At 72.1% G+C, this 100,068-nt stretch carries 91 protein-coding genes and 1 riboswitch; of the genes, 44 read left to right on the top strand and 47 right to left on the bottom strand.

Going from position 1 to position 100,068, the window contains the following annotated elements; translation table 11 throughout:
• Positions 1–375: 375 nt before the first annotated feature.
• Positions 376–876: a metallophosphoesterase family protein gene (locus L2C96_RS10355; RefSeq protein ID WP_027936404.1), complete on the bottom strand. Its 501-nt coding sequence runs from the start codon at positions 874–876 to the stop codon at positions 376–378.
• Between the two features lie 96 nt (positions 877–972).
• Between L2C96_RS10355 and L2C96_RS10360 the strand changes: the two genes are divergently transcribed.
• The gene (locus L2C96_RS10360; protein ID WP_237335996.1) at positions 973–2,757 is read left to right on the top strand and encodes a VanW family protein; all 1,785 of its coding nucleotides are present in this window, start codon (positions 973–975) and stop codon (positions 2,755–2,757) included.
• Positions 2,758–2,811: 54 nt separating this feature from the next.
• Here L2C96_RS10360 and L2C96_RS10365 read toward each other — a convergent pair whose 3' ends face one another.
• On the bottom strand, positions 2,812–3,534 hold the full coding sequence (locus L2C96_RS10365; protein WP_237335997.1) for a TetR/AcrR family transcriptional regulator: 723 nt from the start codon (positions 3,532–3,534) through the stop codon (positions 2,812–2,814).
• 129 nt (positions 3,535–3,663) lie between these two features.
• Here L2C96_RS10365 and L2C96_RS10370 point away from each other — a divergent pair, with 129 nt between their 5' ends.
• Positions 3,664–3,852, top strand: coding sequence for a DUF5302 domain-containing protein (locus L2C96_RS10370; RefSeq protein ID WP_020421728.1), 189 nt, complete (start codon positions 3,664–3,666; stop codon positions 3,850–3,852).
• A 44-nt stretch (positions 3,853–3,896) separates the two neighbouring features.
• Here L2C96_RS10370 and L2C96_RS10375 read toward each other — a convergent pair whose 3' ends face one another.
• The gene (locus L2C96_RS10375) at positions 3,897–4,862 is read right to left on the bottom strand and encodes an MBL fold metallo-hydrolase (RefSeq protein ID WP_237335998.1); all 966 of its coding nucleotides are present in this window, start codon (positions 4,860–4,862) and stop codon (positions 3,897–3,899) included.
• Positions 4,863–4,945: 83 nt separating this feature from the next.
• Between L2C96_RS10375 and L2C96_RS10380 the strand changes: the two genes are divergently transcribed.
• The gene (locus L2C96_RS10380) at positions 4,946–5,902 is read left to right on the top strand and encodes a LysR family transcriptional regulator (protein ID WP_237335999.1); all 957 of its coding nucleotides are present in this window, start codon (positions 4,946–4,948) and stop codon (positions 5,900–5,902) included.
• Here L2C96_RS10380 and L2C96_RS10385 read toward each other — a convergent pair.
• The gene (locus L2C96_RS10385; RefSeq protein WP_237336000.1) at positions 5,854–6,762 is read right to left on the bottom strand and encodes a serine hydrolase; all 909 of its coding nucleotides are present in this window, start codon (positions 6,760–6,762) and stop codon (positions 5,854–5,856) included. The genes L2C96_RS10380 and L2C96_RS10385 overlap by 49 nt on opposite strands.
• Positions 6,759–7,832: a Glu/Leu/Phe/Val family dehydrogenase gene (locus tag L2C96_RS10390; protein WP_027936407.1), complete on the bottom strand. Its 1,074-nt coding sequence runs from the start codon at positions 7,830–7,832 to the stop codon at positions 6,759–6,761. Before L2C96_RS10390 ends, L2C96_RS10385 begins: the two co-directional genes overlap by 4 nt.
• A 154-nt stretch (positions 7,833–7,986) precedes the next feature.
• Between L2C96_RS10390 and L2C96_RS10395 the strand changes: the two genes are divergently transcribed.
• The gene (locus L2C96_RS10395) at positions 7,987–8,769 is read left to right on the top strand and encodes an alpha/beta fold hydrolase (protein WP_237336001.1); all 783 of its coding nucleotides are present in this window, start codon (positions 7,987–7,989) and stop codon (positions 8,767–8,769) included.
• A gap of 133 nt (positions 8,770–8,902) precedes the next feature.
• Here L2C96_RS10395 and L2C96_RS10400 read toward each other — a convergent pair whose 3' ends face one another.
• Positions 8,903–9,652 (bottom strand): tryptophan 2,3-dioxygenase, encoded by a 750-nt coding sequence (locus L2C96_RS10400; RefSeq protein ID WP_237336002.1) that lies wholly within the window; start codon positions 9,650–9,652, stop codon positions 8,903–8,905.
• Positions 9,649–11,001, bottom strand: a complete 1,353-nt coding sequence (locus L2C96_RS10405) for a TrpB-like pyridoxal phosphate-dependent enzyme (protein WP_020421735.1) — start codon at positions 10,999–11,001, stop codon at positions 9,649–9,651. Before L2C96_RS10405 ends, L2C96_RS10400 begins: the two co-directional genes overlap by 4 nt.
• A gap of 53 nt (positions 11,002–11,054) precedes the next feature.
• Between L2C96_RS10405 and mtnA the strand changes: the two genes are divergently transcribed.
• The 4 genes from mtnA (at position 11,055) to L2C96_RS10425 (ending at position 15,584) form a co-directional block, all read left to right on the top strand.
• On the top strand, positions 11,055–12,038 hold the full coding sequence (gene mtnA / locus L2C96_RS10410; protein ID WP_237336003.1) for an S-methyl-5-thioribose-1-phosphate isomerase: 984 nt from the start codon (positions 11,055–11,057) through the stop codon (positions 12,036–12,038).
• Positions 12,039–12,133: 95 nt separating this feature from the next.
• The gene (locus tag L2C96_RS10415; RefSeq protein ID WP_237336004.1) at positions 12,134–14,050 is read left to right on the top strand and encodes a S53 family peptidase; all 1,917 of its coding nucleotides are present in this window, start codon (positions 12,134–12,136) and stop codon (positions 14,048–14,050) included.
• Between the two features lie 55 nt (positions 14,051–14,105).
• Positions 14,106–14,606 carry a hypothetical protein gene (locus tag L2C96_RS10420; RefSeq protein ID WP_237336005.1) on the top strand — a complete coding sequence of 167 codons (501 nt, stop codon included), beginning with the start codon at positions 14,106–14,108 and terminating at the stop codon, positions 14,604–14,606.
• A 48-nt stretch (positions 14,607–14,654) separates the two neighbouring features.
• Positions 14,655–15,584, top strand: a complete 930-nt coding sequence (locus tag L2C96_RS10425; protein WP_237336006.1) for an aminoglycoside phosphotransferase family protein — start codon at positions 14,655–14,657, stop codon at positions 15,582–15,584.
• On the opposite strand, the gene L2C96_RS45310 is transcribed toward L2C96_RS10425, so the two are convergent.
• Positions 15,544–16,212 (bottom strand): alpha/beta fold hydrolase, encoded by a 669-nt coding sequence (locus L2C96_RS45310; protein WP_372491195.1) that lies wholly within the window; start codon positions 16,210–16,212, stop codon positions 15,544–15,546. The two genes, L2C96_RS10425 and L2C96_RS45310, sit on opposite strands and share 41 nt — an antisense overlap.
• A 59-nt stretch (positions 16,213–16,271) precedes the next feature.
• On the opposite strand from L2C96_RS45310, the gene L2C96_RS10430 reads away from it, so the two are divergent.
• Positions 16,272–16,544 carry a helix-turn-helix domain-containing protein gene (locus L2C96_RS10430; RefSeq protein WP_237336007.1) on the top strand — a complete coding sequence of 91 codons (273 nt, stop codon included), beginning with the start codon at positions 16,272–16,274 and terminating at the stop codon, positions 16,542–16,544.
• Here the strand turns inward: L2C96_RS10430 and L2C96_RS10435 are convergent, their stop codons facing one another.
• Positions 16,545–17,165, bottom strand: a complete 621-nt coding sequence (locus L2C96_RS10435; RefSeq protein ID WP_020421741.1) for a response regulator — start codon at positions 17,163–17,165, stop codon at positions 16,545–16,547.
• Positions 17,162–18,349, bottom strand: coding sequence for a GAF domain-containing sensor histidine kinase (locus tag L2C96_RS10440; protein ID WP_272882324.1), 1,188 nt, complete (start codon positions 18,347–18,349; stop codon positions 17,162–17,164). The genes L2C96_RS10435 and L2C96_RS10440 overlap by 4 nt, the downstream gene beginning before the upstream one ends.
• 158 nt (positions 18,350–18,507) lie before the next feature.
• Here L2C96_RS10440 and L2C96_RS10445 point away from each other — a divergent pair, with 158 nt between their 5' ends.
• The 5 genes from L2C96_RS10445 to L2C96_RS10465 are packed head-to-tail and all read left to right on the top strand — an operon-like array spanning position 18,508 to position 23,336.
• Positions 18,508–19,296 carry an ABC transporter ATP-binding protein gene (locus L2C96_RS10445; protein WP_237336008.1) on the top strand — a complete coding sequence of 263 codons (789 nt, stop codon included), beginning with the start codon at positions 18,508–18,510 and terminating at the stop codon, positions 19,294–19,296.
• On the top strand, positions 19,293–20,063 hold the full coding sequence (locus tag L2C96_RS10450) for an ABC transporter ATP-binding protein (protein WP_020421744.1): 771 nt from the start codon (positions 19,293–19,295) through the stop codon (positions 20,061–20,063). The genes L2C96_RS10445 and L2C96_RS10450 overlap by 4 nt, the downstream gene beginning before the upstream one ends.
• On the top strand, positions 20,064–20,942 hold the full coding sequence (locus L2C96_RS10455) for a branched-chain amino acid ABC transporter permease (RefSeq protein ID WP_020421745.1): 879 nt from the start codon (positions 20,064–20,066) through the stop codon (positions 20,940–20,942).
• Positions 20,943–20,949: 7 nt separating this feature from the next.
• Entirely contained in the window at positions 20,950–22,089 is a 1,140-nt protein-coding gene (locus tag L2C96_RS10460; protein WP_020421746.1) for a branched-chain amino acid ABC transporter permease, read from the top strand.
• The gene (locus L2C96_RS10465) at positions 22,086–23,336 is read left to right on the top strand and encodes an ABC transporter substrate-binding protein (RefSeq protein WP_020421747.1); all 1,251 of its coding nucleotides are present in this window, start codon (positions 22,086–22,088) and stop codon (positions 23,334–23,336) included. Before L2C96_RS10460 ends, L2C96_RS10465 begins: the two co-directional genes overlap by 4 nt.
• A gap of 39 nt (positions 23,337–23,375) precedes the next feature.
• On the opposite strand, the gene L2C96_RS10470 is transcribed toward L2C96_RS10465, so the two are convergent.
• Complete coding sequence (locus L2C96_RS10470; RefSeq protein WP_237336009.1) at positions 23,376–24,695, bottom strand: FtsX-like permease family protein; 1,320 nt, start codon at positions 24,693–24,695, stop codon at positions 23,376–23,378.
• Position 24,696: 1 nt separating this feature from the next.
• Entirely contained in the window at positions 24,697–25,455 is a 759-nt protein-coding gene (locus L2C96_RS10475) for an ABC transporter ATP-binding protein (RefSeq protein ID WP_237336010.1), read from the bottom strand.
• Positions 25,456–25,522: 67 nt separating this feature from the next.
• Here L2C96_RS10475 and L2C96_RS10480 point away from each other — a divergent pair, with 67 nt between their 5' ends.
• The 3 genes from L2C96_RS10480 to L2C96_RS10490 all read left to right on the top strand — a co-directional run bounded on the left by L2C96_RS10480 (position 25,523) and on the right by L2C96_RS10490 (position 27,696).
• A complete protein-coding gene (locus L2C96_RS10480) occupies positions 25,523–26,065 on the top strand; it encodes a TetR/AcrR family transcriptional regulator (protein ID WP_237336011.1) in 543 nt (180 codons plus the stop codon).
• A 63-nt stretch (positions 26,066–26,128) separates the two neighbouring features.
• Positions 26,129–26,926, top strand: a complete 798-nt coding sequence (locus L2C96_RS10485; RefSeq protein WP_027936411.1) for a 2-keto-4-pentenoate hydratase — start codon at positions 26,129–26,131, stop codon at positions 26,924–26,926.
• Entirely contained in the window at positions 26,923–27,696 is a 774-nt protein-coding gene (locus L2C96_RS10490; RefSeq protein ID WP_237336012.1) for a 2-keto-4-pentenoate hydratase, read from the top strand. The genes L2C96_RS10485 and L2C96_RS10490 overlap by 4 nt, the downstream gene beginning before the upstream one ends.
• A 173-nt stretch (positions 27,697–27,869) precedes the next feature.
• On the opposite strand, the gene L2C96_RS10495 is transcribed toward L2C96_RS10490, so the two are convergent.
• The 3 genes from L2C96_RS10495 to L2C96_RS10505 all read right to left on the bottom strand — a co-directional run bounded on the left by L2C96_RS10495 (position 27,870) and on the right by L2C96_RS10505 (position 31,361).
• Positions 27,870–29,876 (bottom strand): phage holin family protein, encoded by a 2,007-nt coding sequence (locus L2C96_RS10495; RefSeq protein WP_237336013.1) that lies wholly within the window; start codon positions 29,874–29,876, stop codon positions 27,870–27,872.
• Positions 29,873–30,457 (bottom strand): DedA family protein, encoded by a 585-nt coding sequence (locus L2C96_RS10500; protein ID WP_020421754.1) that lies wholly within the window; start codon positions 30,455–30,457, stop codon positions 29,873–29,875. The genes L2C96_RS10495 and L2C96_RS10500 overlap by 4 nt, the downstream gene beginning before the upstream one ends.
• A 118-nt stretch (positions 30,458–30,575) precedes the next feature.
• Positions 30,576–31,361 (bottom strand): MBL fold metallo-hydrolase, encoded by a 786-nt coding sequence (locus L2C96_RS10505; protein ID WP_237336014.1) that lies wholly within the window; start codon positions 31,359–31,361, stop codon positions 30,576–30,578.
• A gap of 487 nt (positions 31,362–31,848) precedes the next feature.
• Between L2C96_RS10505 and gltB the strand changes: the two genes are divergently transcribed.
• A complete protein-coding gene (gene gltB, locus L2C96_RS10510; protein ID WP_237336015.1) occupies positions 31,849–36,378 on the top strand; it encodes a glutamate synthase large subunit in 4,530 nt (1,509 codons plus the stop codon).
• Positions 36,371–37,822, top strand: a complete 1,452-nt coding sequence (locus L2C96_RS10515; RefSeq protein ID WP_237336016.1) for a glutamate synthase subunit beta — start codon at positions 36,371–36,373, stop codon at positions 37,820–37,822. Before gltB ends, L2C96_RS10515 begins: the two co-directional genes overlap by 8 nt.
• A gap of 65 nt (positions 37,823–37,887) precedes the next feature.
• On the opposite strand, the gene L2C96_RS10520 is transcribed toward L2C96_RS10515, so the two are convergent.
• The 4 genes from L2C96_RS10520 to L2C96_RS10535 form a co-directional block, all read right to left on the bottom strand.
• Positions 37,888–38,340 carry a YybH family protein gene (locus tag L2C96_RS10520; protein ID WP_237336017.1) on the bottom strand — a complete coding sequence of 151 codons (453 nt, stop codon included), beginning with the start codon at positions 38,338–38,340 and terminating at the stop codon, positions 37,888–37,890.
• Positions 38,341–38,351: 11 nt separating this feature from the next.
• Positions 38,352–38,936: an NADPH-dependent FMN reductase gene (locus tag L2C96_RS10525; RefSeq protein WP_020421759.1), complete on the bottom strand. Its 585-nt coding sequence runs from the start codon at positions 38,934–38,936 to the stop codon at positions 38,352–38,354.
• Positions 38,937–39,085: 149 nt separating this feature from the next.
• Positions 39,086–39,589, bottom strand: coding sequence for an allene oxide cyclase barrel-like domain-containing protein (locus tag L2C96_RS10530; protein WP_237336018.1), 504 nt, complete (start codon positions 39,587–39,589; stop codon positions 39,086–39,088).
• Positions 39,590–39,670: 81 nt separating this feature from the next.
• The gene (locus L2C96_RS10535) at positions 39,671–40,579 is read right to left on the bottom strand and encodes a LysR family transcriptional regulator (RefSeq protein ID WP_237336019.1); all 909 of its coding nucleotides are present in this window, start codon (positions 40,577–40,579) and stop codon (positions 39,671–39,673) included.
• A gap of 234 nt (positions 40,580–40,813) precedes the next feature.
• Between L2C96_RS10535 and L2C96_RS10540 the strand changes: the two genes are divergently transcribed.
• Both L2C96_RS10540 and L2C96_RS10545 read left to right on the top strand, forming a co-directional pair.
• Entirely contained in the window at positions 40,814–42,208 is a 1,395-nt protein-coding gene (locus tag L2C96_RS10540; RefSeq protein ID WP_237336020.1) for a Dyp-type peroxidase, read from the top strand.
• A 90-nt stretch (positions 42,209–42,298) separates the two neighbouring features.
• Entirely contained in the window at positions 42,299–43,084 is a 786-nt protein-coding gene (locus tag L2C96_RS10545; RefSeq protein WP_020421763.1) for a DeoR/GlpR family DNA-binding transcription regulator, read from the top strand.
• A gap of 411 nt (positions 43,085–43,495) precedes the next feature.
• Here the strand turns inward: L2C96_RS10545 and L2C96_RS10550 are convergent, their stop codons facing one another.
• Together L2C96_RS10550 and L2C96_RS10555 are read right to left on the bottom strand one after the other, a co-directional pair.
• Positions 43,496–44,968, bottom strand: coding sequence for a cobyric acid synthase (locus L2C96_RS10550; protein WP_237336021.1), 1,473 nt, complete (start codon positions 44,966–44,968; stop codon positions 43,496–43,498).
• Positions 44,965–45,894 (bottom strand): cobalamin biosynthesis protein, encoded by a 930-nt coding sequence (locus tag L2C96_RS10555; RefSeq protein ID WP_237336022.1) that lies wholly within the window; start codon positions 45,892–45,894, stop codon positions 44,965–44,967. The genes L2C96_RS10550 and L2C96_RS10555 overlap by 4 nt, the downstream gene beginning before the upstream one ends.
• Before the next feature lie 36 nt (positions 45,895–45,930).
• Between L2C96_RS10555 and cobU the strand changes: the two genes are divergently transcribed.
• From cobU to L2C96_RS10570, 3 genes are all read left to right on the top strand, one after another.
• Positions 45,931–46,551 carry a bifunctional adenosylcobinamide kinase/adenosylcobinamide-phosphate guanylyltransferase gene (gene cobU, locus L2C96_RS10560; protein ID WP_017984381.1) on the top strand — a complete coding sequence of 207 codons (621 nt, stop codon included), beginning with the start codon at positions 45,931–45,933 and terminating at the stop codon, positions 46,549–46,551.
• Complete coding sequence (gene cobT, locus L2C96_RS10565; RefSeq protein ID WP_020423527.1) at positions 46,548–47,573, top strand: nicotinate-nucleotide--dimethylbenzimidazole phosphoribosyltransferase; 1,026 nt, start codon at positions 46,548–46,550, stop codon at positions 47,571–47,573. The genes cobU and cobT overlap by 4 nt, the downstream gene beginning before the upstream one ends.
• 209 nt (positions 47,574–47,782) lie before the next feature.
• A complete protein-coding gene (locus L2C96_RS10570) occupies positions 47,783–48,535 on the top strand; it encodes an adenosylcobinamide-GDP ribazoletransferase (protein WP_237336023.1) in 753 nt (250 codons plus the stop codon).
• 12 nt (positions 48,536–48,547) lie between these two features.
• On the opposite strand, the gene L2C96_RS10575 is transcribed toward L2C96_RS10570, so the two are convergent.
• From L2C96_RS10575 to L2C96_RS10610, 8 genes are all read right to left on the bottom strand, one after another.
• Positions 48,548–49,549, bottom strand: coding sequence for a hypothetical protein (locus L2C96_RS10575; protein ID WP_237336024.1), 1,002 nt, complete (start codon positions 49,547–49,549; stop codon positions 48,548–48,550).
• Positions 49,546–50,970 carry a hypothetical protein gene (locus L2C96_RS10580; RefSeq protein ID WP_237336025.1) on the bottom strand — a complete coding sequence of 475 codons (1,425 nt, stop codon included), beginning with the start codon at positions 50,968–50,970 and terminating at the stop codon, positions 49,546–49,548. Before L2C96_RS10580 ends, L2C96_RS10575 begins: the two co-directional genes overlap by 4 nt.
• A gap of 482 nt (positions 50,971–51,452) precedes the next feature.
• Positions 51,453–52,286, bottom strand: coding sequence for a hypothetical protein (locus tag L2C96_RS10585; RefSeq protein ID WP_237336026.1), 834 nt, complete (start codon positions 52,284–52,286; stop codon positions 51,453–51,455).
• Between the two features lie 108 nt (positions 52,287–52,394).
• Positions 52,395–53,063: a Crp/Fnr family transcriptional regulator gene (locus L2C96_RS10590; protein WP_027936439.1), complete on the bottom strand. Its 669-nt coding sequence runs from the start codon at positions 53,061–53,063 to the stop codon at positions 52,395–52,397.
• 48 nt (positions 53,064–53,111) lie between these two features.
• Positions 53,112–54,131, bottom strand: a complete 1,020-nt coding sequence (gene cobC, locus L2C96_RS10595; RefSeq protein WP_237336027.1) for an Rv2231c family histidinol phosphate aminotransferase CobC — start codon at positions 54,129–54,131, stop codon at positions 53,112–53,114.
• The gene (locus tag L2C96_RS10600; protein ID WP_237336028.1) at positions 54,124–55,458 is read right to left on the bottom strand and encodes a cobyrinic acid a,c-diamide synthase CobB; all 1,335 of its coding nucleotides are present in this window, start codon (positions 55,456–55,458) and stop codon (positions 54,124–54,126) included. Before L2C96_RS10600 ends, cobC begins: the two co-directional genes overlap by 8 nt.
• Positions 55,452–56,066, bottom strand: a complete 615-nt coding sequence (gene cobO, locus L2C96_RS10605) for a cob(I)yrinic acid a,c-diamide adenosyltransferase (protein WP_020421889.1) — start codon at positions 56,064–56,066, stop codon at positions 55,452–55,454. Before cobO ends, L2C96_RS10600 begins: the two co-directional genes overlap by 7 nt.
• Positions 56,066–58,009, bottom strand: coding sequence for a putative cobaltochelatase (locus tag L2C96_RS10610; RefSeq protein ID WP_237336029.1), 1,944 nt, complete (start codon positions 58,007–58,009; stop codon positions 56,066–56,068). The genes cobO and L2C96_RS10610 overlap by 1 nt, the downstream gene beginning before the upstream one ends.
• Before the next feature lie 81 nt (positions 58,010–58,090).
• Positions 58,091–58,151, bottom strand: a riboswitch (cobalamin riboswitch).
• Between the two features lie 57 nt (positions 58,152–58,208).
• On the opposite strand from L2C96_RS10610, the gene cbiE reads away from it, so the two are divergent.
• The gene (cbiE, locus tag L2C96_RS10615) at positions 58,209–59,369 is read left to right on the top strand and encodes a precorrin-6y C5,15-methyltransferase (decarboxylating) subunit CbiE (protein WP_237336056.1); all 1,161 of its coding nucleotides are present in this window, start codon (positions 58,209–58,211) and stop codon (positions 59,367–59,369) included.
• On the top strand, positions 59,366–60,145 hold the full coding sequence (gene cobM, locus L2C96_RS10620; protein WP_237336057.1) for a precorrin-4 C(11)-methyltransferase: 780 nt from the start codon (positions 59,366–59,368) through the stop codon (positions 60,143–60,145). The genes cbiE and cobM overlap by 4 nt, the downstream gene beginning before the upstream one ends.
• Positions 60,146–60,295: 150 nt before the next feature.
• On the opposite strand, the gene L2C96_RS10625 is transcribed toward cobM, so the two are convergent.
• Positions 60,296–61,363, bottom strand: coding sequence for a cobalt-precorrin-5B (C(1))-methyltransferase (locus L2C96_RS10625; protein WP_237336030.1), 1,068 nt, complete (start codon positions 61,361–61,363; stop codon positions 60,296–60,298).
• A gap of 11 nt (positions 61,364–61,374) precedes the next feature.
• On the opposite strand from L2C96_RS10625, the gene L2C96_RS10630 reads away from it, so the two are divergent.
• Genes L2C96_RS10630 through L2C96_RS10640 form a run of 3 tightly spaced genes read left to right on the top strand, consistent with a single transcriptional unit; the run spans position 61,375 to position 66,006 of the window.
• A complete protein-coding gene (locus tag L2C96_RS10630) occupies positions 61,375–62,124 on the top strand; it encodes a cobalt-precorrin-6A reductase (protein WP_372491196.1) in 750 nt (249 codons plus the stop codon).
• Positions 62,121–62,783, top strand: coding sequence for a 5,6-dimethylbenzimidazole synthase (gene bluB, locus L2C96_RS10635; protein ID WP_237336031.1), 663 nt, complete (start codon positions 62,121–62,123; stop codon positions 62,781–62,783). Before L2C96_RS10630 ends, bluB begins: the two co-directional genes overlap by 4 nt.
• A 52-nt stretch (positions 62,784–62,835) precedes the next feature.
• On the top strand, positions 62,836–66,006 hold the full coding sequence (locus L2C96_RS10640) for an arabinosyltransferase domain-containing protein (RefSeq protein WP_237336032.1): 3,171 nt from the start codon (positions 62,836–62,838) through the stop codon (positions 66,004–66,006).
• A 278-nt stretch (positions 66,007–66,284) separates the two neighbouring features.
• Here L2C96_RS10640 and L2C96_RS10645 read toward each other — a convergent pair whose 3' ends face one another.
• The 3 genes from L2C96_RS10645 to L2C96_RS10655 are packed head-to-tail and all read right to left on the bottom strand — an operon-like array spanning position 66,285 to position 69,438.
• Complete coding sequence (locus L2C96_RS10645; RefSeq protein ID WP_237336033.1) at positions 66,285–67,775, bottom strand: precorrin-2 C(20)-methyltransferase; 1,491 nt, start codon at positions 67,773–67,775, stop codon at positions 66,285–66,287.
• Positions 67,772–68,395: a precorrin-8X methylmutase gene (locus L2C96_RS10650; protein ID WP_020421898.1), complete on the bottom strand. Its 624-nt coding sequence runs from the start codon at positions 68,393–68,395 to the stop codon at positions 67,772–67,774. Before L2C96_RS10650 ends, L2C96_RS10645 begins: the two co-directional genes overlap by 4 nt.
• Positions 68,392–69,438 (bottom strand): ferredoxin-like domain-containing protein, encoded by a 1,047-nt coding sequence (locus L2C96_RS10655; protein ID WP_237336034.1) that lies wholly within the window; start codon positions 69,436–69,438, stop codon positions 68,392–68,394. Before L2C96_RS10655 ends, L2C96_RS10650 begins: the two co-directional genes overlap by 4 nt.
• Positions 69,439–69,550: 112 nt before the next feature.
• On the opposite strand from L2C96_RS10655, the gene L2C96_RS10660 reads away from it, so the two are divergent.
• From L2C96_RS10660 to L2C96_RS10680, 5 genes are read left to right on the top strand one after another with little or no spacing between them, the layout of a single operon-like run.
• Positions 69,551–70,456, top strand: a complete 906-nt coding sequence (locus tag L2C96_RS10660; protein ID WP_237336059.1) for an ABC transporter ATP-binding protein — start codon at positions 69,551–69,553, stop codon at positions 70,454–70,456.
• Positions 70,453–71,298, top strand: a complete 846-nt coding sequence (locus L2C96_RS10665; RefSeq protein ID WP_237336035.1) for an ABC transporter permease — start codon at positions 70,453–70,455, stop codon at positions 71,296–71,298. The genes L2C96_RS10660 and L2C96_RS10665 overlap by 4 nt, the downstream gene beginning before the upstream one ends.
• Positions 71,295–71,534: a helix-turn-helix transcriptional regulator gene (locus tag L2C96_RS10670; protein WP_020421902.1), complete on the top strand. Its 240-nt coding sequence runs from the start codon at positions 71,295–71,297 to the stop codon at positions 71,532–71,534. Before L2C96_RS10665 ends, L2C96_RS10670 begins: the two co-directional genes overlap by 4 nt.
• 51 nt (positions 71,535–71,585) lie before the next feature.
• Entirely contained in the window at positions 71,586–75,167 is a 3,582-nt protein-coding gene (locus tag L2C96_RS10675; RefSeq protein WP_237336036.1) for a cobaltochelatase subunit CobN, read from the top strand.
• On the top strand, positions 75,164–75,949 hold the full coding sequence (locus tag L2C96_RS10680; RefSeq protein ID WP_020421904.1) for a LamB/YcsF family protein: 786 nt from the start codon (positions 75,164–75,166) through the stop codon (positions 75,947–75,949). The genes L2C96_RS10675 and L2C96_RS10680 overlap by 4 nt, the downstream gene beginning before the upstream one ends.
• Here L2C96_RS10680 and L2C96_RS10685 read toward each other — a convergent pair.
• A complete protein-coding gene (locus tag L2C96_RS10685) occupies positions 75,915–77,150 on the bottom strand; it encodes a cytochrome P450 (protein WP_237336037.1) in 1,236 nt (411 codons plus the stop codon). The genes L2C96_RS10680 and L2C96_RS10685 overlap by 35 nt on opposite strands.
• Positions 77,150–77,896: an alpha/beta fold hydrolase gene (locus tag L2C96_RS10690; protein WP_237336038.1), complete on the bottom strand. Its 747-nt coding sequence runs from the start codon at positions 77,894–77,896 to the stop codon at positions 77,150–77,152. The genes L2C96_RS10685 and L2C96_RS10690 overlap by 1 nt, the downstream gene beginning before the upstream one ends.
• An 86-nt stretch (positions 77,897–77,982) precedes the next feature.
• On the opposite strand from L2C96_RS10690, the gene L2C96_RS10695 reads away from it, so the two are divergent.
• Positions 77,983–78,393 carry a hydrolase gene (locus L2C96_RS10695; RefSeq protein WP_237336039.1) on the top strand — a complete coding sequence of 137 codons (411 nt, stop codon included), beginning with the start codon at positions 77,983–77,985 and terminating at the stop codon, positions 78,391–78,393.
• Between the two features lie 129 nt (positions 78,394–78,522).
• Here the strand turns inward: L2C96_RS10695 and L2C96_RS10700 are convergent, their stop codons facing one another.
• The 4 genes from L2C96_RS10700 to L2C96_RS10715 are packed head-to-tail and all read right to left on the bottom strand — an operon-like array spanning position 78,523 to position 80,980.
• Entirely contained in the window at positions 78,523–78,747 is a 225-nt protein-coding gene (locus L2C96_RS10700) for a hypothetical protein (RefSeq protein ID WP_237336040.1), read from the bottom strand.
• Positions 78,747–78,971: a non-oxidative hydroxyarylic acid decarboxylases subunit D gene (locus tag L2C96_RS10705; RefSeq protein WP_237336041.1), complete on the bottom strand. Its 225-nt coding sequence runs from the start codon at positions 78,969–78,971 to the stop codon at positions 78,747–78,749. The genes L2C96_RS10700 and L2C96_RS10705 overlap by 1 nt, the downstream gene beginning before the upstream one ends.
• Before the next feature lie 10 nt (positions 78,972–78,981).
• A complete protein-coding gene (locus tag L2C96_RS10710) occupies positions 78,982–80,403 on the bottom strand; it encodes a non-oxidative hydroxyarylic acid decarboxylases subunit C (protein WP_020421910.1) in 1,422 nt (473 codons plus the stop codon).
• Between the two features lie 10 nt (positions 80,404–80,413).
• The gene (locus tag L2C96_RS10715; RefSeq protein ID WP_020421911.1) at positions 80,414–80,980 is read right to left on the bottom strand and encodes a non-oxidative hydroxyarylic acid decarboxylases subunit B; all 567 of its coding nucleotides are present in this window, start codon (positions 80,978–80,980) and stop codon (positions 80,414–80,416) included.
• Between the two features lie 56 nt (positions 80,981–81,036).
• On the opposite strand from L2C96_RS10715, the gene L2C96_RS10720 reads away from it, so the two are divergent.
• Complete coding sequence (locus tag L2C96_RS10720; protein WP_237336042.1) at positions 81,037–81,450, top strand: MarR family winged helix-turn-helix transcriptional regulator; 414 nt, start codon at positions 81,037–81,039, stop codon at positions 81,448–81,450.
• 18 nt (positions 81,451–81,468) lie between these two features.
• On the opposite strand, the gene L2C96_RS10725 is transcribed toward L2C96_RS10720, so the two are convergent.
• Positions 81,469–82,422 carry a hypothetical protein gene (locus L2C96_RS10725; RefSeq protein ID WP_237336043.1) on the bottom strand — a complete coding sequence of 318 codons (954 nt, stop codon included), beginning with the start codon at positions 82,420–82,422 and terminating at the stop codon, positions 81,469–81,471.
• 45 nt (positions 82,423–82,467) lie between these two features.
• Entirely contained in the window at positions 82,468–82,716 is a 249-nt protein-coding gene (locus tag L2C96_RS10730; protein WP_020421914.1) for a hypothetical protein, read from the bottom strand.
• A gap of 156 nt (positions 82,717–82,872) precedes the next feature.
• On the opposite strand from L2C96_RS10730, the gene L2C96_RS10735 reads away from it, so the two are divergent.
• From L2C96_RS10735 to L2C96_RS10750, 4 genes are all read left to right on the top strand, one after another.
• Positions 82,873–85,224 carry a Tex family protein gene (locus tag L2C96_RS10735; RefSeq protein ID WP_020421915.1) on the top strand — a complete coding sequence of 784 codons (2,352 nt, stop codon included), beginning with the start codon at positions 82,873–82,875 and terminating at the stop codon, positions 85,222–85,224.
• A gap of 28 nt (positions 85,225–85,252) precedes the next feature.
• Positions 85,253–85,696: a DUF6401 family natural product biosynthesis protein gene (locus L2C96_RS10740; protein ID WP_237336044.1), complete on the top strand. Its 444-nt coding sequence runs from the start codon at positions 85,253–85,255 to the stop codon at positions 85,694–85,696.
• A gap of 86 nt (positions 85,697–85,782) precedes the next feature.
• On the top strand, positions 85,783–88,617 hold the full coding sequence (locus L2C96_RS10745) for an AfsR/SARP family transcriptional regulator (protein ID WP_237336045.1): 2,835 nt from the start codon (positions 85,783–85,785) through the stop codon (positions 88,615–88,617).
• A complete protein-coding gene (locus tag L2C96_RS10750; RefSeq protein ID WP_039791895.1) occupies positions 88,614–89,228 on the top strand; it encodes an SDR family oxidoreductase in 615 nt (204 codons plus the stop codon). The genes L2C96_RS10745 and L2C96_RS10750 overlap by 4 nt, the downstream gene beginning before the upstream one ends.
• Here the strand turns inward: L2C96_RS10750 and L2C96_RS10755 are convergent.
• A complete protein-coding gene (locus tag L2C96_RS10755) occupies positions 89,222–89,683 on the bottom strand; it encodes an Lrp/AsnC family transcriptional regulator (protein WP_020421918.1) in 462 nt (153 codons plus the stop codon). The two genes, L2C96_RS10750 and L2C96_RS10755, sit on opposite strands and share 7 nt — an antisense overlap.
• A gap of 79 nt (positions 89,684–89,762) precedes the next feature.
• On the opposite strand from L2C96_RS10755, the gene L2C96_RS10760 reads away from it, so the two are divergent.
• On the top strand, positions 89,763–90,770 hold the full coding sequence (locus L2C96_RS10760; protein ID WP_237336046.1) for a Glu/Leu/Phe/Val dehydrogenase dimerization domain-containing protein: 1,008 nt from the start codon (positions 89,763–89,765) through the stop codon (positions 90,768–90,770).
• Between the two features lie 439 nt (positions 90,771–91,209).
• On the opposite strand, the gene L2C96_RS10765 is transcribed toward L2C96_RS10760, so the two are convergent.
• Complete coding sequence (locus L2C96_RS10765; RefSeq protein ID WP_237336047.1) at positions 91,210–91,590, bottom strand: winged helix-turn-helix transcriptional regulator; 381 nt, start codon at positions 91,588–91,590, stop codon at positions 91,210–91,212.
• Between the two features lie 56 nt (positions 91,591–91,646).
• Here L2C96_RS10765 and L2C96_RS10770 point away from each other — a divergent pair, with 56 nt between their 5' ends.
• Both L2C96_RS10770 and L2C96_RS10775 read left to right on the top strand, forming a co-directional pair.
• On the top strand, positions 91,647–92,267 hold the full coding sequence (locus tag L2C96_RS10770) for an NAD(P)-dependent oxidoreductase (protein WP_237336048.1): 621 nt from the start codon (positions 91,647–91,649) through the stop codon (positions 92,265–92,267).
• A gap of 294 nt (positions 92,268–92,561) precedes the next feature.
• Positions 92,562–93,128, top strand: coding sequence for an NADPH-dependent FMN reductase (locus L2C96_RS10775; protein WP_237336049.1), 567 nt, complete (start codon positions 92,562–92,564; stop codon positions 93,126–93,128).
• A 491-nt stretch (positions 93,129–93,619) separates the two neighbouring features.
• On the opposite strand, the gene L2C96_RS10780 is transcribed toward L2C96_RS10775, so the two are convergent.
• The 3 genes from L2C96_RS10780 to L2C96_RS10790 all read right to left on the bottom strand — a co-directional run bounded on the left by L2C96_RS10780 (position 93,620) and on the right by L2C96_RS10790 (position 96,786).
• A complete protein-coding gene (locus L2C96_RS10780) occupies positions 93,620–94,882 on the bottom strand; it encodes an aminotransferase family protein (protein WP_237336050.1) in 1,263 nt (420 codons plus the stop codon).
• Between the two features lie 5 nt (positions 94,883–94,887).
• Positions 94,888–96,252, bottom strand: a complete 1,365-nt coding sequence (locus tag L2C96_RS10785; RefSeq protein ID WP_237336051.1) for an FAD-binding oxidoreductase — start codon at positions 96,250–96,252, stop codon at positions 94,888–94,890.
• Between the two features lie 96 nt (positions 96,253–96,348).
• On the bottom strand, positions 96,349–96,786 hold the full coding sequence (locus L2C96_RS10790; RefSeq protein WP_020421925.1) for an Hsp20/alpha crystallin family protein: 438 nt from the start codon (positions 96,784–96,786) through the stop codon (positions 96,349–96,351).
• 110 nt (positions 96,787–96,896) lie between these two features.
• Between L2C96_RS10790 and L2C96_RS10795 the strand changes: the two genes are divergently transcribed.
• Positions 96,897–97,505 (top strand): hypothetical protein, encoded by a 609-nt coding sequence (locus L2C96_RS10795; RefSeq protein ID WP_020421926.1) that lies wholly within the window; start codon positions 96,897–96,899, stop codon positions 97,503–97,505.
• Between the two features lie 930 nt (positions 97,506–98,435).
• Here L2C96_RS10795 and L2C96_RS10800 read toward each other — a convergent pair.
• On the bottom strand, positions 98,436–100,068 hold a 1,633-nt coding region (locus tag L2C96_RS10800; RefSeq protein ID WP_237336052.1), incomplete at its 5' end, for a polarized growth protein Scy-related protein.

Genomic DNA, 100,068 nt, shown 5'->3' on the forward strand with positions numbered 1-100,068 from the left:
GGGCCCAGCACCGCGGCTGCCAGCTGCGGCGGTCCGGCCCGCGGCACCCCCGCGAAGCGGGTGCAAGCCCCGCGGGGCCGCCAGGGCCGGCGGGGTTACCGCATGCGGCGGCCCAGCCGACGACATCACCCCCGCGAAGCGGGAGTCAGCAGCACCGGGGGCGGCAACGGCACGGGGGTCGCCGGGGCACCAGCAGCGCCGAGACCGCGGGGGCACCGCACCAACGGCGCCCCGCGGAGCAGGAGCGAGCACTGCCAGCGCCAGCACCACCAGCAGCGCCGGGGCACCAGCAGCGCCGGGGACCAGCAGCGCCGGAGCGCCAGCGGCGCCGGGACCAGCGGGACCACGGCGGCACGGCCCCGCGCGAGACCGGAATCAGCGGGGCGGCAGCGCGTGCAGCTTCACCTGCTCCAACCGCCCCGCGCGCACTCGCGCCGTCAGGTACGTGTGCTCCGGCTGGCGGCGCCGGTCCGTCGGCGAACCGGGGTTGAGCAGGCGCAATCCATTGGGCGCCACCGTGTCCCACGGGATGTGGCTGTGCCCGAACACCAGGACGTCGGCATCCGGGTAGTCCCGCGCGCACCGCGCCTCCCGGCCCTTCGCCGGGCCCGTTTCGTGCACCACCGCCAACCGCAGGCCGTCCAGCGACGCCCTGGCCACCTCGGGCAGCCGTGCGCGCAGCTCCGGGCCGTCGTTGTTGCCGTACACGCCGATCAGCCGCTTGCTGCGCTTCTCCAGCTCGTCCAGCAGCGCGACCTCCACCCAGTCGCCCGCGTGCACCACCACGTCGGCGCGCCCGACCTCTTGCCACAGCTGTTCCGGCAGATCACGCGCCCGCTTCGGCACGTGGGTGTCGGACATGACGAGGAGCTGCATGGTCACCGGTGTATCACGCTGGGCCACCCGGAGCAGGGCGCGAATCCCCTCGCCCGTAACCTTCATCCGGGTTGTCCGGATCAGGAGGGGTGAGCCTTGACGCAGGAACCCGCGTGGCCCACGTCCGACGACGAGCGGACCGAGGTCATGACCCCGGTCACCGACGTGCTGCCGAAGGTGACGCAGGAGCCGCCGCGGAAGAAGAAGTCCGCCAAGCGCGCCGCGATCATCGCCGGGTCGGTGCTCGGCGTGCTCGCCGCGCTCTACGCCGTCGACCTGCTGGTGAGCCAGGGCAACGTGCCCCGCGGGGTCACCGTCGCCGGGGTCGAGGTCGGCGGTCTCAAGCGCACCGCGGCCGAGGACAAGCTGCGGGACGAGATCGAACCGCGGCTGACGCAGACGATCCCGGTGCGCGCCGGTGACGCCACCGCCGCGATCGACCCGTCCACGGCCGGCCTCACGCTCGACTGGCCGTCCACTTTGGACCAGGCAGGCGACCAGCCGCTCAACCCGTTCACCCGCATCGCGTCGTTCTTCAGCGACCGCGAGGTCGGCGTGGTCACCCACGCGGACCAGAACAAGCTCGCCGCGGCCATCGAGGAGCTGCGCGGCCGCACGGACCGCCTCCCCGTCGAGGGCACGATCCGGTTCGAGGAGGCCCAGCCGGTCGCGGTGCCGCCGCAGCCCGGCCAGCAGCTCGACGCCGAGGGCGCCAAGAACGAGGTGCTGCGCCACTGGGCGACCGGGCAGACGCTGAACCTCCCGGTGACGACCACGCCGGTCCAGGTCTCGGCCGAGGCCGTGCAGGCCACGCTGGACGGGTTCGCCAAGCCCGCCGTGTCCACGCCGCTGGTCATCCGAGGCGAGGGCGCCACCGCGACGCTCTCCCCCGAGGCCGTGGCCGCAGCGCTGTCGTTCGAGCCGGGCGAAGGCGGCACGCTGGTGCCGAAGGTCGACCACAACAAGATCGTCGAGGCGGCCGGCCCGCAGCTCAAGTCCTCCGAGAAGGAGGGCAAGGACGCCCAGATCGTGTTCGAGGGCGGCCGACCCACGGTGCAGCCGTCGGTGGATGGCAAGGGCGTCGACTGGAACCCGACCCTGCAGCCGCTGTTCGACCTGCTCAAGGCGCCGGGCGCGCACGAACTGGTCGCGAAGTACCACACCACCCCGGCGAAGGTGACCACCGAGCAGGCCAACCAGCTCGGCATCACCGAGGTCATCGGCGAGTTCACCACGGGCGGGTTCGCCGCCGACTCCGGCGTGAACATCAGGACCGTCGCGCAGAAGGTGAACGGCGCGATCGTGAAGCCGGGCGAGACGTTCAGCCTCAACGGGTTCACCGGTCCGCGCGGCAAGGCACAGGGCTACGTCGAGGCCGGAGTGATCGAGAACGGCGCCCCGGCCCGCGAGGTCGGCGGCGGCATCTCGCAGTTCGCCACCACGCTGTACAACGCGGCCTACTTCGCCGGGCTGAAGGACGCCGGGCACAAGGAGCACAGCTACTACATCAGCCGCTACCCCGCCGCGCGGGAGGCGACGGTGTTCCAGAGCGCCAGCGGCAGCAGCGTGATCGACCTGAAGTTCACCAACGACTCCGACACCGGCGTGGCGATCCAGACGATCTGGACGCCGTCGTCCATCACGGTGAAGCTGTGGGGCACCAAGCGGTACACCGTCGAGTCGATCCCGGGGCCGCGGTCGAACTTCGTCCCGCCGCAGGAGAAGCCGGGCCCGGCGGAGAACTGCCACCCCTCCAACGGGGCGCAGGGCTTCACCACCAGCGACACCCGGGTGCTGCGGGACGCGAAGACCGGCCGCGAGGTCAAGCGCGAGACCCGCACCGTGCACTACAACCCGCAGCCGAAGATCGTCTGCCCCTGACGGGGACGTGAAAACGGGGCCGCACCGATCCGGTGCGGCCCCGTTTCGCGTCGGTCAGGAGCCGCGCTTGATCTCATCGAGCCGCACCTGGACGCCGTCCAGCACGCGGTCCACGGCGTAGTCGAACAGCTCGCCGAAGTAGTCGCGGTTCTTCGCCGGGTCGGCGAGGCGCTCGTGGACCGATTCGCTGAGCGTGGCCAGACCGGCCAGGTCCGGGTCCGCAGTCGGCTCGCCCCACCCGCTGGAGATCTGGGCCTTCACCTCGCCGGCCTTGCGCTGGTCGTCCTCCAGCGAGATGAACAGGCAGGCCTGGCTGACCAGCAGGCGGCACACCATGGCGGCCTCGTCCTGCTCGAACCCGGCGCCCAGCAGTGTCCTCATCGCACGGTCCACAGTGGGCCCGCCCGCCTCGACCGAGGGGCCGTTGAGCGCGACCCGCCGGGCCACGCCGGGGTAGCGCATGAACACCAGCCGCAGGTTGGTGAGGAACTGGCGCCACCAGGCGCGCCACTCCATCTCGGCAGGCGGCAGCTCGTACATGGCTATGACGCGGTCGACGACCGCCGTCACGACCGTGTCCCGGTCGCCCACGTGGTGGTAGATCACCGCCGGGTAGGCGTCGACCGCGCCGGCGAGCTGGCGCAGCGTCGACGACTCCACCCCGTGCCTGGCCGTCAGCTCGAGCGCCGCGTCGATGATGCGATCCGGGGTGACCGCGGGCAGCCCCGCCGCGTCACGGGAGCGCGGACGGCCGGGCACGGGAGCAGACTTCGCCATGGCGTAACAGTAGCTCCCTCGTGTTGGCGCGCCAGTCAACACCGCCGTGAATCGTGACGAAAACGGCTCGCCAAGGTGGACCGGGCCTGGGAGGCTGGACGAGCAAGCGCGTGACACCCAGGAGGTCGTATGTCCGAGAACAGTTCACCGAATGATTCGGAAGACGACGTCAAGCGCAGGTTCCGCGAAGCCCTCGAACGCAAGCAGGCGAACGCCCAGTCGTCCGGCAAGCACGACAGCGGGGGCGGCAAGGGCGGCCACGTCCACGGACACGGCCCAGCGGCCAGCAAGCGCACCTTCCGCCGCAAGAGCGGCTGACCGGACGGCGTGGGTGCCCTGACCGGCACCCACGCCGACCCGGGTCAGAGCGCGAAGGTCCGCAGGTGGTCGACCACGACGAACCGCGAGGCCGGGGACGCCACCGCCACCGCCGACCGCAGCGCGTCCAGGCCGCCCCAGTCGCGGGCCGGTTCGGTCAGCGGGTGGTCGAAGTCGTCCCAGTGCGTGGGGATCACATAGGGCGGTTGCCCGAGCACACGCAGCAGGCGGCCCACGTAGTCGGCGATCTTGCCGCCACCGGCGGGAAGCAGCACCACATCCGGACGCAGACCGTCCAGTTCCGACTCGACGTAGTTCGATCCGCCGAAGTCGATCACGCTGCCGCCGCGGGCGGAGGTCACGTGGTACGCGAGCGTTCCGCCCTCCACAAGATCCTGAATATATTTCGGTTTTGGCAGGTGGCCGAGCCCGAGACCCGGCCGCGTTCCCGGGAACGGCACCGCCGCCCGCGCGCCGGACGCCGAGTGCAGTGAGCGCAGGATCCGGATCGTGTAGCCGTCGAAGGTGAGGAACTCGCCGCCGCTCGCGACCGCCAGCTGGTCCTCCGGAGCGCCGAGCGCGGCCATCAGGTTCAGGTGCGTTTCCGTCCCGTACACGGTCGCCCCGGTTTTCCGCGCCAGGTAAGGGACATCGGTCAGGTGGTCGTAGTGGCCGTGGGTCACCAGGATGTGGTCGGCCCGCAACTCGCCGCTGTCCACGTAGTGGTCGATGAGGCCGGTGTCCACGGACAGCCGGGTCTTCGGGTCCGCCCCCTCCGGCGAGTAGGTGCCGGTGCGGAAGCGGGTCAGCCACGGGTCGATCAGGACGGTCTTCGTGGTCGTGCCGTCGGCGCTGGGCATCCGGATCTCCCAGCTGTTGTTCCCCCACCAGCGCAGCGTGAGTCCCCCGCCGGTCGCGGCACGGGCGGCCGCGGGCGCCACTCCGGCGAGTACGGCGGCGGCCCCCAGGCCCGCTCCGAACACCCCGCGCCTGCTCAGTCGATCAGTCATGGCGCCAGCCCAGCACGGAAGTGGTACGGCTGTCCAAGACCAGTCCTGGCCTGCCCTGATACGCCGGCGGATATCGTCGCAGGGTGGACCCACTGCGCGCGTTGCGCTACTTCGTCGTGGTTGCCGAAGAACTCCACTTCGGACGTGCCGCGGACCGGCTGGGCATCGCCCAGCCGCCGCTGAGCCAGCGCATCCGCAGGCTCGAGGACGACCTCGGCGCGCGGCTGTTCGAACGCGACAGCCGCCGCGTCGAGCTGACCGAGGCCGGGCAGATCCTGCTCGCCGAATCGCGTGACCTGCTGGCCCGGTGGGAGCGGATGCGCACGCTGGTCGGGAAGGCGCACCGCGGCGAGATCGACGCGCTGCGGGTCGGCGTGCCGCCGGAGCTGGCGGGGCGCGTGCTGGCCGACCTGCTCACCGAGTTCGGGCGCGCGTGCCCGGACGTGCGGCTGGACCTGCAGGAGCTGACGACGACCGAGCAGGTGCGGCTGCTGGCCGACCGCGAGCTGGACGCCGGGTTGCTCCAGCACCCGGTGGACGTCTCGGGGCTGGAACTGGGTCCGGCGGTGCAGACGCCGCTGGGGGTCGTCCTGCCGCGGGATTCGCCGCTGGCGGCCCGGTCGGAGCTGGCGCTGGGCGACCTGGCCGGGTACGGGCTGGTGCTGTTCCCGCGGGCCGCCGCGCCCGGCCTGTACGACGCGACGCTGCGGACGTGCTGGGAGCAGGGGTTCCGCCCGTCGCACGTGCGGCACGCGCGGAACCCGGAGTTCCTGCTGGGGCTCGTGTTGTCCGGGCAGGGCGTGGCGTTCGACCAGGGTCTGGTGGCGCGCAAGGAGCCGCGCGTGGTGTGGCGGCCGCTGGCGGCGGGGTCGCTGTCGTGGCGGATGTCGGTCGCCTGGCCGGCGGTGAACCCGCACCCGGAGGCCGCGCGGCTGGCGGACGTCGTGGCGGACGTGCTGGCGCGGGACGGGGTGACCACGCTCGCGCCGGTTCAGGACCCGGTGCTGCGGCCGTGGAGCGTGGTGTTCGGGCGCTCGTGAACGATCTCCTCGATCGCCGCCTTCGCGGCCTCGCCGATGGCGTGGTCGACGTCCGGCAGGCGCGATTCGAGCGTCGGGGCCTTCGTGAACACCGCGACGGCGTAGCGCTCGCCCCCGGGATATTCGGCGACGCCGATCTCGTTGCGCACCGCGAGCAGGGAACCGGTCTTCCCCCACACCCGGACCTGGGGCGGGAAGGCGGCCGTGAGGCGGTGCCAGTTGACCTGCTGGCCCATCAGCTGCCGGACCCAACCGCACGCCTCGGGCGGTCCCGCGGTGTCGCCGGCGATCGCGGCGAGCAGGGTGGTCATGTCGCGCGGGGTGCTCGCCGAGGTCCGGAGCGGGTCGAGTGCGCGGGTGGCGAAGACCTCCTCGGCGGACAGAGCAGGGAAGCGGCGGGCGAAATCGGCGGCGTCGCGGGCGCCGATGTCCTCGGCCATGGTGGCGACGACGTCGCGCGGCGAACCGATGACGCGGGTGTCCGCCAGCCCCAGCTCGCGCAGCAGCGAGCGCACGTTGTCCAGGCCGACGCGGTCGAAGAGCAGGTCGGCCGCGGTGTTGTCGCTGACCGAGAGGGCGAAGAAGGCCGCGTCCCGCAGGCTCATCTCGACGTCGTCGGCGCAGCCCGCGGTGCCGGTGCCGCCGAGCCGGTCGGCCGCGGTGACCCGCAGGCGATCGGCCGGGTCGAGCTGCCCCGCGGCGACCTGGCGGGCCAGTTCGAGGACGAGCGGAACCTTGACGACGGAGGCGAGCACGACCGGCTCGTCCGGGTGGTGACCGGTTTCGCCGCCGCAGTCGAGGCAGCGGGCGTGCAGCCAACCCCGCACGCCCGCCGCTTCGAAGATCTTCCCTGGTGTCACACGGTAAGGATGGACCGCAGCCTGCCGACCTCCGACATGCGGCGCTCCGCCAGCCGGTCGGCGGCCGTCGCCGGGGGCACGCCCTCGGCCTTGGCCAGCTCGAACACCGCCTTCGTCGTCTCGAAGATGCCCGCCGCCTTGCGCTTGGCCCGCTCGAAGTCGAAGCCGTGCAGCTCGTCGCTCACCTGGATCACGCCGCCCGCGTTGACCAGGTAGTCCGGCGCGTACAGCACGCCCCGGTCCTCCAGCGACTTCTCGATGCCGGGGTGGGCGAGCTGGTTGTTCGCGGCGCCGCACACGATCTCGGCGCCCAGCTCGGGCACCGTGGTGTCGTTGAGCGCGCCACCGAGCGCGCACGGCGCGAAGACGTCGAGCGGCATCCGCAGCAGCGTGGCGTTGTCCTCGACGACCTCGACCGCCGGGTGGGCGGCCTTCACGCGCTCGACGGCCGCCTGCGACACGTCGGTGACCGACACCCGGGCGCCGGCCTCGACGAGGTGCCCGACGAGGATGTGCCCCACCTTGCCGACGCCGGAGACGCCGACGTGCCGGCCGGCCAGGTCCGCGCTGCCCCACCGGAACTCGGCGGCGGCGCGCATGCCCTGGAACACGCCGAACGCGGTCAGCACCGAGGAGTCGCCCGCGCCGCCGTCGTCGCGGGAGCGGCCGGTGACGAAGCGGGTCTCGCGGGCGATGACGTCCATGTCGGCGACGTAGGTGCCCACGTCGCAGGCGGTGTAGTACCGCCCGCCGAGCGACTGGACGAACCGGCCGTAGGCGCGCAGCAGCGCCTCGGTCTTGGTGGTCGCCGGGTCGCCGATGATGACGGCCTTGCCACCGCCGAGGTCGAGCCCGGCGAGGGCGTTCTTGTAGGCCATGCCCTTGGACAGCGCGAGGACGTCGTCGAGCGCGTCGCTTTCGCGGCTGTAGGGGTAGAAGCGCGTGCCGCCGAGGGCGGGGCCGAGCGCGGTCGAGTAGATCGCGATGATCGCCTTCAGGCCGGTCGCCTGGTCCTGGCAGAACACGACCTGTTCGTGACCGCTTTCGCGGCCGAACACTCCATCCGTCACGGTGGTGACTCCTCATCTGCGACCCGTCCGGCGACGTTCGTGGCGCCGCGGAGGGGTACCGGTTGTGGGTGGAGCTCCCGGGAAGGTCGTTCCCGTCGGCTCGTGAGGAGAAACTTAGCGTTCTTCGGGCGAAAAGCCATGGGAAGATCGGGCGATGCACGTGCGCACCGGTGGTTCCGACGGACCGACCCTGCTCGCCCTGCACGGCCTCGGCGCGACGGGGGCGGTGTGGAACGGGCTGGTCGAGCGGTGGCCGGGCCGCTGGATCGTGCCCGACCTGCCCGGCCACGGCCGGTCGGAACCGCTCCCCCGGTATTCGTTCGGGGCGCTGGCCGCCGCGGTCGCCGAGGTCGTGCCTGCCGGGACGACGGTGGCGGTGCTGGGGCACTCCCTCGGCGGGGTGGTGGCCCTCACCCTGGCGAGCGGTTGGTTCGGGGTGCGGGTGAGCGGGGCTTGCGGACTCGGCATGAAGGTGCGCTGGAGCGACGAGGAGCTGGCGCGGGCCGCCGACCAGGCCGGGCGGCCGGCGAAGGTGTTCGGCTCCCGCGACGAGGCCGTGGCGCGGTGGCTGAAGGTCTCCGGCCTGCACGGCCTGGTGCCCGCGGACTCGCCGATCGTGGACAGCGGGCTGGTGGAGGGCTCGGCGGTGGCTGAACACGCGCCGGGCGGGGGCGCGCCGACCGCTGGCCGCGAGCGCACCGAGGGTTGGCGGCTGGCGCTGGACCAGGCGGCGTTCGGGGTGGGCGCCCCGGACCTGGACGGCCTGCTGGCGGCGGCACGAGCGCCGGTGATCCTGGCGGCCGGCGAGCACGACCCGATGTGCCCGGCCGAGCACCTGCCGGACGGCGCGGTGATCCTGCCGGGGCTGGGGCACAACGCGCACGTCGAGGACCCCGCCGCGCTGGACCCGCTGCTGGCCCGCCTGCGCGACGCCTGACCGCCCGGGACTGGCCAACTCGCCACGTTGAACAGCCAACCCGCCGCGCCCGGCGAGTCCCGGTGCCGCGCCCGGTGAGTTCCCCAGCCCGGCGAGTTCCCCGGTGCCGCGCCGGGCTGGTCGTTCGCGGCCGCTACAGGTCGGCGCGCACCGCCCACAGGTCCGGGAACAGCGGCTTGAACAGCGTCCCCCGCAGGTACTTCGCGCCGGACGAACCGCCCGTGCCCGCCTTGTCGCCGATCGTGCGTTCGACCATCTTCACGTGCCGGTACCGCCACTCCTGCACGCCCTCGTCCAGGTCGACCAGGTGCTCGGCCACCGTGGCCGGCCCGCCGTCGTCCGTGTAGACCCCCAGCAGCAGCTTCCGGCGGTCGCCGCTGACGTCGTAGCCGTGCACCGACAGGTAGGTCAGGAACGAGTCGAACAGCGACGGGCGCGCCATCGCCGCCGCGATCCGCTTCCGCGCCGGGCTGTCCTCGGGGTAGTGCGCGACCATCCCCGGGTCGCGACGGCCCAGCACCGCCTCCAGCTCCCGGAACTGCGCCGACTGGAACCCGCTCGCCGCGTCCAGCCGGGTGCGGAAACTGGTGAACTGGCTCGGCGTCATCGTCTCCAGCACGTCGATCTGCGCGACCACGACCTTCAGGATGGTCAGCACCCGCCGCAGGGTGCGGATCGCGTGCGCGGTGTCGCCGGCTTCGAGCCTGGCCTGCAGGTGCGCCAGCTCGTGCAGCATCTGCTTGAACCACAGCTCGTACACCTGGTGGATCACGATGAACAGCAGCTCGTCGTGTTCCTCCGACCGCGGGTGCTGCGCGGCCAGCAGGTCGTCCAGCGCCAGGTACGACGTGTAGGTCAGGGACGCGTGCTCGCCCGAGGTCACGGCAGCCCCGCCAGCGAGTCGGCGAGCGCGGACTCGGGCAGCTCGTTGTCGGTCATCCGCCCGGACAGGTACGCGGCGTAGGCGGGCAGGTCGAGGTGCGCGTGCCCGCACAACGCGGTCAGGATCGCCTTCTCCTCCCCGGTTTCTTTGCAGCGCAACGCTTCTTGGATGCAGGCCGCCAGCGCGTGCGTCGGCTCGGGCGCCGGGATGATGCCCTCGGCGCGGGCGAACCGCACCCCGGCCGCGAAGCACTCCTGCTGCCCCACCGCGAGCGCCTCGACCAGGCCCAGCTCGTAGATGTGCGACAGCAGCGGCGCCATCCCGTGGTAGCGCAGGCCGCCGGCGTGGATCGGGTCCGGGATGAAGTCGTGCCCCAGGGTGTGCATCTTCAGCAGCGGCGTCAGCCCGGCCGTGTCGCCGAAGTCGTAGGCGTACCGGCCGCGCGTCAGCGACGGGCACGCGGCGGGCTCGACCGCGCGGATCACCGGGTCGATCCGCCCGGCCAGCTTCTCCCGCAGGAACGGGAACACCAGCCCGCCGAAGTTGGACCCGCCGCCGGTGCAGCCGACGATCACGTCCGGCGTGTCGCCGGCCTGCGCGAACTGCAGCAGAGCCTCCTCGCCGATCACCGTCTGGTGCAGCAGGACGTGGTTGAGCACGCTGCCCAGCGCGTACCGGGTGTCCGGGTCGGCGGCCGCCTGCTCGACGGCCTCGCTGATCGCGATGCCCAGGCTGCCGGTCGAGTCCGGGTCCGCGTCCAGCACGGCGCGCCCGGCCGCGGTCTCCTTCGACGGGCTCGGGTGCACCGTCGCGCCGAAGGTCTCCATCATGATCTTGCGGTAGGGCTTCTGGTCGTAGGAGGCCCGCACCTGCCAGACCTCGCACTCCAGCCCGAACGTCGCCGACGCGAACGCGAGCGCGCTGCCCCACTGCCCGGCGCCGGTCTCGGTGGTCAGCCGCCGGATACCTTCCGCCGCGTTGTAGAACGCCTGCGGCACGGCGGTGTTCGGCTTGTGCGAGCCGACCGGGCTGACGCCCTCGTACTTGTAGTAGATCCGGGCCGGCGTGCCGAGCGCCTTCTCCAGGCGCCGCGCCCGGTACAGCGGCGATGGCCGCCACAGCCGGTAGACGTCCAGCACCTCGCCGGGGATGTCGACAAAGCGATCTTGAGTGACTTCCTGGCCGATGATCGCCTGCGGGAACAGCGGCGCGAGGTCGTCCGGCCCGACCGGCTCGCGCGTGCCGGGGTGCAGCGGCGGGGGCGGCGGCTCCGGCAGGTCGGGGATCACGTTGTACCAGGTCGTGGGCAGGTCCGACTCGTCGAGCAGGTACTTCGTGCGACCGGTCATCGGATGCACCTCCCTCGTGGCGGCTCCCCCAGCTTGGCTCGCGATGGCGTTCAATGGAAGACGTGCGCAGGACCATCGACTGGGTGAACGGTGCCGTCGAGATCATCGACCAGGTAGCCCTGCCGGGCGAGTACCGGACGCTGCGGCTGACCACCGTGGACGAACTGATCGACGCGATCCGCAGGCTCGCCGTGCGCGGCGCGCCCGCTCTCGGCGGCGCCGGGGCGCTGGGCACGGCGCTGGCGGCCTTCGCCTCCGACGACCCGGCGGCGGTGCGCGCGGACGCCGAGCGGCTGGCCGCCGCCCGGCCCACCGCGGTCAACCTGAGCTGGGGCGTGTCCCGCGCGCTGGCCCGGCTCGGCGACGGTCCCGACGCCGTCCTCGCCGAGGCGCTCGCCCTGCTCGACGAGGACGAGCGGCTCAACCACGAGGCCTCCGCCCGCGCCACCGAGCTCATCCTGGAGAAGTGCCCGCGCCGCCCGCTGCGCCTGCTCACGCACTGCAACGCCGGGCGGCTGGCGACGGTCGGGTGGGGCACCGCGCTCGGTGTGGTGTGGCACCTGCAGGCGGCCGGGCGTCTGGAGTACGTGCTCGCCGACGAAACCCGCCCGCTGCTGCAGGGCGCGCGGCTGACGGCGTGGGAGCTCACCGAGGCCGGCGTGCCGCACCGGGTCCTGCCGGATTCCGCGGCGGCCGCGGCGATGGCGCGCGGGATGGTCGACTGCGTCGTAGTGGGCGCGGACCGGATCGCGGCCAACGGCGATGTGGCGAACAAGATCGGCACCTACGGCCTGGCGATCGCCGCCGCGCGGCACGGGCTGCCCTTCGTCGTCGTGGCGCCATCGTCCACAGTGGATCCGGAATTGGAATCGGGCGAATCCATCGTCATCGAAGAACGGGCGCCGGAGGAGATCACCACCATTTCCGGCATTCCGGTCGCACCGCCCGGGACGAATGTGTTCAACCCGGCGTTCGACGTGACTCCGGCGGAGCTGATCACCGCTGTGGTCACCGAAAAGGGGCCGATGGCGCCCTGAATTCCGTTTGCCGGGTTCCCGACTTTCTTCGGTAACCTGGTAACGAATTCGCTGACGCGCTGGCTTTTCCCGGACGCGGTTCTAATGTCTGCGCAATGCGAAGAGCATTGACTGTTGTCGCGTCGCTGGCGCTGGCGGGTGGTGTGCTCGTGCCGGGCACCGCCGCCGCGCAGGGACGCGCGGTGATCCCGCTGTCCCACCCGCTGTGGGCGACCCCGCAGGCCAAGGTCGCCGAGTCCGCCCCGTCCGCGAAGCTCAGCTTCCGGGTGTACCTGACCACGCGCGACCAGGCCGGCGCGGACGCCACCGCCCGCGCCGTGTCCGACCCGTCCAGCCCGTCGTTCCGCCGGTACCTGACGCCGGACCAGGTGCGCGACCGGTTCGCCGCGACCGACGAGACGCTCGGCGCGGTGCGGAACTGGTTGTCCGGCAGCGGGTTCAGCATCGGCGAGGTCCCCGCCAACCGCGCCTACGTCGAGGCGACCGGGACCACCGGCCAGGTCGAGCAGGCGTTCGGCGTGGACCTGGCGCGCTACCGCGTCGACGGGCAGGTGCTACGGGCCGCGGACCGGGAACTGTCGGTGCCCGCCGCGTTGTCCGGGGACGTGCTCGGCGTGATCGGCGTCGACCAGGCCGGCGCGCTGATGAAGCCGGACACGACGGACGGATCGCCCGCGGACGTGCCGCCGTCCGACGGTTTCCGCAACGCGCAGCCGTGCAGCGCCTACTACGGCGAGAAGACCGACACCACGGACCCGGCCTACAACGGGCAGCAGCGGCCGTACGCGCCGTGCGGCTACACGCCCGCGCAGCTGCGGTCGGCCTACGGGCTGGACGGGGTGCGGGCGGACGGCAGCGGCACCACGGTGGCCATTGTGGACGCTTTCGCCTCGCCGACGCTGTACGCCGACGCCGCCGAGTACGCCAGGCGCAACGACCCGGCACACCCGCTGCGGCGGTCGCAGTTCGCGGAGAAGGTGTTCCCCGCCAACGTCGACCAGGAGCCGCCGGACCAGTGCGACGCGGCCGGCTGGTACGGCGAGCAGACCCTGGACGTCGAGGCCGTGCACGCGATGGCGCCCGGCGCGAAGATCCTGTACGTCGGCGGGTCCGACTGCCAGGACTCCTCGCTCGACGAGGCCCTGAACTGGATCGTCGCCGGGCACGAGGCCGACATCATCTCCAACTCCTACGGCGACGCGGGCGAGGACATCCCGGCCGCCGAGGTGCGGGTGTGGACGCAGATCGCGCAGCAGGCGGCGATGGAGGGCATCGGCGTTTACTTCTCCTCCGGCGACAACGGTGACGAGGCAGCCAGGCTGGGCAGCCCGTCGGCGGACTTCCCGGCGTCGGACGCCTGGGTGACCGCGGTCGGCGGGACGAGCCTCGCGGTCGGCAAGGACGGCCGGACGTTGTTCGAAACCGGTTGGGAGACCGGCAAGAGCACGCTGACCGGCGGGACGTACGGCCCCGCCGCGTACACGTCCGGTTCGGGCGGCGGCACCAGCGTGCTGTTCGACGAGCCGTTCTACCAGCGGGGTGTCGTGCCGGACGCGCTCGCGGCGCAGAACCAGCGCGGCAAGGCGAAGGGCCGCGTGGTGCCCGACATCTCCGCGCTGGGCGACCCGAACACCGGTTTCCTGGTCGGGCAGACGCAGACCTTCCCCGACGGCGTGTACTACGACCAGTACCGGATCGGCGGCACCAGCCTGTCGTCGCCGCTGGTGGCCGGGATCATGGCGGTGTCGGACAGCCTGACCGGGTTCCACCACGGGTTCGTCAACCCGGTGATCTACCGGGCCGGTGGCACCCCGGCGATCAAGGACGTGCGCCACGTGGACGGGGCGGTGATGCGGGTCGACTACGCGAACTCGGTGGACGCGAGCGGCGGCCTGATCACGTCGGCGCGTGAGCTGGACTGGCCGGGCCTGACGATCCACACGACACCCGGGTACGACAACGTGACCGGGCTGGGCGTGCCGAACGGCTTGGCGTTCCTGCTCCTGCCCTAGCGGGTGACCGTGGCGGCCACCGAAAACCGGTGGCCGCCACGGTTATCTTCGGTGCGTGGCACACGAGATGGTTACGGTCTGCCTGCCCTCGGACGCCCACCGGGACCTGCGAGCCGCGCTCGACGAGGCGATGTCGCCGTTCGCGGACGGCGAGTGGGACCACTGGTGGCTCGGCCGGTCCGGTGACGTGTTCGACGTGCTCCCAGGTCACGGGAACGATCCGCGCCTGGTCCGGGCGGCGGTGGACGCGCGCGGCGAGCCCCGCGAGTGGACTCCCGGCACGTGCGACGGTGGTCCCCGCGGGTTGCTCGACTTCGCGGGCATGCGCACGCGCGCCGCGCGGAGGGCGTTGGAGCCCGACCCGTGGATTCCGTTCGCCAGGCGGGTTCCGGACCGGGCGGTCGCCACCGAGAACCTGCTGTCCCTGAACGGCTCGTGGATCTGCCACGACGACCAGGTGCCTGTGGCCGGCACCGGGTACTTCGAGTACGCCAACTCCTACCTCGACGACCTCGCCCCGGAGGCGATGGTCGTCCGGCTGCGGATCCACTGCTGACCGTGGCGACCACCGAAAACCGGTGGCCGCCGCGGTTATCTTCGCTGCGTGGGACTACCGACGGCGGAGACCGAAGAGCAGTTCGAGGCACTGAACCCCCAGGACCTCGCCACCGGCGTCGAGGCGCTGGCCCGGCGGCTCGGGATCCGCGGCGAGGTGAGCCGGTTCGCGACCGGGTCGCTGCCGGTCTACGCGTGTGGCGACGGGCTGGTCCTCAAGCTCTACCCGCCCGCCTACCCGGCCGACTTCGCCACCGAGAGCCGGGTGCTGCGGGTCGTCGACGGTCGCTTGCCGGTCGCGACGCCGCGCGTGCTGGACACCGGCGAGCTGGACGGCTGGCGGTACCTGCTGATGACCCGCCTGCCCGGCGTGCCGCTCGGCGAGGTGCCGGTCGCCGAGCAGATCCGGCTGGCGCCCGCGCTCGGCGCGGCGCTGGCGGCGCTGCACGCACTGGACGTCCCGGACCTGGGGCCGTCCAGCTGGGCCGGGTTCGTCACCGAGCAGGCGGCGTCGGCGGTGACGCGGCAGCCGGCGCTCGACCAGGTGTGGGCCCGGCAGATACCGTCCTTCCTGGACTCCGCCGACCTGGGATCGCCGTCGCCGGTGCTGCTGCACACCGAGGTGATGGCCGAGCACGTGCTGGCCGTCCCCGACGGCGGCGGGTGGCGGCTGTCCGGGTTGTTCGACTTCGAGCCCGCCATGCGCGGCGCCCCCGAGTACGAGTTCGCGGCGATCGGGATCTTCGTGACCCGCGGCTCGCCCGAGTACCTGCGCGCCCTCCTGGACGGGTACGGCCTCGTCCCGGACGACGACTTTCCCGCGCGCTGCCTCGCCTACCTGCTGCTGCACCGCTACTCGAACCTCGCGTCCTACTTCAAGCACATGCCGGCACCGGCGGAACCGACGCTGGAGGCGCTGGCTCACGCCTGGTGGCCGGTCAGCGGTGCGCTTTCAAAAACCGCTGCAACAGCGCGCTGAACAAGGCGGCGTGCGTGACCGGCGGGGTGTGCGCCACGCCGTCCAGGACCTCGACCGGCTCGGCGGCCGGCAGCACGGCGGCGAGAGCCACCCCGGCCTCCGGCGGGATCGCCAGTCCGCGCTGTCGTGCACCACCAGCGCCGGCGCGGTGATCTCGCCGAGCCGGCGCGCCACGCTGTCCGCGCCCATCAGCACACCCACCGCACGGCTCAACCGCTCGCCCGGTTGCCGTCCCAACCGCGGCAGCCAGTGTGCTTCCACTGCGCGCGAACCCAGGAACAGTTCCAGCACCGCCGAACCGGCGGCAAAACCGTCCCGGATCTGCGCCATCTGCGCCAGCGCCGGGGAACGCGTCCGCGGCGGTGTCGACCAGGGTCAAGCTCGCCACCCGCTCCCCGGCGAGCAACGCGGCCCGTAGCGCGGTGAAGCCGCCCTGGGAGTGCCCGACCAGGTGCGCGGCGGGCACGTCCAAGCGCGTCGAGGACGCCCAGCGCGTCGCGTGCGGCGTCCCGAGCGGCGGAACCGTCGAGCTGCGGCGGTTCCCGGAGACCGGCGTGCTGCGCGGGCCGGTGCGCCGCCAGCCGGTCCGCCCGGACTTCCACGTCACCGGGCTGGTCACCCGCGGCACCGGGCGGCACGCCGTGGACTTCCGCGCGGAGGCGCTCAGCGAGGGCAGCGTCGGCGGCCGTGGAGGCGGACCACGCCCGGCGGCACCACGTGCGCGACTACGAGCAGGCGGTCCACGCCAGCGCGCGCACCATCGACCGGGTGGTCCGGCGGGCCAGGGGCATGAGCGCCAAGCGGTTCCTCGACGAGCGGATCGTCCTCGAAGCTCGGCGGCGGCTGGCCACGACCGACACCACGGTCGCCGCGCTGGCCGCCCAGCTCGGCTTCACCGAGGCGACGAACTTCGTCAAGTTCTACCGCCGGCTGACCGGCACCACCCCGCGCGCCCCCTGATCACAGCAGCCCGGCCTCGGACGCCTTCCCGATCGCCTCCACACGGTTGCGCGCCCCCAGCTTGTGCAGCGCGGACTGCAGGTACGTCTTCACCGTGTTCCGCGTCAGCCCGGTCGTCTCCGCGATCTCCGGGTTCGTCTGCCCCTGCGCGGCCAGCCGCAGCACCTCGTACTCGCGGCGGGTCAGGCCGCTGCGCGCCAGCGCGTCCGAGCGTGACGAGTGGTCCGGCATGATCCGCGGGTCGACCACGCGCTCCCCGCGCAGCACCCGCCGCAGCGCGGACACCAGGTCGGTGCCCGCCACGTCCTTGAGCAGGCACCCGTTGGCGCCCGCGTCCAGCGCGGCCAGCAGCCCCTGGTGGTCGCCGTGCGCGGTGAACACCACGATGCGCCCGGCGGGGTGCACCTGGCGCAGCCCGGCGATCACCTCCGGCGCGAGCATGTCCGGCAGCCGCAGGTCGAGCAGGATCAGGTCGGGCCGCAACTCGCCGACCCGCAGCAGCGCGACCCGCCCGGACTCCGCGCTGCCGATCAGCTTCAGCGACGGCTCGGCCCGCAGCAGCAGGGTGACCCCGTCGCGGACCACGGGGTGGTCGTCGACCACCAGCACCGTCGCCGTCATGGCACTTCGGGCACCCAGGCCCGCAGGGTGCAGCCGCCGTCCTCGTCGCGGACGAGGCTCACCCGCCCGCCCAGCCGCGCGGCCCGCTCCGCCAGCGAGCGCAGGCCCATCCCGGTGCCGGGCGAGTCCTCGGCGTCCTCGCCGGTGCCGTCGTCGGCGACCACAACCTGCACGCCGCCCCCGCTCGGCCCGAGGCTCACCACGACCGAGCAGGCCCGCGCGTGCTTCTCGACGTTGAGCAGCCCCTCCCGCACCGCGCACACCAGCAGCGCGGTGCGCTCGGCGTCCAGCGGCCGCACCGGGGCGAGCTGCACGAACCGGGCCGGCAGCCCGCAGCGCGCCTCGAACGAGCGGCAGTGCTCGGCCAGCTCGACCGGCAGCGCCCGTTCCGGTGTGGACTCCGACAGCGACAGCAACGACTCGCGCAGCGCCCGGGAGGCCGCCGACACGTCACCTTCCAGGCGGCACAACCGGCCCTCCAGCACCGGATCGCCCGCCACGTCCTGGTGCAGGTTCCGCACCTGCACGCCGATCGAGAACAGCAGCGCCCCGACCGAATCGTGCAGCGCGCTCTGCATCCGGCGCCGCTCGGCGGAGATCGCGTCGGCGCGGTCGGACTCGGCGACGCCGGCCAGTTTGAGCGCGAACGCCGCCTGGTCGGCGATGCCCTCCAGCCGCCGCACCGCGTCGTCGCCGAAGTCGGCGGGCTCCCGCATCGCGGCGTAGGCGATGGCCAGCGTCTCCGGTTTGCCGCGCACCCGGCTGATGATCGGGACGGTCAGCAACGCGGCGAGCCCCTCGCCCGCGACCTGGGCGTCGAACTGGTGCGTGATCGTCGGCGCCCGCAGGTAGTCCGACACCTTCACCGGCTTGCCGGACGCCAGCACCCGGCCGCCGACGCCCTGGCCGGTGGGCACCACGAGGTTCTGGATCGCGTCGGTCCGGTTGCCGGCCATCCACCGGATGACGGCGGTGCCGGGCCGCTCCAGCTCACCCACGAACGCGGCGTGCACGCCCAGTGACTCCCGGATGAGGTGCGCGGTGCCCTGCAGGGCTATCACCCGGTCGAGGGTCCCGAGCAGGCCCTCGCGCTCGCGCAGCAGCTCGTCGAGCACGTTGCTGTGCTCGACGGCACGGTCCGCGGCGACGCGCTGCTCTGCGGTCACGCGCCCACAATCGCACATCCGCTCCAATCCGGACATCCCCTCTTGGAGAGGGCACGGTTGGGCAAAAGTCCGGCATACCTCTCCAAGTGGGGGTGTCGGACCGGCGAGGGCCGATCAAGGATTGCCGCCACCGAGAGTGACGCCCGTCACGCGATCGGAGGAGGTGTGCGCCCCCGGTGTTGAACGTCCGAGACCTGCACGTCCGCTACGGCCGCTCGGTCGCCGCGCTGCACGGCGTCGACCTGGCGGTCCCCGACGACGGGGTCCTCGCCGTCCTGGGCAGCAACGGCGCGGGCAAGTCCACCCTGCTCCGGACGATCTCCGGCACGCTCAAGCTGCACCGCGGCGTCGTCACACGCGGTGAGGTCCGGCTGGGCGAAACGCGGATCGACCGGCTCGACCCGGCGGCCATCGTCCGGCTCGGCGTGGTCGGCGTGCCGGAGGGCCGCCAGATCTTCACCCGCATGTCCGTCGACGAGAACCTGCGCGCCGGCGGCATCGCCGTGTCGCCGGAGCAGCGGGTCAAGGCCCGCAAACGCGTGCACGAGCTGTTCCCGGTGCTGGGCGAGCGCGCCCGGCAGCGCGCCGGGCTGCTCTCCGGCGGCGAGCAGCAGATGCTCGCGATCGGACGGGCGCTGATGTCCACCCCGCAGGTGCTGCTGCTCGACGAACCGTCGCTCGGCCTCGCGCCGAAGGTGGTCGAGCAGATCAGCGGCATCATCCGCGAGATCCACGCCCAGGGCACCTCGGTGGTGCTGGTCGAGCAGAACGCGGTGATGGCGCTGAACGTCGCCGACCACGCCGTCGTGCTGGAGGTCGGCACCGTCGCGCTCGCCGGGCGCTCCGACGAGCTGTCCCGCAGCGAGGACGTCCAGCGCCTGTACCTGGGCGGGCACGCGGAAACCCAAGTCGCCGAGGCCGACGCCGGGCCGCGCAAGCACTTCCTGTCGAGGTGGGCCGGATGATCCCGGAACTGCGCGTCGAGCACCTCACGCTCCGCTTCGGCGGGCTGACCGCGCTGGACGACGTCTCCTTCACCGTGGTGCCCGGCTCGCTGCACGCCCTCATCGGGCCCAACGGCGCCGGGAAGTCCAGCTGCTTCAACGTGATCAGCGGGCTGTACCGCGCCACCGAGGGCCGCGTGCTGCTCGGCGACACGGAGCTCACCGGCATGCGGCCGCACAAGATGGCGAAGCTCGGCATCGGCCGGGCCTTCCAGAACGCGGCGCTCTCGCCCGGATCGACCGTGCTGGACAACGTGATGCTCGGCAGGCACGCCCTCACCCGCGGCGGGTTCCTGGAGTGCGCCCTGCGCGCGCCGTGGACGGTGCGCGCCGAGCGCAAGCACACCGAACGGGCCAAGGAGATCTGCGACTTCCTCGGCATCGGCAGGCTGCTGCACACGCCGGTGGCCGCGCTGCCCTACGGGCAGGTCAAGCGCGTGGACATCGCCCGCGCGCTGGCCGTGGAACCGGTGCTGCTCCTGCTGGACGAGCCGGCCGCGGGCATGAACGCGGCGGAGACCGCCGACCTGGCGGCCACGATCCACGACGTGCGTGACGAGCTGGGCATCTCGATCCTGCTGGTGGAGCACGACATGGGCCTGGTGATGGGCATCGCGGACCGGGTCACGGTGCTCGACTTCGGCCGCCGCATCGCCGACGGCCCGCCGAACCAAGTGCAGAACGATCCGGAGGTCATCCGGGCATACCTGGGAACGGAGGCCGCGTAGATGGACACGTTCCTGCAACTGGCGGTGAACGGCCTCGGCAAGGGCGCGGTCTACGCGCTCCTCGCGCTGGGGTTCGTGATCATCTTCAAGTCCACCGAGGTGATCAACTTCGCGCACGGCTCGCTGGTGCTGTTCGGCGGCTACCTGGTCGTCGCCACGCGCGAATCGCTGGGCTGGGTGGGCGCGTCGCTGGTCGGCATCGTCAGCGCCGGGCTGCTGGCACTGGTGGTGGAGCGGCTGCTGCTGTCCCGCACGAAGCTGGCCGATCCGAACAGCCTCGCGCTGCTCACGATCGGGATCGACGTGATCGTGACCGAGGAGATCGTGCGGCGCCTCGGGGTCGGCGTGCCGTTCCTCGGCGAGGCGTGGGACGCCAAGCCGATCCAGGTCGCCGGCATCACGCTGTTCCGCACGCACCTGGTCGCGATGCTCGTGGCCGCGGTGCTGATCACCGCGTTCTACCTGGCGTTCAAGTTCTCCAACTGGGGTGTCGCGATGCGCGCCCAGGCGGAGAACCGCGAGGCGGCCGCGTTGATGGGCATCCGCAGCCGCCAGGTGACCGCCACCGCGTGGCTGGTGGCCGGCCTGCTCGCCGGGGTCGCGGTGCTGTTCCTGGCCACCCAGGACTTCTCCGGCGCTGGCCTGTCCCGCGGTACGCACTCGATCGCGCTCGCCGCGTTCCCCGCCGCCATCCTCGGCGGGCTCGACTCGACCGCGGGCGCGATCGTCGGCGGGCTGGTCGTGGGGCTCGTCGAGGCCCTGTCCGCGGAGTACATCTCGTTCGACTTCTCCAAGAGCGCGGTGTTCCTGGTGATGCTGCTGGTGCTGGTGCTCCGGCCGTCCGGGCTGTTCGGAACGAGGGAGATAACCCGTGTCTGAGCTGGCGATGCGGGCCACGGTCGCGGACGCGCCCGCGAAGGCCCCGGCGAAGTCGGTGCGCTGGCTGCGGCTGCTCGCCTGGCTGGTGCTGCTGGCCGTGCTGCTGGTACTGCCGCTGTACCTCGGCGCGGAGTGGCTCAAGGCCGGCCAGTGGATGATGACCGGCGCGGTCGGCGCGATCGGGCTGACCATGCTGGTCGGGCAGGCCGGTCAGCTGTCGCTGGCGCACGCGTTCTTCCTGCTCGCCGGCGGCACCACGTACACGGTGCTGGCGAGCGGCACCGAGGACGGCCGGGTGATCGGCTTCGGCGTGGACCCGCTGCTGTCACTGCTGGCCGCGGTCGCGTTCACCGCCGTGCTGGGCCTGGCGTTCGCGCCGGTGTCCGGGCGGCTGCGCGGCATCTACCTCGGGGTGGCGTCGCTGTCGCTGGTGTTCATCGGGCTCTACTTCGGACAGTCGGCGGAGCGGCTGACCGGCGGCACGTCCACCGGCCGCACCCCGGCGCCGTTCGAGCTGTTCGGGTTCACCTTCGACAGTTCGGGCGGACTGGTGATCCTCGGTGTGCCGTTCCGGCAGGCCGAGAAGATGTGGTACCTGTACCTGGCCCTGACGGTGATCGCGTTCGTGCTGGCGCGCGGCGCGGTCAACAGCCGGGTCGGGCGGTCCTGGCGCGCGGTGCGCGACCACGAGGCCTCCGCGGCCGCGATGGGGGTCAGCGTCGCCCGGGCGAAGGCCGGCGCGTTCGCGGTGTCCTCCGCCTACGCCGGGCTGGCTGGCGTGATGACCGTGCTGTGGTTCGACATCCTCAAGCCGGACGAGAACGAGTTCGGCACGTACGGCATCAACGTCTCCATCGCCTACCTGGCGATGGTCATCATCGGCGGCCTCGGGTCGATCGGGGGCGCGCTGGTCGGCGCGCTCATCGTGTTCGGCCTGCCGCAGGTGCTCTCGCTCTACTCGACACAGCTGGGGATCTTCACCGGGAGCGGCGAGGGCGCGTTCACCCCGATCCTCGTCAGCACCTTCGTCTACGGCGCCGCGATCATCCTCGTCGTGCTCTTCGAGCCGGGCGGGCTCGCGGCGATCGGGCGCCGGATCACCGGCGGCCTGCACAGGGAACGGAAGAAGGAAGGAACGTCCCGATGAAGCGACGGCTTTCCCTGGTCCTCGCGGCGATGCTGGCCATCGCCGCGTGCGGCACCAAGGCGGGCGATCAGGGATCGTCCGGCTCGGACGCCTCCGGCGTCAAGACCGATCTCGGCGTCACCGCCAACGAGATCACCCTCGGCGTCATGACCGACATGACGGGCCCGTTCAAGAACCTCTCGATCGGCATCACGCACGGCAACCAGTTGTGGGTCAACGACTTCAACGCGGCAGGCGGCGTGTGCGGGCGGCAGGTCAAGCTGGAGATCGTCGACCACGCCTACAAGGCCGACACCGCGAAGACCCTATACCCGCAGCTGGAGCCGAAGGTGCTCGGGTTCGTCCAGATCGTCGGGTCGCCGATCATGGCGGCGCTGAAGCAGAACATCAAGTCCGACAAGACGACCGCGACCCCGGCGTCCTGGTCGTCGGAGCTGCTGGACAACCCGTACGTGATGATCGTCGGCACCACCTACGACGTCGAGATGATCGACGGCATGTCCTACCTGCAGGAACAGGGCATGATCAAAGACGGCGACACGGTCGGGCACATCTACATCGACGGCGAGTACGGCGCGAACGGCCTGCGCGGCGCCCGCTACTACGCGCAGAAGCACGGCATGAACCTGCGCGAAGTCAAGATCACCTCGTCGGACAACGACCTGACCAACATCGTCACGGGTCTGCGTGGCGAGGGCGTGAAGGCGATCATGCTGACCACCACGCCGGCGCAGACCGGTTCGGTGGCGGCGGCGAACAAGGCGCTCGGGCTGAACGTGCCGCTGCTGGGCAACAACCCGACGTTCGACCCGGTGCTGCTGAGCAGCCCGGCCGCGAACGCGCTGGACCGGCTCTACGTCGTGGCCAGCAGCGTGCCGGTGGCCGCGGACGTGCCGAAGGCGAAGGACGTGCTGGCGAAGTACAAGGCCGCGAAGTTCCCGGAGGCGCCGAACGCCGGTGTCCCCTACGGCTACGCGGTGGCCGAGGTGTGGGGCGCGGTGCTGAGGAAGGCCTGCGACAACAAGGACCTGACCCGCGACGGCATCCTCACCGCGCTGCAGCAGACGACCTCCGCCGACACCGGTGACCTGGTCGCGGCACTGGACTTCTCGAAGCCCGGCGCGCCGCCGACCCGCGAGGTCTACGTTGCGCAGCCCGACGCGGGCGTCGAAGGCGGCATCAAGTACGTGAAGCCGCTGTTCGAGGCCGCGGACGCCAAGGACTACGTGGCACCGCACCAGAAGTGAGCGCGCCTGGTGGCCCGTCCCCGTTGGCGGGCCACCAGGTCAGTGCACGGCGGCCATGCGGACCACGCGATTGCCCGCGACCGTGGTGACGCCGAGCGCGATCACCGCGCCGAGCACGATGCTCAGCAGGTACGGCCCGGCGGCGAACGCCGCCGCCGGGCTGCCCGTCTTGACGACGGCGAACGGGATGACGCACACCAGCGCGCCGACGCCGGCCGCGATCACGCTGACGAGCGTCGCGGCGACGATCTCCCGCAGCAGCATCCCGCGGGTCTGCCCGGAGGTCGACCCGATCAGCGACATGGTCGTGAACTCCTCCTGCCGCCTGCCCAGCGCCGCCACCAGGTTGTTGGTCAGCGCGATCGCCATGAACACCGCGATCAGGACCACCACCAGGTAGTTGATCGACGCCAGGACCTGCGCGGTGCTGCCCTCGGCCGAGTGCCGGTTCTCGATGCCCTGCATGCTGAGCGTCCCGGCGGACACGCCGACGAGCAGTGTCAGGAAGGTGACCGCGGGCCGCACCCGTTCCGGCGCCGCGGACAGGTTGACGGCCGCCAGGTGCCCCGCCGCGCCGCGCGGTGACAGGACCTTCAGGACCCGGTTCACCAGAACGACCAGCTCCGGCGCGAGCACCGCGAGCCCGATCGCGACGAGCACGGTGGCGGGCCCGGTCATCGCGGTGGTCGCGATGTCGTCCGCGTCCATGGCGAGGACGGCCGAGGACGACCCGATCCCCGCGACCAGCATCACGGCCGCGAGGATGCGGCGCGGCGACCGGCGGGACCGCTTGCTCAGCACCGGCGCGGGCCCCTCGATCGGACTCCGCCCGGCGATCCTGCGGCTGCCGATCCACGCGGCCACGATGCTCGCGAGCAGCACGACGACGACCCCGGCGACCGGCAGCGCCAGACCCGGCGCGTAGGCCGTGGAACCGGCGACCAACCCCGACGACCGGACCGCGGCCAGCACGATCCAGCCGAGCAGGTAACCCAGCAGCAGACCGGGCAGCGCGGCGACCGCCGAGACGGCGAGCGTCTCCGCCGAGACCATCACCTGGATCTGCCGCGGCGTCGCCCCGATCAGGCGCAGCCCGCCGATCTCCGCGGCGCGGCCGCCGAGCGTCACGCCGATCGTCGACACCATCGCGAAGACGACGATCGCCACCACCCAGCCGCCCATGATCATCGGGAACTGGGTCAGGAACGACCGGTCCGCCCCGGCCGTGCCGTCCGCGAGCCCGGTGGCGAGCAGCGTGGTCATCGTCGACACCAGCGCCATCCCGATCAACGCGATCAGGCCGGTGGCGATCGCCGCACCGCGGTGGTGGCGGAACAGCCGCAGGGCGAGGCTCACCACGTCAGTTCACCCCCATCGCGGCGGCCCGCTCGGCCGACTCGATCAGGGTCGCCATGCGGTTGGCGACCGCGGCCGCCGCGGGGCGGGCCATCTGGTCGACGATCAGGCCGTCGGCCAGGAACAGCACCCGGTCCGAAAAGGACGCCGCGACCGGGTCGTGCGTCACCATGATGATCGTCTGGCCCTGGTCGGCGAGCGCGCGCAGCAGGCTCAGGACCTCGCGGGCGCTGCGGATGTCCAGCGCGCCGGTCGGCTCGTCGGCGAAGACGACCTCCGGGTCGGTGATCAACGCGCGCGCCACCGCGACGCGCTGCTTCTGGCCGCCGGAGAGCTGGTCCGGCCGGTGGGTGCCGCGGTTGCCCAGCCCGACGCGCTCGAGCAGGGCGTCGGTCCGGCGCGGGTCGGGCTTGCGCCCGTCCAGCCGCAGCGGCAGTTCGACGTTCTCCTTCGCGGTCAACGCCGGCAGCAGGTTGAACGCCTGGAACACGAAGCCGACGCGCCTGCGGCGCAACTCGGCCAGCTTGGTCTCGTCGAGCCCGGCGAGGCTAACGCCGTCGAGCTCGGCCGTGCCCGCGGTCGGCGTCCGCAGCCCGGCCGCGCAGTGCAGCAACGTGGTCTTGCCCGAGCCCGACGGGCCCATGATCGCCGTGAACGAGCCCCTCGGCACGTCCAGGTCGATGCCACGCAGAGCGTCGACCGGCCCCGCTTCCCCCTCGAATCTGCAGCGCAAGCCCCGGATGCGCACAGCAGGAGTCCCCATGTCAGATCCCTTCTCCAACCCTTGAACGAACGTTTTAAACGAACGTTTATATGATACGGTAGCACACATGGGACACCGGGAGAACTTGCTGATCGCGGCGCGGGAATGCCTCCTCCGGGCCGGCTACGCGCGCACCACCGCGCGTGACCTGGCCGCCGCTTCCGGCGCGAACCTGGCGTCGATCAACTACCACTTCGGGTCGAAGGAGGGCCTGCTCACGCGGGCGCTGAACGACCTGAACGCCGAGTGGGGCGAGCTGCTGTTCCAGGCGCTCGGCGAGGGCGACACGAACGAGGCGCGCTGGGGCCGGATCATCGAGTCGATCCAGGCGAACCGGCAGCTGTGGTTCGTGAACTTCGAGGGTGTCGCCTACCTGCAGCACGACGAGAAGATCCGCGACATGAACGCGCGTGGCCAGCAGGCCGCCCGCGCGGCGCTGGCGCAGGCGTTCGCCGGGCTGGGGCCGGACGCGGACCCGGACCGGGTGCGGATCGTCGGCTCGCACTACTACTCGCTGCTGGTCGGGGTCGCGCTGCAGTGGCTCACCGATCCGGACAACGCCCCGAACGCGGCCGAGATCGTCGCGGCGGACCAGAGCGCGCGGGTCTGACGCGTGCCGCCCAGCGGGACGCGGTGGTTGCGATCCGCGGGGGTGGCCACGAGAGTTCAGGCCATGGATGCGACAGCGGTGCGGGAGGCGGCCGACCTCCTGCTGCAGGCCTATGCGGCGGGCAAGCCCATCGCGCCCCTGATCGAGACCTACCCGGGCGCGACCGTCGAGGACGCCTACCGGATCCAGCTCGACCAGGTGCGTGTGTGGACCGAGGGCGGCGACGAGATCAAGGGCCACAAGGTGGGCCTGGCCTCGGCCGCGATGCAGCGTCAGATGGGCGTCGACCAGCCCGACTACGGGCACCTCACCGGCACCATGTTCCACCTGGAGCACCAGCCGATCCCGGTCGGCAGCTTCCTGCAGCCGCGCATCGAGCCGGAGATCGCGTTCGTGCTCGGGCGGAAGCTCTCCGGGCCCGGGGTGACGGTGGCCGACGCGGTGCGCGCCGTCGACTTCGTGGTGCCCGCGCTGGAGATCGTGGACTCGCGCATCGAGGACTGGCGCATCTCGATCGTCGACACCATCGCCGACAACGCCTCTTCCGGCGGGGTGGTGCTGGGCAGCAGGCCGACCGCACTGTCCTCGGTGGACCTGCGCCTGGCCGGCTGCACCCTGCACTCGGGCGGTGAGCTGGTGGCGACCGGGGCGGGCGGCGCGGTGCTCGGATCGCCGCTGAACGCGCTGGTGTGGCTGGCGAACACCGTCGGCCCGCTGGGGATCGACCTGGAGCCGGGGCACGTGGTGCTGCCCGGGTCGATGACGAAGGCGATCCCGCTGCGCCCCGGCGACACCGTGGTGTCGACGGTGGCGGGGCTGGGCAGCGTGACGGCTGTGTTCGGGTCGAAGGAGGACGCGTGACCGGGTGGAGCATCGCCGAGGCGGCGCGGGTGCTGCTGGCGGCGGAGGACGCGGGAACGGCGCGCGGCCCGATCACCGAGGAGTGGCCCGGCCTGGACGTGCGCACGGCGTATGCGGTGCAGGACGAGGCGTTGCGGTTGCGGCTCGCGCGCGGCGAAAAGCTGATCGGGCTGAAGCTGGGCCTGACGTCGAAGGCGAAGCAGGAGCGCATGGGCGTGGACCGCCCGGTGATGGCCTGGCTGACCGACGCCATGGTGCTGCCCGCCGCGGACCCGCTGCCGAAGCTGATCCACCCGCGGGCCGAGCCGGAGATCGTGTTCGTGCTGGGCGCGCGCCTGGCGGGCCCCGGCGTCACGGCGGCCACCGCGATGGCGGCGGTGGACCGGGTGTACGGCGGGATCGAGGTGATCGACTCGCGGTACGCCGACTTCCGGTTCGCCGCGCCAGACACCATCGCCGACAACGCCTCGTCGAGCGTCTTCCGGGTCGGCTCGGTGGGGGTCGCGCCCGCCGGGCTGGACCTGACGCTGGAGGCGTGCCTGCTGGAGGCCGACGGAGCGATCGTGGACAGCGCGACCGGCGCCGCGGTGCTCGGTCACCCCGGCGAGGCGCTCGCGCTGGCAGCCAACGCACTGGCGGAACGGGGCCTGGCGTTGGAGGAGGGGTGGATCGTGCTGACCGGCGGCCTGACCGACGCTGTGCCGATCTCATCGGGCGCCCGCATCGCCGCACACTTCACAAGCCTGGGCTCAATCACCCTGGCCGGCTGACCAACCACAAAACCGCCGCCCGGCAACGAAAGCCCCTCACCCTCCGAACCACTCCCCTCCCGCAACCCGATCCCCAGCCAAATCGGTTGCCGAGCCACCGGGTCAAGGCACGCTTTCCCGGCTTGACGCGGTGTCTCGGCGACCGAACACTGAAAGATCGGGTTCGGAAGGGGCTACTCGGGCTCGGGATGCCCCAGCTTCGTCAGCCACACCCGGAACAACCGGTGCAGCGACTCGGCCCCCACCAGCTCGCCCGGCGGCTCGAACTCCTTGGGGTGGATGAGGAACCCGCGCTCCTGCTCCCCACCGAGCCCGCCGTGTGAGCCGACGTGGATCTCGAACGGTGAGGCCTCCCCGGTCTCCGGGTCCCACCGGCTGTTGATCATGATGTCGGCGCAGTGCGGGAAGGTGTCCACGCGCCGGATCAGGTCCGGGGCGTGTTCCCCGTACAGCGCCAGCGGGTCCTCCCCGAGCACCTCGCCGGACGCCAGCCGGTGGACCCCGTCGCGGCCGAGCACGACCGGGCCGTGGACGTCGCTGCGCACCAGCATGAACCCGATCCCCGGGTGGTCGACCAGCGCGGGCAGCAGCTCCGGGTACTCGCGCTCGATCGTCTCCAGCGAGACCCTGCCTTCGTGCTCGGTGAACGACACCATCCCGACGTGCCCGGACACCACGACGACCACGCCGGGCGCCACGCGCGTCACCTCGTGCCGCTCGTCCTCCCGTGGCCGGTGCTCGATGCGCCGCGCCCCGGTCACCCGCTCCCGCAGGCGCGTGGCGACCGGGCCCCCGGAAACCGCTTCCGGGGCCGGCCCGCCGCACAGCCGCCCGACGAGCTCCTCCAGCGACTCGCCGAACCGGTGCGCGAACGCCCACCCCTGCGTCTGCCCGTGGTCGGACAGCACCACCAGGTGGTACGGCCGCGGTCCGAGCCGGGACGCGCGGTGCAGCCGCCCGATCTGCTGGTCGATCGCCCGCAGCACGGCGAGCGTGTCGAACCGTTCGATGCCGGAGTGGTGGGCGACCTCGTCGTAGCCGAGGAAGTCCGCGTAGACCACCGGGCGGCCGTTGAGCATGTCCTCCAGCACCGCGGACACCACGACGTCCCGGGAGATGACCGTGGTGCCGGTCCGGGCGATCGGGTAGATCCCGCCGCGCGGCACCCGCGGCACGACGCCCGCCCGCCGCTGCCGCGCCGACGCCGAGACCTCGCGGACGATGTCGACCAGTGCGGAACCCAACGTGCGCAACGCGTTCACCGGGTTGGCGAAGTAGGCGTAGTAACCCGCGCCGACCCGGTCCGCGCGACGTCGGCGCAGGCCTCTGGGCAGCAGCACGGACACGGCGCTCATGGTGAGGCTGACGTGCGGCGCGTCGCCGGTGAAGAGGTTGCCGTGGCTGGCGCCGTCGACGGCGAGCAGGCCGCGGCCGTTCGAGTGCCGCCGCTCGATCTCGGCCGCGTCGCGCGGGTGGGCGCACGCCATCACGTGGTCGCGGTCCTTTTCGTACCACCGGAACCCGAGGATGTCGTGGTTGGAGCCGTGCAGGATGCCGCACACGCTCGCGCCGGTCTGCGAGCTCCAGTCGGTCTGCCAGCGCACCAGCGCATGGCTGTCCTCGGCGAGCCAGCGAGCCAGGGTCGGCATGTCGCCGTCCCGCACCGCGCGGCGCACGACGTCGTACCCGAGGCCGTCGACCTGCAGGAAGATCAGCCCGGGCGGGAGGTCCGGTCCGGGGTCCGGGCAGCGGCGCGACCGGCGGCGGGCGCGGCGGAAGAACACCTCGTCCTCGTCGATGGCCAGCACGCTCGACACCACGCCGCTGACCGCGGACACCCCGACCACGACGAGGAACCCGGTGCGCAGCCCGTTGACCTCGACCCCCGGCACGACCGCGAACGCCGCCACCGCGCCCGCGCCGAGCACGAGGAAGCTGCCGATGCCGAGCGTGAACAGCGCCAGCGGCAACGCGACCCGCAGCACCTGCGGCCACACCACGGCGGTCAGCAGGCTCAGCAGCAGGCCGCACACCAGCGGCTGCCACCAGTTCGGCATCGCGAAGCCGTCGAGCAGGTCGTCCATGCCGACGAGCGCGAGCGACGTGGTCAGCCACACCAGGGCGAACCGCGCGAGCGACCGTCCACGCCGGAACAGCCGGCCCCTCTCCGCCGTTGTCATCCCCGGTTCCCCACCCTTTCCCTGCGGCGCTTCGCCACCAGGTTGATCACCCCGGTCACCAGCAGTACCAGCACGGCGGCCAGCAACGTCGCGACGAGCGGCGAGTCGAACAGGCCGCCGCTGAGCACGCCGAGCAACGCGTACGCGACCGCCCACAGCACGCACGCCACGGCCGTGGCGGGCAACAGCCTCCGCCACGGGTAGGCGATCGCGCCCGCGGCGAGCAGCACGGGGATGCGCCCGGCAGGCAGCAACCGCCCGACGACCACGAGCTGCCACCCCTGCCGCGCGAACCGCCGGCGCGCCGCGACGAGGCGTTCCGGCTTCTGCCCGCGCGCCAGCCAGCGGACCGCCGCGTCGCTGCCCAGCCGCGCGACCGCGAAGGTCACGACGTCACCCACCATCGCCCCCGCGGCGGCCAGCAGCAGCACCAAGGGCAACGACAGGTGCCCGGTGGTCATGGCGATCGCGGCCGCCGCACCGACGACGGCCCCGGTCGGGACGATCGGCACGATCGAGCCGACGAGGACGCCCAGGAAGAGGGTCGGATAGCCGACGCTGGAGAGGTCGGTCCAGTTCACCCAGCCACCCCATCACGCGCCCGCCCCGGCCCGGTGACCGCCGCGCCGACGATCGCCGATCTCACACCGACGAGCACGGGACTGGCGAAGCCCGCGGTCGTGGGCTCTCCGGGTGGCCTCATCGGGGCGACCTGTGCAGCCGCACCGGCTCGCCGGGCTCCGTGAGGGCCACCGTGGTCGGCAGGCCGCGATCCGCCACCTCCGCCCCGAACGTCCGTGGCGGTGAGACCAGCAACCGCCGCATGCGGCGGGTTCGCGCCAGGCCGGGGACGGCCAGGGTGCCCCAGTGCACGGGCACCGCCACGCGCGGCCGCACCAGTGAGACCGCCTCCGCGGCCCGCGCCGGGTCCAGGTGCCCCGGCCCCAGATTCGGCCCCCACCCCCACACCGGCAGCAGCGCCACGTCCACCGGGCCCAGCTCGGCCATCCCCGGGTACAGGTCCGTGTCCCCGGCGACGTACACCCGCGCCCCCGGCCCCTCCACGACGTGACCGCTCGCGGGCGCCTGCGGGCCGTGCGTGAAGCGCGGCCCCCAGCGGTGCCCGGAGTGGTCCGCAGGCACCGCGGTCACCCGGAGGTCGCCGAGCTCCAGCCGCTCCCCGATGTCCAGTTCCGCCACCGCCGGAAACCCCCGCCGCCGCAACCACCCGCCGGCCCCGCGCGGCACCACGATCCGCACGTCCTGCCCCAGCAGCCGCAGCGACGGCACGTGCAGGTGGTCGCCGTGCAGGTGGGAAATCAGCACGAGGTCGACGTCGGCGTAGGCAGCGGGATCCAGCGGTGGCGCGACCCGCACCAGCCCGCCCACCGTGCGCGTCAGCACCGGATCGGTCAGCACGACCCGGCCGGCGATCTCCAGCCGGACCGTCGAGTGCCCGAGGAAACGCATCGCCAGGCCGTCCACACCCCGAGTATCCCGGCCGGAAGGCGCTCCGCGTCCGTAACACCTTGATTACTTAATCGGACACCCACTCGAACCGGTGAATCGATCACGGCACCGCACCAGCACACCTTTGCGCAGGTCAACGCTGGTGCAACGGTACTTCCACACCGGAGGCTGTCGCGTCAACGTCCGTATGGCATATGCCACGAGGTCCGCTCGACGTATGTCGATAACGGCGAGTTCACACTACTGTCATAAGACCCGGCGAACCCGGGGGTAACTGGCGCGCCGCGGGAACCCGCCCACCACGACCCGGGGATCTCGCTGATGCGCGCCAGCGGCCCGAAGACGTGCCGACCGGCGGCCACCCAACGACGTGTGGCCGGTGTGCCGAGTCCTGCCCTCGTTCAGGCGACTCGGACTTCTGCTCTCGACTGACCATCGCGCAGGAGGGCTGTTGCGTTAACAACAGCCCGTGCCGCGCCCACGTGTGAGGAGACGGCCAGCCGTGACCCGCCACAGTGTTCGCAAGCCGGAAGGCTTGTACGACGCGCAATACGAGCACGATGCCTGCGGTGTCGCGTTCGTCGCCGATATGTCCGGCCGACGCAGCCACGACATCGTGACCAAGGCCCTGACGGCCCTGCGCAACCTCGAACACCGTGGCGCCAGAGGAGCGGAACCGGAGACCGGCGACGGCGCGGGCATCCTGATCCAGGTCCCGGACGCGTTCTTCCGCGAGGTCGTCGACTTCGAGCTGCCCGAGGCGGGTCACTACGCCGTGGGCACCGCGTTCCTGCCGGTCGACGAGACCGCCCGCGGCCGCGCCATGAGCGCGATCGAGGGCCTCGTCGCCGAGGAGGGCCTGCGTGTCCTGGGCTGGCGCGAGGTCCCGGTGGACACCGAGCACGTCGGGCCGACGGCGGCCTCGACCATGCCGCACTTCGCGCAGCTGTTCCTGGCCTCGCGCGAAGGGCTGCGCACCGGGCTGGACCTGGAACGCGCGGCGTTCTGCGTGCGCAAGCGCGCCGAGCACCTGCTGGCCGACGAGGACGTGTACTTCCCGAGCCTGTCCGCCCGCACCATCGTCTACAAGGGAATGCTCACCGAGCCGCAGGTGCCGCGGTTCTTCCCGGACCTGACCGACGAGCGCGTGACGAGCGCGATCGGGCTGGTGCACTCCCGCTTCTCGACCAACACGTTCCCGTCGTGGCCGCTGGCCCACCCGTACCGGTACGTGGCGCACAACGGCGAGATCAACACGCTGCGCGGCAACCGGAACTGGATGGACGCGCGCGAGTCGATGCTGTCCACCGACCTGATCCCGGGTGACCTCAAGCGGATCTACCCGATCATCACCCGCGGCGCGAGCGACTCGGCGAGCTTCGACGAGGTCCTGGAGCTGCTGCACCTGGGCGGCCGCAGCCTGCCGCACGCCGTCCTGATGATGATCCCGGAGGCGTGGGAGAACCACGAGGAAATGGACCCCGCGCGGCGGGCGTTCTACGAGTTCCACTCCACGCTCATGGAGCCGTGGGACGGCCCGGCGCTGGTGTCGTTCACCGACGGCACCCAGATCGGCGCGGTGCTGGACCGCAACGGCCTGCGCCCGGCGCGGTACTGGGTCACCGAGGACGGCCTGGTCGTGCTCGCCAGCGAGGTCGGCGTGCTGGAGCTGGACCAGTCGACGATCGTGAAGAAGGGCCGGCTGGAGCCGGGCCGCATGTTCCTCGTCGACACGGCCGAGGGCCGCATAATCGACGACGAGGAGATCAAGGGGCAGCTGGCCGCCGAGCACCCCTACGGCGACTGGGTCGACCAGGGCCTGGTGCGCCTGGAAGAACTGCCCGAGCGCGAGCGCGAGGTGCCCACGCACGCCTCGCTGGTGCGCCGCCAGCAGGCCTTCGGCTACACCGAAGAAGAGCTCGACACCCTGCTGTCGCCGATGGCGCGCAGTGGCGCGGAGCCGATCGGCTCGATGGGCAACGACTCGCCGCTCGCGCCGCTGTCGTCCGGCCCGCGGCCGATCTTCGACTACTTCATCCAGCTGTTCGCCCAGGTCACCAACCCGCCGCTGGACGCCATCCGCGAGGAGCTGGTGACGTCGCTTGGCACCCAGCTCGGCGCGCAGCCGAACCTGCTGGAGGCCACCGGCGAGTCGTGCCGCCGCGTCGTCCTGCCGTTCCCGGTGCTGGACAACGACGAGCTGGCCAAGCTGGTGCACATCAACGACGACGGTGACCTGCCGGAGTTCACCGCGGTCACCATCCACGGCCTCTACGACGTGCACGGCGGCGGCGACGCGCTGCTGGCGCGCCTGGAGGAGATCCGGACCGAGGTGTCCAACGCGATCTCCGAGGGCGCGCGGCTGATCGTGCTGTCCGACCGCGGGGTCGACGCCGACCACGCGGCCATCCCGTCGCTGCTGCTCACCGGCGCAGTGCACCACCACCTGGTGCGGCAGAAGACCCGCACGCAGGTCGGCATCATCGCCGAGACCGCCGACGCCCGCGAGGTGCACCACATCGCGCTGCTGCTGGGTTACGGCGCCGCCGCGGTCAACCCCTACCTGGCGATGGCCACGGTCGAGGAGCTGGCCCGCGACGGCAAGATCCCGGGCGTCACCGCGCAGCAGGCGACCCGCAACCTGATCAAGGCGCTGGGCAAGGGCGTCCGCAAGACCATGTCGAAGATGGGAGTGTCCACTGTGGCCTCCTACACCGGCGCGCAGATCTTCGAGGCGCTCGGCCTGTCGCAGGAGGTCATCGACACCTGCTTCACCGGCACCACCTCGCGGCTGGGCGGCGTCGGCTTCGACGTGCTGCACGAGGAGGTCCGGCAGCGTCACGCCCGCGCGTTCCCGCGCGACGGGTTCCGACCGAACCACCGCGAGCTGGAGATCGGCTCGGACTACCAGTGGCGGCGCGAGGGCGAGCCGCACCTGTTCAACCCGCACACGGTCTTCAAGCTGCAGCACTCCACGCGCACCGGCCGCTACGAGGTGTTCAAGGAGTACACGAACGCCGTCGACGAGCAGTCGAAGAAGCTGTTCACCCTGCGCGGCCTGTTCGAGCTGAAGGAGGGCGTGCGCCCGCCGGTGCCGATCGAGGAGGTCGAGCCGGTCTCCGAGATCGTCAAGCGGTTCGCCACCGGCGCCATCTCCTACGGCTCGATCTCGCAGGAGATGCACGAGACGCTGGCGATCGCGATGAACCGGCTGGGCGGCAAGTCCAACACCGGTGAGGGCGGCGAGGACCCGGAGCGGCTGTACGACCCGGAGCGGCGCAGCGCCGTGAAGCAGGTCGCGAGCGGCCGGTTCGGCGTCACCAGCGAGTACCTGGTCAACGCCGACGACATCCAGATCAAGATGGCGCAGGGCGCGAAGCCCGGCGAGGGCGGTCAGCTGCCCGGCGCGAAGGTGTACCCGTGGATCGCGAAGACGCGGCACTCCACGCCGGGTGTGGGCCTGATTTCCCCGCCGCCGCACCACGACATCTACTCGATCGAGGACCTGGCGCAGCTGATCCACGACCTGAAGAACGCCAACCCGGCCGCCCGCATCCACGTGAAGCTGGTGTCCGAGGTCGGCGTCGGCACGGTCGCGGCCGGTGTGTCGAAGGCGCACGCGGACGTCGTGCTGATCTCCGGTCACGACGGCGGCACCGGCGCCTCGCCGCTGTCCTCCATCAAGCACGCGGGCGGCCCGTGGGAGCTGGGCCTGGCCGAGACGCAGCAGACCTTGCTGGCGAACCGGCTGCGCGACCGGATCGTGGTGCAGACCGACGGCCAGCTCAAGACCGGCCGCGATGTCGTGATCGCCGCGCTGCTCGGCGCCGAGGAGTTCGGCTTCGCGACCGCGCCGCTGGTGGTGTCCGGCTGCATCATGATGCGCGTCTGCCACCTGGACACCTGCCCGGTCGGCGTGGCGACGCAGAACCCGAAGCTGCGCGAGAAGTTCAGCGGCAAGGCCGAGTACGTGGTGAACTTCTTCGAGTTCATCGCGCAGGAGGTGCGCGAGTACCTGGCGCGGCTGGGCTTCCGCTCGATCGAGGAGGCCGTCGGGCACGCCGAGGTGCTCGACACCCGTCCCGCGGTCGACCACTGGAAGGCGCGCGGGCTGGACCTGTCGCCGATCTTCCACGTGCCCGAGCTGGAGCCGCGTGCCGCGCGGCACCAGGTGGTCAAGCAGGACCACGGCCTGGAGAAGGCGCTGGACAACACGCTGATCCAGCTCGCCGAGGGCGCGCTGAACTCCGGGGACAAGGTGCGGCTGGAACTGCCGGTGCGCAACGTGAACCGGACCGTCGGCACCATGCTCGGGTCGGAGCTGACCAAGCGCTGGGGCGGCGAGGGCCTGCCGGACGACACGATCGACGTGACCTTCACCGGCACCGCCGGGCAGTCGTTCGGCGCGTTCATCCCGAAGGGCATCACGCTGCGGCTGTTCGGCGACGGCAACGACTACGTGGGCAAGGGCCTCTCCGGTGGCCGCATCATCGTGCGGCCGCCCAAGGAGGCGAAGTTCGACACGTCGGCGAACATCATCGCGGGCAACGTGATCGGCTACGGCGCGACCGGTGGGCAGATCTTCCTGCGCGGCAAGGTCGGCGAGCGGTTCTGCGTGCGCAACTCGGGCGCGCTGGCCGTCGTGGAGGGCGTCGGCGACCACGGTTGCGAGTACATGACCGGCGGTCGCGTGGTCGTGCTCGGGCCGACCGGGCGCAACTTCGCCGCCGGCATGTCCGGCGGGATCGCCTACGTGCTGGACCTGTCGCCGCTGCGGGTGAACCCGGAGATGGTCGACGTGGACCCGCTGGACGACGAGGACGTCGAGTTCCTGCGGGACGCGGTCGAGGCGCACTTCGTGGAGACCGAGTCGCCGGTGGCGCGGGAACTGCTGGCCGACTGGGAGACCACGATCGCCCGGTTCGCCAAGGTCATGCCCAAGGACTACAAGCGGGTCCTGGCCGCGCAGGCGGAAGCCGAGCGCGACGGCCGGGACGTGAACGAAGCCATCATGGAGGCCGCACATGGCTGACCCCAAGGGTTTTCTGACGACGCCGCGCGAGACGCCGAAGACCCGGCCGGTGCCGCTGCGGCTGCTCGACTGGCGCGAGGTGTACGAGGACTTCGCGTCGAACAAGCTGGAGAAGCAGGCCGGCCGCTGCATGGACTGCGGCATCCCGTTCTGCCACCAGGGCTGCCCGCTGGGCAACCTGATCCCGGAGTGGAACACGCTGGTCTGGAGCGACGACTGGCGCGACGCGATCGAGCGGCTGCACGCCACGAACAACTTCCCGGAGTTCACCGGGACGCTGTGCCCCGCGCCGTGCGAGACCGCGTGCGTGCTGGGGATCAACGACGACCCGGTGACGATCAAGCGGGTCGAGATCTCCATCGTGGACCGCGCGTGGGAGGAGGGCTGGATCACGCCGCAGCCCCCGAAGACGCGCACCGGCAAGAAGGTCGCGGTGGTCGGGTCCGGTCCGTCCGGTCTGGCGGCGGCGCAGCAGCTGACCCGCGCCGGGCACGACGTGGTCGTGTTCGAGCGGGCCGACGCGATCGGCGGGCTGCTGCGGTACGGCATCCCCGAGTTCAAGATGGAGAAGCGCCGGCTGGACCGGCGGCTGGACCAGATGCGGGCCGAGGGCACCGAGTTCCGGACCGGTGTGAACGTCGGGGTCGACATCACGGCGGAGGAGCTGCGGTCGTCCTACGACGCGGTGGTGCTGGCCGGTGGCGCGACCGCGTGGCGCGACCTGCCGGTCAAGGGCCGCGAGATCCCGGGCATCCACCAGGCGATGGAGTTCCTGCCGCTGGCGAACCGGGTGGCGTCGGGTGAGCTGGAGTCGTCGCCGATTTCGGCCGAGGGCAAGCACGTCGTGGTGATCGGCGGCGGTGACACCGGCGCGGACTGCGTCGGCACGTCGCACCGGCAGGGCGCGCTTTCGGTGACGCAGCTGGAGATCATGCCGCGACCGCCGGAGACTCGCTCGGAGGCGCACCCGTGGCCGATGTACCCGATGATCTTCCGGGTGTCCTCGGCGCACGAGGAGGGCGGCGAGCGGCTGTACTCGGTGAGCACGCAGGAGTTCCTCGCCGACGAGGACGGGAACCTGCGGGCGCTGCGGCTGGTCGAGGTCCGCAACGAGGGCGGGAAGTTCGTCGAGGTCGAGGGCACCGAGCGGGAGCTGCCCGCGCAGCTGGTGCTGCTGGCGATGGGCTTCGTCGGCCCGCAGCGCGAAGGCCTGATCGAGCAGCTCGGCGTGGAGCTGGACGCGCGCGGCAACGTCGCGCGGGACGCGGATTTCCGCACCAGCGTGGAGAACGTGTTCGTGGCCGGTGACATGGGCCGCGGGCAGTCGCTGATCGTGTGGGCGATCGCCGAGGGCCGCTCCGCCGCGGCCGGCGTGGACGCCTACCTGACCGGCCGGAACGTCCTGCCGGCGCCGATCGCGCCGACGGACCGGCCGATCGCCTAGTGCCCCGGGGCGGGCCGCCGCGGCAACGAAGCCGCGACGGCCCGCCCCGAGCCCAACGCGCACCTTCAGGGTTCGAGGTCGACCACGCCCTTGCCGCTGGAGATCTCCAGCGGCACAGAGACCTGGTCGTGGGCGATCAACCAGGCGCCGTCGACCTTTCGCATGCCGTAGGTGACCCGGACCCACATCCCGTTCGCCGTCACCCCGCTCGGCAGCGTGCCGTGCAGGCGAGCGAAGGCATACCCGTACGCCACCTCGGCGCCCACGGTGAAGGTCAGGTCGCGAATCTCGTAGGTCAGGGTCTCGAAGAACCGGAACACCCGCGCCCAGTTCTCGAGTTTCGCCGCGATTCCGATGTGCTGGAGCGGCGGCTCGATGTCGAAGGACACGACGTCTTCGGTGTACAGGTGCCGCAGGGCCTCGATGTCCTTGGCCCGCAACGCTTCGGCCACCTTGCCGATCTGCTCGCGGATCTCGGCTTCATCGCGCTGGGCTCGGAACCCGTTGGCCGTAGTCATGATTCGTCCCCTCAAGACTGGGCGGAAACGGTTTCGGCGGTGGCCCGCAGGGGCGCCATGGCGGTGCTCCAGGCGATGAGCTGATCCAGGGTCTTGCCCAGGGTGGCGACGTGGTGGTCGCGTGGCGTGAAGGTGGTGTGGTTCTCGAAATCGGTGAGCACCGAGATCGCGACCTGGTAGCCGACGTCGGCCATGCCGAGCGTGCTGCAGACCGTCCGCAGCTGCACCACCGCGCGGGCGCCGCCGTTGGCGCCGTAGGAGACGAAGCCGACCGCCTTGTCGGTCCATTCGGCGAAAGCGTGGTCGAGTGCGTTCTTCAGCACTCCGGGCATCCCGCCGTTGTACTCCGGGGTCACCACCACGAAGCCGTCGAACGGAGCGATCCGCTCGGCCCAAGCGCGGGTGTGGGCGTGGACCGACGGGCCGAACATCGGCGGCATCGGCTCGTCCAGGTGCGGCAGCGGGTGGTCGCGCAGATCGATCAGTTCGAATTCGGCGTCGTCGCGCTGTGAGGCCGTGTCCAGGACCCACTGGGCGATCTGCGCGCCGTTGCGGTTGGGGCGGGTGCTGCCGAGGATGATGCCGATTCTGGTCATTTTCCGAAAACTCCTGTCGTGCATCGCGAGTGTGCTGATCTTCCGACGACGTGGCCGGCCGGAACGTCAGGCGGCCCGGTCAGGCGAGGTCGTCCGGGGAGCCAGGCGCGCAGGTTCACCGGGGACCGAGATGAACCCGATCCCTGTGGTCATCGCGTTGCGGAATGGATGATTTCGGCTCGCATCCGCTCGTCCGGCGTCGCGATGTCCCACACCCGGACGGTGCCCTGCGCATCGCGGTAGGCGCCGGTGCCGCCGGTGATGGCCATGTCGAGCGGGCTCTCGCCGGTGACCCAGAGCGATTGCGCGGTCAGCGATCCCTGCTCGAGCCTCGCCGTGAGCACGCACTGCGTGGTGATCTTGGCGCCGTCGAGGTGGACGATCTGGCACGAACCCCCGCCTTGCCCCACCCTGCGGCCGTCCTCGAGCAGCCAGCCGGAATACACGTAGAGATCACCCACACTGGCGCCGGCCGGCGGCAGGTCGGGGGCCGCGTACTGGTCGTTCTCGACCGCGAGTTCCAGGATCTCGGTAGGCGCCGGCCGACTCGCCGTGCTGGTCTCCGCCCCGTAGGCGCTGAGCGCGCCGCCGGCCAGCAGCGCCCCCGCGACCACTACGACGAAGCTCTTCCGCAACGCTTTCCTCGGGTACATGGTTTCTTCCTCGTCTCCGGATTTCGACCGAACAGCGAGAAAGTTATGACGCCGAGGACATCTTGACTAAGACCAATATCGCTATGGCGTTATAGCCGCCGGGGTATGCGGCCCGCCGGACATCCAGTCCCAGCCGATGATCGTGTCGCGCAACCCGCGGGCGGCGGGCGAGAGGTGGTTGCCGGCGCCCCAGTAGAGGGTGAGCGTGCGGCGGCAGTCCGGGGCGTCGACGGCGATCCAGGCGGCCGAGTCGCTGGGGAACGAGCGTTTGGCGAGGTCGGGGACGAGGCCGACGCCGAGGCCCGCCTTGATGAGTTCCGCGATGGCGCCCAGCTCGTCGCCCTCGCAGACGATCTTCGGGGTGAGGTCGCGGGCCGCGAAGAGCCGATCGAGCAGCCGGCGATGCCAGTGCCCCTTGCCAGCGGCGATGAAGGGTTCGCCGGCGAGTTCTTCGATGGTCACCGAGGTCCGGCCCGCCAGCGGGTGATCGAGCGGAGTGGCCAGCCAGATGGCCTCGTCCAGCAGCGGGACGGCTTCCAGCCCTTCGGTGGCGATCGGCTGGGAGGCGGCGCAGAGGTCGACGTCGTGAGCCAGGAGGCGGCGGGCCATCTCCGCGGCGGGCGTCTGGCGGAGTTCGACTTCCACGCCGGGATGAGCCCGCTTGAAGGCCGTGAGCGGCCCGATGAAGGTGAGGAAGGTTTCCGAGGCCAGTCGCGCGGTGCCGAAGCTCCCGCTGGTGGCCTCGGCGACGGCCCGGCGCCCTGCTTCGAGCTCGCCGAGCGCGCGTTCGACGTAGTCGCGAAAGAGCCTTCCGGTGTCGTTCAGCCGAAGCCGCCCGGCCCGATCGAACAGGGGCGTGCGCAGCTCGCTCTCCAGGCGGGCGATGGTGCGGCTCAGTGACGGCTGGGCGACGCGCAGCTCGTCGGCCGCGTGGCTGAGGTGTTCCAGTCGCGCCACCACGAGGAATTGCCTGAGCGAGTTCAGGTCCATCGCACGCCGTACCTTCCCGAGCATGACCGCATGTCAATACTGATCTCAGGCACGATAGCCCTCCGGCTATAGCGCCACCGGTCCGTTCGCCCCCTGAGCCGATCGGGTGAAAACCCGGCCATTTCGTACTTGGCAGCCACTCAGCGCGACTTAGGGGCAGGTGACGGCGCCGCACACGACAGGGGCCTCGCGGCGCCGCCACCGTCACTGGGGTAAAGCCATGAGGGGGCGCACATGCCTGTCGACCTGTCCACCACACTGTCCTGGAAGTCCGCCACCGGCGAAGCGGCCACCATGCTCGACGAGCTGCAGCCGAACATCCTGAAGGCGCACGTCCGGGACCGCCTCACCGTGCTGTTCCTCGGCTTCGGCGACGACGCCGAGGCCCGCACCTTCCTGAACGGCCTGTCCGGGCTGATGAAGTCCGCGCGGACCCACCTGCGGGAGGTCGAGGCGCACAAGCTCACGAAGGCGGGCGGCACGCCCTACCTGGGCGTCGGCCTGACCGCGCACGGCTACGCGACGCTCGGCGTCACCGCGCCTGCCGACCCGTCGTTCACCGCGGGCGCGAAGGCGGCGGTCGAGAAGCTCGCCGACCCGGCCGTCACCGAGTGGGAGGGCCACTACCAGCAGACGATCGACGCCGTGCTCCTCCTCGGCGACGCGACCGCCGGTCCGGTCCGCACCCTGCGCCGCCAGGTCGAGGCGCTGCGCCCGGCGTCGGTCACGGTGGTGGGCGAGGAGTCCGGGCTCGGGCTCGCCAACGCCAACGGCGACGGGATCGAGCACTTCGGTTACGTCGACGGGCGCAGCCAGCCGCTGTTCCTCACCGAGGACGTCGACGCCGAGCGGGACACCACCGACGGCGTCAACGACTGGGACCCGTCGGCACCGCTGGAGCAGGTCCTCGTGCCCGACCCGGCCGCGCCGGACCCGACCGTCCACTTCGGAAGCTACTTCGTGTTCCGCAAGCTGGAGCAGAACGTCCGGCTGTTCAAGGAGGCCGAGCGCGACCTCGCGCACGACCTCGGGCTGCGCGGCGAGGACCGGGAGCGGGCAGGCGCGATGCTGGTCGGCCGGTTCGAGGACGGCACGCCGCTGACCGTGCAGAGCGCGCCCGGCTCGCACCACCCGGTCGGCAACGACTTCAGCTACGACAGCGACAAGCTGGGCCAGAAGTGCCCGTTCCACGCGCACATCCGCAAGACCAACCCGCGGGGTTCCGGCGGGGCGGAGGCGCCGGAGGAGGAGCGCAAGCACCTGATGGCCCGGCGCGGCCAGACCTACGGCCGCCGCCACGACGACCCGAACGCGGACCTGCCGCCGCGCCTGCGCCCGGCGAAGGACGTCGGCCTGCTGTTCATGGCCTTCAACTCGAACCTGGGCAACCAGTTCGAGTTCACGCAGCAGATCTGGGCGAACAACCCCGCGTTCCCGTTCCCGCCGGACGGTTCACAGCCGGGTCTCGACCCGGTCATCGGGCAGGGCGCGCGGGCACCGCAGAAATACGCGCCGGAATGGGGCCACAACAACGTGGCCGAGGCGACCGATCCCATTCCGCAGGCGGTCACAATGAAGGGCGGCGAGTATTTCTTCATGCCGTCACTTGCCTTCCTGCGGAGTCTGTGAGTGAAATTCCGACAGTTCGCCGGATTTCCTCCGGCGGGCTGTTGCCGTGATCGGGTTTCCAAGGCGCGCGCGAGGCGGTATTACTGATGCGTGGACAGGCATGAGCGGCTGAACACGCTGCTCGAAATGATCGGCGAGCAGGGCCGGGTCGAGGTGGACCAGGCGGCGGCGAAACTGAACGTCTCCCCTGCCACGATCCGGCGCGACCTCGATCATTTGGCAGGCCGCCAATTGCTCACCAGAGCCCGGGGCGGCGCCGTGGCCGGCAACGTCGCCTACAACCTCCCCGGCCGCAACCACGCCGACCGGCACGCGGTGGAAAAGCGCCGCATCGCCGAGGCCGCGGCCCGGCTGGTGAATCGCGGAATGGTGATCGGGTTCAACGGGGGCACCACCACGACCGAGGTCAGCAGGGCGATCGCCAGCCGTCCGGATTTCAACGACCGCGGCAGTTCCCCGGCGCTGACCGTGGTGACGAACGCGGTGAACATCGCGCACGAGCTGACCGTGCGGCAGAGCATCCGGCTGGTCAGCACCGGCGGGGTGGCGCGGCCGCAGTCGTTCGAGCTGACCGGGCACCTGGCGGGGATGGTGCTGGAGGAGGTCAGCCTCGACCTGGCGTTCATCGGCGTGGACGCCGTCGACCCGCTGCGGGGAGCCTACGCGCACCACGAATCCGAGGCGGCGATCAACAAGCTGCTGGCGCACCGCGCGAAGAAGGTCGTGGTGGTGACCGACAGCTCGAAACTGGGAGCCTACGCATTCGCCCGCATCTGCCCGACGCTCGACATCGACCTGCTGATCACCGATTCAGCCGCCGAGCCGAGCCTGGTGTCGGCCTTCGAACTCGAAGGCGTGCGGGTGACGCTCGTCTGAGCTGAAACCGGCCCGCGCTCAGCCCACAACGGCACCACCCGGCAGGCCGTGTCACGGTCAGCCGCAGCCAGCGCTCGACCACATCCGCCCAGCCCAACCGCGGCGCCAGCCCCGCAGGCGAGCGCCACGCTCACCCCACTCCGGGCAACCCCTCCGGCGCACCACGCTCACCCCGCGCCGGGCAGCCCGCCCGGCAGACCGCGCCCCGGTCAACCGCAGCCGCTCAACCACATCCCCGGCCCAACCCAGCGCCAGCACCCGCAGGCGAACCCCACACTCAGCCCACACCAGGCAACCCCTCCGGCGCACTCGCTCACCCCGCGCCGGGCAGCCCGCGCCCCGGTCAACCACAGCCGCCCAACCACATCTCCGGCCTAACCCAGCGCCAGCCCCCAAAGGCGAGCCCCACACTCAGCCCACACCAGGCAACCCCTCCGGCGCACCACGCTCAATCAGCCGCAGCAGGGCGTCCGTGTCCAGGCGCTCCTCGACGGCGTCCGCGAGCCGGTCCAGCATCGACTCGCGCAGGGTGGCGAAACCGGGTGCCCCCGGCGCCGGTGACCAAGCCACCCCGGCCTGCGCCGCCACCTCGCCCAGCCACGCCCGGCGGAAGCCGTCGTTGTCCAGGGTGCCGTGCCACGTCGTGCCCCACACCGCACCGCGCCGCCAGCCGTCCAGGAACGGTTCGGCCTCCCCGGTCGGCGTCGCGCTGCCGTGGTGGATCTCGTAGGCCTCGACCTCGTGCCCGCGCCACCGCGCGACCGGCCTGCCGAGCACCTTCTCCACACTGAACGACACCCGCGTCGGCAGCAGACCGAGCCCAGGCACCGTCCCGGCACCGGACTCGACATCGTCCACAATGGTCTCCGCCAGCATCTGGTAGCCACCGCAGATGCCGAGCACCGGCCGTCCGGCGGCGGCCCGCGCGGCCAGGGCCGGCTCCAGCCCGCGCTCCCGCAACCACCGCAGATCCCCCACCGTCGCGCGGGTTCCGGGCAGCACCACCAGGTCCGCGGCCCGCACGGTGTCCGGGTCCGCGGTCAGCGTGACCGTCACGCCCGGCTCCGCCGCGAGCGCGTCCACATCGGTCGCGTTCGACGCGCGCGGGAACCGCACCACCGCCACCCGCAGGCCACCGGTGACCTGCTGCTCGTGCCGCCAGCCCGCGACGGCGAGCGCGTCCTCCGAGTCGATCCACACCCGGTCCAGCCAGGGCAGCACCCCCAGCACCGGCCGGTGCGTCAGCTCCGCGATGCGGTCCAGGCCCGGTCGCAGCAACGACTCGTCGCCGCGGAACTTGTTCACCACCCAGCCGGCGAGCAGCGCCTGGTCCGCGGGCTCCAGCAACGCGACCGTCCCGTACATCGCGGCCAGCACGCCACCGCGGTCGATGTCGCCGACCACCACGACCGGCAGCCCGAACCGCCGCGCCAGCCCCATGTTCACGTAGTCGCCCTGCCGCAGGTTGATCTCGGCGGGGCTGCCCGCGCCCTCGCACACCACGACGTCGAACCGCGTGCGCAGCTCGTCGAAGGCGTCGAAGGCGATGCGTGCCAGCTCGCGGCGGCCGGTGGCGAACTCGCCTGCTTCCAGCGTCCCGAACGGCTTGCCGAGCGCGATGACGTGGCTGCGCCGGTCGCTGCCCGGTTTCAGCAGCACCGGGTTCATCGCGGCCTCCGGCTCCACCCCGGCCGCGACCGCCTGCAACCACTGCGCCCGCCCGATCTCCGCGCCGTCGGCGCAGACCATCGAGTTGTTCGACATGTTCTGCGCCTTGAACGGCGCCACCCGCAGCCCGCGGCGCGCGAGCCACCGGCAGATGCCCGCGGTGACCAGGCTCTTCCCGGCGTCCGAAGTGGTCCCGGCGACCAGCAGACCCCTCATCGCGCCACCGCCGCGGCCAGCGCGAGCGCCGCCAGCCCGACCGCGCGGGACAACCGGACGGCGCGGCGCAGGTCGGCAACGTCCGGCGCCGGGCCGTCGCCGAGCGCGCCCCGGTCCTCGACCCGGCCGGCGTAGGTGTTGACCCCGCCCAGCCGCACGCCGAGCGCGCCCGCGAAGGCCGCCTCGATCTGCCCGGCGTTCGGGCTCGGGTGCTGTGCGGCATCGCGCCGCCACACCGCCACCGACCGGCCGGGGCGGCCGCCCACCACACGCGCACAGGCGGCGGTGGCGAGCGCGCCGAGGCGGGCGGGCAGCAGGTTGGCGAGGTCGTCACCGCGCGCGGCTGCCCAGCCGAACCGCTCGAAACGGGGCGTGCGGTGCCCGACCATCGCGTCGAGGGTGTTGAGCGCCCGGTAGCCGAGCAGCCCGGGCACCCCGGCCACCGCGCCCCACACCAGCGGTGCGACGACGGCGTCGCTGGTGTTCTCGGCGATCGACTCGGTCGCGGCCCTGGCCAGGCCCTTTTCGTCCAGTTCGGAGGCGTCGCGGCCGCACAGGTGCCCCAGCCGCTGCCGCGCCGCGGGCACGTCGCCCGACTCGAGCCGGACGGCCATCGCCTCCCCCTCCGCCGCCAGGCCCCGGCCGCCGAGGACGGTCCACGTGGCGAGCGCCGTCACCGCGACGCGGGCGAACGGCCGCCGGGCGGCGGCCTGGGCGAGCGCGCCGAGCCCCGCCGCGGCACCGACGCAGGTCATGGCGTATGCGGCGCCGCGCGCCCGCGAGTCGGCCCAGACGCGCCGCTCCAGCGCCTTCGCGGCGCGCCCGAACAGGGCGACCGGATGCCCGCGGCGCGGATCACCGAAGGCCGCGTCCAGCGCGTAACCGGCCACGAGGCCGACCGCGGTCAACGATCTTGCATACACCACACACGGGACGGTAGCCCGTGCACGACAATGCCGGGTATGACCAAGCTGACCCAGCGGCTGGCCGCCTCATTGGAGGCCGCCGCCCGGCTGCTCCGCCGGTACGGGGACGACGAGGCGAAGGTGCTGGTCCTGGGCGGGGTCCGCTCGGGCAAGTCGCGCCACGCCGAGCGTCTGATGGCCCGCCATCCCGAAGTCGTCTACGTCGCGCCCGGCCCGGTGCCCACCGGCGACGACCCCGAATGGGCGGCGCGGATCGCGCTGCACCAGGCCCGCAGACCGGCGAACTGGCGCACGGTCGAAACCGGCGACCTCGCCACGACGGTGCGGAAGGCGTCGCGGCCGCTGCTGATCGACTGCCTCGGCACCTGGGTCACGCGGGTGCTCGGCGACGTCGGCGCGTGGGACGCGAAGAACGGCTGGGAACTGCGGCTGGACGAGCGGATGGAGGAGTTCCTCGAGGCGTGGCGGATCGCGCACGTGCCGATCGTGGCGGTGACCAACGAGGTCGGCATGGGTGTGGTGCCCGCGACAGCCTCCGGGCGCCTGTTCCGTGATGTGCTGGGTGCGCTCAACGACCGCGTCGCGGCCCAGGCGGACAGCGTCCAGCTGGTGGTGGCGGGGCGCGTCCTGCACCTCGACGAAAGGGCTCGGCTGTGACCCGCTTCGACATCCCCGCGCCGGACGCCGCTGCGCACGCCGCCGCGCTGGAACGACTGGACGCGCTGGTCAAACCCGTCGGCGCGCTGGGGCGGCTGGAGGAGCTGGCCGCGTGGCTGTGCGCCGCGTCCGGGCAGGTCCCGCCGCCGCCGATCGAGCGGCCGCGGGTGGTCGTGTTCGCCGGGGACCACGGGGTGAGCCGGCTGTCGGCGTACCCGCGTGAGGTGACCGCGGCGATGGTGCGGGTGTTCCTGGCTGGCAAGAGCGGGGTGAACGTGCTGGCCCGCGAGGTCGGCGCGGGGGTCCGGGTGCTGGACATCGCGGTCGACGACGACCTGTCCGACGTGCCGGCCGAGGTGCGGGCGTGGAAGGTCCGGCGCGGGTCGGGGTCGATCGAGGCCGAGGACGCGCTGGAGCCGGGCGAGGCCGCGCGGGCGTTCGAGGCCGGCCGCCGGGTCGCCGACGCCGAGGTGGACGACGGCGCGGACCTGCTCATCCCCGGTGACATGGGAATCGGCAACACCGCGGTGGCGGCGGCACTGGTCGCCGCGGCGCTCGGGGTGCCTGCCGAAGAGGTCGTCGGCACCGGGACCGGTGTGGACGAGGCCGGGCGCGCGCGGAAGGTCGCGGTGGTGCGGGCCGCGGTGGAGCGGGCCGGGGAGCGGGTGTCGGACCCGTTCGAGCTGCTCACGGCGCTGGGCAGCGCGTGCGCCGCCGCGACGGCCGGTTTCCTGGTGCAGGGCGCGGTCCGCGGGGTGCCGGTGGTGCTGGACGGGGTGTTCTCCGCCGCCGCGGCCGTGGTGGCCGCGGAGATCGCGCCCGAGGCGGTGCGGTGGTGGCTGGCCGGGCACCGGTCGACGGAGCCGTCGCAGGCGGTCGCGTTGAAGGCGCTCGGGCTGACGCCGATCGTCGACCTGGGCCTGCGGCTGGGCGAGGGCAGCGGAGCGGTCCAGGCGATCCCGACGCTGCGCGCGGCGCGGGCGATCATCGCGGACATGGGTCTGCTGGCCGACCTTGGCTGAGGGGTTCGATCCGGGCCGCGGAGGTGGAGCCGCGGTGGGGTTTCCCGCACCGCGCACCATCGACCGGCGGACAGCCGCCCCCACACGAGGGGCACCACCATGCTGACCGACGCACTGCGCATGGCACTCGGCACCCTCACCGCCCTCCCGGTCCCCGCACCGCGCACCATCGACCGGCGGGCAGCCGCCCCCACACGAGGGGCACCACCATGCTGACCGACGCACTGCGCATGGCACTCGGCACCCTCACCGCCCTCCCGGTCCCCGCACCGCGCACCATCGACCGGCGCGTGGCGGGCGGCGCGATGCTCCTGGCACCGGTGGCGGCCGTGCCGCTCGCCGTGCTGGCCGGGCTCGTCGTCCTCGCGGGGGGTGCGCTCGGGCTGCCCGCGATCGCCGTGGCGGGGCTCGCGGTCGGTGCGGTCGGCCTCGCCAGCCGGGGGCTGCACCTCGACGGCCTCGCCGACACCGCGGACGGCCTCGGCGCGTCCTTCGACCGCGAGCGCGCCCTGGAAATCATGCGCCGCGGCGATTCCGGACCCACCGGGGTCGCCACACTGGTCCTCGTGCTCATCGTCCAGTGTGGAGCACTCAGCGGCGCGATCTCCGCCGGGCACGGAGTCACGGCCGCCGCCGCCGGCACCCTCGTGAGCCGGTGGGTGCTCGCCCTGTGCTGCACCCGCGGCATCCCCTCGGCCCGACCCGCGGGACTCGGCGCCACCGTCGCGGGCAGCATCCATCCGGTGTGGACGGTCGCTACCCTGTGCGCCGCCGCCGGTCTCGCCACCCTCGCTCCCGGAATGGACTGGTGGCGCGGCCCGCTAGCGGTCACCGTCGCCTTCGCCGCGGCCGGGGCCGTGTTGTGGCGCTGCACCGCCCGGCTGGGCGGCATCACCGGCGACGTGCTCGGCGCGTGCGTGGAGATCGCGGCCGCCGCGGCCTGGCTAGCGCTCGCGCCGTAGCGCGGAACATGATCACCACAACGAGGTGACATTGTCTTGGCCGTCGTCATCGTCGTTCTGCCGCAACGCATCGCCAAGGTCCGTCCTCCCCGACGTGACGAGCAGACGCGCCAGCCGATCCTTGAGCAACTCACGCTGCGGCTCGTCGTCGGCCGAGGGATACACCGCCTGGACGAACCGGTCGGCGAGCTCGACCGGCGAGCTGGGACGATCCGCCGGTTCGGCGGCGAAGTGCCGCTGCGCGGCTTCCGAAACCGCCGGTTCCGCGTCCGCCGCGTAGGACGCGAAGAACGGAGACACCGTGGATTCGTGAGCTGCGGAGGACAACAGCGCGAACGTCCCCCGAAGTCGTACAGCCTCCTCGACGCGGTCCTTGTGCTGCGCCAGCCACCAGATCAGGGCGTTGCTGGGGGTCGCGAGAGCGTCGTCGCGCAAGTAGGCCCGCAACGCCTTTTCCAGCGCGAGCTCGTCCTCCCACTGCCGGACCTTCTTCCTCAGTTCGACGCGGCGGTCCACGAGCTGGCGATCCGCGTCGGACAACACCAGCGTCACTTGCGCTGCCCACGCCCAGCGTGACCCCGAGTCGCCCGCTGCCTGCGCCAGTGCGGCGGCGAGGTCCTGTTGCGCTTGGGCCAGATCCTCCGGTTGATAGCGCCCGGCCAGTTCGCTCGCACGGTCACGCACGTTCTGGACCGCCCAGCTCGCGACGTCCGGTCCGCCCGTGCCGGGGACGAACTGGTAGTGCACCTGAGCTGAGAAGAAGAAGTAGTAGTCCCGGTCGGCTGATCGGAGTCGTTCTCCGCTCACCGGGCACTCGCCGTTGATCGGCTGCGGCGGCACGGGCGGCGCGAACTGCGGCTGCGGTCGCGGTCGAGTCGCGGCGATCGCAGCCCCGATGATGACGAAAAGCACCACGACCACAACGAGCGCGACCCACCCGCCGAGCAGTGCGGACACGATCAGGGCCGCCGCGATCCCGAGTCCGATCGCCACCACTGTCCGGTTGTTCATCACTTCGCCTCCGAAATCGGCTCGTCGTCCCACAAATCAGTCACACCCTGTTGTTCGTCGAGGCCACGTCGAAGCCTGGTGAGCACCGGCATCCCACCTTCGTGACGGGAAGCCCACTCCCGGACGACGACGAACAGCCGGCTCGCTCGCACCGGGTCCGCGCCGGCAGCAGCGGTGAGGATGTCCAGCAACTCCGGACGCCCACCGAAGGCCGCCTCGGCCAGCCACGGCTCGGCCAGGTGGGACCACCCTCGGGCATCGCGTTCGTCCAGGATCGCGCGCCAGCAGTCGCTCAGACGGGCGTGCGTCCACCGGTTCCCGTCGGCTCGGCCGGGCGCGCACAGAACGGCGAAGAGGTCGTGGTCGATCTTGTTCGTCCTGGCCAGAACGGCCAGGATCCGCCGATACATCCGCCCGTCGCTCGCGAGACGGATCAGGACCTCGCGAGCGGTGGCCGAGACGGCCGGAGCGGGATGCAGGGTCAGCAGCCTCAGCCGCACCACCGCCATGTCCGGCTGGGTGTGCACCAGCACCTGCTCGCACACCGCGAGCACCACGTGCGCGAGCCGCGCGGGCAAGGAGGGATCCAGCGCCCACTCGCGCAGTTGCTTGCGCGCCTCTCGTCCGCAGTGCCGATCCACGACTGCGCGGGCGAGCAGCCGGTAAGCCAGTACCCGTACTTCGTTCCTTGGCTGGGTGGCCCAAGCTCGCGCCGTTGCGAGGAGCGCCCGCACGTCGTGACTGCGCAGCAACTGATCGCCGAGCCGGTCACCGATCAGCCCCCGTTCCGTCCCGGTCAGGTCCGGCGAGACGGCGACTTCCGACAGCCACCGTCCGAGGTCCTGGTGAAGGCCGGCGTATTCGTCCCACAACCGGCCGAGCACCGCCTCGGCGTAACCGATCCGCGCGAACACCACTCGCCGGTCGTCCACCTCGGCCCCGATGCGGCCAAGTCGCGCGACCACGCCGTCCGACTCCAGCCAGTGCTGTTCGGCAGCGGGGAACTCGACCAGCTCGAGCAGCCTGCGCTCGGCCGACGCCACCGCGTCGATCCGCGCCTCCGCCATAGCGGCGGCGGCAAGCAACAACGCACGCTGTCGTCCTTCCGGTTGCTTCTCCAGAAGCCGTTCCAGTTCTCCCGGGTAACCTCGAATCGCTTCGACCGCGGCGGCCAGCCAGACCCGCGGACCGCCCTGGTCCTGTTCGCTCTCCTCGACGACCAGCTGTCCCACACGCATCAGCTCGCTCATCGAGGCTCCCTCGAGAACCTCCCGGAGCGGGCCGTCGACCTGTTCGGCTCGGAGCTGGATCCCGGCTTGTGCAAGGTGCTTGAGCACGACCCGCAGGGCGTCCGGTCGCTCCAGCCGCACGACCCGCCGCCGCAGATCGTCGTGGAGCCAGTCCTCCTGCTCCCGGCCGATCACCAACGCCAGTCGAGCCCGGTTCCGCACCACCGCATCGGCCAGCGACCGCAGCTCACCCTCACGAGCGGAGAACTCCCAGCGGTGCAGGGCGGAGAAGTTGACCAGGAGCCGGTCCCCGGTTTCGACGTCGCCGAGTGGAACGTCGATTCCCGCCTCGGTCTCCACCTCCTGGATCTCTCGCACCACATCGCCTTCGGGACACAAGAGCATCCGGGCCGCGGTTTCCCTGCCCGAGCCCGCCCGCCCGCTCACGACGACGAGGCCGCCGTCCGCGACAGGCACCGCCCTGTCGAACCCGGGAGGCGGCTCGAACCTGCTCCGCAACCAGTGGAGGTCATCAGCGGTGACCGGCCTGCGTGTGGCCGGTACCGGGTCCTCCCGCACCTGCCCGAGCAATTGGTAGTAGTGGTGGATCTGGTCCCCGCTGCCGGTGTGCACCGGGCCGGCCACGTCGGCGATCTCGGTCCGGTTCGTGGGGGTGCTCACCGGTCACGCCTGTCGAAGGACTGGTGGATCCCGCCGGTGTTGCGGCCGACGATGTTCTGCGTTTCCCCGTTGAACTGGTTGCCGGAGCCGCTGTGCAACGGACCGCTCGCGTGGTGGATCACCGTCGAGTTCGTCGCGGTCTCCGGCCTGCCGTCCGGGTCCTCGGCCGCCTCGACCTCGTTCCGGAAACCGCGGTCGAGGAGGTCGCCGGAGGGCTTGGGCACGCGCAGGTAGGCGGCACCGCGGTAGGTCTTCTGACTGACCGGAACCCGGACGTACAAAGCCTCGTCCTCCCCCGTGTAGCCGGTCGCGACCGCGTCGGCGAACGCTCGCTCCGAGACGATCGCCGCCACGCAAGTCGGTCTGCCCGAACGACTCAGCAGGTCGCGGACCGGCTCCGAGTCGAGCAGCCGGTGGTTCTCCACCCGCGACTCCCCGCTCCCGTCGGAGATACCGCGGCCCGAGTCCGTCATCGGGCCCACGTTGACGCTGACGCGCATCCGCAGCGGCTCTTCGCCAGCCGGACGCCAACCGACCGTGTTGCGGTACTCCAGCTCCTCCTGCAGCGCGGGCAGGAACGGGTTGAGCAGGAACGGCAGCATCTCGGCGCGGAAGCCCGCGACGTAACCGTCGCCCGTCGTCGATCGGTACTTGTGCTCCTGCCACAGCCCGGACAACCCGGCCCGCTGGAACGCCTGCTCGAGGATTTCCGGCACGGCCTCGGTCAGCTCGGCGTGGAACCTGCCGCGCCTGCCACTGAAGTTCTTGATGTCGACCACCAGCAGAGCCCGGTACGGAGGTAGTGCTTCGACGTGATCGTGCTTGTCCATCGTGATCGCCTTCCTGCCTGCGCTCCTGGTGCGAGGCACTGGCAAGACGATCCGCGAGGCGCGGTCCGAGAATTGTCCGATGGCAGACAAACTCCGCAGTGACCGCCGTCACAGTCCAGCACTGTCCGCCAGTTTGTCGAGATCCGCCACCAGGAGCCGCCGACCGAGACCGAGAGCCCCGGATGCGCGGAGGACCGAGATCTGTTCGGCCACGGTGCTTCGGGACAGCCCGAGCGCACGAGCGAGCGCCTCCTGCGAGAACGGCACCTGCATCCGCTCCGGATCACCTGGATCGGCCAGCGCGACCAGTTCCAGGATGAGCCTTGCCAGACGGCGCTGGGCGCTGAAGTGCACCAACTGCATCTGGTAGGGGACCGTTTCGGACAGTTTGGCCAGCAGGTAGTCGGTGAATTGGCTGTCCGCGCAGTTCCGGCGGAGGAACTCGCGGAACACCTCGGCGGTGAGGACTTGCACGGTGCAGCGGTCGATCGCCTGCACGCTCGCCGTCCTCGCGACCTGTGGAACACCGGCGATCTCGCCGACCAGGTCACCAGCCGCACGTAGCGAGACGAGGAGTTCCGCCCCCTCCTCGTCGTGCCCGGTGACCTTCACACGTCCCCGCAGGAGGACCAGCACCCATCCTCCTGGATCACCCTGGCGCAGCAGGAAGGATCCGGCCGGGTAGCTGCGGGTGACGCCATGGGCGACGAGACCGCCCCAGAGTTGTTCTCCGATCAGAGCCCGGAAGCCCCGCCGGACGTTCGGCGATAGCACCACCCGTACCTACCGCTTCGCCGGCCGCCGTCAGCGCATGTTGAACAGAGTTCACCCGTTCAGCCGAGACCGTAGGGCCTCCAGGAAGGAATCGGTCACCTCGCGGTCCCGCACGGCGATCCGCAGCCAATCTCCGTCCAAGCCGGGGAATGTGTCGCCCCGGCGGACGGCGTATCCGGCCGCTCTCAGGCGCAGCCGCAGGGTCGCCGCGTCGGGGATGCGCACCAGCACGAACGGGCCGCGTGGCTCGCCGGCCACTTCGACTCCCAGGGAGCGCAGACCGGCGACCAGGTAGTCCCGGTCCTGCTCCGCCCGCACCGCCAGCTTGTCCGCCTCGTCCAGCGCCGACGGTCGCATGCAGGCCACCACGGCGCGCGCGGCGAGCGTCGACACCGACCACGGCGGCTGCACGGCCCGCAGGGCGTCCACAAGCGACGGTTCGGCCAGGACGTAACCCGCGCGCAGGCCCGCGATCCCCCACGTCTTCGTCAGGCTGCGGATCACCACGACACCCGGAAGTCGTTCCCCTGCCAGGCTTTCCGGCTCGCCCGGCACCGCGTCCAGGAAGGCCTCGTCGACCACCAGCACCCGGCCCGGGCGCACCAGCGTACGCAACGCCGCGGCCGGGTGCAGCACGGACGTCGGGTTGGTGGGGTTGCCGACGAACACCAAATCCGCGTCCGCGGGCACCGGTCCGAGGGTGAAACCGTCCGAAGCGGACAGCACGACCCGGTCCACCTCGTGGCCCGCCGCGCGCAGGGCCGCCTCCGGTTCGGTGAACTGCGGGTGCACGACCACCGCGTGTCGCGGCCGCAACGCGTTGGCCAGCAACGTGAACGCCTCCGCCGCGCCCGCCGTCACCAGCACGTCCGACACGTCCCGGCCGTGCCGCGCCGCGACCGCCTCGGCAGCCGCGTCCACCGAGGGATACGCGGCCAGGTCGTCCAGCGCCGCGGCCAGCTCCGCGCGCAGCCACGCCGGCGGCGACGGCAGCCGGACGTTCACCGCCAGGTCCACCAGGCCGTCCCCGACCTCGCGATCCCCGTGGTGGTGCAGGTCGTAGTCAGCCACGCGCGTGCACCGCCGCCGCGAACCGGTGCGCCAGCGCGGGGTGCCCGGCCCAGTGGACGTGCAGGTACGACGCGTGCAGCGTGGGCGAGGCGAAACCCTCGGCGATACCGTCCCACTCCCACGCCGGCACCGTGCCCGCCCGCGGCGTCACCACGGTCCGGTGGAACTCGTGCCCCGTCACCCGCTCCCCGGCGCGAGCCAGCAGGTGATCGACCGGCGCTGACGCCGTCCGGTACCCCAGCGCGCCCCGCTTGGTCATCACCGCCGAGGCGTCCAGCGCCCCCACCATCGGCAGCCCGTCCAGCTCCCGGCACAGGTACAGCAACCCGGCGCACTCGGCCACCACCGGCATCCCGCTCCGGATCGCCCCGGCCAGCTCCTCGCGCAGCGGCGCGTTCGCCGACAGGTCCTCGACGTGCACCTCCGGGAACCCGCCCCCGAAGTACAACCCGGCGCACGCCTCGGGAAGCGCCTTGTCGTGCAACGGATCCAGGTCGACGACGTCCACACCGGACGCCGCGAGCAACTCCACCGTCTCGGTGTACCGGAACGTGAACGCCGGCCCCGCGGCCGCCGCCACCACCCGGCGCGGCCCCGAATACGACCCGCTCGGCTCCCACGCCGGGGCGGTCAGAGCCGGAGCCGACCGCGCCACCCGCACGATCGCTTCCAGGTCCACGCCGTCGGCCACCCACGCGGCCAGCTTCGGCAGCAGCTCACGCGACTCGGCGTCCCGTTCCGCGGCAGGCACCAGACCCAGGTGTCTGCTCGGCGCGTGGATGTCGTCGCTGCGCCGCAACGCGCCCAGCACGGGAATCCCGGTGCGCACCAGGGCCGCCCGGATCTCCTCCTCGTGCCGCGGCGACCCCAGCTTGTTGAGGATGACGCCCGCGATCTCCACACCCGGCTCGTACCGCGCGAATCCGAGCACCATCGCCGCGACGCTGCGGCTCGCCGCCGACGCGTCCACCACGAGCACCACCGGCGCGCCCAGCAGCCGCGCCACGTGCGCCGTCGACGCGTAGCCCTCGGTGCCGAGCTGCCCGTCGAACAGGCCCATCACGCCTTCGATCACCGCGATGTCCGCGCCCGCGGAACCGTGCCGCAGCAACGGCACGAGCAGGGATTCGCCCTGCAGGAACGGATCCAGGTTGCGTGGCGGCCGTCCCGTCGCCAGCGAGTGGTAGCCGGGGTCGATGAAGTCCGGCCCGACCTTGTGCCCGGACACCGCCAGCCCGCGCGCCCGCAACGCGGCCATCAGTCCGGTCGCGATCGTCGTCTTGCCGTGCCCGGACGCGGGCGCGGCGATGACGACGCGGTTCACCATTCGATGCCCCGCTGGCCCTTTTGCCCGGCGTCCATCGGGTGTTTGACCTTCGTCATGTGCGTCACCAGGTCGGCGGCCTCGATCAGCTCCTCCGGCGCGTTGCGGCCGGTGATCACCACGTGCTGGCGGCCCGGCCGGTCGCGCAGCGCGGCGACCACCTCGGCGGTGTCGATCCAGCCCCAGTGCAGCGGGTAGGTGAACTCGTCCAGCACGTAGAAGTCGTGGCGCTCCTCGGCGAGGCGGCGCTTGATCTCCGCCCAGCCCTCACGCGCGTTGGCGGCGTGGTCCTCGTCCGACCCCTGCTTGCGCGACCAGCTCCAGCCCTCGCCCATCTTGTGCCATTCGACCGGCCCGCCCTGGCCGCTGCTCTCGTGCAGGGCGCCCAGCGCGCGGAAGGCGTTCTCCTCGCCCACCTTCCACTTCGCCGACTTGACGAACTGGAACACGCCGATCGACCAGCCCTGGTTCCACGCGCGCAGCGCCATCCCGAACGCGGCGGTGGACTTGCCCTTCATCTCACCGGTGTGCACGGCGAGCAGCGGCCGATTCCGGCGCTGGCGAGTGGTGAGGCCGTCGTCCGGCACGACCAGCGGTTTCCCCTGCGGCATCAGGCAGCCCTCCTGCGCACCTCGGTGGCCAGCGTGTCGGCGGCGACCTCGCCCAGCGGCACGTGTTCGCCGCCGAGCCGCGCGGCCAGTTCCGCCGCGAGCCCCAGCCGCATGCGCCCGGTCTCGCAGTCCATAACCACGGACGCAATGCCCGCCCCCGCCAGCATTTCCGCGGCCTGCTGCGAGCGCGCGACCGCGTCCGCGCCACTGGTGGCCCGGCCGTCGGTGACCACCACCAGCAGCGGACGACGGCGTGGGTCCCGCACCGCCTCGACCCGCAGCACGCGCGCGGCCTCCAGAAGTCCTTCCGCGAGCGGCGTCCGCCCGCCCGTCGGCAAGCCCTCCAGGCGCGCGGCGGCGGCCTCGACACTGATCGTCGGCGGCAGCGCCAGCTCGGCGGTGCCGGCCCGGAACGTCACCAGCCCGACCTTGTCCCGCCGCTGGTAGGCGTCCAGCAGCAGGGACAGGACGGCGGCCTTCACCTCCCGCATCCGCGACTTCGCGCCCATCGAGCCGGACGCGTCGACGCAGAACAACACGAGGTTGCCCTCGCGCCCCTCACGCAACGCGAACCGCAGGTCGCTGGGCCGCAGCACCAGGCCGGCACCGTCGCGGCCGCGGGAGCGCTGGTGCGGCGCGGCCGCCCGCACGGTCGCCACCAGGTGCGGCCGCCCCTCGCGCGTGCCGGGGGGCCGGACGCCAATGGTCCGGCCGGCGTCGGTCACCGCGCGGGACCGCTTGCCGTGCGCGCCGTCACCGAGACCGGCGACGCTGAACATCCTCGCCCGGTACGGCTTTCCGGCGCCGACGGACTGCTGCTCGCTCCCGCCGCCGCCCGGTTCGCCACCGCTGTCGTTCTGCTGTCCCTGCGGGGTTTCGGCCGGGGCGTCGGAACCCGAGCCGGGGCCGTCGTCGTCCGGCGGGCCGGGGTCCTCCGGCGGCTCGGCGTCGCGCAATGCCTGTTCGAGCTGCTCCTCGTCGATCCCGGGCGCGTCGAACGGGTTGCGGCGGCGCCGGTGCGGCAACGCGAGCCGTGCGGCCACGCGGATGTCCTCTGTGGACACCTCGGTGCGCCCGCTCCACGCGGCGTGGGCGACCGCGGTGCGGGCGGTGACGATGTCCGCACGCATCCCGTCCACCTCGAACGCCGCGCACACCTCGGCGATCTGCCGCAACGCTTCGTCGCTCAGCTCGACCGACGGCAGGAGCTTCTGCGCCGCCGCGATCTCGGCCGCGAGCTGGGCGTCGGTGTCCTCGTACCGCGCGGCGAACGAGTCCGGATCCGCCTCGTAGGCGAGCCGGCGGCGGATCACCTCGGCGCGCTGCTCCGGATCGCGGCTCGCGGCGACCTCGACGGTCAGCCCGAACCGGTCGAGCAGCTGCGGCCGCAGCTCGCCCTCCTCCGGGTTCATGGTGCCGATCAACACGAAGCGCGCCGCGTGCGACACCGAGACGCCCTCGCGCTCGACGGTCGCGCGGCCCATCGCCGCCGCGTCGAGCAGCGTGTCGACCAGGTGGTCGTGCAGCAGGTTGACCTCGTCGACGTAGAGCAGGCCGCGATGCGCGGCGGCGAGCAGGCCGGGCTGGAAGTCGGTGACGCCCTCGGTGAGCGCGCGTTCCAGGTTGAGCGAGCCGATCACGCGGTCCTCGGCCGCGCCGACCGGCAGCTCGACCAGCCGGGCGGGACGGCGCAGCGCACGGGTGTCGTGCGGCGCGTCGGGGCAGTCCGGGTCGGGCGCGGCGGGGTCGCAGGAGAACCGGCAGCCCTCGACGACGTCGACCTCGGGCAGCAGGCCGGCCAGCGCGCGCACCATCGTCGACTTCGCGGTGCCCTTCTCGCCACGCACCAGCACGCCGCCGATGGCCGGGGAGATCGCCGAGAGCACCAGTCCGAGCCGGAGGTCCGGCATCCCGACGACGGCGGTGAACGGATACGGCCTCAAGCGAACTCCTTCGCCACGCGCGGGTGTCCTCGCCCGCCTGAACAGGGCACGTGCCGGGCACGTAACGGCCGCCGAAGCTCTGGCTCCCGGCACGCTCGGCCGGTCACAGTGGCGGGACCGCCCCGGAGTCGCACCGGGTTCCTGCGGCGACCGTCCCCAGGATCATCGCATACGGTCTCCCCCCGTGAGGATCGTCGTTGTGGGTGTCCCAGCAGACGGGTGGGCCGGGCTGGCCGAGCCCGTGCGCGCCGAGATCGCGGCGGCCGAGGTGCTGTTCGGCGGCCGCCGCCAGCTCGACCTGGTGCCGGTGGACGTGCCGAAGGTGGCGTGGCCGAGCCCGCTGCTGCCCGCGCTGGACGGCCTGTTCGCCGAGCACGCCGGACGCCGGATCGTCGTGCTGGCCAGCGGCGATCCGCTGCTGTCCGGCATCGGGACGACGCTGGTCAGGCGGTTCGGCGCGGAGCACGTGCGGATCGTGCCCGCGGTGTCGTCGGTCGCGCTGGCCCGGGCCAGGATGGGCTGGTCCGCGGAGGAGACCGAGGTGGTCAGCGTCGTCGGGCGCAGCGTGCACCGGGTGAGCCGGGCGCTCGCGCCAGGGGCCCGGCTGGTGGTGCTCAGCTCCGACGGCCGCACGCCCGCGGAACTCGCCGAAGTGCTGGTGGCAAGGGGTTTCGGCGAGAGCAAACTCACGGTGCTGGAGCAGCTCGGCGGTCCGGCCGAGCGCCGCGTCGAAGGCTTCGCGCGAGACTGGTCACACCCCGCGGGCGATCCGTTGAACGTCGTCGCGGTCGAGTGCGCGGGCCCGGCATTGCCGACCCTGCCCGGCCTGCCCGACGACGCCTTCGAGCACGACGGGCAGATCACCAAACGGGACCTGCGGGCGAGCGCGCTGGCCCGGCTCGCGCCGGTGGCCGATGAGCTGCTGTGGGACGTCGGCGCCGGGGCCGGGAGCGTCGGGATCGAGTGGTCGCGGGCGCATCCGGCGAACCGCGCGATCGCCGTCGAGCGCAGTGCGGAACGGGCCGCGCGGATCCAGCGCAACGCGGACCGGCTGGGGGTGCCCGAACTGCGGGTGGTGACGGGTGCCGCGCCGGAGGTGCTGGCGGACCTGCCCACGCCCGACGCGGTGTTCGTCGGCGGCGGGCTGGCGTCGCTGGACGTCTGCCTGGACGCGCTGCGGCCCGGCGGGCGGCTCGTCGCCCACGCGGTGACGCTCGACTCGGAGCAAGTGCTGGCGAGCGCGTACCAGCGGCACGGCGGTGAGCTGACCCGGATCGCCGTCGAGCACGCCGCGCCGCTCGGCGGATTCACCGGCTGGACCCCGGCCCGGACCGTGACGCAATGGAGTTTCCTGAAATGACCGTGTTCTTCATCGGCGCCGGACCCGGCGCGGCGGACCTGATCACCGTGCGCGGGCGGGACCTGCTGGCGCGCTGCGGGGTGTGCCTGTACCCCGGCAGCCTCACGCCGCCCGACCTGCTCGCCCACTGCCCGGCGGACGCGCGCAAGATCGACACGGCGGACCTGTCGCTGGAGCAGATCGTCGGCGAGCTGGTCGCGGCCGACCGCGCGGGGCACGACGTGGCGCGGCTGTGCTCGGGCGACCCGTCGATCTACAGCGCGGTGGCCGAGCAGATGCGCCGCCTCGACGCGGCGGGCGTGCCGTACCAGGTGGTGCCCGGTGTGCCGGCCTTCGCCGCGGCGGCCGCGGAACTGGGGCGCGAACTGACGGTGCCGACGGTCGGGCAGAGCCTGGTCATCACGCGCGTCCAGGCCCGCTCGACGGCCATGCCGGCAGGCGAGACGCTGGCGAACTTCGCCGCGACCGGCACGACGCTGGCCGTGCACCTGGCGATCAACCGGATCGAGCAGGTGGTCGAGGAGCTGCTGCCGCACTACGGCGCGGACTGCCCGGTGGCCGTGGTGCACTGCGCGAGCCAGCCGGGGCAGCGGATTCTGCGCGGCGTCCTGTCGCGGATCGCGCCCGAGGTGCGCGCCGCGGGAATCGACCGCGCGGCGGTGATCTTCGTGGGCCGCGTCCTGGCGGCGGAGAAGTTCCCGGACAGCTACCTGTACTCCGCGGCGCGGGACCGGTCGGAAAAGATCCGGGTCGTCCCGGACCCGGCGGGCGATTGATCGGAAACGCCGGCGGTGAATTCCGCCGCCCCGCGCGAAACGCCTCGCCGGCGGTTCGATCCTCGACCTGGTCGCGCAGGACGCGTTGACCGACGGCGCCGGTGCACCGCGCCGGCTGGCCGCTGAATCGGCCGGCCTGGCCGCCGGGCGTCAGCTACCCGCGCCGCTCGGCGGTTCGCTGACCCCGACCACGTTCCCCGCCCGGTCGATCACCAGCACGTCCACCGCGACCGGCGCCGGGTCCAGCACCGACGCCGCGAACGCCCGCGCCCGGTCCGCCACCGCCTCGCCGATCGGGAAGCCCGCCTCCTGCGACAGCTGCAGCGCGTGCAACGCCGTGTTCGCCTCGAGGATGCGCGCGGCCAGCGGCTCGGGCGCGAGCGACGCCAGCAGCGCGAGGTCCACTTGCGACCGCTTCGAGTGCAGGTCCAGGTGCCCGGCAGCGAGCTTCGACATCTTCGCGAACCCGCCCGCGATCGTCAGCCGCGGCACCGGGTGGCGCTTCACGTACTTGAGCACCGCGCCCGCGAAGTCGCCCATGTCGAGCAACGCCGTCTCCGGCAACCCGTACCGCTCGGCCACCGCCCGCTCCGACGTGCTTCCCGTCGCACCGGCCACGTGTTCGTGCCCCAGCGCCCGCGCGACGTCCACCCCGCGCCGGATGCTGTCGATCCACGCCGAGCACGAGTACGGCACCACCACGCCGGTCGTGCCGAGGATCGACAGCCCGCCGAGGATGCCGAGCCGCGGGTTCCACGTCTGCCGCGCCAGCTCCTCGCCCTCGGGCACGGAGATCTCGACCACGACGTCCCCGGAATCGCCGAACGCGGCCGCCACCCGGCGCACCGCCTCGGTCATCAGCCGCCGCGGCACCGGGTTGATCGCCGGCTCACCGACCGGCAGCGGCAGCCCGGGCAGGGTAATCGTCCCCACCCCGACGCCCGCGCGGAACGTCACGCCGCTGCCCGGCTCGCCACGCCGGACCGTGGACAGGATCAGCGCGCCGTGCGTCACGTCCGGGTCGTCACCGGCGTCCTTGATCACCCCGGCGGTCGCCGAATCCGCGTCCAGCCGCTCGGTGGCCAGCGCGAACGCCGGGCGGCGCCCCTGCGGCAGCTCCACCTCGACCGGGTCGGGGAACTCGCCGGTGAGCAGCGCGGTGTACGCGGCCGTGGTGGCCGCGGTCGCACACGCTCCGGTGGTCCACCCGTACCTCATCACCAGGCAGTATGGCTGGCGTGACGGAAGTACTCGTGCTCGGAGGCACCGGTGAGGCCCGCGCGCTGGCCGCCGGGCTCGTGCGACGCGGCGTCGCGGTCACGTCGTCGCTGGCCGGGCGGGTCGCCAACCCCCGCCTGCCGGTCGGCGAAGTGCGGATCGGCGGCTTCGGCGGGCCGGACGGCCTCGCGCGCTGGCTGACCGAGCACGGCACCGCCGCCGTGGTGGACGCCACACACCCGTTCGCCGAGCGCATCGGAGCGTCCGCGGCAACGGCCACGAGCAAGGCGGGCGTGCCCCTGCTGCGGCTGCAGCGCCCCGGCTGGCAGCAGGGACCCGGCGACGACTGGCACTGGGTGGACACCCTCGACGAGGCTGCGGACCTGGTGGAACGCCTCGGCGACCGGATCTTCCTCACCAGCGGCCGCCAGGGCCTGTCCGCCTTCGCGCGCTGCACGCGGGCGCACTTCCTGGCCCGCTGCGTCGACCCGCCGGAGCCGCCGCTGCCGCCGCGCCTGGACGTCCTCCTCGACCGCGGCCCGTACACCGTCGAGGGCGAGACCGCGCTGCTGCGCGAGCACCGCATCGACGTGCTGGTCACCAAGGACAGCGGCGGCGACATGACCACCGCCAAGCTCGTCGCGGCCCGCCAGGAGGGCGTGCCGGTGGTCGTCGTGCGGCGCCCGCCGCGTCCGCCTGCGCACACCGTCGCGGACGTGGACGCCGCGCTGCGCTGGGTGTCGGCGATCCTGGACGCATGATCGAGGAGTTCTACGAGGTCCTGCGGCGACGGCGGGACGTGCGCGCGGAGTTCACCGGCGAGCCCATCGACGACGAGGTGCTGACCCGCGTGCTCGAGGCCGCGCACTCCGCGCCGAGCGTCGGACTCACCCAGCCGTGGGATTTCGTGCTCGTCGAAAGCACCCAGACACGCACCGCGTTCCGCGACCACGTGCTCGCCGAGCGCGAGGTGTTCGCCGCGTCGCTGCCGCCGGAGCGCCGGGAGACCTTCGCGCCGATCAAGATCGAGGGCATCCTGTCGTCCTCGCTCGGTGTCGTCGTGACCTACGACGAGAGCCGCGGCGCCCCGGACGTGCTCGGCCGGCACGCCATCGCCGACGCCGGCCTGTACTCGGTGTGCCTGGCCATCCAGAACCTCTGGCTGGCCGCCACCGCGGAGGGCCTCGGCGTCGGCTGGGTGAGCTTCTACCGCGAGGATTTCCTGCGCGACCTGCTCGGGATCCCGGCCGGGGTGCGGCCGGTGGCGTGGCTCTGCCTCGGCCCGGTGAGCCGTCTGCAGGACATTCCGGACCTGGAGCGCCACGGGTGGCGCGAGCGGCGGCCGTTGTCGGCGGCGACGCACCGTGAGCGGTTCCGCACACCCCCATCCCGTAGCGAGCGCGAGGAAGCATCGCGATAGCGTTCTGCCAATGTGGATGGCCAGCAGGACACCTACTGTCGCACCGGATGAGGTGACCGACCCGGACCAGCCGGGCACTTCGGCACGCACCTCGGCGGAGCGACCTCACACGTTCTTGTGGCGGCTGCTCGCCGTCGTACTGGGCCTGTTCGCCGCGGGCTGCGCGGTCGCCTTCCCGTTGCTGCCGGTCGTCCAGGACACGGCGAAGATCGTGTGGCCGGCCGGCAGCGACACGCGCCCGGTGAACGCCCCGCTCGTCGGCTACTGGGCGCAGGACCTGCAGGTCGGTGTGCCGTGCGCGACGATCCAGTCGCTCGACGCGCGCACCGCGGGCGCGGGGCTGCTGTTCTCGACCGTGCCGCCCGCCCGCGCGGGCAACGGCGCCGGCATGCAGCTCAACGTCCAGGACGGCGTGCTCACCGCGACCAGCCGCGGCCAGCAGGTCGCGCGCCAGCCGCTGCCGGCCGCGGGGTGCGACGTGCGGGTCAGCTCGACCGCGACGCACACCACGCTGTCGGTGGCGGGCACCCCGGTCTACGACTCGGCCGGCGACGTCCGGCCGCGCGTGCTGGGCATCTACACCGACATCTCGTCGGCGCGGGACCCGATCGCCGGTCTGTCGGTCGGCATCACCCCGGACACCCGCTACCAGTCGTCCCCCACCGGGCTGAAGGTCGGCATCGGCGTGTTCGGTGTGCTGTCGCTGATCGGCTGCCTGATCGCGGTCAACCGGCTGGACTCCGGCACCGCGCGGCGAGCGCCGCGGTGGGCGCCGATCGGCTGGTGGAAGCTCACCAAGCGGGACGTGACCGTCTTCGGCGTGCTCGGCGCGTGGGTGTTCATCGGGCCGGTGACCTCGGACGACGGCTACATCCTGACCATGGCCAGAGTCGCCGACCAGGTCGGCTACCTGACCAACTACCACCGGTGGTTCGGCGTCGCGGAGGCGCCGTTCGGGTGGAACGACCACATCTACGAGCTGATGGCGACGGTGTCCACGGTGCCGCCGTGGATCCGGTTGCCGTCGTTCCTGCTCGGCGTGCTGAGCTGGCTGCTGATCAGCCGTGAGGTGCTGCCGCGGCTGGGCAAGGAGGTCCGGATCAGCCCGGCGGCGGGCTGGGCCGCGGCCGTGGTGTTCCTGGTGTGGTGGCTGCCGTTCAACAACGGTGTCCGCCCCGAGCCGTGGGCCGCGCTGGGCTCGCTGATCGCCCTGTGCGCCGTGGAGCGCTCGCTGGTCACGCGGCGCCTGCTGCCGCTGTGCCTCGGCCTGATCGGGGCCGCCTTCGCGCTGGCCGCGACGCCGACCGCGCTGATCGCGGTGGCGCCGTTCCTGGTGGCCGCGAAGCCGTTGTTCCACCTGCTACGCAGCCGGGCCCGCGATTCGGGCTGGGCCGCGGTGCTGGCGCCGATCGCGGCGGCCGGGTTCATCGTGCTGATCGTGGTCTTCGCCGACCAGACGTTCTCGACGGTGATGGAGGCGACCCGCCTGCGTGGCTCGGTCGGCCCGAACAAGTCGTGGTACGAGGAGCTGTCGCGGTACGAGCTGCTGTTCGAGAGCAGCGCGGACGGCGCGCTGACCCGCCGGTTCCCGGTGCTGCTGCTGATCCTGTGCACCGGCACCTGCCTGGTGGTGCTGCTGCGCCGCGGCCGCATCCAGGGCGCCGCGCTCGGCCCGGCTCGTCGCCTGATCGGCACCGTGGCGCTGTTCTTCCTGCTGCTGGCGCTGACCCCGACCAAGTGGACGCACCACTTCGGCGCGTTCGCCGGTGTGGGGGCGGCGATGGCGGCGCTGACCGCGCTGGCGACGAGTTCGACGGTGCTGCGGTCGCGGCGCAACCGGGCGGCGTTCACCGCGGGGCTGCTGGTGGTGTCCGCGCTGGCCGCCACGGGCCCGAACGCGTACTGGTTCGTGTCCAGCCTCGGTGTGCCGTGGTGGGACAAGGCGCCGTCGATCAAGGGCTACCACCTGTCCACGGCGCTGCTGCTGGCCGCGGCGGTGGCGGCGGTGTTCGCGTTCGTGGAGAACGTGCGCATGCAGCGGCCGGGCGCGCCGCCGCCGGTGCAGGAGCGGCGTGGCCGGGCGCTGCGGCTGGGCGCGACGTCGCTGGTCGTGGTGTGCGGCGCGGTCGTGGTGTTCGAGGTCGCCAGCATGGCGAAGGGCATCCAGAAGCAGATGTCGACGGGCAGTTACAGCCTGGCCGCGGCGAACGTGGACCACCTGTTCGGCAAGAGCTGCAACCTGTCCGATCACGTGATGGTCGAGCAGGACCCGGTGTCGAGCATGCTCAAACCGGTGTCGGCGGTGACCGTGCCGGAGACCGCGACGCCGGAGAACTCGACGCTGCCGCGGCCCGAGGACGAGGGCAACGAGAAGTCGTCGGCGGGTTTCCACACCGACGGCAACGGCGACGACGACCCGCTGAACTCGCCGCCGCACGGTTTCACCACGGCGACCGTGCCGATGTGGAGCAGCTACCACGAGGGCTCCGCGACGGGCCGGCTGCGCACCGACTGGTACGCGCTGCCGGACCAGCACGCAGGCGCGCAGGTGACGATCGCCGCCGCCGCGCCCCCGGGCAAGGCGACGAGCGTGGCGCTGGAGTTCGGCCGGGAGACGCCGGCGGGCGTCGAGGTGGTCCGGTCGACGACGGTGCTGGCGCAGAACGTGGGCACCGGGGCGTCGGCGGACGAGACGAAGTGGGCCGACGAGCGGCTCGACATCGGTGATCTGCCCGCGGACGTCAACCGGGTGCGTGTGGTGGCCAAGGACGACGACATCACGGGCGACGGCTGGGTCGCGGTGAGCGCCCCGCGCGTGCCGACGTTCACCACGCTCACGCAGCGGGTCGGCAGCGCGCCGGTCTACATGGACTGGCCCGCGGCGTTCGTGTACCCGTGCATGAACCCGGTCGCCTCGCACGACGGCATCTCGCAGATCCCGGCGTACCGCATCACCGCGGGTGACCTGGCCGCGGAGGCGGGCGTGGCGGACAACATCGGCGGCGGGCCGAACGGGTGGATCGAGGAGCTGGCCAACCAGCCCGAGGTGCCGAGCTACCTGGAGGGCGACCAGTCCGGCCGCTCGTGGGGACGCCTGCTGCAGATCGAGCCGTACACCGACGGCGTGGCACCCCAGGTGGAACACGGAACCGAAACGATGTGGGGCTGGCAAAGCCCAGGCCCAGGCCCACAACAACCAAACGGCTCAACGCCAACCCGCTAACGAGAAGCCCCCGCCACACACAAGGCGGGGGCTTTCTCTTTCACCACCAACAAAACCGCCACCGGGCGCGAAAACCGAACACAAAGACCGCCCACCCCACCCCCGCACCCCGATCCACAGCCCAGTTCTGCGCCCGACCAGGGGTTGTCAAGGTACTCTTTCCAGCCTTGACAACCCCTGCTCGGGCGTAGAAACAATGAAAAATCGGGGCGGCGGGTCCAATCCGGGCGTAGCGAAGCGAAGCCGGCGCTCTAACAACCCGCGTAGCGGCTACGCAATCAATAGGACCGCGGCGTCCACACAAACCCGTGATCAACGCGAGTCCGCGACGAGCCAACAATCACCAAACACCGCATATCAACCACCGAAGGATCAAACTCCCCCAAGGAAGTCACCATCACCGACTCCTCGGGACCCCCAACATCCCGAGCCACCACGACCGGCGTCGACTCCGACCGATGCCGCAACAACACATCCCGAGTCCGCACCAACTGCTCAGTCCGCGTCCGCGAAGCCGGGTTGTAAAGAGCCACCACGAGATCAGCCACCCCAGCAGCCTCCAACCGCCGCTCGATGACCTCCCAGGGCTTCAACCGATCCGACAACGACAAGACGCAGTAGTCATGCCCCAACGGCGCCCCAACCCGGGCCGCCGCGGCGGACGCAGCCGTCACGCCCGGAATCACCCGCACCCGCACCGGCTCTTCCAACGAAGCCGCCTGCTCCAGCACCGCCGAAGCCATCGCGAACACACCGGGATCACCCGAGGACACCACCGCCACCCGAGCACCGGACGCGGCCAGCGACAGCGCATGCCGGGCCCGATCCGCCTCGACCCGGTTCCCGGACGCGTGCCGCACCTGCCCGGCCCGCTGCGGCACCTTCGCCACATACGGCCCGTACCCGACGATGTGCTCGGCCTCGGCCAACGCGGCCGAAGCCTCCGGCGTCAGCCACTCCGGCCCGGCCGGCCCCAGCCCGACGACCACGACCTCGCCGCTCTCGACGGGAACCGCCGCCGGCTCGGCAGCCGGCTCCTTGCGCGACGCGTAAGCCGGACTCGGCACCAGCGCCAGCGAGAAGTACGGCACCGTCGACGGGTCCACGTCGGCGAACGGCTCGACCCGCTGGTTGGACCACGTGGCCCGCTCGACGTAGTAGGCCTCGTCCAGCCGTCCGGACTCGGCCAGCGCCTCCCGCACCGAGCCGAACGTGCGGCCCAGCTTCATCACCGCCGCGGCCTGCGTGTCCGCCAGCCGCCGCGCGAGTTCCGGCGCTGGCAGCGTCCCGGGCAGGATCGTCAGCACCTCGTCGCGCTGCACCAGTGGCTTGCCGAGCACCGCCGACGCCGCCGACACCGACGTCACCCCGGGCACCGCCTCGGCCTCGTACCGGTCGCACAGCCGCTCGTGCATGTACATGTAGGAGCCGAAGAAGAACGGGTCACCCTCGCACAGCACCACCACGTCGCGCCCGGCGTCCAGGTGCTCGGCCAGCCGCTTCGCGCTCAGCTCGTAGAACTCCGCGATCGCGCCCTCGTACCCGCCGGGGTGGTCGGTGCCCTCGGTCGTGACCGGGTACATCAGCCGTTCCTCGATCTGACCCTCACTCAGGTACGGCTCGGCCACCGACCGCGCGATGCTGCGGCCGTGCCGCGCGCAGTGGTAGGCGATCACGTCGGCCTCGCTGATCAGGCGCGCGGCCTTGACCGTCATCAGCTCCGGATCGCCGGGGCCGAGTCCGACACCCCACAGCTTGCCCGTCTTCATTCGACCTCGCTCGCGAGCGCGTTGACCGCGGAGACCGCCATGGCGCTGCCGCCGCGCCGCCCGTGCACCACCAGGTAGGGCGCGGGCGCACGCTTGACCAGCTCTTCCTTGGACTCGGCGGCGCCGACGAACCCGACCGGCACCCCGATGATCGCGGCGGGCACCCCGGCGCCCTCCTCGATCATCTCCAGCAGCCGGAACAACGCCGTCGGCGCGTTGCCGATCGCCACCACCGAGCCCGCGAGCTTGTCCCGCCACAGCTCCAGCGCGGCCGCCGAACGGGTGGTGCCCATCCGCTCGGCCAGCGCGGGCACGCGCTCGTCGGACAGCGTGCACAGGATCTCGTTGGCAGCGGGCAAGCGCTTGCGGGTCACGCCGCTGGCGATCATCTGTGCGTCGCACAGCACCGGCGCCCCGGCGCGCAGCGCGGCGCGGGCCGACTCGACGAGGTCGAGCGAGTAGGCCAGGTCGTCGACGAGGTCGACCATCCCGCACGAGTGGATCATGCGGACCGCGACCGGCTCCAGGTCCTCCGGCAGGATCGCGAGGTCGGCCTCCTCGCGGATCGTGGCGAACGAGTGGCGGTAGATCTCCGCCCCGTCGCGGATGTAGTCGATCACGCTGTTCCCTTCTGGTATTCCTCAGTGCCCGCGAGCATGTCGACGTGCGGCTCGTGCGGTCGCCCGCACCGCCGTTCGCATCCGGAGAAGTGCATCCGCACCCCGGCGGGCACGCGGCGCATCACGGCCCGCGCGTCCGCCCGCACGTCGGCGCGCGACTTCGCGCAGCCCGGCCGTCCGATGCACGCGCTGATCCCCAGCCCCGGCGTGTCCGGATCGGTCACCAGGCCCGGCACGTCCAGGCCGAGCGGCACCACGACCGACCGCCACGGCGTCACTACGACCTCCCCCAGCGCCCGCAGATCCGCGGCCGCGAGCTGCCCCAGCACCGGCGCGCCGACGACCCCGGCGCGCCCGTCGTCGCGGGTGAACGGCCCGATCGGCACCCCAGGTGACGTGGGCAGCCGCTCGCCAAGCGGCAAGTCCAGCTCCCGCACCCGCCACGCGCTGCCCCGCACCTCCAGGAACCACAACGCCTTCCGCACGAGCGCGTCGACCGCGCCGGCGAACGGCACCCGCTCGCCGGTGTCCCGCCCGGCGAGCAACACCGCGCCGGTCGCGGAGTCCAGCGCGCGCCAGCACACGTCCGCGTCCTCGCCCGACACGTCGCCGCGGCCGTCGTCGAGCGCGAACAGGAACCGGCCCGGCAGGGCGGCCAGCTCGGGCCGCGCGCACACCGCCCGGTCCAGCTCGAACACCGCGTCGCGCACGTCGACCAGCCCTCCGGCGAGCCCGCTCAGCGGCGAGGCCAGGTAGTTGCGCACCCGCTCGTGCGCGGGCGCGGGCAGCAGACCGGCCGACGTCAGCCGGGCGGCCAGCTCGCCGGTGTCCCGCGACAGGCCGCGCAGCTGGATGTTGCCGCGCGAGGTCAGGTGCACCGAGCCGTCGCCGAGCTCCTTGGCGCACGAGGCCAGCACGTCGGCCTGCCCGGCGCTCACCCGTCCGCCGGGCAGCCGGATCCGGGCGAGCGCGCCGTCGGCGGCGTCGTGCGTGGCGAAGACACCCGGACAGGCGTCGGGGCGGACACGTCCGGGATGGGCCATGCGCTCACTGTAAACGGCGGGATCGACGCGAAGTATTACCTGGATCATATGTAGTAGGTCTGCTACATTCCATCGCACAGGCGTAGCACTGGGGAGAACACCTATGACAGCGATGAGCCAGGTCGCGACGAGACCGCCGGAGCCGCCGGGCGACGAGCCCGCGCTCGACGTGCGCGACCTCCGCATGCGTTACGGCGCCAACGACGTGCTCAAGGGCGTGACCTTCCAGGCCGCGCCGGGCGAGGTGCTGGCGCTGCTCGGCCCGAACGGCGCGGGCAAGACGACCACCATCGAGATCCTCGAAGGCTTCCGGATGCGGTCGGCGGGCGACGTGCGGGTGCTCGGCGTCGACCCGGCCAGGGGGACCGAGGCCTGGCGCGCGCGGCTGGGCATCGTGCTGCAGTCGTGGCGGGACCACGGCAAGTGGCGGGTGCGCGAGCTGCTGGCCCACCTCGGCTCGTACTACGTCGACCACCGGCAGCCGTGGGACGTCGACGACCTGATCGACACCGTCGGCCTCACCCCGCACGCGCACAAGCGGGTCGGCAGGCTCTCCGGCGGGCAGCGGCGGCGGCTGGACGTCGCGATCGGCATCGTCGGCCGCCCCGACCTGCTGTTCCTGGACGAGCCGACCGCCGGCTTCGACCCGGAGGCGCGCCGCGAGTTCCACGACCTGGTGCACCGGCTGGCCGACGAGTCGGACACCACGATCCTGCTCACCACGCACGACCTGGACGAGGCCGAGAAGCTCGCCGACCGGATCCTGATCCTGGCAGGCGGCACGATCATCGCGAACGGGTCGGCCGAGCAGCTCGGCCGCGAGATGTCCACCGACGCCGAGGTCCGCTGGACCCGCGGCGGGCAACGGTACGTGCACTCGACCACGGACGCGACGAAGTACGTGCGTGAGCTGTTCGCCCAGTACGACGAGGAGATCGAGGACCTGGAGGTGCGCCGGGCGAGCCTGGAGGACACCTACATGGCGCTGCTGCGCAAGTTCGAAGGAGGCGCCCAGTGAACGCCACGGCACTGCGCGCGGGGTTCCAGCGCGGCCTGATCGAGCTGCGGCAGAGCTTCACCATCCTCCAGGACCTGTGGGGCTACTTCTTCCCGACCGTGGTGTTCCTGGTGGTGATGACCCTGATGAAGGGCTCGGTCATCCCGGGCACCTCGTTCTCCCGCGGCTCGATGACGCTGCCCAGCCTGATCGGCGCGAGCGTCGGGTTCAGCGGGCTGATCAACACGATGCAGCAGCTCACGGTCGAACGCGAGGACGGCACCCTGCTGCGCGCGAAGGCCCTGCCCAACGGTATGAGCGGCTACCTGATCGGCAAGATCGTGATGGTCTCCGGCATGACGATCGTCGGCATCGCGCTGCTGATCGTGCCCGGCCTGTTCATGTTCGACGGCCTGGAGATCGACGCCATGACCTGGGTGACACTGGCCTGGGTGCTGGTGCTCGGCCTGGTCGCGACGCTGCCGATCGGGGCGGTGTTCGGGTCGCTGTTCGAGAACCCGCGCACGATGGGCGTGATCATGTTGCCGGTGATGGCGCTGGTCGGCACGTCGGGCATCTTCTACCCGATCGGCGAGCTGCCCACCTGGGTCCAGGGCATCGCGCAGGTGTTCCCGCTGTACTGGCTCGGCCTCGGCATGCGCTCGGCGTTCCTGCCGGACAGCATGGTGGCCGTGGAGATCGGGCAGTCGTGGCGGACCTGGGAGACGCTCGGCGTGCTCGGCGCGTGGGCGGTCGCCGGCCTGGTGCTGGCGCCGATCGTGCTGCGTAGGATGGCGCGGCGCGAGTCCGGGTCGACCGTGGCCGCACGGCGGGAGAAGGCACTACAGCGGATGCCGGGATGAGTGAGTCGATCTACAACCGCATCGCGATGCTGCGCGCCGAGCGCGGCATCTCGCGGCGGCAGCTGGCCGAGGCGGTCGGGGTGCACTACCAGACGATCGGGTACCTCGAACGCGGCGAATACAGCCCGAGCCTGTACCTCGCGCTGCGCATCGCCGAGTACTTCGAGGTGCCCGTCGAGGTGATCTTCTCCACGCAACCCTTCCCCCGCCTCGGCCGCGAGGAACGGACGGCTTGACTCCGGGCCTGCTCAACGGACAGTGTTGAGGAGACCTAGGAGGGAACCCGCGTGATCCTGCTGCTGTCCACTTCGGACACCGACCTGCTCAGCGCCCGGACCAGCGAGGCCGGTTACACGCTGGCCAACCCGGCCCGGCTCGACCTGGCCGAGCTCCCCGGCCTGCTGGCGGACGCCGACGTCGTCGTGGTCCGCATCCTGGGATCGGCGCGGACCTGGCAGGAGGGCCTGGACACGGTCCGGGCGAGCGGGAAGCACGTGGTGGTCCTGGGCGGTGAGCAGACGCCGGACGCCGAGCTGATGGCGTTGTCCACCGTGCCCGCCGGCATCGCCACCGAGGCGCACGCCTACCTCGCGCAGGGCGGGCCGGACAACCTCACCCAGCTGCACCGGTTCCTCTCCGACACGCTGCTGCTCACCGGTGACGGCTTCGAGCCGCCCGCCGAGCAGCCGGCGTGGGGTGTGCTGGAGCGCACACCGAGCCGTACCGACGGCCCCGTGGTGGCGATCCTCTACTACCGCGCCCACCACCTGTCCGGGAACACCCGGTTCGTCGAGGCGCTGGCCGAGGCGGTCGAGGACGCGGGCGGGCAGGCCCTGCCGATCTACTGCGCGTCGCTGCGCTCCCGTGAGCCGGAGATGATGGCCGAGCTGCGCAAGGCCGACGCGCTGCTGGTCACGGTGCTCGCGGCGGGCGGCACCCGGCCGTCCGAGGTGGGCGCCGGTGGCGACGACGAGGCGTGGGACGTCGCCGAGCTGGCCGCGCTGGACGTGCCGACGCTGCAGGCGCTGTGCCTGACCAGCGACCGCGCGACCTGGGAGGACAACGACGACGGCCTGTCCCCGCTGGACGCGGGCAACCAGATGGCGGTGCCGGAGTTCGACGGCCGCCTGATCACCGTGCCGTTCTCGTTCAAGGAGATCGACGACGACGGCCTGCCGCACTACGTGCCGGACCCGGAGCGCGCCGCGCGGGTCGCGGGCATCGCGCTCGCGCACGCCCGCCTGCGCCACACCCCGCCGTCGGAGCGCCGGATCGTGCTGATGCTCTCGGCGTACCCGACGAAGCACTCGCGGGTCGGCAACGCGGTGGGCCTGGACACCCCGGCCTCAGCGATCGAGCTGCTGCGCCGCATGCGCGCGCAGGGCTACGACCTCGGCGACGAGCCCTTCCCCGGCGTGGAGCCGACCGGCACCGACCAGCCGGACGGCGACGCGCTCATCCACGCGCTGATCGCCGCGGGCGGTCAGGACCCGGAGTGGCTGACCGAGGAGCAGCTGTCCGGCAACCCGATCCGAGTGCCGGCCGCGCGCTACCGCGAGTGGTTCGCCGCGCTGCCGGAGGACCTGCGCGCCGAGATCGAGGAGCACTGGGGCCCGCCGCCCGGCGACCTGTACGTGGACCGCTCGTCCAATCCGGACGGTGACATCGTGCTGGCCTCGCTGCGGGCCGGGAACGTCATGCTGATGATCCAGCCGCCACGCGGGTTCGGCGAGAACCCGGTGGCGATCTACCACAACCCGGACCTGCCGCCGAGCCACCACTACCTCGCCTGCTACCGGTGGATCGAGGAGGAGTTCGGCGCGCACGCGGTGGTCCACCTGGGCAAGCACGGGTCGCTGGAGTGGCTGCCGGGCAAGAACGCCGGGCTGTCCGCGGCGTGCGGCCCGGACGCGGTGCTGGGCAACCTGCCGCTGATCTACCCGTTCCTGATCAACGACCCGGGCGAGGGCGCGCAGGCGAAGCGGCGTGCGCACGCCACGATCGTCGACCACCTGATCCCGCCGATGGCGCGCGCGGAGAGCTACGGCGACCTGGCCCGGCTGGAGCAGCTGCTCGACGAGCACGCGAACATCGCGGCGATGGACCCGGCGAAGCTGCCCGCGATCCGCCAGCAGATCTGGACGCTGATCCAGGCCGCCAAGCTGGACCACGACCTCGGCGTGGCGGAGCGGCCGCACGACGCCGAGTTCGACGACTTCCTGCTGCACATCGACGGCTGGCTGTGCGAGGTCAAGGACGCGCAGATCCGCGACGGGCTGCACATCCTCGGCGCCGCGCCGGCCGGTGAGGCGCGGGTGAACCTGGTGCTGGCCATGCTGCGGGCGCAGCAGATGTGGGGCGGCCAGGCGGGTGCGGTGCCCGGCCTGCGGTCCGTGCTGGGGCTCACCGACGGCGCGCCGACGTCCGAAGTGGACGCCATCGAGGCGTCGGCTCGTGCCCTGGTCGAAGCGATGGAGAAGCGGGACTGGGCGCCGTCGGCGGTCGCGGAGGTGGCTCCCGATCCGGAGGTCGCGCGGGTGCTGACGTTCGCGGCCACCGAGATCGTGCCGCGGCTGGCCGGGACGTCGGCGGAGATCGATTCGGTGCTGCACGCCCTGGACGGCGGGTACATCGCCGCCGGGCCGAGCGGTTCGCCGCTGCGCGGACTGGTCAACGTGCTGCCGACCGGCCGCAACTTCTACACGGTGGACCCGAAGGCGATCCCGAGCCGCCTGGCGTGGGAGACCGGGCAGGCGCTGGCGGAGTCGCTGCTGCGCCGCTACCGCGAGGACACCGGCGACTGGCCGAAGTCGGTCGGCCTGTCGGTGTGGGGCACGTCGGCGATGCGGACCTCGGGTGACGACGCGGCGGAAGTGCTGGCGCTGCTGGGTGTGCAGCCGGTGTGGGACGACGCGTCCCGCCGGGTGACCGGGCTGGAGCCGATCCCGCTCGCCGAACTCGGCCGCCCGCGCATCGACGTGACCGTGCGGATCAGCGGGTTCTTCCGGGACGCGTTCCCGCACGTGGTGGCCCTGCTGGACGACGCGGTGCGGCTGGCGGCGTCGCTGGACGAACCCGCGTCGGACAACTTCGTGCGCGCGCACGTGCAGGCCGATTTGGAGTCGCACGGTGATGAGCGCCGGGCCACGACGCGGATCTTCGGCTCCAAGCCGGGCGCGTACGGCGCGGGAATCCTGCCGCTGCTGGACTCGGGCAACTGGCGGGACGACGCCGACCTGGCCGAGGTGTACGCGACCTGGGGCGGCTACGCCTACGGGCGGGGCCTGGACGGCGTCGAGGCGCGGCCGGACATGGAGAGCGCGTACCGGCGCATCGAGGTGGCGGCGAAGAACACCGACACGCGTGAGCACGACATCGCCGACTCGGACGACTACTTCCAGTACCACGGCGGCATGATCGCGTTCACACGCGCGCTGACCGGCAAGGCTCCCGCGTCGTACGTGGGCGATTCGACGAGCCCGGACGCGGTGCGAACGCGGTCGCTGTCCGAGGAGACGGCCCGCGTGTTCCGCGCCAGGGTGGTCAACCCGCGCTGGATCGCGGCGATGCGCAAGCACGGCTACAAGGGCGCGTTCGAGCTCGCGGCCACGGTGGACTACCTGTTCGGCTTCGACGCCACCGCCGGGGTCGTGCAGGACTGGATGTACGAAAAGCTGTCCCAGTCGTACGTCCTCGACCAGCAGAACCAGGAGTTCCTCGCGAAGGCCAACCCGTGGGCGCTGCGCGGCATCATCGAGCGGCTCACCGAGGCCGCCGACCGCGGCCTGTGGGCGGAGCCGGACCCGGAGCTGCTGGGGCAGTTGCGCGAGGTGTACCTGCGGACCGAAGGTGCGCTGGAGGGCGAGTGACCGGGGTGGACCTGAACGCGGATCTCGGTGAGGGGTTCGGGATCTGGCACCTCACCGAAGACGACGCGCTGCTGGAGATCGTGTCCAGCGCGAACGTGGCGTGTGGTTTCCACGCGGGGGACCCGAGCGTGCTGCGGCGCGTGACGGCTTCCGCGGCCGCGCGGGGCGTGACTGTCGGGGCGCAGGTGGCGTACCGGGATCTGGCCGGTTTCGGGCGGCGGTTCATGGACGTGCCGCCGGACGAGCTGGCGAACGACGTGCTGTACCAGATCGGCGCGCTCGACGCGTTCGCTCGGGTGGCCGGCACGCGGGTGGCGTACGTGAAGCCGCACGGTGCGCTGTACAACGCGATCGTGCACCACGCGGAGCAGGCCGCGGCGGTGGTCGAGGCGGTGCGGATGTTCGACCCGTCGCTGCCGGTGCTGGGGTTGCCGGGTTCGGAGTGGTTGCGGCAGGCGGAAAAGGCGGGCCTGCGCCCGGTGCGCGAGGCGTTCGCCGACCGGGCCTACACGCCGTCCGGAACGCTGGTCTCGCGCCGCGAGCCGGGCGCGGTGATCCACGACGCCGACGAGGTGGTCCGGCGATGCGTGCGGATGGCGACCGAGGGTGTGATCACGGCGATCGACGGCTCAGAGGTGAAGGTGGAGCCCGAGTCGATCTGTCTGCACGGGGACACCCCCGGGGCGGTCGAGATCGGCCGTCAGGTACGCGCGGCCCTGCTGAACGCCGGAGTCGAAGTCCGGTCGTTCACCAGCGCAGCGGCAGGTGCGTCACCCCGTTGATGAAGTTCGACGTCAACCGCCGCACCTCGCCGTCCAGGCGCACCTCCGGCAGCATCGTCAGGAACTCCCGGAAGAACACCCGCATCTGCAACCGCCCGAAGTGCGCGCCCAGGCACAGGTGCGGGCCCTGCCCGAACGCCAGGTGGTCGTTGGGCGTGCGCGACACGTCGAACCGGTGCGGGTCCGGGAACTGCCGCTCGTCGTAGTGCGCCGACGCGAAGTACACGACCACCTTGTCCCCGGCCGCGATCCGCTGCCCGCCCAGCTCCGTGTCGACAGCGGCGGTGCGGCGGAACGTCAGCACCGGCGGGTGCCACCGCAGCATCTCCTCCACCGCCGACGGCAGCAGCGACGAGTCGGCCCGCAACCGCCGGTACTCGGCCGGGTTCTGCACCAGCGCCAGCACCCCGCCGGGCAACGCGCTGCGCACCGTGTCGTTCCCGGCGATCACCATGAGGAAGAAGAACATCCGCAACTCGGCGTCGTCCAGCGAGCGGCCGTCCACAGTGGCCTGGACCAGCGCCGTCATCAGGTCGTCCGCCGGGTCCCGCCGCTTCGCCTCGGCCAGCTCCTGCGCGTAGTCGAACATGTCGGCCAGCAGCGCGGGCGAGCGCGGGTTGAGCGGTTTGCCGTCCGGGCCGCGCACCACCTCGGCGTGCTCCGGGTCCTGGTAGCCGATGACGCGGTTGGTCCACTTCAGCAGCAACCCGCGGTCCCGCGGCGGCACCCCGATCAGGTCGGCCAGGTTGAGCAGCGGGAAGTCGTCGGTCACCTCGACCGGCAGATCGCACCGGCCGCGCGGCACCACCGCCCCGATCAACGCGCGGGCCCGCTCGGCGATCTGCTCCGCCGAGCGTTCCAGCCGCCGCCGCGTGAACACCGCGGCCACGATGCGCCGCAACCGGTTGTGCTCCGGTGGGTCCATGTTGAGGATCATGCGCCGGATGAACGTGAGGTCGTCCGGCTCGGGGTCGCGGATCTGCGTCGCCCCGAGCCAGGACGAGAACACCTCCGGCGTCCGCAGCACGTGCTTCACGTCGGCGTACCGCGTCACCGCCCAGTAGCCGGGCCCGGACGGCCAGTCCAGCACCTCGTGTTCCTCTTGCCACGCGACCGGTTCGCTGTCGCGCAGGCGGCGCAGCTCGTCGTGCGGCACGCCGCGGGCGAACACCCTCGGGTCGAAGACGTCCACATCGGACATCAGTGCTCGTCCAGGAACACTTCGATCATGTTGGCCACGGTCACCGGCACCTCGTCGGCCGCGTAGTGCCCGGCGTCGGGCAGCACCTCCAGCTCCAGCTTCGGGTACCACTGCCCGAACGTCGCCAGCATGACCTCTTCGCTCAGCGCCGGGTCGTGCTCGCCGACGACCACCTTGATCGGCGCCTCGTTGCCCGCGATCCGCTCCGAGAAGTCGGTCTTCGCCCACGCCTCCAGGTAGGCGCCGAACGCGGCCTTGTCGGAGTTCTCCAGCGAGTGCAGGACCATGCCGTCGAGCCACGAGTCGGGGTGGCGGCCGCCGGTGGTGAAGTCGATGATCGCGCGGCGGCTCGACGGGTCCTCGGCCGCGCTGCTGAACAGGCCCCAGGTGTCGGCGTCCATCGGCACCCCGCTCGCGGGCACCGGGGAGATCCCGAACAGCGACCGGACTCGCTCGGGCGCCTCGGCGAGGATGTACTGCATGACGCTGCCGCCCATCGAGTGCCCGACCAGGGAGAACCGGTCGATGCCCAGTTCGTCGGCGAGCAGCAGCACGTCCCCGGCCGCCTCCGCGATGGTGTGCGTGCCCGCCTCGTCCTTGCGCGTGCCGTAGCCGCGGTAGTCGGGGAAGTAGTAGCTGAACCGCTCGGCGTCGAGGTGCGGGGTGAGCTCCTCCCACGCCTTCGACGACCCGAACCAGCCGTGCAGCACGAGAACGACGTGCTCGCCGGTGCCGACCCGCTCCATCTGCGCCCTCCAAGTCCTCGCTGACCCGTGCAGTTGGGAGCTTGGCACAGTCGCGGCGGGTTGGCACGGACCAGCAGAATGATCTCGTGAACTCCCTGCTCACCCGGCTGCCCGAGTGGCTGACGACGGTCCCCTACGACGGCTCCCGGATCCCCGGCGCGCCCGGCGACCCGGCGGCGGGCGCGAACTGCCAGGTCTACGCCTACGCGGTGCTCCGCCACTTCGGGCTCGCCGCGCCGGACCTGCGGTCACGGGAACTGTGGCACGACACGGCCTCGACCAGCCCGGTGACCGAGCCGGCGCCGCTGGACCTGGCGCTGTTCAACCGGACCGCGGACCCGTTCGGCGCACACCTGGGCGTCTGGACGGACGACGACCGCGTCCTGCACCTCTGCGCGGAGATCGGCACGCCGGCGGTGTGGACGCTGACGCAGTTCGCGGCCCGCGAGCGCTACCGCACGCTGATCGGCTTCAAACGCTGCCACCCCGCCGGCTGACTGAACTCGCCGACCCACCGCTGCCCGGCTCCGGGAGCCCCTCGATGCGCGGACCCTCGCCGGGGTAGCGGTTGGGCGTTTCGCCTCGTCCGCCATCCCTCCAGCGCAACGGGGGTCGCCGACCGCGGACTACACCGACCGGTGGAACGTGAACGGCCACTGCGCCACCGGCCGCGCCACCAGTTCCGCCGGCGGCTCCGGCAGCCGCGCCTTGCCACGCGCGATCACCACCACCCGGTCCTGCCCGCCGAGGTAGACGTCGGCGGGCCCGGGCACGTTCTCGACGACCCAGCGCGCCAGCGCGTCTCGCCCACCGGGCACCGCGCGCACCTCCCACATCAGCGTGTCCGCCATCAGCGCACCCGCAGCGGCGGCACGGCGGGCACCTCGGGCGCGTTGTCGATGTCCGCCTGGGTCATCCGGAACTCCTCCGGGTAGTGCTCCCGGCTCGTGCGCCGCGGCGGCTCCGTCGTCCGCCACGTGTAGAGGCACCGCCGGCACTGCAGCACCTCCCACACCCCGGCGACCGGCGAGTCCGCCAGTTTCTCCTCGACCTCGAACTCACAACGTGGGCACATCGGATTCTCCTTACCGCGCCAGCATTCCCTGCAACTTGGTCAGCCAGGCAGCGGCCTCGGGCAGGTCGCGCACGGGCTGGCTGTAGTGACCGCGGTCGTCGGGCGCCACCGGGGTGGTCGCGTCGATGATCATCTTGTTCGTGATGCCGGCGGGCTGCGAACCGGGGTCCAGCTCCAGCACCGGCAGGTTCGGGATGTTCACCAGGTCGCCCGCCGGGTTGACCTTTGTGGACAGCGCCCACATCACCTGCGGCAGGTTGAACGGGTCGACGTCCTCGTCGACCATGATCACCGTCTTGACGTACCCGAGCCCGTGCGGCGTGGTCATCGCCCGCATCCCGACGGCCTTCGCGAACCCGCCGTAGCGCTTCTTCGTCGAGATGATCGCCAGCAGCCCGTGCGTGTACATGGCGTTGACCGCCTGCACCTCCGGGAAGGCCTCCTTGAGCTGCTGGTAGATCGGCACGCAGGTGTTCGCCGCCATCAGAAAGTCGATCTCGGTCCACGGCATGCCGAGGTACAGCGACTCGAACACCGGGTTCGTCCGGTGGTGAATGCGGTCGATTCGCACCACCGTCATGTTCCGGCCGCCCGAGTAGTGGCCGGTGAACTCGCCGAACGGCCCCTCGATCTCGCGCTTGCGGCCCTCGATGACGCCTTCCAGGACCACCTCCGAGCCCCACGGCACGTCGAGCCCGGTCAGCGGCGCGGTCGCGATCGGGGCAGGCGCGCCGCGCAGGGCGCCGGCCATCTCGTACTCGCTCTGGTCGTAGGCCATCGGGGTGGCCGCGACGATCGAGATCACCGGCTCGTTGCCCAGCGCGATCGCGACCGGCAGGTCCTCGCCGTTCTCCTCGGCCTTGGCCAGGTGCAGCGCGATGTCGTGCATCGGCACCGGCTGGAGCCCCAGCTTGGCGCGGCCCTTGACCTGCATCCGGTACACCCCGACGTTCTGCTTGCCGAAGTGGTCCGGATCGGCCGGATCGCGGGACACGACCGCGGCCTTGTCCAGGTAGAAGCCGCCGTCGCCGTCGTTGAGCCGGAACAGCGGCAGCACCCGGAACAGGTCGACGTCGTCACCTTCCAGCACGTTCTCCGCCCACGGCGGGTTCGCGCGCCGCTCCGGCGGCACCGGGAAATCCTCCCAGCGCCGGATGAACTCGGCGACCTGGTCCTTGATCCCGGTCTGCGGCGGCAGTCCCATCGCGAGCGCGTGGTTGGCCCAGGAGCCGTGCACGTTGAGCGCGATCCGGGCGTCGGTGAAGCCGGTGACGTTGTCGAAGTACAGCGCGGGCGCCTTGTCGCCGAGGCGCGGGGCGGCGTTGGCGGCGGCGCCGAGGTCGGGTTCGGGCGCGACCTCCTCGGTGATCCGCAGCAGCTGCCCGTGTTCGTCCAAAGTGTCCAGGAACGAGCGGAAGTCGTCGTAGGGCACGGGTTTCCTCCTATCGGTGCAGGCCGGACCAGCGGCGGGCGCGGGGCGCGGGCAGGTCGAACTGGTCCAGCACGCGGGCGACGACGTGGTCAACGATGTCGTCCACGGAGTCCGGGTGGTTGTAGAAGGCGGGCATCGGCGGCACGACGCGCACGCCCATCCGCGCCAGCGCGAGCAGGTTCTCCAGGTGGATCTCGCTCAGCGGCGTCTCGCGCGGCACCAGGACGAGCTGGCGGCGTTCCTTGAGCACGACGTCGGCCGCGCGGCCGACCAGCCCGTCGGCGTACCCGGCGCGGATCCCGGCGACGGTCTTCATGCTGCACGGGACGACGACCATGCCGTCGGTGCGGAACGAGCCGGACGAGATCGGCGCGGCCTGGTCCCCCGCGCCGTGCACGACGTCGGCGAGCTTGCCGACTTCCCGTGCGCTGTAAGGGGTTTCCAGCTCGATGGTGGTGCGCGCCCAGCGGGAGAGCACCAGGTGCGTCTCGACGTCGGGCAGGTCGCGGAGCGCTTCGAGCAGCCGGACGCCGAAGGGTGCGCCCGTCGCCCCGGTCATGCCGACGATCAGCCGCATCGCGCCTCCCTATTAGTTCGTATACGAACCTTTCGTACGCACACTAACATGCCTTCATGACCGTTGTCGACGAAGCCGTGTTCCACGTCATGCGTCGCGCCCTGCAGGAACACGGCGCGCGCTGGCAGGCGGAGCTGCCCGCGCTGACGAAGCCGCAGTACGCGGTCCTGAAGGCGATCGCCGAGGGCGACGACGTGGACCAGGCGAGCGCGGGCCAGCAGGCGGCGATCGACAAGGCGACGCTGGCGAACCTGATGCTGCGACTGGAACAGCGCGGCCTGATCACGCGCACGATCGGCACCGATCGGCGCCGCCGCATCCTGCGACTGACCAGCGCGGGCGAAGCCGCCCTGCGCGAGGCCGACCCGGTCGCGCGCGAGGTGGACGAGTCGATGCTGAGCCGGCTGAGCGCCGCGGAGCGGGCCGAACTGCACCGGCTCCTGCTGAAGCTCAGCCCGCCGCCGGCGTGACCGTCGCCCGCCTCGTCGTCAGCGCGCCGCTGCCCCGTCCGACGCCGGCGAGGCCACCGCCGAAGCACCCGCCACGAGGAGGACCACTCCGCACACCGCGCCGGCCAGCGACACGGCGGCGAACAGCGCGCTCACGGCACCGTTGTTGCTCAGCGCGATGTGCGTCGGCCCGGAGGTGACCGCCACCCCGGTGCCTGCCCAGGCCACCGCGACCCGCGGCAGCACGCGGCCCGAACCCCGGCGCCGCACCAGGCTCAGCACCGCGACGGCGCCCCCGGCGACCAGCAGGCCTTGCGCGAGCAGGAAGGACTTCTGCCCGGCCGTGTCGAACCCGGCCGGCCCGCCCCAGCGCGCCCCGGACACCGACCACGCGAGCAGCATCGCCGCGTAACCGAGAACGACCACCGCAGCCGGTGTCACGAGCGGGCCGGGCCGCCGCGGGGCCAGCTCCGGCACCCGGATCCGGAACACCACCGGCCACCGGTCCCGCGCGTAGCCGACGAACGCGGCCAGCAACCCGACGGCCTGCGCCACGAACCCGCCGTACACCACGGCGTAGACCCAGCCCTGCAGCCCGTTGTCCGCCGGCGCCGGGGAACCACCCAGCACCACCTGCGCGACCAGCCCCACCGGCAGGCCGAGCGCGATCGGCGCGAGCAGTCCCGTCGCCGCCCAGACCGGTCCCAGCGCCAGCACCCGCGGCAGCCGCCTGCCCCACGGGAAGGTCAGCGCGAGCACGAGCGCGATGGCCGCCAGCTCCATCAGCCCGGTGATCACGTCCCCCACCAGGTGCCGCGCGTCCAGCAGTTCCGCGGCTCCGGCGGCGGTGGCGGCACCGGCGCTGCTCCCGGACAGCCACATCACCTTCAGCGCGAGGTACGGCACGCAGGCCGCGATCGTCGCGCAACAGATCCCCAGCCGGACCGGCCCCGGCCCGCTCCGCCGCACGTCGACGGCCCCCATCGTCACCATGACCGGGAACGTATCGGCGCGGAACTGAGATCGCGCTGAGGCCGCTCAGGGGCACTCCTCCTCCGCGTCGTTCTGCCACAGCATCGCCGCGTGCAGGGCCGCGATCAGCCGTTCGTCGTCGGCCACGCTCGGCTCGCTGCCCAGCGGGATCCAGCGCTGGCACACCTCGCGGCCGTCCTCGTACCCGGTCAGCAGCATCCCCGGGTACGACAACGTCACCGGCTCGCCGTCCGGCCCGTCCACGTCGACCCGCCGGAGGTGCATCGCCACCCGCACCTGCCGCTTCCCGCCCATCCGCACCTGCCCACCTCGACCCCGGTATCCCGAGGTCGCGGCCGGGCCCGCGTTGGTTACCGCGCCGATCCTCCCGATTCGGCAACGGCGGGCACCCCTTCCGTGCCGCGCCCGGTCGGCGCAGGCAGAATTGGCCCCCGCAACCGCGAGCAGGGAGTGATCAGCATCGTGACAGTGGCCGTGCAGTCGATCGAGCAGAAGATCGCCGAGGAGCTCGGCGTCCGCGAAGGGCAGGTCAAGGCCGCCGTGGACCTGCTCGACGGCGGGGCGACCGTGCCGTTCATCGCGCGGTACCGCAAGGAGGTGACCGGCGCGCTGGACGACGCCCAGCTGCGCACGCTGGAGGACCGGCTGCGTTACCTGCGGGAGCTCGACGAGCGCCGGGCCGCGATCCTCGAATCGATCGACAGCCAGGGCAAGCTCACCGAGGAGCTGGCCGAGGCGATCCGCGCCGCGGACACCAAAGCCCGGCTGGAGGACATCTACCTCCCCTACAAGCCGAAGCGGCGCACGAAGGCGCAGATCGCCCGCGAGGCCGGCCTGGAGCCGCTGGCCGACGGCCTGTTGAACGACCCGAACACCGACCCGCAGGCCGCCGCGGCCGTGTTCGTCGACCCCGAGAAGGGCGTCGCGGACGCGCAGGCCGCGCTGGACGGGGCTCGCGCGATCCTGGTCGAGCGCTTCGGCGAGGACGCCGACCTGATCGGCGAGCTGCGCGAGAAGATGTGGTCGGAGGGCTACTTCTCGTCGAAGGTCCGCCAGGGCAAGGAGACCGAGGGCGCGAAGTTCGCCGACTACTTCGACTTCGCCGAGCCGTTCACGAAGATGCCCTCGCACCGGGTGCTGGCGATGCTGCGCGGCGAGAAGGAGGAGGTCCTCGACCTCACCGTCGAGCCGGAAGAACCCAGCGACGAGCCGAAGGTGGGCCCCTCGGACTACGAGCGCCGCATCGCGCAGCGCTTCGGCATCACCAACGAGGGCCGCCCGGCCGACAAGTGGCTACAGGACACCGTGCGGTGGGCCTGGCGCACCAAGATCCTCCTGCACCTCGGCATCGACCTGCGGATGCGGCTGCGCCAGAAGGCCGAGGAGGACGCGGTGAACGTGTTCGCCGCGAACCTGCGCGACCTGCTGCTGGCCGCGCCCGCAGGCACCCGCGCCACGATGGGCCTCGACCCGGGTTTCCGCACCGGCGTGAAGGTCGCCGTCGTGGACGCGACCGGCAAGGTCGTCAACACCCACACGATCTACCCACACCAGCCGCAGAACCGCTGGGACCAGTCGATCGACGAGCTGGCCAAGCTCTGCGCCGCCCACTCGGTGGACCTGATCGCGATCGGCAACGGCACCGCGTCCCGGGAGACCGACAAGCTCGCCATCGAGTTGATCAAGCGGCACCCCGAGCTGAAGCTGACCAAGGCCGTCGTTTCGGAGGCGGGCGCGTCGGTCTACTCGGCGTCCGCGTTCGCCTCGCAGGAGCTGCCCGAGCTGGACGTCTCGCTGCGCGGCGCGGTGTCGATCGCGCGTCGCCTGCAGGACCCGCTGGCCGAGCTGGTGAAAATCGACCCCAAGTCGATCGGCGTCGGGCAGTACCAGCACGACGTGTCCGAGGTGGCGCTGTCCCGCTCGCTGGACGCGGTGGTCGAGGACTGCGTGAACGCGGTCGGCGTGGACGTCAACACCGCGTCGACTCCGCTGCTGACCAGGGTCTCCGGCATCACCGCCGGCCTGGCCGAGAACATCGTCAACCACCGCGACACGCACGGCCCGTTCCGGTCGCGCTCGGCGCTGAAGGACGTCGCGCGGCTGGGCCCGAAGGCGTTCGAGCAGTGCGCCGGCTTCCTGCGGATCCGTGGCGGCGACGACCCGCTGGACTCCTCCAGCGTGCACCCGGAGGCCTACCCGGTCGTGCGGCGGATCCTGTCGAAGACCGGCATCGAGCTGCGGGAGCTGATCGGCAACGAGCGGGTGCTGCGCAAGCTGCGCCCGGAGGACTTCGTCGACGAGACCTTCGGCCTGCCGACCGTCACCGACATCCTCGCCGAGCTGGAGAAACCCGGCCGCGACCCGCGCCCGGCGTTCAAGACCGCGACGTTCGCCGAGGGTGTGGAGAAGATCGGCGACCTCAAGCCGGGCATGCGGCTGGAGGGCGTGGTGACGAACGTGGCCGCGTTCGGGGCGTTCGTCGACATCGGGGTGCACCAGGACGGCCTGGTGCACGTGTCGGCGATGTCGAAGAACTTCGTCAAGGACCCGCGTGAGGTAGTCAAGCCGGGTGACATCGTCAAGGTGAAGGTGCTCGAGGTGGACATCCCGCGCAAGCGGATCTCGCTGACCCTGCGCCTGGACGACGAGGTCGGCGGCGGCCGCGCCAAACCCGCTGGTGGCGGCGGCGGTGAGCGCCGTGGCGGGCAGCCGCGCAAGGGCGGTCAGCCGAAGCGGCGCGAGCCCGCCGGCGGCGGCGGTGCGCTGGCCGACGCACTCCGGAAGGCCGGCTACGGTCGCTAAAACGCCGTTCAGGGTTCATCATCGAGGGGTGCAGTGGGCCGACTCCCTGGCAGATCGATCCGCGCGGCGTTGGCTGCGCGGGATCGCCGGGCGGCTCGACTCCGGCTGGCAGGCGCTGGCCGGAGACCCCTCGGTGTGGCGGGCGTTCGGCAGGCACCTGGCCGCTGTCGACGACGCGGTGCGGTGCGAGCAGGACATGGTCCCGCGCCAGGAGCCGGTGAGCAGGCTCGTCCTGCTGGCCGGTCACGCGCACGACGTGTGGACCGAGGCGGCGGAGGTGGACTGGCAACCGCCCGCGGATTCCGGCGACTGGACCGACCGGGAGTGGACGGGGCTGCGCCTGCTCGCCTGCCTCCGCCTCGCGGCCGACGAGCCGCGTGGCCCGAAGCTGCCCGCGGCCGCGGAATTCGCCCGGAGCCGTCCTGCCGGAACCGGTGAACAAGTGAACAATCGGCGCGAATACTTCCGCTGAAATTAGGGAAAAAGCCGCCGAACGGCACTGGTGAATCGTTGACGGGCTTGCCTAGTATCGGATTTCCTTTTTTCCGGTCGGGGGCGATGCCGTTGGTGTTCTTCCGCATCCTGGGACCGCTCGAAGCGGAGGCCGGGGGCCGTCGCGTGCCGCTCGGCGGCCCGAAACCGCGCCTGCTGCTGGCCGCCCTGCTGCTCCAGCCCGGCGTCGTGGTGTCCGCAGACGCGCTGACGGACGTGCTGTGGCCGGGGCGCGCGCCGCGGTCCGCCGCCGCGAACCTGCGCACCTATGTGCACGGCCTGCGCCGCGTGCTCGGGGACCGCATCGAAAGCGGCCCGGGCGGATATCAGCTCCACGCCGGGCCGGACGAGCTGGACGCGACGCTCGCCGAGCGGCTCGTGGCGCGGGCGCGTGCCGAAGAGGCGCCGGTGCTGCTCGACCGGGCGGCCGCGCTGTGGCGCGGCGAGGTGCTGGAAGACCTGCCGCACCACCACACCTGGTCGTCCGCCGTCGCGCGGCTGAGCGAGCTGCGGTTGTCGGTGCAGGAGGAACGGTTGCGGTTCCACGTGTCGGCCGGGCGGCACGCCGAGGCGATCGTGGAACTGCGTGGCCTGCTGGCCGAACAGCCGTTGCGGGAGGAGCTGTGGCGGCTGCTCGTCGTCGCGCTGGGCGCGAGCGGGCGACAGGGTGAGGCGCTGGCCGCGTACGCCGAAGCCGAGCGCGTGCTGCGCACGGAGCTGGATGCCGAGCCGGGCGTGCGGCTGCGGCAGGCGGCGGCCGAACTGGACGCGCCGGCGCCGGTGTGCCAGCTGCCGCTGGACCTGCCCGACTTCACCGGCCGCGAGACGGGGCTCGCGCAGCTGACCGGCTTGCTGGACGGCGAGCACCCCGCCGTCGTGGTGTTGTCCGGGCCGCCGGGCGCGGGGAAGTCGGCGCTGGCCGTGCACGCCGCCCACGCCGTGCGCGACCGCTACCCCGACGGCCAGCTGTACGTGGACCTGCGTGGCACGTCGGACTCGCCCCGGCGACCGCTGGACGTGCTGGCCGAACTGCTGCACGCGCTCGGCGTGCCGGACGCCGGGATCCCGCGCGGGCTCGACGAACGGTCGGCGTTGCTCCGCTCGCGGCTGGTGGGACGGCGGGTGTGCGTGGTGCTCGACGACGCGGGCAGCGCCGCGCAGGTGCGGCCGCTGCTGCCCGGCGCGGGCGCGGCCGCGGTGCTGGTGACCAGCCGGGGCAGGCTGCCCGACCTCACCGTCGCCCGGCACGTCGACGTCGGCGTGCTGACGGCCGCGGAGGCCACGGAGCTGCTGGGCCGGATCGCCGGGGCCGGCCGGGTGGCGGCCGAACCCGAGGCGGCGGCCGGGATCGTCGAGGCGTGCGGCCGGTTGCCACTGGCGATCCGCATCGCCGGAGCACGGCTTTCGCACCGTCGTGAGTGGACACTCCACGCGCTTGCCGCCCGGTTGGCCGACGAGCGCCGTCGCCTGGACGAGCTGCGCGTCGGCGACCTGGCGGTGCGGGCGAGCCTCGCGCTGAGCCACGACCAGCTGCCCGGCAGCTGCGCCCGGGCGTTCCGTGCGCTGGGCGGGCTCGGGCCGCTGCCGTTCCCCGGCTGGGTGGTCGCGGCGCTGCTCGGGCGGGAGCACGCGGACGACGTGCTGGACGTGCTGGTCGACGCGCACCTGGTCGAGCTGGTCGGCGACCAGCCCCGGTACCGGCTGCACGACCTGGTGCGCTGCTACGCGCGGGAACTCGGGGAGCCGGATCCGGACGGCGTCCGCCGTGTGGTCGAGGGGTACCTCTCGCTCGCCACTGAGGCGGCGGAGCGGATGCCGGTCCGCTTCTTCGGCGCCGCGCCGGAGCCGCGGTCGGCGGACTGGTGGCGCCCGGACCAGCTGGACGATCCGGTGGCGTGGTTCGCGGGCGAGCGACCGGTGCCACTCGTCGAACTGGCGGTGGCCCACGGTCTCGACGCGCTGGCGTGGCGGCTGGCGGCGGCGTTCACCCCGTACTTCGACCTGCGCGGGCACCACGAGGACTGGCGCCGCACGCACGAACTGGCGCTGGGCGCGGCCGAGCGGGCGGGCGAGCCGCGCGGGCAGGCGCTGGTGCTGCGCAACCTCGGGCAGCTCGAGGTCTACCAGGACGACTACACCGCCGCGCGTGAGGCGTTCGAGCGGTCGGTGGCGTTGTTCCGGAGCATCGGCGACGACCAGGGCGCGGCCGTCGCGCTGGCCGGGTTGAGCACGATCCGGCGCGTCGCGGGCGAGCACGAGATGGCACTTTCGCACTGCCACGACGCGCTGGAGCTGTTCATCCGCAGCGGCGACCGGCATGGCGAGGCGGTGGTGCGGATCGCGATCGGCTCGGTGTGGCTGGCGCGGGGCTGCCACGCGACGGCCGAGCGCTGGTTCACCGACGCGCGTGAGGCGTGTGTCGAGATCGGCGACCGGCACCGCGAAGCGCACGCCCGGCACCGGATGGCGTTGCTGCACCAGCAACGCGGCAACCTCGGACGGGCCCGTGAGGAGCTGGACCGGGCGATCGCGATCTTCGGCGAGCTGGGCGACGACCACTGCGTGGGCTACGCGCACCAGAGCCTCGGGGAGCTGTGCCTGCGCAGCGGCGACCTCGCGCACGCGAAGCTCCTGCTGGTGAACTCGCTGTCGGTGCACCGGCGCGACGGCGACCGGCGGTCCGAGGCCGAAGCGGGGCAGCTGCTCGGCGAGTTGCACGAACGGCTCGGACAGGTGCGCGAGGCTCACGGCCTGTTCCGGCGATCGCTGGAGATCTGGTCGGAGCTCGGCGCCGAAGAAGCGGCGGCCGCGCTGCGGGAACGGTTGAGTCACCACCCATTGACCATGATCGCGGGCGGGTCCATCCTGGTGCCCTCCGAGAGAGCCGGGAGGCAGCCATGAGCACCTTCGTCGTGGTCGGCGGCGCCGGGCGGACCGGCCGCCGGATCGGGGAACGGCTCGCGAGCGGCGGTCACCGGGTGGTGGTGGCGAGCCGGAGTTCGGAGCCCCCGCTGGACCTGACGGCGAAACCGGACCCGGCGCTCTTCGCCGGCGCCGAGGGGGTCGTGATCGTCGCGGAGCCGCCGAAGGAGCCGGACGCGGCGGAGGCCGCGATGCACGGCGGTGTCTCGGCGATCGCGGAAATCGCGGCACGCGAGGACATCCCGGTGGTGCTGGTGTCCCAGATCTACCTGACGCGGCCGGCGGAGCACCCCGAGATGAGCGCGCGCATCGAGGCCCGCGCCAGGGGCGAGCAGGCGCTGCGGGAGAGCGGCGCGCAGTACACGATCGTGCGGCCGAGCTGGCTGCACGACCTGCCCGCCGCCGGGGTGCGCGTCGAGCAGGGCGACACCGGCGAGGGCCGGGTCTCGCGCGACGCGGTGGCCGACGCCGTCGTGGCCGCGTTGTTCGACCCGTCGGCGTCGGGCAAGACGTTCGAGCTGTACGACGACGAGGACTCGCCGCGGCCGGACTGGCCGTCGGTGTTCGCCGCGCTGCACCCCGATCAGTGACCGGGTAGCGGGTCCAGCACCTGCTTGCTGTGGTGCTGGTAGATGATCGACGTCCGGAACGTGACCATCTCCCTGCGGCTGGTGAACCGCTCGAGCAGGAACGCGTGCAGGTGGTCGATGTCCTGCGCGGTGACGTGCACGAGGAAGTCGTCGCTGCCCGCGATCGTGAAGACCGAGATGACCTCGGGCAGCTCGGCGAGCGAGCGTTCGAACGCGTCCACCACGTCCCGCGTCAGCGGCCGGATCTGCGCCGCGACGATCGCCTGCACGCCGCGGTTGAGGGCGCCGAGGTCGATGTCGGCGTGGTAGCCGCGGATCACGCCGCGCTTGCGCAGCAGGCGGATCCGTTCCAGACAGGTCGACGGCGCGATGCCGACCTTGCGCGCGATGTCCCGGTTCGACTGCCGCGCATCCTCCTGCAGAAGCCGCACGATCGCCGAATCAAGTTCATCCATGTTCGCAGCTCCGATGGTCGTGCCGAATATCGTTCGGCGGCGGCGCTTCGTGGTTGTGCATCAGCCTAGCTTTTCGCGCATGGAGCATGAAGAGGTGAAAGTCCGGCGCGGTCCCCGCTCGGGGCTGCCGGTCGTCGTCGCGATCCACTCCCGTGCGCTCGGCCCCGCGGCCGGCGGCATCCGGCTGCGCCGGTACCCGGACTGGCGGGACGGCCTGGCGGACGCGTTGCGCCTGTCCGAGGCGATGACCGACAAGAACGCGGCCGCCGGGCTGGATTTCGGCGGTGGGAAGACGGTGATCGCGCTCGGGCCGGGGACGGAGCTGACGCCGTCGCTGCGGGAGGCGGCGCTGCTCGACGTGGGCGAGCTGATCGAGTCGTTCGGGGGCACGTACTTCGGCGGCCCGGACGTCGGGACGGGTCCGGACGACATGGTGGTGGTGCGGCGCTCGACGTCGCGGGTGTTCTGCCTGCCGCCGGAGCACGGCGGGACGGGTTCGTCGAGCATCCCGACCGCACTGGGGGTGTTCGCGGCGCTGCGGGCCGGGGCGCGGCACGTGTTCGGCAGCGCCGAACTGACCGGCCGCACCGTGGTGATCAGCGGGCTGGGCTCGGTGGGCGCGCTGGTGGCGCAACACGTGGCGGCGGCGGGCGCGCGGGTGGTCGTGTCCGATGTGGACCCGGCGAAGCGCGCTTCCGGCTACGAGTGGGTGGATCCGGAGAAGGCGCTGCGCACGCCCGCGGACATCGTGGTGCCGGCCGCGGTGGGTGGCGTGCTGTCCGCTGAGCTGGTGCCCGAGCTGTCCGCGCCGCTGATCGTCGGCCCGGCGAACAACCAGCTCACGTCCGAGACGGTCGCGGACGACCTGGCCGCGCGGGGAATCGTGTGGGTGCCGGACTTCATCGCCAGCGCGGGCGGCGCGGTGTACACGCTGCTGCGCGAGGTGGAAGGCCTGCCACACGAGGAAGCGACAGCCCGAGTGGAGGCGATCGGCACCACGGTGTCCGAGGTGCTGGCTTCCGCACGGGACAAGGAAACCACCCCGCTGCGGGAAGCACGAGCCCGGGTAGCGGCCCGGCTGGCCTGACAGGCGCCCGGCTGGCGGCCCGGCTGGCCTGACACGCGCCCAGGTGGCGGGTCGGCTGGCCTGACACGCGCCCGGGTAGCGGGTCGGCTGGCCTGATGATGGCGGCGCCGATCGGTCACGTCTCGTGGCAGATCAGCGCCGCCCCACTCGTTGTCCGCCCCCCGCCCATTCACCACAACGCCAACAGCCGCCCTACCCCCGACAAACCACCACCCCCCCCTGACCAACCGCCGGCCGCTCCCTACACCACAGCACCCGTGGCGACCCTGCCCCTGGAATCGCCGCCCACCTGCCCAACCACCGGCGATTCCCATCACCACAACACCCTCAACAGGCCCCGCCCCCGGAACCGCCGCCCACCTGCCATTTCCATCACCACAACACCCGCAGCAGCCCCACCCCCCGAACTGCCGCCCACCGGCCAGTCCACATCGGACATTCACCGCGCCTCGCGCAGCCGATCGTCATAGGCCTCGCGCGCGTCGAGCAGTTCCTCCCAGTGCTCGCCGACCCAGGCGCACACGGCCTTCATCGGCTCCAGCATGCTGCGCCCCAGGGCCGTGAGCTCGTACTCGACGCGCGGCGGCGTGCCGGGGTGGCTATTGCGGCGGACGAGCCCGTCACGTTCAAGGCCGCGCAGCGATTTCGTCAGCCCTTTCGGGGTGACCCGTCGCAGGGGCACCCGCAGTTCGGAGAAGCGCCGTGGACCGTGCTCGAGGCACGCGATCACCAGCGGGGCCCACTTGTCGCCGAAGCGGATCGGCGTCAGGCCCGACGGGCAGAGCTCGTCGAACATGTCCGGTGGCAGGGGTTCGCGCATACTGCCACGGTAATCGGTATCCGAGAGGAAACCGGGACGCTGGCTACGGTCTCGCCATGAGCAGAATCGTGATTTTCGGCGCCGGCGGGCGCGCGGGACGGCAGGCGGTCGCGGAGGCCGCGCGGCGCGGGCACGAGGTGACGGCGGTGGTGCGCGACCCGGCGAAGCACCGGGCGCCAGACGGGGTCGAGCTGGTGACCGGCGACGTCACGGACGCGAATTCGGTGGCCTCGCTGGTGAAGGACCAGGACGCGGTGATCTCAGCGGCCGCGGTCTACGGGGCGGGCACCGACCCGCAAGCATTCTTCACCTCGTCGGGACGCGCACTGGCCGCGTCCGGCGCGGCGCGGGTGATCGTCGTCGGCCTGTCGTCACTGGCGCCGGACGCGGCGGGCCGGCCGCTGAAAGATGCCCCCGGTTTCCCGGCAGAGTTCCGCCCGTTCATCGCAGCGCACGCCGTCGGCCTGGACCTGTTGCGCGCCAGCGACCTGGACTGGCTCTACGTGAGCCCCGCGGGAGACTTCGACCACGAGGGCGACCGCACCGGCTCATACCGGGTGGCGGCCGCCGGCGACCCGGAGGCGCGCGTGTCCTACGCGGACTTCGCGATCGCCCTGGTGGACGAGGCATCAAACCCCCAGCACCGGCGGCAACACCTCCTGATCACCGGCGCCTGATCAAGGCACCCCAAGGCCACGCGCCGGTGGAGGCAACACCTGCCGCCACCGGTGCCCAACCACCTACGCGCCAGCCGCCACGGCAGCACCCCGCCGAGCACCGGCGCTCCCCCGGCCGCGTGCCGGCGTGGTCTCGCACCCCCGTCAGCGCGCGCCGCCACCCCAGCGCCCAACGGTCAGTGGCCCGCACCCCTTTGGCACCACCACTCCACCGACTCTCGAAGTTTGACCGCACATAACCGCTGATCAGAAGTTCTTGACCTCTAGTAATGTCGAGGTTACATTCTCGTCCGCATGGAACCTCTTGATGTTGCGGTGATCGTCGGAAGCACCCGGGACGGCCGGTTCGGCCCGGTGGTGGCGCAGTGGTTCGCCAGGCAGGCGGCCGAGCACGGCGAGTTCCGGGTCGACGTGATCGACCTGGCCGACGCGAATCTCCCAGCCGCCCTGTCCGGCCGGCCGACTCCCGAGGTGGCGGCGGTCAGCGAGCGCTTGGAGAAGGCGGACGCGTTCGTCATGGTGACACCGGAGTACAACCACAGCTACCCGGCATCGCTGAAGACTCTGCTGGACTGGCACGGCACGCAGTGGCAGGCGAAGCCGGTGGCGTTCGTGTCGTACGGCGGGTTGTCCGGCGGATTGCGTGCGGTGGAGCACCTGCGCCCCGTCTTCGCCGAGCTGCACGCGGCGACCATCCGGGAGACAGTGAGTTTCCACGGCGCCTGGAGCCAGTTCGACGACCGGGGCGAGCTGATCGACCCCGACGGCCCGACGGCAGCAGCGAAGGCGCTGCTCGACCAGCTCGCATGGTGGGCACACGCCCTGCGAGACGCACGGCGCGTCCGCCCGTACGCAAGCTGACCATGGCCGAGTCGTGACGGGGGCGGCTGGGGGTCGCCCCCGTCACGCTCACGAGAACCACCGCAGCCGGGCGGCCTTCCGGCACCCGCCGGCCCATGTCGCCACAGCTCGCCGGCACCCCCGCTCCGCCGGGCTCGACCTCGGCCCGCCGACTCGACCTCGGCCCACCGGGCTCGACCTCCGCCCACCGACCCGACCTCCGCCCACCGGGCTCGACCTCGGCCCACCGGCCGCCCCCACGAGCCGGTCCCGACCACGCCGCTACGGCAAGCTCCAGCACCGGGCTCGGCCTCGGCCCGCCGGACCTCCACACGAGCCGGTCCCGACCACGCCGCCTCGGTAGGCTCCGGCGCTGGGCTGGCAGTGCGCCGGCCCCACCCCCGGAACCAGCGCCCGCCCACCCGTCACCAGACTCACCCTGCACCGTTCCCGCAGCAGTGATCACCGCGCCGGCCCTGCCATCGCGATCGCTGCGTGCCGGTCCCGCCGGGTCAGCTCCCGGCCTTCAGCTCCAGCTCGTCGAGTCCCGCGGCAAACGCCTGCGCGATCTCGCTGATCTCCGGCCGCCGGATGGTCAGCGGCGGCGAGACGGCCAGCGCCTTCGCCAGCGTCCGAGTCAGCACGCCGCGCTGCCGGATGAGCAGGCTGAGATCGGACACGGCCGACGGCAGGCGCTCGAACAAATCGGGCTGCAGTTCGACGGCAGCGAGCAACCCCACCCCTGCCCGAACCTCCCGAACGAGGGGGTGCGCGGCCAGCGGCTGCAACGCGGCGGCGAGCTCACCTTCGAGCAGCTGTCCCCGCTGGAACAGGTTGTCCCGCTCGAGGATGTCGATGTTCGCCAGCGCCGCGGCGCAGCAGGCCGGATGACCGGAGTAGGTGGCGCCGTGCCGCAGCGTCGTGCCCGGCCGGTCCCAGAACGGCTCGGCGACGCGCCCGTGCACGACGACCCCGCCCAGAGGCAGGTACCCGCTGGTCACCCCCTTGGCGAAGGTGATCAGGTCGGGCTGCACACCCCACCGCTCGACACCGAACCACGTGCCGAGACGGCCGAAACCGCAGATCACCGCGTCGGCGATGACCAGAACGTCGTACTCCCGGCACACGTCGACCACGCCCTGCACGTAGCCCTCCGGCGGCGCGAGCACACCACCGGCACCGATGACCGGCTCGAACAGGAACGCCGCGACGCGCTCCGGCCCCACCCGCCGGATCTCGTCACGCAGCGCGTCGACCGAGTCGTAGGCGACGCGCGACGAGGACGGCAGGATCTCGCCGAACCCGGTTCGGTTGGCTTCGATGCCGGCCACGCCGGTGCCGATGCCGTTGGTGCCGTGGTAGGAGTTCGTCCGGCTGATGACGTGCACCCGCTCGGGCTGCCCCTGCACCACGTGGTAGCGACGCGCGATCTTGACCGCACTGTCGATCGCCTCGCCACCCCCGGTGGTGAGGAAGACCTTGGCATCCGGCATCGGCGCGAGCCCGGCGAGCCGCCCCGCGAGCGCGCGGGCCGGTTCGTTGGTGAAGTCGCCGAAGATCGAGTAGCCGGCGAGCTTGCGCATCTGCTCGGCGGCGGCCTCGGCGATCTCCGCCCGGCCGTGGCCCGCGTTGGCGTACCAGAGGCTGGCCGTGGCATCCAGGTAACGGTTGCCTGCCGCGTCGTAGACCCACACGTCCTCGCCGCGCTCGAGGACGAACTCGTCTTCCCGGACGACCGCCATGTCCGAGAACGGATGCCACAGTGCTGTGTCCATGCCCCTCACGGTAGCGGGCGGACGACCTTGCCGGGGTTGAGAATTCCCAGCGGGTCGAAGGCCTGTTTGACCGCTTGGTGGACGGACACGCCCACCTCTCCCAGTTCCGTCTCCAGCCACTCCCGTTTCAGCATGCCCACGCCGTGCTCGCCGGTGATCGTGCCGCCCAGCCGGAGACCGAGCGCCATGATCGCGTCGAACGCGGCCTGCCCGCGCCGCACCGAGTCCGGGTCTGCCGCGTCGAAGACCACGTTCGGGTGCATGTTGCCGTCCCCCGCGTGCCCGCACGTCGGAATCAGCACGTCGTGCTCGCGGGAGATGGCCGTCACCCCCTCGAAGAACTCCGCCAGCCTCGAGCGGGGCACGCACACGTCGTCCACCAGCCGGTCGCCGAGCTGCTCCATCGCGACCCCGGCCAGCCGTCGTGCCGCGATGAGCATGTCCGCCTCGGCACGGTCGCTCGCCACCAGCACTTCGGTCGCCCCGCAGGACCGCGCGACCTCCGCGAACACCTCGAGGTCACGCGGCGCCGCCGGCCCCCGATCGGACTGGGCGATCAACACGGCCTCGACGTCGTCCGGGAAACCCAGGTCCCGGTACGCCGCGACCGCGTCGATCGTCGGCTTGTCCATCAGCTCGAGCACCGACGGACGCTGCCCGCTGCTCAGGTACTCCGTGACCGCCCGGCACGCCGCGGGCGGCGCCGCGAAGAACGCGACCGCCGTCAACGGCGCCTCCGCGACCGGCCGCAGCGCCACGGTGATCTCGGTGATCACGCCGAGCGTTCCCTCCGAGCCGGTGAACAGCCGCACCAGGTCGTACCCGGCGACGCCCTTGGCGGTGCGGCGGCCGGTCCGCAGCACCCGCCCGTCGGCGAGCACCACTTCCAGTTCACGAACGAAGTCACTGGTGACTCCGTACTTCACGCAGCACAGCCCACCGGCGTTGGTGGCGACGTTGCCACCGATCGTCGACGACTCCCACGAGCCGGGGTCGGGCGGGTAGAACAGGCCCTTGTCCTCGACCGCTCGGGACAGGACCGCGTTCACGACCCCCGGCTGCACGGTCGCCGTGTGGTTGATTTCGTCGATGTCCAGGATGCGGGTCATCCGCTCCAGCGAGAGCAGGATCGCCCCGTCTACCGCGTTCGCTCCGCCTGACAGTCCCGTCCGGGCGCCCTGCGGGACGACAGGGATCCGGTGCCGGGAAGCGACACGCAGGATTCTTACGACTTCTTCGGTCTCGGTCGGCCGTGCCAGCGCCATCGGCACGCCTGCGGTGCCGAACCCGGCTTGGTCGAAGCGGTAACCGGCCAGTACATCAGGGTCGGTCGTGACGAAATCGGCTTCCAGCTCGGCGATGAGTCCCACGAACTCACCGTATCGGGCGAAGGTAGACGAGAGAACCGGGTGATGCCCGGGCGCTCGCCCGCGGACATCCGGGCATCACCCCCCTCTGGAGTGGTCTCAGGCGGTGATCTCCTTGCGGCTCTCACCACTCTCGATAGCGATCTTGCGCGGCTTGGCGGCCTCTGCCACCGGGATCCTCAGCGTCAGCACGCCGCTCTCGTAGCTCGCCTTGATGCGGTCGGTGTCGAGCGTGTCGCCCAGGAAGAGCTGCCGGGAGAACACGCCGAGCGGCCGCTCGGCCACCTGCATCTCGACGTCGTCGCCCGTCGCGGAGGGACGACGCTCCGCCTTGACGGTCAGCACGTTGCGTTCGATGTCCAGCTCGATCGCGTCCGGGTTCACGCCGGGCAGGTCGAACACCACCACGAACTCGTCGCCCGCGCGATAGGCGTCCATCGGCATCGCCGCGGGGCGCGACCACGTTCCCGACCCCTGGCCGAACACCTGCTGGGTCAGGCGGTCGAGTTCGCGGAAGGGATCGGTGCGCATCAACATCTCGCCACCTCCTTCAGTCTCTTTCACGTCGGACGTTGACGTCGCACACCACAGTTATAGCGCGTCATCGTTCCGTTGACAAGTCCGTCCGTCATCGGCATGATGACGTTGTGCCGCCCTACGAGAACTTGCACGACGCGCTGGAACTGGTTGAGGAAGTGCTCGGCGAAGCCACCGCCGACTACGACTCGAGGAGGGTGCTCGCCGCACTCGAGGTGCTGCGGGCGCTACGGGAAGAGCTGACGGCCTGGGAGCCGCAGCTCATCGAAGCCGCGCGTGAAGCGGGCGTCAGCTGGGCGGAGCTGGCGCCGGCGCTCGGCGTCGCCAGCAGGCAGGCGGCCGAGCGTCGCTACCTACGGCTCCGGGATGCCGTGGGCAGCGACCACACAGCTGATGAACGGGTGCAGAAGACGCGAGACCGCCGCGCCGAGGAGAAGGCGGTGATGCAGTGGGCGCGCGAGAACTCCGCCTCGCTGCGCCGGCTGGCCGGGCAGATCAGCGCACTGAAGGGCGTGCCCGGCGTGGGAAAGGTGCGGCGCGCGCTGGCCGAGGACGACGCGGCAGCGCTGCTGACACCGCTGAGCGGAGTGGGCCAGCACCTCGACCAGACATACCCCCAGCTGGCGGTCGAGGTTTCGCTCGTCTGCGATCACATGGACCGGGTGCGCCGGGAGACCCAGGAAAGGAGGCAGTCGTCCCGAGCGGGCAGCAGCTCCTGACGCTGTACCGCCGCGAGCAGACCGGACGGCGCGCGAGGAGTTGCGGGTGGCGCCGCGACGGTGCTTGATCAGTGCCTGGTGGGGAGTGACCAGGGCGCGGGCCCTGGGCTGCGCTGCTGTCGGGCGGGAGCGGATACCGCGCCGGGCGAGCGGCTGCCGCGCTGGGGCAAGCCGCGGGTGGCTGCCATGCCGGGGCGAGCCGCGAGTAGATGCCGCGCCGGGGCGAGCCGCGAGTGGCAGCCGCGCCGGGGCAAGCCGCGCGTGGCGGGCCGCGACTGAATTGCCGTGCCCGGGGTGAGAGCTTGTCGCACGGGCGCGCTCCCAGGGGCACTCGTGGCAGCTGACGGAGCGTGGGTCCAGGGCATGGCTTCCGCCAGCGACAAGCGACCGCGGCGCAAGTGGCGGATGGTCCTTGTGCGCCGGGGGCGCTGGAGGTTGCTGGCGGACGTAGCCCGTTGCGTCGGGCCTCGGGCTTCACGCGGGTACCAGGCGCGCCGTGTTGGTGAAGCCAGCGGGGTCTTCGGCCTCCAGGCGCGAACTTGCCTTGGTTTCGGGCCGAGTGCTGACCCGAGGCGACCTCCCGGAGCAGCCAGGTGCGGCGAGTCGGTTGCCGCGTGTGCTGGAGGCGTGGCTTCCGCCTGTCTTTGGGCGGGCGTTCGCGGAGGTTGGCACACGGCGGAGTGCCCGGGGCGAACTGACGGAGTGAGCCGGTCGCGAAGCTGAGGGCGCGGCTGCCACCAGCCTCAACCGGCTGTGGGCACGGGTCGCCGGCGTTGTCGGGTGGGCATCGTCGGCTGCGGCGTATGACAGGGTCGCGTCGGTGGGCGGCCTCGGGCGCGACTAGGTACCAGCCTGCCGCTGGGCGGGTGGCGGCAGGTTGTCGCGCTGGTGCTGTCCCTTTCGCGTGGGCGGGCTGACCAGGGGCACCCCTCAGGGGGTGACTTCGACCGGGGCCTTTTCCGTGGCCGAGATCTGTTCCGGGACGGAGATTTCGACGCGCGGGACCGACGGGGGCTTGCCGTTGGCGGGTTCGGCCGGTTTGGGCTGGTCGAGCGGCTCCCCGCTGGTGACGGGGGCTGCCGGTGGCGCGTCGGCGGGTGTCGGGGGCTCTGCCGTCGCCGTCTCGGCCAGGAGCGGGGTTGCCTCGGCCAGGAGAGTGTTGACGGCGCGGAGGCGGCTGGCCGTGTCCACTCGGATCTTGTCCAGCTCGGCGACCTTGGCGGTGGCCTCGTCGGTGCGGCGGCGCGCCTCGGCGGTGGCTTCGGCCAGCAGCTTCTCGGCTTGGGTGCTGGCCCTGGTGACCTTGTCCTCGGCGCGGGCGGTCGCCGAGGCGAGCATCGCGCTGGCGCGGTCGGTGGCCTCCGCGACCATCGCGTCCGCGCGCTTGGTCGCGTCGGCCAGCAGGGCATCGGCGCGGGAGGTCGCGTCGGCGAGCTTCGCGTCGGCCTGGGCGGTGGCGTCGGCGACGAGGGATTCGGCTTTGACCTGAGCCTCGGTGGTGAGCTTTTCCGCCTGGGCGGTGGCGGTGGTGACCAGCTCGTCGGCCCTGGCCTGGGCGTCGGCCTCCTGCTTGGTGGCCTTCGCCTGGAGGGACTCGGCCTCGGCGCGCGCTGCGGCCACTGTCTGGTCGGCTTCGGCGCGCGCGGAGGTCAGGGTCTTCTCGGCTTCCGCGCGGGCCGAGGAGAGCAGGTCATCTGCTTGGGCGCGGGCGGATGCGACCAGGCTGTCGGCTTCCGCCCGCGCCGAAGTCACCGTGGTTTCGGCCTCGGCGCGGGCGGACGAGAGCGTTTCGTCCGCTTCCGTACGGGCGGAGGTGAGGGTCTTCTCGGCCTCCGCGCGGGCGGAGGTCAGCGTTTCGTTCGCCTCGTCGCGGGCGGAGGTCAGCAGGCGGTCGGCTTCGGCCTGCGCGGAGGTGAGAGTTTTGTCGGCTTCGGTGCGGGCTGAGGTCAGCAGGCGATCAGCCTCGGTGCGGGCCGAGGTGAGCGTCTCCTCGGCCTCGCTGCGGGCGGAACTTAGCAGGTCGTCCGCCTTGGTCTGGGCGCTCTTGACCAGCTCGTCAGCCTTTGCGGTGGCCTCGGCTTCGCGTTCGGCCAGTGCTCGCATCGACGTGGCCCGCCGGACGGACATCGCCTCTTCGAAGTCCCGCTCGATTTCGGCTCGGCGGCGGGCTGCCTGTTCGTCCAGCTTGCGCCTGCTCTGCGCCGCCTGGCGGGTCATCAAATCGACCTCGGCCTGGGTGCGGCGCATCAGCTCGGCCTGCTCCTCAGCCATCTCCCTGCGCCGGAAGTCCAGCTCGGCGACCAGGCGTTCGTGCCGCTCGCGCAGCCGGCCGGCCGCCTGTTCGGCCGCCGCCCAGCTCCGTTCGGCCGCCAGCCGCGCCCGCTCGGTGACCTCGGCGGCCTCGTCCTCGGCCAGCTCTACCATCCGCAGCAACCGCTCGGTCAGCCCCTCCGCCTCGATGGGCGTCCGGCTGATCCGGTCGATCTTCTCGCGCAGGGCGTCGTTCTCCGAGCGCAGGTCCTCCAGCTGCGCGGCGAGCCGCTCGACGGCGGCGGCCGCCGCG

This window comes from Amycolatopsis tucumanensis (genome assembly GCF_021654135.1).
GTDB classification, from domain to species: domain Bacteria; phylum Actinomycetota; class Actinomycetes; order Mycobacteriales; family Pseudonocardiaceae; genus Amycolatopsis_E; species Amycolatopsis_E tucumanensis.

What these genes read in the sequence shown, in the direction of transcription:
- L2C96_RS10355 (WP_027936404.1), bottom strand. Translation starts at nt 876, where the DNA reads ATGCAGCTCCTCGTCATGTCCGACACCCACGTGCCGAAGCGGGCGCGT.
- L2C96_RS10365 (WP_237335997.1), bottom strand. Translation starts at nt 3,534, where the DNA reads ATGGCGAAGTCTGCTCCCGTGCCCGGCCGTCCGCGCTCCCGTGACGCG.
- L2C96_RS10370 (WP_020421728.1), top strand. Translation starts at nt 3,664, where the DNA reads ATGTCCGAGAACAGTTCACCGAATGATTCGGAAGACGACGTCAAGCGC.
- L2C96_RS10375 (WP_237335998.1), bottom strand. Translation starts at nt 4,862, where the DNA reads ATGACTGATCGACTGAGCAGGCGCGGGGTGTTCGGAGCGGGCCTGGGG.
- L2C96_RS10395 (WP_237336001.1), top strand. Translation starts at nt 7,987, where the DNA reads ATGCACGTGCGCACCGGTGGTTCCGACGGACCGACCCTGCTCGCCCTG.
- L2C96_RS10405 (WP_020421735.1), bottom strand. Translation starts at nt 11,001, where the DNA reads ATGACCGGTCGCACGAAGTACCTGCTCGACGAGTCGGACCTGCCCACG.
- mtnA (WP_237336003.1), top strand. Translation starts at nt 11,055, where the DNA reads ATGGAAGACGTGCGCAGGACCATCGACTGGGTGAACGGTGCCGTCGAG.
- L2C96_RS10415 (WP_237336004.1), top strand. Translation starts at nt 12,134, where the DNA reads ATGCGAAGAGCATTGACTGTTGTCGCGTCGCTGGCGCTGGCGGGTGGT.
- L2C96_RS10435 (WP_020421741.1), bottom strand. Translation starts at nt 17,165, where the DNA reads ATGACGGCGACGGTGCTGGTGGTCGACGACCACCCCGTGGTCCGCGAC.
- L2C96_RS10440 (WP_272882324.1), bottom strand. Translation starts at nt 18,349, where the DNA reads ATGTGCGATTGTGGGCGCGTGACCGCAGAGCAGCGCGTCGCCGCGGAC.
- L2C96_RS10450 (WP_020421744.1), top strand. Translation starts at nt 19,293, where the DNA reads ATGATCCCGGAACTGCGCGTCGAGCACCTCACGCTCCGCTTCGGCGGG.
- L2C96_RS10455 (WP_020421745.1), top strand. Translation starts at nt 20,064, where the DNA reads ATGGACACGTTCCTGCAACTGGCGGTGAACGGCCTCGGCAAGGGCGCG.
- L2C96_RS10460 (WP_020421746.1), top strand. Translation starts at nt 20,950, where the DNA reads ATGCGGGCCACGGTCGCGGACGCGCCCGCGAAGGCCCCGGCGAAGTCG.
- L2C96_RS10465 (WP_020421747.1), top strand. Translation starts at nt 22,086, where the DNA reads ATGAAGCGACGGCTTTCCCTGGTCCTCGCGGCGATGCTGGCCATCGCC.
- L2C96_RS10475 (WP_237336010.1), bottom strand. Translation starts at nt 25,455, where the DNA reads ATGGGGACTCCTGCTGTGCGCATCCGGGGCTTGCGCTGCAGATTCGAG.
- L2C96_RS10480 (WP_237336011.1), top strand. Translation starts at nt 25,523, where the DNA reads ATGGGACACCGGGAGAACTTGCTGATCGCGGCGCGGGAATGCCTCCTC.
- L2C96_RS10485 (WP_027936411.1), top strand. Translation starts at nt 26,129, where the DNA reads ATGGATGCGACAGCGGTGCGGGAGGCGGCCGACCTCCTGCTGCAGGCC.
- L2C96_RS10495 (WP_237336013.1), bottom strand. Translation starts at nt 29,876, where the DNA reads ATGACAACGGCGGAGAGGGGCCGGCTGTTCCGGCGTGGACGGTCGCTC.
- L2C96_RS10515 (WP_237336016.1), top strand. Translation starts at nt 36,371, where the DNA reads ATGGCTGACCCCAAGGGTTTTCTGACGACGCCGCGCGAGACGCCGAAG.
- L2C96_RS10520 (WP_237336017.1), bottom strand. Translation starts at nt 38,340, where the DNA reads ATGACTACGGCCAACGGGTTCCGAGCCCAGCGCGATGAAGCCGAGATC.
- L2C96_RS10525 (WP_020421759.1), bottom strand. Translation starts at nt 38,936, where the DNA reads ATGACCAGAATCGGCATCATCCTCGGCAGCACCCGCCCCAACCGCAAC.
- L2C96_RS10530 (WP_237336018.1), bottom strand. Translation starts at nt 39,589, where the DNA reads ATGTACCCGAGGAAAGCGTTGCGGAAGAGCTTCGTCGTAGTGGTCGCG.
- L2C96_RS10535 (WP_237336019.1), bottom strand. Translation starts at nt 40,579, where the DNA reads ATGGACCTGAACTCGCTCAGGCAATTCCTCGTGGTGGCGCGACTGGAA.
- L2C96_RS10540 (WP_237336020.1), top strand. Translation starts at nt 40,814, where the DNA reads ATGCCTGTCGACCTGTCCACCACACTGTCCTGGAAGTCCGCCACCGGC.
- L2C96_RS10550 (WP_237336021.1), bottom strand. Translation starts at nt 44,968, where the DNA reads ATGAGGGGTCTGCTGGTCGCCGGGACCACTTCGGACGCCGGGAAGAGC.
- cobU (WP_017984381.1), top strand. Translation starts at nt 45,931, where the DNA reads ATGACCAAGCTGACCCAGCGGCTGGCCGCCTCATTGGAGGCCGCCGCC.
- L2C96_RS10570 (WP_237336023.1), top strand. Translation starts at nt 47,783, where the DNA reads ATGCTGACCGACGCACTGCGCATGGCACTCGGCACCCTCACCGCCCTC.
- L2C96_RS10585 (WP_237336026.1), bottom strand. Translation starts at nt 52,286, where the DNA reads ATGGACAAGCACGATCACGTCGAAGCACTACCTCCGTACCGGGCTCTG.
- L2C96_RS10600 (WP_237336028.1), bottom strand. Translation starts at nt 55,458, where the DNA reads ATGGTGAACCGCGTCGTCATCGCCGCGCCCGCGTCCGGGCACGGCAAG.
- cobO (WP_020421889.1), bottom strand. Translation starts at nt 56,066, where the DNA reads ATGCCGCAGGGGAAACCGCTGGTCGTGCCGGACGACGGCCTCACCACT.
- cobM (WP_237336057.1), top strand. Translation starts at nt 59,366, where the DNA reads ATGACCGTGTTCTTCATCGGCGCCGGACCCGGCGCGGCGGACCTGATC.
- L2C96_RS10625 (WP_237336030.1), bottom strand. Translation starts at nt 61,363, where the DNA reads ATGAGGTACGGGTGGACCACCGGAGCGTGTGCGACCGCGGCCACCACG.
- L2C96_RS10630 (WP_372491196.1), top strand. Translation starts at nt 61,375, where the DNA reads ATGGCTGGCGTGACGGAAGTACTCGTGCTCGGAGGCACCGGTGAGGCC.
- bluB (WP_237336031.1), top strand. Translation starts at nt 62,121, where the DNA reads ATGATCGAGGAGTTCTACGAGGTCCTGCGGCGACGGCGGGACGTGCGC.
- L2C96_RS10645 (WP_237336033.1), bottom strand. Translation starts at nt 67,775, where the DNA reads ATGAAGACGGGCAAGCTGTGGGGTGTCGGACTCGGCCCCGGCGATCCG.
- L2C96_RS10655 (WP_237336034.1), bottom strand. Translation starts at nt 69,438, where the DNA reads ATGGCCCATCCCGGACGTGTCCGCCCCGACGCCTGTCCGGGTGTCTTC.
- L2C96_RS10660 (WP_237336059.1), top strand. Translation starts at nt 69,551, where the DNA reads ATGAGCCAGGTCGCGACGAGACCGCCGGAGCCGCCGGGCGACGAGCCC.
- L2C96_RS10670 (WP_020421902.1), top strand. Translation starts at nt 71,295, where the DNA reads ATGAGTGAGTCGATCTACAACCGCATCGCGATGCTGCGCGCCGAGCGC.
- L2C96_RS10685 (WP_237336037.1), bottom strand. Translation starts at nt 77,150, where the DNA reads ATGTCCGATGTGGACGTCTTCGACCCGAGGGTGTTCGCCCGCGGCGTG.
- L2C96_RS10690 (WP_237336038.1), bottom strand. Translation starts at nt 77,896, where the DNA reads ATGGAGCGGGTCGGCACCGGCGAGCACGTCGTTCTCGTGCTGCACGGC.
- L2C96_RS10700 (WP_237336040.1), bottom strand. Translation starts at nt 78,747, where the DNA reads ATGGCGGACACGCTGATGTGGGAGGTGCGCGCGGTGCCCGGTGGGCGA.
- L2C96_RS10705 (WP_237336041.1), bottom strand. Translation starts at nt 78,971, where the DNA reads ATGTGCCCACGTTGTGAGTTCGAGGTCGAGGAGAAACTGGCGGACTCG.
- L2C96_RS10715 (WP_020421911.1), bottom strand. Translation starts at nt 80,980, where the DNA reads ATGCGGCTGATCGTCGGCATGACCGGGGCGACGGGCGCACCCTTCGGC.
- L2C96_RS10720 (WP_237336042.1), top strand. Translation starts at nt 81,037, where the DNA reads ATGACCGTTGTCGACGAAGCCGTGTTCCACGTCATGCGTCGCGCCCTG.
- L2C96_RS10725 (WP_237336043.1), bottom strand. Translation starts at nt 82,422, where the DNA reads ATGGTGACGATGGGGGCCGTCGACGTGCGGCGGAGCGGGCCGGGGCCG.
- L2C96_RS10730 (WP_020421914.1), bottom strand. Translation starts at nt 82,716, where the DNA reads ATGGGCGGGAAGCGGCAGGTGCGGGTGGCGATGCACCTCCGGCGGGTC.
- L2C96_RS10745 (WP_237336045.1), top strand. Translation starts at nt 85,783, where the DNA reads ATGCCGTTGGTGTTCTTCCGCATCCTGGGACCGCTCGAAGCGGAGGCC.
- L2C96_RS10750 (WP_039791895.1), top strand. Translation starts at nt 88,614, where the DNA reads ATGAGCACCTTCGTCGTGGTCGGCGGCGCCGGGCGGACCGGCCGCCGG.
- L2C96_RS10755 (WP_020421918.1), bottom strand. Translation starts at nt 89,683, where the DNA reads ATGGATGAACTTGATTCGGCGATCGTGCGGCTTCTGCAGGAGGATGCG.
- L2C96_RS10760 (WP_237336046.1), top strand. Translation starts at nt 89,763, where the DNA reads ATGGAGCATGAAGAGGTGAAAGTCCGGCGCGGTCCCCGCTCGGGGCTG.
- L2C96_RS10765 (WP_237336047.1), bottom strand. Translation starts at nt 91,590, where the DNA reads ATGCGCGAACCCCTGCCACCGGACATGTTCGACGAGCTCTGCCCGTCG.
- L2C96_RS10770 (WP_237336048.1), top strand. Translation starts at nt 91,647, where the DNA reads ATGAGCAGAATCGTGATTTTCGGCGCCGGCGGGCGCGCGGGACGGCAG.
- L2C96_RS10775 (WP_237336049.1), top strand. Translation starts at nt 92,562, where the DNA reads ATGGAACCTCTTGATGTTGCGGTGATCGTCGGAAGCACCCGGGACGGC.
- L2C96_RS10780 (WP_237336050.1), bottom strand. Translation starts at nt 94,882, where the DNA reads ATGGACACAGCACTGTGGCATCCGTTCTCGGACATGGCGGTCGTCCGG.
- L2C96_RS10790 (WP_020421925.1), bottom strand. Translation starts at nt 96,786, where the DNA reads ATGTTGATGCGCACCGATCCCTTCCGCGAACTCGACCGCCTGACCCAG.